Below are 112,801 nucleotides of genomic sequence, written 5' to 3' on the forward strand. Positions count from 1 at the left end.
ACCGCTGCAAGTCCTCGACCCTGCCGGCGAAGTAGATGACCGACGGCCCGTCTTTGACACAGATCTCGTCGACGGAGTCCCTCATCCTCAAGTCATCACGTTCCGGCAGGTCGTACTTGAGCAACCCGCCCTGTCCCGCAAGCTGGAAATCCTTCTTCTTCAGCATCGCCAACCCGTACTTGGCCTGTTCCCTGGTGTATTTGTCGTCGGTGTCGTCGGTGTTGCGGACGAGCACCACGGCCTTCTTCCCGGTGCCGTCCAGTTGGTCCGCGATCCGGCCCAGTTGCTCGGCCTGCCATTCGTCGGTGGCCGCGAGGCTGAACCAGTGCATGTACCGCTCCGGCAGATACGTCGCCGAGTTCGTTCCGGAGACCACGGGAAGTCCCGCGTCCCGTAGCTTCGCGACCACCGTGTCGCTGGATTCGAGGTCACGGCCGAGACCGACGACTCCCACCACGGTCGGGTCCGTGGCGGCGTAATCGGCGATGTGACCGGCCATGTCCACCTGGCCCTGCAGGTCCACACCGCCGTTGGCGGCCAGCACACGAAGCTTCACGGGCGTACCCACGCTGTTGATGACTCGTTGGGCGAGGTACACACCCTTCAGTTCTTCAACACCCTTGACCGGGGACGTGCCTTCGTCGTCCGGGCTCAGAGGTCCCGCGTACACGATGGTGACGTAGTGGCCACGGTGGTTCTTCAGCACCTCGGCGTTCGCGGCGCCGATGTCCTTCTCCAGTTGCTTCAGGCCCGGCGTGTCCTTGCTCTTCGGGCCCTGTCCGCTGAAGCGGAAGCCATCCGTCGCGATGCCGATGCACTCGATCTCACCGCCGGCCTTCTCCTTCCGTGCGGTGTACTGGTTGACGCTGAGCAGGCCGTTCGAGCAGTGGTCGCCGTACCTGTCGTCGTACCACGTCGTACCGGTGGCCCCCAGCAGCGCCATCGACGCGGTCAGCGAGTACACGGACCACAGCGCACGGGCGACCGGGAGCCGGGAGCGGGCCTTCATGCACCGCCATTCGTGTTCCCGCAGTTCCGACAGGTCACGTGCGGGCAGCGGGATCTTCAGCACCCAGGGCAGCGTCTGCTCCTGACTCGGTGACTGGCCGGATCGCAGGTTTCCCGCCCACTCGACGTACCAGCGGCTGAGCCGACGCCGCAGCCGCTCCGAGTCTTCACGGTCGGAGCCCGTATGACGGACGATGCTGCGTTCGAGCCGGGGTACGTCGGCGGCGGCGACACCGGCCACGATCAGCAGCGGGTCGATCTCGCTTCGCCTGCTGCGGACGTCGCTGACGGCCTTGATGAGTTCGATGCCGCCGTTCTCGTTGCCGATTCCCCGCAGGAAGAGCATCGGGGGCCGGTTCCTCTTGAAGCCGCGCAGGTCCCAGCTCCAGCGGCGGTGGTTGTCGCGCAGATCCTCCAGGAGGGCCAGTACATACAGCCGGAGCGGGAACTCCCCGCTGCCCCGCAGCTCTTCGGCCACGTCGAAGGCACGGGCCGCGATGGTTCGCCAGGAACGGACCGGATGCAGCAGGCGCACGTCGGTCGGCTGCTGGCGCATGCCCGCCCGGAGAAAGGTCGTCGTCAGGAACCAGCGGCTCTCCCTGCGCAGCCACAGAAGGAGTGGGGCGCGGCCGGGCACCTGGTTGAGCATGGCCAGCAGCACGACCACCAGCGCGAGGCTCGCGGGGACGAAGACGAACCACTCTGCACGGGTGAGGAGCGCGGTCAGCCCACCGAGCATGCTCGTGAGAACGATCTGCTGCATGGCCGGCGGCAGCAGTTGATAGCGCCCGCCGGAAGGCCTCCTCGGGCGCCAGTGCTGTTTGGCCAGCACCCGCAGCAGCTGTTGCTGCGCTCCTGCCCTGGCCACTGGACCGGGTCGCCGGTCCAAGGTGTCCGAGGGGTCGTCGGCGGGTTCCGGAGACCAGTGCGTCCGCATCTCCGGAGCCTCCACCGCGTCGTGGATGGCACGCACCAGGTTCAGGCGGGGAAAGGAGTACCGACGGTAGCTCGCCGACCGCTCACCCCATCCGCGGGGATCGCCGAGGTGACGGACCAGGTGGACGGCGCGCTCCGTCGGACTGCCGACACCGTCCGGGCGCGCGGGACCGCCGCCGACCGCCGACGCGTCGAGGGCCACGGCGTGACGGGTGCCGTGGTGCCGCTGCCCTTCGCGCAGTTCGTCGACGAGAGCTGTCACGCGGTCGTCGGCGTCGGTGTCCTCGGCATGCAGCACGACGACCGGCATCGGTGGATCCCCGGTCTGGAAACTCTGGATCAGCGTCTCCAGCTGCTGCTGGACATCGATTCCGGCGAGGGTGGACATCCCGTCGTGATGACCCTCGCAGCTCGACGGGCGTTTCTGATCGCCTCTGGGCATGGCATCCCCCTGTTCGCTCTCAGTACACGGCGATGACAGGAAGCTAGCGACGGCCGGTGCAGCGGTCCGCGGCTTCGGCGGACAACGCCTCTGATGAGTGAATGCTTCTGCCGTCGAATTGCGGCGGCCTCTCGGCTCCATATCGACATCAGGTCCGGAGACGGCCTGCTTCTGTTGATGCCCAGGAGCCGGGCGGGCAATCGCGGTGAGGGCGAGGTCGCGCTTCAGGCCGCCCGACGGTGGCGGCGCAGCGGACCGCCCTCTTCCATCCTCACGCGGAATGCAATGCACCCTGCCCGAAAGGACGGCTGGAGGTGACGCCCCTCAACTCCTTTCCGGCCGTTGCCGCAGTCCGTTGAAGACGGTGCACGACGGACAAAGAAGCCTGCACGTATGACAAAGGCCGTGTCCCGCGCCGCCGTTAGTGTCCATGGCCGAGCCCCGGGAAACAGCGCTGTGAGCCGTCCTGGGCAGTCGCGGAAACGACACGGAGAGGAACGACAGGCATGCGCAGGACAGGCAGGAGCAGGGCACTTCTGGCGACCGGGACCTTGCTGGGGGCCCTGATGGGAGTGGCGACCGCCGCCGTCCCGGCCCATGCCGCGGACGGAGTGTGCACGGGAGCGGCATCGGTGCAGGCCGGCTCGACGGGCCGGTACTTCCTGTACCCGATCAACGTCGCCGACAACACCATCTACTGCTACCTGCAGTCCGGGCACACCGGTCCGGGAGTCAGGGCCCTGCAGAAGAACATGAACAACTGTTACGGCAAGAAGCTCGAACTCGACAGCGTCTTCGGGGCGGACACCAGGAGCGCTCTGCGTGACGTCCAGAACAGGATCGGTGCGGTGGTCGACGGCGTCTACGGCCGGGAGACCCTGGCCAAGATGCAGTGGGCCCGCTACGGCAACGAAACCGGCGCCAAGTACGACTGCGTCTGAGTCCGGCGTTCGACCTCGCAGGTCACCCAACTTGCCGATCTCACAGTGTGATCGAGACTCTCACGCCTGCCCGATACCTTCTGTTAGGAGCACGATGTCCTACCGTACGTCCCGCAACAAGCCGCGCGCCCTTGCCGCTCTGGGTGCCCTGGCTGCCGTACTCACCTGCGGTGTCACTGTCTCCCCCGCCGCGAGCGCGGCCGCCATCTACCCGACCTGCAACAAGACCAAGTCCGTCTCCGTCGCCTCGGGTCACTCCGTCACTGTTCCCGCCTACGGCAGCGCGAATACGCTGACCTGCAAACTGACTCTCGACCAGGACAAGTCGAACCCGGCCGTGAAGGCGCTGCAGCGGAGCCTGAAGAGTTGCGAGGGCTACGTCTGGCTTGACGTGGATGGTTTCTACGGCCCGCAGACGTTCCTCGCCGTTGACGCCCTCCAGGGGAGCTATGGGCTCTCCAGGGACGGCATCTACGGCCCGAACACCCGGGACAGCATGAAGCACTACAGTCCTACGCTGGGCTGCGCCCGCCTCTGACACGGCGTTTCAGCGCCCGCCGCTCCGACCGGACCCCGGCCGGAGCGGCTTCGACCTCTCCCTTGGGGCGTGGTTCACTCCGCCACGGAGACGTAGCGCTCAACGGTGCCGCCGTCGCCGTCCGGCTTGGCGTCGCCCCGGTCGAGGTCCACCTCCACGCCCGCGGGTTCGAGCGTGTCGCGTATCCGTTGCCGCAGGGGCTCGCTCAGGAAGTTGTGGTGCAGGTCCAGCTTCTTGAGGTGGGTGAGTGGCTGGCCTCCGAGGAGCGCGGCGGCGCCGTCGTCGCTCAGCGTGCCCATGGACAGGTCGAGTACTTCGAGCCGGGCGGTGACCGGGGCGGAGGCGATGGCGGCGGCGATCTCGTCCTGGATCTCGCTGTTGCGCAGGGCCAGGTGACGCAGGCGGGGCAACCGGTCGCCGTACAGGATCGGCTCCAGGTCCTCGACCGTGCAGTCACCTCCGTACTCGGAGACACCCAGCCACAGGTCGAGGTGCTCCAGCGCGGGCAGTTCGCTGGCCCCGACCCCGCGGACGACATCCGCGGGCAGGCCTCCGCTCTGCACGGTCAGCCTGCGCAGCGCGTCGTGGCGCAGGGCGGGGAACTCCAATCGCTGTACGTCTCCCATGGATGTGCTCTCTCCCGCCCGCACGCCGAAATCCTCCAGCGCGGGAAAGCCGGTCAGCAGCGGTGTCACATCGGTCTGGCTGATCATGGAGATCTCGCACTCCTCGGCCACGATGTCCCCGAGGAACAGCGACCGCAGGGCAGGCAGCCGGTCACGCGCGGCCAACAGTGCTTCCATGGCCTCAGAGGGATCCATGTCGAGGGGGTCGTTCCAACAGCCGACGATGAGGGCACGGACCCGAGTGGTGTCGACCTCTGCGCAGAAGCGCTCGAAGACCTCCTCCCAGCCCTCCTCCTCGGCTAAGGGCTCCCCCACGGTGCTCCGCCAGACCACGGCGTCGGGCTGGCCGGTGATCAGCCAGGCCACGGTGTCGGGTTCGGGCAGGGGCGTCGGCGTCTCCTGCGCGGGAAACGTGAAGGCGGGGAGCCCGTACAGCTCCTGCATCCGGTCATAGAAACTCATCCGGTCTGCTCCTGTCCTGCGGTGCGAATCGAAGCGCCATGACTGTCGAAGCGACATGGCTGAGGGCACATCTGCCGGGGCCTACTCTGGCAGGGGTGTCGGTCCACGTACTGACGGGCCCTTCGTACAGGGGGAGTTCCCGCACCGGCCGTGCTCCGCCACTGTCGTTGCGGGACTTCGACCGTGGCCGATGGGTGGGGCGGTCAGGAGGCGCGGCGGAAGGTGGCGGCCGGGCCGATCGCGCCGGGTCCGAACTTCCTGCGGATGCGATCGCTGACCGCTTCCGCGACCAGCCGGTCCTCGCGCGCCCCGTCCAGGCTGACCTGCTCGGCGACCTGGTCGGCGTCGACCAGGTCCTCCCCCTTGAGGACGAGCCCGGTCAGCCGGCCGCGCTGCAGGCCCGCGGCGTCGATGAGCCGGTACGCCATCGTGCGCAGGTCGTCCTCGTGCGCGGAGGCCTCCGGCAGGCGGCGCGTCTTCTCCCACGCGGTACCGCCGGCGAACCGCAGCGCGAGGGTGAGGCCGCGTGCCACCTGACCGCGGTCGCGCAGTTGGAGTCCGAGCCGGACGACCAGTTCGAGCAGGGCGCCGCGGACGACGGCGCCGTCCAGGGTGTGCTGGGCGAAGGTGTGCCGCACGCTCGTGGAGGCGGGCAGCGCGCGCGGGGTGACGGGGCAGGGGTCGATACCGCGGGCCCGGTCCACAGCCAGCCGTCCGGCTCTGCCGCCCAGCAGGCGCTGCACGGTGGCCGGTGGGACGGCTGCGAGCAGGCCGACGCAGTGCACGCCGTACTCGCGCAGCGCCGCCGCCTGCTTCGGACCGATGCCGTGCAGGGCCTCCACCGGCAGCGGCCCGAGCCAGTCGAGGACCTGGTCCCGCTCCACGGCGAGGACTCCCCCGGGTGCGTCGAGCTGCGCGGAGGCGGTGGCCGCGACCGTGACGGTGGGTCCGATGCCCACCCGCACGTCCACGCCCAGCCGGGACAGTGTGCGCACCCGCAGCACCTCGCCCAGGCGCCGGGCGTCCGTGCCGTGATACCGCAGGGCGCCCTTCAGCTCCACCAGGGCGGCCGACGGCGGGAGGGCCTGAACGGTCGGAGAGAGTTCCGCGCACTGCTCCAGGACCTGCCGGAACACCTCCTCCGGCAGCCGTTCCGGACAGCGCACATGCATCACGCTCGATGTCCGTACCTGGTCTTTCGCTGCCGCCATGGCACGCCACCTCCTCCAGACGTAGAGTATCGAACTAATATTCGAACATGCGAATGGCGAGCCCACCGGGCCGCGCGTTCAGGAGCGAGAGACCATGCTCGACGATCTACCGCCCGACCTGGCACGACTGCTCACCACGGGCGTACGTGCCCGCGCTCACCGCCGGTCCGACCGCACCCATGGAGTCGATGGAGTCATCGACTTATCCGCCCGCCCGGCCCCCGGCCCACACCGCCGCGGCGCGCTGATCGGCCCCGCCCCTTCCGGCCCCACGCGCCGCGTCCGCGGTGATCCACCCGCCCCTCACCCGGAACAGGACACCCCCGATGACCGCCACTCCCCCGCCCCCGGTCAGCGAACCGGACCCCTCCACCTTCACCATCTCCAGCAGCTACGTCGGCCCCTGCTCCGGCTGCCAGCGCAGCACCCACAAGTACGGCAGCGGCGGACTGCCCCTGTGCCAGTGGTGCCTGTCACCCGTACGGGAGAACTGGGGTCCCGCCGTCCGTTTCACCAGCACCCGCACCCGGGCGAGCTGACGGGCGGGACCGGCGCGGCGACCGGTCCGAGGCTGAGTGCACGGTGCGCGTGCCGGTCCGGGAAGCTCCTCGTACGCTGAAGGCCTCGGGGCCGTACAGGAGGTTCGTCGTGCCCCGAACTGTCTGGTCAGGTGCCATCTCGTTCGGCCTGGTGACCGTGCCCATCCACGTGGTGTCCGCGACCGAGAACCACGCGATCCGCTTCCACCAGTACCACCTCGAAGACATGAGCCGCGTACGCGTCCGCAAGATCTGTGAGATCGAGGACCGCGAGGTCTCCCAGGACGAGATCGGCAAGGCGTACGAGATCAGCAAGGACACCCTCGTCCCGATATCCGACGAGGAGCTGCGGGAGATCCCGCTGCCCACCGCGAAGGCCATCGAGATCGCCGCGTTCGTCCCCGCCGCCTCGATCGACCCCCTGCAGGTGGGCGACGGCTACTACCTCCAGGCCGACGGCCCGGTCGCCGCCAAGCCGTACAAGCTGCTGCGGATGGCGCTGGAACGCAGCGCCAAGGTCGCCATCGCCAAATACGCGTGGAGCGGCCGCGAACGCCTCGGGCTGCTGCGGGTGCGCGATGACGCGATCGTGCTGCACGCCATGCGCTGGCCCGACGAGATCCGCTCCCCCAAGGAACTCTCACCCGGCGCCGTGGAGGTGTCGGACGACGAGATCGAGGGCGCACAGGTCCTCATCGACCACATGACCCGCGACGACCTCTCAGGCAGCGAGTTCGAGGACCACTACACCGACGCCCTCGCCGAAGTCATCAAAGCCAAGCGCGAAGGCCACGCCCCTCCCGAAGCACCGGCGCCCGAAGCACCGGACGGGAAGGTCGTCGACCTGATGGCCGCGCTGGAAGCCTCGGTGAAGAAGGCCCGGGACTCCCGCGGCGAGGGCGACGCCGACGTCCACGAACTGCGTCCGAAGAAGAAGACCGCTGCCAAGAAGACGGCGAAGAAGACGGCCGCCAAGAAGTCCACCACGACGAAGACCGCCGCGAAGAAGGCGGCCAAGAAGACGGCTGCGAAGCCGAAACGCAGTGCATGACGTGCCGGGTCAGGGTCAGGGCCCGCGCCCACCCGGGCCGGGCCGGGGAAGCGGAAGCGGTAACCCTCTGCTGCACCGGCCCGGCCACCATCGCGTCGTCACCGAAACGGAGTCCGCAAGGCCTTCCACACCACCTGTCAAGTGCCGCAGGGCGGCGCGTAGGGAAGGTCGGGGACGTACTGTGCCCATTCCGCCCGGGTGATCGCCATGCCCGCCCGCGCGCAGACGTAGTTCTCCGCTTTCGCGAGGTCCAAGGCGGACAGGATGACGTGGCCGTATCCGTCGGCGGTGGCGAGGGTGTCGCCCTTCGGGCTGAAGCGGACGTCGTACGCGTAAGCGGTCCCTGTGCTGATGACCGCCCGGAGTGTGGGTTCCGACGGTTCCGCGATGTTCCACAGCCGTACCGAGGAGTCCAGGGAGGCGGTCGCGAGCGTTGCCCCGTCGGGGCTGAAGTCGATGCCGTGGACCGTGTTGCTGTGACCGCGCAGCGTCGCGACAGGGTCCGGCCGGGTGGGCCGGGCGAGGTTCCACAGACGGGTCGTGCCGTCGTTGGAGGAGGTCGCGAGCAGCTTGCCCGTGGGATCGAATTTCGCGTCGGTCAGGGCGTTGTCGTGCGCGCGCAGCACTGCCAGACGTTCTGGCTTCGTCGTGTCGGCGATGTCCCAGATGCTGACGGCTCCGGTGCCCGAGCCGACGGCGATCGTCCGGCCGTCCGGGGTGAATGCCGTGGCGTTGATCCAGTTGTCGCGCGGCCCCAGGCGCGACGCCTCGCGCGGGTGGCGTGGCTGCGACAGGTCCCACAGGATCGTCCATCCGTCGCGTCCGGTGGTGGCCGCCAGCCGGCCGTCCGGGCCGAATGTCACGGACTGGACGGCGTTGGCATGGCCGCGCAGGCGCGAGAGAACGGTGGGGTGCCTCGGGTCGGCGATGTCCCACAGCACCGCGGTGGAGTCCGAGGAGGAGGTGATGAGGCGCCGCCCGTTCGGCGCGAACGCGATGCCGCTGACCTCCTCCCGATGTCCCTTCAACGTGGCCAGCGACAGGGCGCGGGCGGGATCGGAGGCGTCCCACAGCATGGCGGTGCCGTCGTCCCCGGTGGAAGCCAGCAACTGCCCGTCGGGCGAGTAGGCGACACGACTGACATAGCGTGAGGAGGTCGTGAGCAGTGCCCGGTCGGCGACGTGCGCCGGTGAGGAGACGTTCCACGCCCTGACGGTGCCGTCGGCCGACGACGTGGCGAGGACCTGTCCGTCGGGCCTGAAAGCCACGCCCGTGACGGTGTTGGTGAACCCGGTCAGGTCCGACAGGGGTCGCGGCGACCGGGGGGCGGCGATGTTCCACAGTCTTGCCGTCTGGTCGGCCGACGCCGTGGCCAGGGTCCGGTTGTCCGGGCTGAACGCCGCGTCGTAGACGAGGGCCGTGTGCCCCCGTACCGTCCCCAGGCGGCGTGCGTGCCCGTCGGCGGTCGCGTCCCACAGCCTGACGGTCGTGTCCACCGAAGCCGTGGCGAGGATCCGTCCGTCCGAGGAGAAGGCGACGCTTGTGACCGAGCCGGAGTGCCCGTCCAGGACAGCCTTCCTCCTGGGGTGCTCCGGTGTGCGGAGGTCCCACAGTTCGGCGCGGCCGGCACGCGAGGAGACGGCCATCGTCCGGCTGTCCGGACCGAACCTCACCGTGGGGAAGCCCGCGTCCGCGGTGACCTTGGCGAGGAAGCGCGGTCGGGTGCGATCGGAGAGGTCCCAGATGCCGGTCGTCCCGTCGTCCGACGCGGTGGCGAGGAGAGCGCCGTCGGGGGCGAACGCCACCGAGCGCACCCGCTCACGGTGTTTCCTCAGCACTGCCACGGTCCGTGGTGCGGTGGGTTCGGAGACGTCCCACAGGCGGGCTGTCGCGTCGTTCGACGCCGTCGCCACGGTGCGGCCGTCCGGGCTGAAGGCCACCCCGATCAAACTGCCCTTGTGTCCCCTCAGGACGCCGAGCGTCTTCGGGCGGGCCGGGTCGCTGACGTCCCACAGGCGGGCCGTCGAGTCACTGGCGGCGCTCGCGAGCACCCGCCCGTCACGTCGGAAGGCGACCAGCTCGACGGGTCCGGTGTGCCCGATCATGCGGGCGCCCACCGGTCGGGACAGCGCCGACAGCAGTGCGCCGCGCGCCTCGGGTGTCGGGGCGATCCGGTAGGCCGCGAGACTGAGCTGCGCCGCGAGTGAGGAGTCGGCGACCTTGTCCGAGGCGTCGGCGGCCTGCCGGGAGATGGCTGTGTCGCGCTGGCGGGTCACCTGCTGGTTCTGCAGGACGGCGACGACGCCTGCGGCCGCGGCGAGCAGGAAGAGCGCCGTCAGCGTGGCGATGACCGCGCGGACCACGCGGGTGCGGCGCCGGGCACGGTGGGTGGCCGCGGTGACGAAGCCGCGCTCGGTGGACGTCAGTTCCGCGCCCTTCGGGCCGCGCTCCAGCTCGGTGGCCGCGGCGAGCCGGCTGTCGATGTACAGGTAGGCGGTGTCCTCGCCGCTGGCGCGCCAGGTGGCGGCGTCCTCGGCGAGGCGCTGGCGGACGAGCAGTTCGGCGCGGTCCGTCTCGACCCACACCTGCAACGTCGGCCAGCCCCGGATGAGCGCCTCGTGGGTGATCTCGACGTCGTCCCTGTGCCCGTCCTGCTCACGGGCGAGCAGCCGCTCCCCGGTGAACGCGTCGATCACCGCGTCCGCCGCCCGCTGTGGGAGGCCGGTGCCGACAAGGTCGTCGAGGGCCAGTCGTCGACAGCTGTCCGGGGTGTTCTCGCCCACCCTGACCAACCGCAGGAACAGGGCCCGGGCGATGGTCCGGCCGCGCTCGTCGAGCCCTCGGTAGATCCGCTCGGCCGTGTCGGCGATGGCCGACTCGATGCCGCCGGTGCTCTCGTAGCCCTCGACGGTGAGGGTCGAGCCGTGCCGCACCTGCCAGCTGCGCCGCAGGGCGTAGGCGAGGTGCGGTAGCCGCCCCGCCAGATACCCTGCCCGGCCGCCGCCCTCCGCCCCGAGGTCGCGGAGGAGGATCTCGACCAGGCCGGGCTCGATCTCCAGGCCGACGTCCTGCGCCGGGTGGACGATCGCCTCGCGCAGCTGATCGGCCGTCATGGCCGTGACGACCAACGCGTGGTTGACGGACTCGGCGAGCTGCGGGTACTCCAGGCAGGCGGCGTAGAAGTCGGCACGCACCCCCACCACGACCAGGGCGGAGGGCGGCCCGTCGGTTGCGGCGGCCAGCCGGGAGAGCCGGTCGATGAAGACCTGCCGCTCCGCCTTGTCGGGACACAGTGTGAACAGCTCCTCGAACTGGTCCACCACGACGACGGCCCGTACGTCGCCGCCCGCGTCGACGGTCATTACGTCGCCGCCTGGGTCCGGGCCCAGCGCCGCGTCGAGCGTGTCCGCCGGAGTGGCCGTCGGGGTGAGCAGGATCTGCCGCCACGGTGCCGAACCCGGCAGGGCCCCTCGCGCGAGCCGGGCGAGGAGCCCGGCACGGAGCAGTGACGACTTGCCCGCCCCTGAGGGACCGATCACGATCTGCACGCCGCCGGTACGCAGCCTGCGGTCGACCGTGTCGACGAGAGCGCTCGTCAACGCCTCCCGACCGCGGAACCAACGCGCCTGGTCGCGCCCGAAGGACGCCAGTCCCGGATAGGGGCACTCGGCGTCCTCACTGCCCTCGCTGTACGTCCGGGTGCGCGTCCCCTGCCCGTAGTGGACGTGCTGGTCGCGCCCCGCCTGGTAGACGCGTCCTTGGCCTGCCGCCTGCGCGTGGAGGTGTACGGGGCGCGCCTCGGCTTCGCCGGCGGGCGGTTCCCCCTGATCCTGTTCCTCTGTCATCGGACGTCATCCCCCGTGGATGTGCTGGTCCCTGCCCGCCTGGTAGATACGGGCGTGGTCGTGGGCCTCGGCCCGGCCCAACAGGGTGGTCGCCCGGTCGCGCTCGCCCGCGCCGAGGGTCGGGACAAGGTCGTCCTCCAGGACGCCGCGCAGCTCGCGGGCCAGGTCCGGGCGTTCGCGCAGGAGGTGGTCGAGTCGCATCCGCCAGAAGCCGATAAGGGCTTGCTCCGCGTCGGGGTCGACGGTTCGTCGTGACTCCAGCGCCACGGTCCGCGCCCGCTGCAGCTCGTTGCCGACGGCCTCGGCCTCCTCGGGTTTCCCCTTCCGCCAGAGGTCGACCAGTGCGCCCCGCGCCGCCTCCCAGGCGTCGCTCGCCATCGCCGCCACCAAGGCCGTACCTGCGGCCAACACCACCGGTTCCATGCTCGCCCCCCTTACCCGAACAAGGTTCAGGCAAGGTACTGCTGCCACTTGGTCGCATACAGCGAACGACAGAGACTGACATAAAAAGGGCAATGTGCAATCAAATCAATGGAATTTGAATGCCACGCTTGGTGAGATAGGAGTACGCGCTCCGGCCGAGACGGCTGACGGTGGTGAGCGACGGCCGGGCCGCTCGAAGCGGTACTTGGAGGCGATCGCCTCCTTCGCGCGGGAATCGGGCATCGACCGGCTGGAGATCCGCGAACTGGTGCCGGCAGGAGCGGCAGGACACGTTCACCGTGCACGTCGGGTGGGATCACTACGTGTACGTCGCCAGCGACCGGCCCTGCGCAGCAGTTCTGGCGGAGAGTCTTGACCGCTGGACCCGGAGCCGTGTCCCCCGTCGGGCCGATGTGGTCGGCGTGCCGGAAGCCGTGTGATCGCGGCGGTCACTGCCAGCCCGAGCGTGACACCGACAGCGGAGCCGACGCTCTGCGCCCAGGCGCCGTCGAGGGAGCCGGGCAGGACGGCTCTTGTGAGCCGACTGGCAACCGACAGGACTGTCAGCGCGGCCAGTGCGGCCGTCCAGCGGTACCGCACCCCGTCGATGATGTCGCCATAAAAGAGGAGCAGCAGTGCCAGGCCGAACTCCTCGTCCCAGCCGATCGCGATGAGCCCGGCCCCGAAGGCAAGCGCGAACAACCAGAGCCCCACCAGTTGCCGGGCGAACGTGGCCGGTTGCCGTCCTGCACCACGCGGGGGCCAGAAGAGCCGTGTGAGGTGCTGGATGATCGCGCACTTCTGCATGACTCGCGTCCTGATCCCCCGGGGTGGCCGACTTCTGCCGGCGCTCAGCAGTAGGACTCACAGGAGCAGGACACGGTTGTGGTGAAGTGCGTAGCCGCGCCATGCGCGGCATCCCCCATATGCACAACCTCCGTGTCAGCGAGTCACTGAAAGCTGCCGCGAACTCTCGGTGAGTGTCACGACCTGCCGAGCGCCCGGTACTCCCATCCGGCCGCGCGCCAGCGGGACGCGTCCAGGGTGTTCCGGCCGTCGATGATGTGTCGCCCGGTCACCGTGGCAGCCAGGGCGCGGGGATCGATGTGCTCGAACTCCGGCCACTCGGTGAGGTGCAGCAGGACATCGCTCCCGAGGGCCGCCTTGGTGACGGAGTCGGCGAAGGACAGCGACGGGAACACCTTGCGCGCGTTGTCCATCGCCATGGGGTCGTAGACGACCACCTCGGCGCCCTCCCGTTCGATAAGGTCGGCCACCGCGAGCGCCGGTGAGTCCCGTACGTCGTCGGAGCCGGGCTTGAAGGCAGCCCCCAGGACCGTGACCCGGCGCCCACACAGGTCGCCGCCGCTCAGCTCCCGTGCCAGGTCGACCACCGCGGTGCGCCGTCGCAGGTTGACCTCGTCGGCCTGGTGCAGGAACTCCACGGCCCGGCCGACGCCCAGCTCTTCGGCCCTGGCGGTGAAGGCGCGGATGTCCTTGGGCAGACAGCCTCCGCCGAAGCCGATCCCCGGGCGCAGGAAGCGGCCGCCGATCCTGGGGTCGTGGGAGAGCGCCCGCGCCAGCGGCAGGACGTCGGCCCCCGCCGCCTCGCAGACCTCGGCCATGGCGTTGATGAAGGAGATCTTCATGGCGAGGAAGGAGTTCGCCGCGACCTTCACCAGCTCCGCGGTCGCCAGGTCGGCGACCACCGACGGTACCGGCTCCTCCTCGTGCGCCGGTGCGAGCAGTGGTGCGTAGACCTGGCGCAGCAGCCGTTCCGCCCGGTCCGACGCGACACCGAAGACCAGCCGGTCGGGTCGCAGAGTGTCCTGCACCGCGAATCCCTCGCGCAGGAACTCCGGGTTCCACGCCACTTCCGCGTCCCGCCCCGCCGGTGCCAGCTGTGCGAGCCGTGCCCCCAGGCGGGCGGCCGTGCCGACCGGGACGGTGGACTTGCCGACCAGCAGGCAGGGGCGGGTCAGGTGTGGGCCGAGCGCCTCCACCGCGCCGTCCACGTACCGCAGGTCGGCGCCGGGCCCGTCGGTCCGCTGCGGGGTGCCGACGCACAGGAAGTGGACGTCGGCGAAGGCCGCGGCCTCTTCGTAGGACGTGGTGAACCGCAGTCGTCCGGTGGCGAGTTGGTCGCGCAGGAGGTCTTCGAGTCCGGGTTCGTAGAACGGGAGCCGGCCGGCCGAGAGGGCCGCGATCTTCTCGGCGTCCGTGTCCAGGCCCAGCGTCTCGAATCCGAGCGCGGCCATGCAGACCGCGTGGGTGGCTCCCAGGTATCCGGTGCCGATCACGGAGAGACGGAGGTCAGGGGATGTCGCAAGGGGTAAGGGGCGCGCGGCAGTGGCAGGGTTGGTCTTGCTCTGCACGGAGGACTCCATGTGTCGTCGGTTCGCCGGCGTGTCGTTCACTCTTCAGGGGTGCGCAGTTCCACCGGGACGGGCTGCGCGGCGGGCGCGCTCCTCGCGCGCCGCGCGCTCTGCCGGTCCTGCTCGCGCAGCGCGTCGGTGCTCAGCAGGGCCAGCGCGATCCAGATCAGGACGAAGCCGCTCCACCGCGAGGCCGGCATCTCCTCGTGGAACAGCACGACGCCGATGAGCAGTTGCAGCACCGGTGTCAGGTACTGGAGAAGCCCGATCGTGGCCAGCGGCAGCCGCCGGGCGGCCGCCGCGAACAGCAGGAGCGGGGCGACGACCGTCACACCGCCCGCGGCGAGGAGCATGGCGTGCCAGGGGGCGTCCTGGGTGAAGGTCCCGTGGCCGGTGGCCGTGTAGAAGGCCAGTCCGACCGCGGCCAGGGGGGCGAGGGTGAGGGCCTCGGTGGTGAGCCCGGCGAGCGCGTCGACGTCCCCGCCGACCTGCTTCTTGATCAGTCCGTAGAGCCCGAACGAGACCGCGAGGATCAGCGCGATCCAGGGCGGCCGGCCGTAGTCGACGGTGACGACCAGCACGGACAGGGCGCCCGTGGACACCGCCGCCCACTGGAGAGGGCGCAATTGTTCTCGTCGTACGAGCACGGCCAGTGCCACGGTCACCAGGGGGTTGATGAAGTAACCCAGCGACGCCTCGATGACGCGGTCGGTGTTGACGGCGTACACGTAGCAGCCCGAGTTCACCGCGAGCACGGCGGCCGCCCCCGCGAGCGCGGACACGCGCCGCCCCCGGCGCAGCAGCGCGCGCAGCCGGCCCGCGGCGCCGGTGGCCGCGACCACCAGCAGGCAGACCGGCAGCGTCCACAGGAGCCGCTGCAGGAGGATCTCCAGGGTGCTGGAGCTTTCCAGGAGCCGGAAGTACAGCGGGAACAGGCCCCACAGCACGTAGGCGGCGACCCCGTACAGGCCTCCTCGGCGTGCGTCGTTCACCGTCCCCCCAGCTGGCTTCTGTCCGCCTCCACGAGATCGCCCTCCACTAGATCGCTCTCCACGAGGTCGCCGCGGGGCCGGAAGCGCCGTATCCGCCGGCAGGCCTCCTCCACGACCGCGTCGTCCTTGGCGAAGCAGAACCGCAGCAGGTTCTCGCCGGTCGCCCCTTGGTAGAAGGCGCTGCCGGGGACCGAGGCCACACCGCCGTGCTCCAGCAACGCCATCGCCGCGCCCCGGGAGGTGCCGAAGCCCCACTGGGAGACGTCGGCCAGGACGTAGTACGCCCCCTTCGGGACGATGGGCGACATGCCGGCCGCGGCCAGCGCGTCGCACAACCGGTCGCGTTTGCGCTGGTAGTCCCACCGCATCTCGTCGAAGTAGCCGGACGGCAGGGCGAAGCCGGCGAGGACGCCGTGCTGCAGCGGATTGGGCGCGCAGACGTAGTACAGGTCGTTGACGAGGGCGATCGCCCTGGCCAGCGGCTCGGGCGCGAGGGCGTAGCCGAGGCGCCAGCCGGTGATGCTGAACGTCTTCGACAGGCCAGTGATGGTGACCGAGCGGGGCCACAGGCCGCCCACCGTGGCCGGCGAGAGGTGCGGGCAGTCGTCGTAGCGGATGTACTCGTAGATCTCGTCGCTGATGACGAGCAGGTCCCGGTCGTGTGCGACGCGCGCGACCGCTTCCAGCTCGGTGCGGCTGAACATCTTGCCGCTGGGGTTGGACGGCGTGCACACCACGATGGCCCGGGTGGTGGGCCGCACCGCCGCCCGCAGCGCCTCCTCGGTGAGGGTGAACTCCGGTGCGGCGAGGGTGAGGAAGTGCGGTTCGAGGCCGGCGACGACCGCCGCGTTGACGTGGTAGCCGTAGTACGGCTCCATGATGAGGATGCCGTCGCCGGGGTCGAGCAACGCGTTGACCGCCGCGGTGTACGCGCCGGTGGCGCCGACGGTGACCACGACCTCCCCCTCGGGTGCGACCGTCAGGCCGTTGTACCGCTCCGCCTTCTCGGCGATGGCCCGGCGCAGCGCGAGGTGCCCCTCGGGGTAGGTGTAGATGCTCTCGTCGGCGTCTATCGCCGCTTTGGCCGCCTCGGCCACGACCGTGGGGGTCGGCAGGTCGCAGATCCCCTGTCCCAGGTTGATGGCCCCGAGCCGGTCGCTCTCCCGGCTCATGCGCCGTATGTCGGACTGGGCCAGGCCGCGCAGGCGTTTCGCTGCCGGGAAGGAGGCCGGCCCGGTGTCCGTCCTCCCTCTCATCGGCAGGCCTCCTGCCGCACCGGAACGGACTCGGGCCGCTGCCCGCTCGTGAGGGTCGTCATGGTCGTCCTGGCGGCGAAGTCGGCGATCGTCCGGCGCAGCCCGTCCTCCAGGTCGACCTTCGGCTCCCAGCCCAACAGGGTTTCGGCTCGGGAGATGTCGGGGCGGCGGCGGGTGGGGTCGTCCTCGGGCAGCGGCCGGAAGACCAGCTCGGACCGCGAGCCGGCGAGCCGTTTGATCTCCCGGGCGATCTGCTCGACGGTCGTCTCCCGCGGGTTGCCCAGGTTCACCGGCCGGAAGTCGGTCTCGGTCGCCATCAGGCGCACGACGGCCTCGACGAGGTCGTCGACGTAGCAGAAGGACCGGGTCTGGCTGCCGTCGCCGTAGATGGTCAGGGGCTCCTCGCGCAGCGCCTGCACCGCGAAGTTCGACACCACCCTGCCGTCGTTCTCGTGCATCCGTGGACCGTAGGTGTTGAAGATCCGGCCGAGCCTGACCTCCACTCCGTACTGCCGCGCGAAGCTCACCGCGAGCGCCTCCGCGCAGCGCTTGCCCTCGTCGTAACAGGCCCTGATCCCGATGGGGTTGACGTGCCCCCAGTAGTCCTCCTGCTGTGGGTGGACCTCGGGGTCGCCGTACACCTCGGAGGTGGAGGCGATGAACAGCCGGGCGCCGGTCTCACGGGCCAGTTCGAGGGCGTTCAGCGTGCCCTGTACACAGGTGCGGACGGTGCGCACGGGGTTGCGCTGGTAGTGGACCGGGGAGGCCGGGCAGGCTAAGTGGTAGATCTGGTCGACCTCGGCGTGGAAGGGCTCGGCCACGTCGTGCCGCTCGAACTCGAAGTGGGGATTTCCGAGCAGCTTCGCCATGTTGCTGCGCCGCCCGGTGAAGAGGTTGTCCAGGCAGATGACCTCGTGGCCATCGTCGATCAGCCGCTCGCACAGGTGTGATCCGATGAACCCGGCACCACCCGTGACAAGAACGCGTGTACGCATAGGGGTAAGACCTTCCATGGAACCGTGAGGAGGCGGGGGACGGCCACGACGTCGGCTACCGCATCGTGAGGCCGCCGTTGCAGTCGACCGTCTCCCCCGTGACGAAGGTGGCGCCGACCAGGTATTCGATGGTGCGGGCGACGTCCGCCACCCCTCCCGCGCGCTTCAGCGGGGTGCTCTCGACGAACTGCCGCATCTTGTCCGCGGACGTCACGCGCTCGTGGAAGCGGGTGTCGATGATGCCGGGTGCCACCGCGTTGACCCGGATGCCGGGCGCGAGTTCGGCCGCGGCGCCGCGGGTGAAGGAGTCCATGGCGGCCTTGGACGCGCCGTACGCCGTGGCGGTCGGCGCCCCGTGGCGCATCGCGATCGAGGTGACGTTCACGACGCAGGGGTCGTTGCCGCCCCGGCGCAGGAGCCCGGTGCACAGGCTGGTCAGCCGCATCGCGGAGAAGGTGTTCAGCGCGAACGTCGCGGCCAGGTGATCCCACGTCAGGTCCCCGACGGACTGGCGCTCGATCATGCCGCCCGCGTTGTTGACCAGGACGTCCAGCGCGTCCATGCGCCTGCCTATCTCCTCGGACAGCGCCTCGCAGCCCGTGTCCGTGGTCAGGTTGCCCTCGACCACCTCGACGCCGGCGCAGACCGGCGCCAGCTCCTCCCGCAGGGCCAGCGCGCCCTCCTTCGCCGAGTGGTAGTGCAGGACGAGCCGGTTTCCCGGGGCCAGCCGCCGTGCCGTCTCGGCCCCGATGCCGCTACCGGCACCCGTGATCACGATGTTCTTCCCGGACATGTGTGCCTCCCTTCCAGGCCGGATGTCACGGCCCACGCTCTTCGCCGGAACTCGCCGTGCCGGCCCGGCCGTGCTCACCGCGCGACCTGCCGCAGGCCGGGCTGGTCGACGGCGTCGCTGAACCGCAGGGCGAGGACCTCGGGCACGTTCATGTTCACCGCGTGCTTCTTCGCCCGGGCGGTCAGCAGCTCCGGCTTGCCGGCCCAGTCGGGCGGCGTCTCCCAGCAGGTGCGGGTCGCTCCGGCGAGGATCTCCTCGGCCTCGTCCGCGTCCACGTTGCCGGCGGCCTTGGAGTGCTCCAGGGCCAGGGCCAGCTCCTTGCGGCCGTTGACGGCACACATCGTCCACTTGGGCAGTACGGTCATCGTGGCGCCGGAGTCGACGCCGAAGACACCGATGTTCCGCCGCATCCGCGAGTCCGACACCGTGTTGATCGCGATCTTGAGGTACGTACCGAGGATCTGCGACCGGCGCAGCTCCGGATAGAAGTCACGCAGCCGGCTCACCGTCCGCTCGGCGCGTTCCCGCATCTCCGGGTGGCCTTCCGCGAGATAGCGCGCGTACGGGGCGGCGCCGGTGACCGGGTCCATCACCAGGTTCATCACGTGTCCGGCCGGCGGGTGATAGATCATCGCGACGTGCTCGTTGAGCGGACTGAGCATGCCCCCGTAGGAGTCCTCCAGCTTCAGGCAGGTGAAGTTCTTCTCCGTCCCGTCGGGGAGGTCGACGTAGAGGATCTCCCGCAGGGCCATGAACAGTTGCGGGAACTCGATGCGCGGATTGAGCGACTTGGCCAGGCCGAACGCCGCCGTCGCCGCGCACAGGCTCACCTGGTCCGCGACCAGAGTGCGCCTGACACCGGCGGCATCCGTGTGGACGACGTCGTACCGGCCGTCGGTGCGGCGCTCCACCGACTGCACCCTGCTGCCCTCGCGGAAGTCGACGCCGCACTGGCGCAGTTCCCAGTCGAGGACCGTGGACACGAGCGCGGGGTTCATCCCCCGCTGCGGGGTGAGGAACGCGGCGGCCACGTCTTCGACGCCGTCCACGGTGGGGACCTCGCGGCAGACCTCCGAGGGGTCGCCGAAGAGGGCGTTGGCCGGGTCCTCCTCGCAACGCAGTGCGTAATGGGCGCGGATGACGTCCATGTTCGTCCGGCACTGGCCGACGATGTCGTGGCCGTCGTCCATCATGCTCCGGGAGGCGATGATGCGGCTGTTCGTCTTGCCGCCGTAGATCGTCTCGGGGAAGAAGCGCTCGTTCTCGATCCGGCCGTCCAGGCAGTCACGCGCGCTCTGCGGGTCGAAAGGGTACTCGGCACCGCTGTGGTTCTCGCTGACGATGTTGCTGGTCTGCGTGCACACGGGGTACGTACCTTCGGAGCGCGCCTGCTGCCCCTCCAGGACGACGACGTCGTACCCCGCGCGGCTGCGGGTGATCGCGGCGACGCAGCCGGCGATTCCCGCGCCGATCACCACGTGCAGCTCCTTGTGCTTCATTCCCCGGCCTCCCCGTTCCCGTCGGTCCCGTACGTCGCGTAGGTCGCGTGGACCCGCTTCAGCGCGGCGGCGACACCCCGGATGTCGTCCTCGGTGTGGTTGGCCGCGATGCACAGCCGCAGCTGCGCGGACTTGCGGCGGACAATGGGGAAGAAGACCACCGACGCGTAGTAGCCCTCGGCCAGGAGCTCCTCGCCTGCTTTCAGGGCGTTCGCCTCGTCCCCGATCGGAACCATCCGGATGGGGCTGAACGGCAGTTGCTGCCCCATCAGTTCGTCGAAGAGCGCCACCCGCTCGCGCAGGGTCCTCTGCAGGGGGGCGATCGCTCCCTCCTCGTGCAGCTCGACGACCGCGCGGCAGGCGTAGACCGCCTGGAAGGTCTGCGCCGCGGAGAACGCGTACACCTGTCCGTAGGAGCGGATCAGCCGCTCGCGCCACTCGCCCTGGACGAGGAGGCCGCCGCCGTAGGCGCCGAAGCCCTTGGACAGCGAGTAGGTGAGGATGACGCGCTCGGGGATGTCGCCCTCGATCTGGCTGAGGAGCTGGCCCTCACCGCGCTCGCCGAAGATGCCCAGGCCGTGGGCATCGTCGATGTAGAGCCACAGATCCAGCTCCTCGGCCAGGTCGAGCAGTTCGCGGGCCGGACACAGACCGCCCATGGAGTAGATGCCGTCGGCCACGTAGACCGGCACCTCGCCGCGCGCCCGTGCGGCCGAGGCCTGCTTCCGCAGGTCCTCGAAGGAGTTGTGGGGAACAGTCTCCACCGTCGCCTCGGCGGCGAGCACCGGCTTGAGATAGGCCATGGACGAGTGGGCGAACTGGTCGAAGATCAGGCACGTCCTGTGCGCCGCGCCCTCCTCGAAGAGCACCCCGCTGGCGAGGAGCGGCATGAGCGAGATGTGCGCGGTGGTCGTCGAGGGGAAGGTGATGGCCCGTCCCCGGTACAGCGCCGAGAGCTCCTCTTCGAGGAGACGCTGTGGCTCGAAGGAGAATCGCGAACGGGCGCAGCAGAAGTTCATCCCCCACTCCTCCTCCACCGCCTTCGACGCCGCGATCACGCGGGGATGCAGGTCGAGTCCGAGGTAGGAGCAGTTGACGAACTCGACCACCCCGCGGCCGTCCGGCAGGAACACCTGCTTCCCTTTGCGACCGGTGATGCTCACCTGCATCAGACTGCTGTCGACAGCGCGCTCGTACTGGGCGGACGACTCCTTGATGACGAAGGGCGTATTCCTCAGCCGGACGGATGGAGAAGATGACGTCATGTCTACCTCGATAAAGTAGAAGCTGTTGACGGGATTTCGCGCACGCTCATCACACTTACCTGTTCGGGAACTGCCGACCCACGGCGGGCCGGGAACGGGAAGATTGTTTCTTGTTTTTCGGCGTCCTTTTCGGCATGCCGAAGAAACATATGCGGACGATCATCGAATCCGGCCGTTCGGACTCGTCATCAAACAGCGCTTGCCCCGGTCGATCGGCTGCACGAACAGACGGATTACACCGCCGGGGCAGCAGAAAGGCGATGGCCGGCCGACACCACTGGTGGACCGTCAGGCACCGCTCCCGCGCGGTGCCGCAATGAAGCGCAGTGAAGTCCTCGCGCGAAGCACGAGTGGCCGACAGCCCTTCTGTGGCCGACTCGGTCCCGAAGATAACAGAGCGCGTGTCTGACCTTGCTCACTATCGCCCCCAACTGCGGATGGCAGCAGGCCATTATGAAGCCCTTAACAAAGTCCGTCATTTTGACCGGTCACTGTTTGCCATCCATCCCCCGTGGATGGAATTAATACAACAGTCCACTACCGGCCCATGTCAACACCTGACGGCACCGTTTACCTTTCTCCGGCAGCCGGAAGGCGAAACGGAATGCCGGCGACACGGCGATGATGTGCGGACATCGCCCACGACGGAATCAAAACTGGCAGTGGCCCCATACCGGGTAAACAAAAGGGAAAACGGGGGGTGGGGTGCGGTGAGGACGACTCCGGCCCGCGATGGGAGACCCACGCCACACCTGCGGGCCGGTCCATGCTCAAGGGAGCGTTTCGTGGCTGGAGTGTCTTCTGGTTCCTGCGGGTCAGGTGTCGTCCGCGTCGCGGATCAGGAGCGCGATCTGTACCCGGTTCTCGACCGCCAGTTTCGCGAAGAGATTGCCGGTGTGGGCCTTCACCGTCGCGACGGTGATGTGCAGCCGCTCGGCGATCTGCGCGTTGCCCAGTCCGTCCGCGATGGCCCGGGCGGTCTCCCGTTCCCGTTCGGTCAGCGTCGACAGGCGGTCGCGCGCGGCGGCGCGGTGGCGGTCGCGGGTGTGCACGGAATCCGGGCCGGTGGCCGCGGCGATCACCCGTGCGGTGGCCGCCGGGGACAGCACCGGATTGCCGTCCGCGACGGTCCGCACCGCGTCGAGGATGCGGGCGGGCGGCGTGTCCTTGAGGACGAAGCCGAGCGCTCCGGCGCGCAGCGACCCGAGCACCAGGTCGTCGGAGTCGAAGGTCGTCAGCATCAGCACCCGGGGCGGCGCCGGCCGGCCGAGCAGTTCCCGGGCCGTGTCCAGACCGTCCCGGCCCGGCATCCGTACGTCCATCAGCACGACGTCGGGCCGCTGCTCGTGCACCACGGCGAGCGCCGCGTTCCCGTCGGCCGCCTCCCCCACGACGGTCAGGTCCGGTTCGCCGTCGATGACGAGCCGCAGGGCCATGCGGACCAGTTCTTCGTCATCGACGATGACGACCCGTACGGGATCGTGCCGGCTCTCCGTCGATGTGCTCTTGTCGTGGCTCATGCGCTCTTTTCGTGACTGTGAACGGGGCCGTCCGGCCAGGGCAGTCGTGCGGTGAGAACGTACCCGCCCTCGGACGTGGGACGGTGGTCGAGTTCGCCGCCCGCGAGGGTGATCCGTTCGCCGAGGCCCAGCAGGCCGAAGCCGGAGGCTGGTGGCCGTGCGACGCGCAGGGGGGCCGGTCCGTTGCGGACACTGATGTCGAGGGTGCCGCCCGTGCCGCCGTCGAGGGTGACGTGCACGACCGCGCCGGGTGCGTGTTTGGCGGCGTTGGTCAGCGCTTCCTGGACGATCCGGTAGCAGGTCCGTCCGACGCCACCGGGCGGGGTCGCGGTCACGGTGTCGGTCAGCCGGACGTCGAGTCCGGAGGTGCGGGCGTCGGCCACCAGTTCGGGAATGCGGTCGAGGGAGGGCTGCGGCGGTTCCGGGCGGCCGGGGTCGGCGCGGAGCACACCCAGGACCTCGCGCAGCTCTTCCAGGGCTTGGTGGGAGCCCTCGGCGATACCGCGGACCAGGACGCGGTTCTCGTCGGCCGGCAGGTCACGGCGGTGGTCGAGGACCCCGGCCTGCATGGCGACCAGGGAGATGCGGTGCGCGAGGACGTCGTGCATCTCGCGGGCGATGCGGTTGCGTTCCATGGCCCGTGCCTGCGCCGCCCGCGCGCTCTGCTCCCGCTCCGCGCTCTCCGCCCGCTCCCGCAGGGACCGTACCTCGACCCGCCGCGCCCCGACGGCCACGCCCGCGGCCACCGCGATCCCCGCGGTCAGTGACGGCACCACGACCTGGACCCACCACGACACGTCGGCCGAGCCCTGCACCGGGTACATCTTGACGGCGACCAGCGACGCGATCACATAGGCCAGGGCGACGGCACCCATCTCCACCGGGCGGCGGCGGGTGGAGATCGAGCACAGCGCCAGCAGGGCCGCGCCGGTGGCGAGCGCCGACGCGGTCGAGGCGACCGCGACCGCCAGGGCCACCGCGAGGGGCCACCGCCTCCGCCACAGCAGCAGCGTCAGACAGCCCAGGGCGATCAGCGGATCGGTGACGAGGACCCAGGCGTCCGAGCCGCCCGGCTCCTTCCGCGTCAGCACGAGGGTCGTCAGCCAGATCGGCAGGCTCACGACCACGGCCGCCGTCAGCCGCCAGGTCTGCTGCCACACTCCGAGCCGCGGCATAACATCCGTGTTCACCAGGCCATTGTCCCCACATCGTACGACCGGTGGATCACACCCACGGCGGATACGCCTTCGACCCAGGTCTAACCGGCTCCTCTCCCGCGGTCGGGGCCGGGGCGGTCCGTCGGGCCGATGTGCCCGCCGTTCCCGATCAACAGACTGGTTCGCGTGTCGGTAAAGCCCCCCACAGGAGGACACCTCATGCGCAGAAGTCTGCCCCTCGCCCTCGCCGCCGCGGCGTTGACACTGACCGCACTTCCGGGGTCCCCGTCGGTGTCCGCGGCGGCCACGACGGCACCGGCGCCCGGCGCCCTGCGATGGGGACCGTGCCCCGAGGGAGCCTCCGCGCCCCGCCTGGAGTGCTCGACGCTCGAAGTCCCGCTGGACTACCGCGATCCGGACGGCCGGCAGATCGAGGTCGCCGTCTCCCGGCTGGCGAGCGAGAAGCCGTCGAAGCGACGCGGCGTCCTGCTGACCAACCCGGGCGGCCCGGGCGGTTCCGGCCTGGTCTACCCGGCCGTCCTCGCCGCGTCGGGGCTGCCGCAGGAGGTGCTCGACTCCTACGACATCATCGGCTTCGACCCGCGCGGTGTCGGCCGCAGCACTCCGGTGACCTGCGACCTGACGAAGGAACAGCAGTGGCGCGGCAACTTCCCGAAGTACGCGCACACCGCGGCCGACGTGACCCGGGAGGCGGGGTACGCGCGGCAGATCGCCGGGCAGTGCGAGAACTCGAAGACTGCGTGGATGCTGCCGCACACCACCACCGCCAACACCGCACGCGACATGGACCGCCTGCGCAGCGCACTGGGCGAGCCGACGCTGTCGTACCTCGGTGCCTCCTACGGCAGTTACCTCGGCGCGGTCTACACGACACTGTTCCCGCGGCGCGACGACCGGATCGTGCTCGACAGCAATCTGGGTCCCGACGGCTACGACGTCACGGCCATGCGGTTGTTCGCCCGAGGACTGGAGGACCGCTTCCCCGACTTCGTCGCGTTCGCCGCCGCGCACCCCGAGTACGGTCTCGGCTCCACGTCGAAGCAGGTCACCGCGAAGTTCTACGAGCTCGTGGCGCGGCTGGACGCGAAGCCGGTCCAGGACGTCAACGGGACAGGGTTCCGCGCGTTCACCTTCGAGCAGTTGTACGCCGACGGCTCCATGAAGGGGCTCGCCGAGTTCTGGCAGGCGGTCGACACGGGCCGGGAACTGCCGCTCCCGGAGTCGCCCGCGGGCGTGGAGAATCTCATGGCCTCACGTTTCGCCGTGGTCTGCGCCGACACGCGCTGGCCGCGAACGGTCCGGGAGTACCAGCGCAATGCCGCCGTCGACCGGCTGAAGTACCCGATGCTGGGCGGCTCCACGGCAAGCATCAACCCGTGCGCGTACTGGTCGCGGGAGCGGACCGAACCGCCGGTGCGCATCACCGGCCGGGGCCCGTCGAACGTGCTGATGGTGCAGAACGAGCGCGACCCGGGCACTCCTCTGGTCGGCGCCCGTGAGCTGCGGCGGGCCTTCGGCGGACGGGCCACGATGGTGACGGCCGACCAGGGCGGTCACGGTGTCTACCCGTACGGCGGCAACACGTGCGCCAACGATGCCGCGACGACGTTCCTGACCACCGGGGAGCGCCCCGCACGGGACCTCGCCTGCGCGGCGGAGCCCGGAGAAGCGGCGCGTCCCGGAGAAACGGCAGGAGCCGGCGGAGCGGCGCGTCCCGGCGAACCGAGCAAGTGAGGCGGGCGCCCGAGATGTTCAAAGAGATGCGAAGCCGCCGGGCCGCCCGGCGGATCACCCCCGGGGACGGTCGGCCGCTCAAGCGGTTCCGCTGGTGGCAGCTGCCCTACCGCTCCCTGTTCTACCTGCCGCTGCCCGACGGCGCCGGCGGGAAGACGGTCTACGCCGTGGACGTCAAACGCGGTCAGGACCAGACGTCCTCGAAAGCGAAGGCCGACCTGTACCTCGACGGCAGGCACCACGCCCGGTCGAAACTCCCCGCCGCCTTCCCCGTCCCCGGCGGCACCGTCGAGGTGCGGCTGAGCAACTTCGGGCTGCGGCGCTGCCATTACGTCACCGGCGAGGGCACCGAACGCCTGCTCGTCCCGGACCGCGACTCCGCCGAGGGACGCCGCGCCCATCTCGACCGGGCGCATCCGGCACTGAGCCGCTGGATCGGCGCGATCTCGCTGGCCGTACTCGTCGTCGCCCTCGTTCTGCTGGTCACGCAGCTCGCCCAACAGATCACCGAGGTGCCCGCGGTGGCCGAGCGCGTCGGGGCCTTCACCGCGCCGGTCCGGCTACCCGCCTGGGGCAACGTCGTACTGACCGTGGTCACCCTGGCGGCCAGTACCGAGCGGGCACTGCGGTTGCGCTACAGCCGGCTGCTCGACGGCGCGGCGGGCTGACCCCGCGGGGTGGCCACCGCCCCGCTCACCGCGGCACAACTGAACACGGACGCAGCTGAACACGAACACGGCTGAATACGAACACAGCTGAATCACATGTCCATTCACCTGCGACTCGGCAAGCAGTGAGAGTCTGCGAGCACCTCGACGGCATGTCAACAGGCCGGACGAAAGCCGGTTACACGTGCCGGTCGCGGCCGAAGCCCCGGCCGCGACCGGCACGAAAACCATCGATGCAGAGGTCTTGACGTGCCTGACTCATGTTCGTAACTTGACCTGCATGTCGACTCAACCACGCATAGACATTCAGCAGCCAGGTCAGAACGAACCGATCTACGGCGCCGGTGTCTGGCACTTCGCGACCTACGTCGACCGATACGCCACGGACGGCTACGGCGAACCACGCACCATCCTCGACGCCATCAAGCTCGCCGGAGCGGTCGGCGATCTGTCCGTCCTCGACCTGAACTGGCCCTTCCCGCCCGGTGACATCAGCACCGCCGAGGTACGGGAGGCCCTGGCCGAGCAGAACCTGCGGGCCATCGCCGTGACGCCGGAGTTCTACACCGGCAGGTTCGCCAAGGGAGGCTTCACCAACCCCGACCCCGCCGTCCGCCGCCAGGCCATCGACCTGGTCGCCGCGTCGGCCGAGGTCGGACGCGAACTGGGCGTGGACTACATCAAGATCTGGCCCGGTCAGGACGGCTACGACTATCCCTTCCAGGCCGACTACACCGACCTGTGGACCAAGTCGGTCGACGCACTGCGCGAACTCGCCCAGTCCTTCCCCGACCTGAAGTTCGCCATCGAGTACAAGCCGCGCGAGCCCCGCAACCGGATGGTCTTCTCGTCCGTCGCACGAACCCTGCTCGCCATCCAGGACATGGGTGTGGACAACGTCGGCGTCCTGCTGGACTTCGGCCACTCCCTGTACGGCGGGGAGACTCCCGCCGAGGCCGCCCGGCTGGCCATCGCCCGGGACCGGCTCTTCGCGATCGACGTCAACGACAACTTCCGCGGCTGGGACGACGACATGGTCGTCGGCTCGGTACACCTGCTGGAGACCTTCGAGTTCTTCTTCGCGCTCCAGGACGCCGGCTGGCAGGGAGTGTGGCAGCTCGACCAGTTCCCGTTCCGGGAGGACCCCGTCGAGGCGGCCCGCACCGGCATCCGCACCATGCGCGCCTTCCACCAGGCGCTGGGCTACCTCGACCGCGAGGAACTGGCCGCCGCGCAGTCCGCACAGGACGCCCTCGGCGCGCAACGCATCGCCAAGCGTGCCCTGTTCCGCGCCCTCGCCGAGAGCGAGTCCGCATGAGCACCGTCCTGTCGGCCCCCGCCCCCCTGCGGACCGACGACGTGGCCGCGCGCGCGTACGAACCGCGCAGCGCACGCCTTCGTGCCGCCTCCCCCGCCGAGGCCGCCGCGGAACTCGCCGACATCTCGACCTCCATCCGCCGCGACATCATCACCACCATCCAGTCGGCCGGCATGGGCCATGTGGGAGGTGACCTGTCCGTCACCGACCTGATGGTCACCGCCCTGTGGGGCACCCTGCGCATGCGTCCCGCACAGGCCGACCACCCGCAGCGCGACCGGTTCGTCCTCAGCAAGGGACACTGCGCCGCGGCCCTGTACTCGACCCTGGCGTCCTGCGGGTTCTTCCCGCGCAGCCGGCTCAGCGAGTTCATGGCTCCGCTGTCGCCGCTCAACGGCCACCCCGCCCGGCTCAAGGTCCCCGGGGTGGAGACCAACAGCGGACCCCTCGGGCACGGCTTCCCCGTGGCCACCGGCTGCGCCCTCGGAGCGAAGCTGCGCGGCGAGACCTGGCGCACCATCGTGGTGCTCGGCGACGGCGAGATGCAGGAAGGCAGCAACTGGGAAGCGGCCATGACCGCCGCCCACTACGAACTGGCGAACCTGACGGCCGTCGTCGACCGCAACCGCCTGCAGCAGGGCGCGCGCACCGAGGACACCAAGTCGCTGGAGCCGCTGGACGCCAAATGGGCGAGCTTCGGCTGGGAGGTCCGTGTCATCGACGGGCACGACCACCGGGCGATCAAGGAGGCGTACGCGCCGTCGACGACCGGGCGACCCGTCGCGGTGATCGCCAACACCACCAAGGGCAAGGGCGTGTCGTTCATGGAGGACCGCGTCGAATGGCACCACAAGGTGCCCACCGACGAGCAGGTGCGTCTCGCGCTGGAGGAGCTGAACCGATGACCTCCGTGGCCGAACAGGCACCCACCTTCGACTGCCGCGCCGACTTCGCCGACGAACTCGCCCTGCTGGCCCGCACCGACGAGCGGATCGTGGCGGTCTGCAACGACTCGGTCGGCTCCAGCAACCTCGTCAAGTTCCGCGAGGAGTTCCCCACCCGTCTCATCAACGTCGGCATCGCCGAACAGGACCTGGTCGGAGTGTCGGCCGGCCTCTCCAACGCCGGGTTCATCCCCTTCGCGTCCGCGGCGGCGCCCTTCCTGACCGGGCGCGCCCTGGAACAGATCAAGGCCGACATCGCCTACACCCACCGCCACGTCGTGCTCTGCGGCCAGAGCCCGGGCATGGCCTACGGAGAGCTGGGGCCCACCCACCACTCCATCGAGGACCTGTCCTGGATGCGCGCGATCCCGGGTCTGGACATCATCGTGCCGGCCGATCCGGCGCAGACCCGCAGCGCGGTGCGCTGGGCCGCCCGGTCGGGCAGACCCACCTACATCCGCGTACCCCGCTTCAAGGTGCCCGCCGTCACCCCCGACGACGCGCCCTTCGAAGCCGGCCGGGCCGTACGGCTGCGCGAGGGCTCCGACGTCACCCTGATAGCCGTGGGCACGATGGTCTCCCGCGCCCTGGACGCCGCGCACCTGCTCGCCCAGCAGGACATCTCCGCCCGCGTCCTCAACATGACCTTCGTCGAGCCCCTCGACGTCGCCGCCGTCATCGCCGCGGCACAGGAGACCCGGGCCGTCGTCACCGCCGAGGAAGGACTGCTCTCCGGCGGTCTGGGAGCCGCCGTTGCCAAGGTCGTGGCAGAGAACGACCCGGTCCCGGTACGCATGCTGGGTGTGCCCAGTTTCGCTCCGACCGGCAGTGCGGCCTTCCTGCTCGAACACTTCGGGCTGACCGCCGACGGTGTCGCCGGCGCCGCGCGCGAGGCACTGGGACGGGTGTGATGAGACCGCACGTTCTCGCCGTCGACCAGGGGACCAGTTCCACCAAGGCGCTGCTCCTCGACGCCGCGGGCGACATCGTCCGCCGGGCCGAAGCGCCCCTGTCCCAGACCCATCCGGGCCCCGGCCTGGTGGAACAGGACGCGACCGCGCTCCTCGACAGTGTGCGCGGCGCCGTCGCCGACTGCCTGACGGGGATCGACCCGCGCACGGTGGCCGGTGTGGCCCTGAGCACCCAGCGCGAGTCGGTCGTCCTGTGGGACGCGGCGACCGGCGAGCCGGTCGCACCGCTGGTCAGCTGGCAGGACCAGCGCGGCGGAGAACGTGCGGCCCGCCTCACCGGCGCCGGAGCGGCCGACGAGATCCGCCGTCGTACGGGTCTCCCGCTGGACCCGATGTTCTCCGCTCTGAAGATGGCCGCCCTGCTCGATGCGCACGACCCCTCGCGGGCCCGCAGCAAGGACGGCGCCCTGCGCCTGGGCACCGTCGACGCCTACCTGATCCACCGGCTCACCGGGCAGGCGGTCACCGAGATAGGCAACGCGTCCCGGACCCAGCTGCTCAACCTCGCCACCGGCGACTGGGACGAGCAACTGCTCGGCCTCTTCGACATCCCGCGTGCGGCGCTGAGCCGTGTCGTGCCCTCCACCGGGCCGTTCGGAACGCTGCACGGCCTCGGCCCACTGACCGACGGCACCCCGCTCCTGGCCGTCATGGGCGACTCGCACGCCGCCCTGTTCGCCCACGCCGGCTGGCGCCCCGGCACCGTGAAGGTCACCTACGGCACCGGGTCCTCCGTCATGACGGTGGCGGACTCCCCCGCACCGGCGGAACACGTCTGCGGCACCATCGCCTGGTCCACCGGGCATCCCGTCCACGCGCACGAGGCCAACATCCGCTCCACCGGGCGCACCCTCACCTGGCTGGCCGACCTGCTCGACACCGAGGCGGAGGAACTCATCCGGCTCGCCGCCGACGCGGACGCGGGCGACGTGACCCTCATACCGGCCTTCGGCGGCATCGGGGCGCCCTGGTGGGACGCCCGCGCCGTGCCCGTCCTCGCCGGCTTCGGGCTGGGCACCGGCCGCGCCCAACTGGCGCGCGCCGCACTGGAGTCGGTCGCCTTCCAGGTGGCCGACGTCCTCGCCGCCCTGCCCGGTCTGCGCCAGGTCGTGGCCGACGGCGGCCTCAGCCGAAGCGACGCGCTCATGCAACTGCAGGCCGACGTCTCCGACGTCACGGTGGCCCGTACCCGGCACCACGAACTGTCCGCCGCGGGCGCCGCGCACCTGGCGGGCCTGGGACTCGGCCTGTGGACGACCGCCGACCTGGAACAGCGCGCGGACGCCGGCCTGCGGACCTTCGCGGCCGGCTGGGACGACGCACGGCGCGGCGACACCGTCGCGCGCTGGCGTCACCGGGTCGCGGCCGCTCGCGACCTCGGGACACGCGGACAGCAAAGGACGTCATGACCACAGCAGACCTGCCCAGGACGGACAGGAAGACGGCACACCTCCGCGACCGGATCACCCTGGGCAGCGGTTCCCTCATCGCTCTCGTACTCCTGCTCGCCGCCGTCGCGGCCACCACCACCTACCGCTCGGACAGCGAGGACAAGGCGAGTGGCAAGCCCGCGTTCGACGCGGCCAAGTACGCCGCCGGCACGTACGAACCCAAGGTCGTCCCCGCGTTGGAGAAGAACGCCGTGGACATCGCCACCCTGCACAAGGCGATCGCCGCCGACCCCGAGGCGGCCGGCAAGAAGTACGGGCACCGGCCGGGCACCGGCCCGTACAGCTACGCCGTGACGGTGACCGGGACCGCGGGCGCCGCCGAGAACGGCCTCCTGCGGCTGACCGTGCCCGGTCTGGCCAAGACCCGCGTCTCCGTGCAGGTCGGGCCCGCCATCAACGGCACGGCACTGCGCGACGCGGCCGGCTTCATCGCCTTCGGCCAGTTCACCAACCAGGTCGAATACGCCGACGCCGCCACGGCGCTGAACACCGCGATGAAGGACAAGGTGCTGAAGGCCTTCGATCCCGCGGCGGTCCGCGGCAAGCAGGTCACCGTCGTCGGCGCCATGACACCGCTGACCGCCGACGTACTGACCCTCACCCCCGTCTCGATCGAGGCCGCCTCATGACCCCCACGACCGTGGAAGCGCCGGCCGCGCCCGTGCTGCGCGCAGCCGAGGTCACCAAGGTGTACGGCGGAACGCAGGCACTCAAAGGCGTGTCGCTGGACATCCCGGCGGGCCGCACCACTGTGCTCTTCGGCGAGAACGGGGCCGGCAAGTCGACCCTGATGAAGATCCTCAGCGCCGTCGAGTCCCCCAGCACCGGACACATCGAACTGGACGGCCGGGCCGTGCGGTTCAGCAGTGCGAGGGAGGCGTCCGACCACGGCGTCTCGATCATCCACCAGGAACTGAGCCTCTGTCCCAACCTGAGCATCCAGGACAACCTGTTCCTCGGCCGCGAGCGCACCCGGCAGGCCGGAACGCTGCTCGATCGCACGACCCAGCGGGCCATGGCACGACAGGTGCTGGGCCGGCTCGACGAGGGACTCGACCCCGACACCTCGGTCGGCGAGCTGCGGCTCGGCCAGCAGCAACTCGTCGAGATCGCCCGTGCGTTGCTGCAGAACGCCCGCGTGCTGATCATGGACGAACCGACCTCCGCGCTCAGCGCACCGGAGGTGGAGATCCTCTTCCAGGTCATCCGGGAGCTCAAGGCCGAGGGCGTCGCGATCGTCTACATCTCGCACCACCTGGAGGAAGCCCTCTCCGTCGCCGACGAGGTGGCGGTCCTGCGGGACGGCGCCATGGTCGCGACCGCACGGGCCGACGACATCGACCTCGCCTGGATCGTCCGCAAGATGGTGGGCCGCAGCCAGGACGATCTCTTCCCCGACCGGAACCCGACCCTGGGTCCCGTCGCGCTGGAGATCACCGAACTGTCCGTCGCGGACCCGTCCGTCCCCGGGCGGCTCGCGGTGAACAGCCTGTCCACGTCCGTCCGGGCGGGCGAGATGGTCGGCATCTACGGCCTGATGGGCAGTGGCCGTACCGAACTGCTGGAGTGTCTGGCCGGCCGGATGCCCGCCGCCTCGGGCGAACTGCGCCTGCACGGCGAACCGCTCACCGGCAGCGTTCGCGACCGCATCCACAACGGGCTGGCCCTCGTCCCCGAGGACCGCCAGCGGGACGGACTCGTGCAGTCCATGACGGTGGGTCAGAACCTGTCTCTGGCCTCCGTGACCAGGTTCGTACGCCGTCTGCTGCTCAACCGGCGGGCCGAGGACGAGGCGGTGACCTCGATGATCTCCGACGTGACGGTGAAGACCCCCGGATCCCGGGCGCCCATCGGCTCGCTCAGCGGCGGCAACCAGCAGAAGGTCGTCATCGGCAAGGCACTGATGACCGGTCCGCGCGTCCTGCTGCTGGACGAGCCGTCCCGCGGCGTGGACGTGGGAGCCAAGGCCGACGTCTTCGAACTGATGGCGCAGCAGGCCGAGCGCGGCCTCGCCGTGCTCTTCACCACCTCCGAGGCCGAGGAGGCGCTGCACATGCCCGACCGGCTCCTGGTCCTGGCGCGCGGCCGTCTCGTCGCCGACCTGAAAGCCGGAGAGATCACCCGGGACCGGCTGATGAGCCTGGCCGACGGAGCCGACACCACCGAGAAGGCACACCATGAGTGACACCCTGACCAAGGACCACGAGGTAGTGCTCCAGCAGCGTCGCGCCGCGGCTGCCCAGGCACGTCGCCTCAAGACGGTCGACTCGATCTTCGAACTGCGTGCCTTCATCGCACTCGGAGTGCTGATCGTCGTCTTCAGCCTGCTGTCGGACTCCTTCCTCACCGTCGACAACGTGATCACGATGACCAAGCACGTCGCCATCAACGCGATCCTCGCGCTGGGCATGCTGCTGGTCATCCTGAAGGGCGGGATCGACCTCTCCGTCGGCTCGACCGTCGGCCTGTCCGGGGTGATCGCCGGCGAGCTGCTCCAGGGCCTGCACCTGAGCGTCCTCGACGTCGTCGCCTATCCGCAGGTCTGGGCCGTCATCGTCCTGTGCATCGGCGTCGGCGCGGTGGTCGGCACCGTCAACGGCATCCTCGTCACTCGCCTCAACGTGGCCCCGTTCATCGCCACCCTCGGCATGCTGTACGTGGCCCGCGCCACCGCCCTGCTCATCTCCGACGGCACCACCTACCCCGACCTGGCCGGCGACCCGGGGACCCACAACACCGGCTTCGACTGGCTCGGCGGGGGCCGTCCCCTGGGTCTGCCCGTGGCGGTCTGGATCATGATCGTGGTGGCGGGACTCGTCGCCGTCCTGCTCCGCTCGACCCCCTTCGGCCGCTGGCTCTACGCCACCGGCGGCAACGAGCGCGCCACGGAACTCAGCGGAGTCCCCGTCAAGCGCGTCAAGCTCCTCGTGTACGTGATCTCCGGCGCCTGCGCCGCGATGTCCGGCCTGATCATCGCCTCGGAACTCACCTCCGCCGCACCCCAGGCCGGTGAGACGTTCGAGCTCAACGCCATCGCGGCCGTCGTCATCGGCGGCGCCGCCCTCTCCGGCGGCCGGGGCAACGTACGCGGCACCCTCGTCGGGGCCTTCGTCATCGGCTTCCTCGCCGACGGCCTCGTCATCCTCGGCGTCTCGACGTTCTGGCAGATGCTCATCAAGGGCGCCGTCATCATCATCGCCGTCATCCTCGACCAGAGCCAGCAGCGCTTCCAGCGCCGCCGCGCGGCGGCGTCCGCGGTCGCCGTGAAGACCGATCCCGTCCCGGCCGGAGCGGGCCGCGCGGGCGGCGCCACGCGAGGCGACTCCGGCAGGCCGGCGGACGACTGAAGTCCGCACGCCTCCCCCTGATCCCCCCTCATGCCCCACTCGCAGTACCGAACCCCTACTGACGCAAGTCCGCACATCGTTGTGAGGAGACCAGAATGTTCCACCGCAAGGCCCGTCGCACCGTCACCACCACCGCGGCCCTCGCCGCGGGTGCCCTGCTCCTGAGCGCGTGCGGGAGCTCCGACGACTCGTCCTCCGGGTCGAGCTCGTCCAAGAGCGGATCGAAGAGCAACCTGGTCGCCATCATCACCCCCTCCGCGGACAACCCCTTCTTCAAGGCGGAGGCGGACGCGGCGAAGAAGAAGGCCGTGAGCCTCGGCTACAAGACCTCGGTCGCCTCGCACGACGACGACCCGAACAAGCAGAGCGAACTCATCGACGCCGCCATCTCCCGCAAGGCCGCGGCGATCATCCTGGACAACGCGGGCGCCGACGCGTCGATCGGCCCCGTCCGCAAGGCCACCAAGGCCGGCATCCCCGTCTTCCTCATCGACCGCGAGATCAACGAGACCGGTATCGCCAAGGCCCAGATCGTGTCCAACAACGCCCAGGGCGCGCAGCTCGCGGCGCAGGAGTTCGTCACCGCGACGAAGGGCAAGGGCGAGTACGTCGAGCTGACCGGCAAGGAGTCAGACACCAACGCCAGCGTCCGCTCCAAGGGCTTCGCCGACGTCATCTCGCAGTACCCGGACCTCAAGCAGGTCGCCAAGCAGACGGCCAACTGGGACCAGCAGGAGGCCTTCAGCAAGATGGAGACCATCCTCCAGCGCAACCCGAAGATCAGCGGTGTCATCGCGGGCAACGACACCATGGCCCTGGGCGCGGTGGCCGCGATCAAGTCGGCCAAGCGCAAGAACATCGTCGTGGTCGGCTTCGACGGCAGTCCGGACGCCATCGCCCAGATCAAGGCGGGCACCATGCGGGCGACGGCACTCCAGCCCGCCGCGCTGGGGGCCGAGCGGGCGGTCGAGCAGGCCGACAAGTACGTGAAGACGGGCAAGACCGGACAGCCCGAGAAGCAGTCCATCGACTGCGAACTGATCACCGTGAAGAACGCCGACGAGTACGGGGTCTTCGCCAAACTCTGATGCCGGCGACCCCGCACCGCGGCCAGCCGTGGCGGAACCCCGACGATAAGGTGTGGTGTTCCGCAGCGGTGACAGGCTCTGGCGCCAGGCCGCCAGGGACGACAAGGATGGAGACATGGTGGCGGCAGCGTCCACTCCCACCCCTGACCATATGCGGCTGCTGATCAAGGTGGCCCGCATGTATCACGAGCGCGGAGTGCGTCAGCCCGAGATCGCGGCACACCTCAACATGTCGCAGCCCCGCGTCTCCCGCCTGCTGAAGGAGGCGGTCGACCGAGGAGTGGTCCGTACCGTGGTCGTGTCACCGGAAGGTGTGCACGCCGAGCTCGAAGAGGCCCTCGTGGCACGGTACGGCCTGCGCGACGCCGTCGTGGTCGAGGTCGAGGGGTCGGGAGCCGATGTCATCCCCGCGCTCGCCGCCGCCACCGCCACCTACCTCGACGCCACCCTCAAGGGCGGAGACGTCATCGGCGTCTCCTCCTGGAGCGCCACGCTGCTGGAGTCCGTGAAGGTGATGCGGGCCAGGACCTCCTCCGGCGCGCAGGAGGTCGTACAGATCGTCGGCGGTTCGGGCAGCCCCGAAGTACAGCTGCACGCCACGCGGTTGACGAGTCGGCTGGCCGAACTCACCGGCGCGCGACCGGTGTTCGCCCCGTCCGCCGCCCTGGTCGGCAGCAGGGAGCTGAGGGTCCTGCTGTCGCGGGAGCCGGCGATGGTGGACGTGATGCAGGCATGGTCGCGTCTCACCCTGGCCCTGCTGGGCATCGGCAGCCTCGATCCCTCACCGTTGCTGCGACGCTCGGGCAACGCCATCACCGCCCAGGACCAGCGGGCGCTCAAGAAGCTCGGGGCCGTGGGCGACGTCTGCGCCCGGTACTTCGACGCCGACGGGAACTCCGTCGACGCGCCCTTCAACGACCGCCTCATCGGCATCGAACCGGACCAGCTCCGCGCCGTGGAGCGCCGCATCGCGGTGGCCGGCGGAATGGACAAGGTGGCGGCGATCCGCGGTGCGGTCCGCGGCAGGTGGATCAACATCCTGGTCACCGACGTCGACGTCGCCCGAGAGCTGCTGAACGACTGATCGCGACCGATTCAGCGATCCACACATGGAGGCATTCGATGACACTCCGCGTCCAGATCGGCACCACATACTCCCCCATATCCTCCCGCATCGCCCGCGTGCTCGTCGTGAGCACGGCCGCTCTCGGGCTCACCCTGCCCATGGCGCAGCCCGGCTCGGCGGCGGGCGGCGGCACGCCCGCGGCGGACAAGGACCGGCGCTCACGAACCGGCACTCACGCCACGACGCCGTCGGCCGCGCCCCGCACGATCGTGACGACCGACCCGGAGCTGGACGACCTGAACTCGATGCTGCGCATGCTGCTGTACAGCAACGAGATCGACATCGCCGGCCTGGTCTACTCCTCCAGCCAGCACCACTACCGGGGCGACGCGAGCCGCGGCCTGGAGCCGCACCGCTGGCCCGCGCCCGGTGCCCGGCTGCACATCGACGAGGCCGTCGACGCCTACGCCGAGGTGTACGGGAACCTGGTCCGCCACGACCCGCGCTACCCCTCGCCCGCCCGGCTGCGGTCGCTGATCGCGACGGGCAACGTCATCGACGAGGGCGACATGGCCGCGGACACGAAGGGCTCCGACCTCATCAGGAAGGTCCTGCTCGACGACAAGCCGGGACAGGTGTTCCTGCAGGCCTGGGGCGGACCCAACACCATCGCCCGGGCGCTCAAGTCCATCCAGGACCGGTACCAGGGCACTCCGCGGTGGCGCGCCGTCTACAAGAAGATCGTGGACAAGGCGGTCATCACCAGCTTCGGTCAGCAGGACTCCACGTTCGAGGACTACATCAAACCGAACTGGCCGGACATCCAGAACCGCGAGGTGGCCACATCCGTCTGGGGTTACGGTTCCCGCGGCGTCGTCCGCCCCGAGGACGCGGTCTACCACTCCGCCGACTGGACCAGGGCCAACGTCTCCGGCACGGGGCCGATCGGTGCCTCCTACCGCGTCTGGGGCGACGGCAAGCAGATGGCGGCCGGCTTCGACGACGAGGACTACTTCGGCCTGTCCGGCCACACGTCCGAGGAGCTGAGAGCGATGGGGTATCTGGTCTGGACGCCGCCGCAACCGAAGGGATCGTGGATCTCCGAGGGCGACTCCTCGAACTTCGCGCTCCTCGTCGACAACGGGCTGCGCAGTTACCAGCACCCCGGCTGGGGAGGCTGGGGCGGCCGACAGGTCGTCGATCCCGACGATCCCCACCGGTGGTCCAACCAGAACGCGCGGGACGCCGACGAGACGGGTGCGACACCCCGCGACTACGCGGCCGCGCGCTGGTTCTCCGCCATCCAGAACGACTTCGCCGCCCGGCTCGACCGGAGTGTCAGCACGTTCGCCGACGCGAACCACGCTCCCCGCGTCCGCGTGCCCCAGGGCTTGGACATCAGCCGCCGTGCCGGCCGGACGGTCGAGCTCACGGCCCGGACCGCGGACCCCGACGGCGACGCCGTCACCCGCACCTGGTGGCAGTACCGGGAGGCCGGAACCTACCCGGGCACCGTCGCCGTCCGGCACACGAAGGCCGGTGCGGTGCGAGTGGTTGTTCCAGCGGACGCCCGGCCCGGCCAGACCATTCATCTCGTCGTCGAGGCGAAGGACAACGGCACACCGGCCCTGACCAGCTACCAGAGAGTGGTCATCACCGTCACCTGACCCGACTGACGCATGAACTTCCAGGCAGGTCGGCCCACTTGACGCCAGGGGCGCCGGCGGATCAGCGGATCGTCGGCCGTGGCGCCGGCCGCACTCAGACGATGCGGGGGACGACCTCGTTGCGCTTGGTGGACCAGTTGGTGACGACGGGCTTGTCCACGGTGGCCGTGTCGGGGAGTTCGAGCTCGGCGGGCTCGGGGTCGTCATCGGTGACCGCGATGATGACGTTCTCGAACTGCTTGCCGGCGTCGCCGTCGGTGGTCTTGGCATCGATGCCGGTGTACGCGACGGCGGAGCCGCTGAGCTTGATCGGGTCCTCGCCGCCCTGTCCGACCGGGGAGGCGACGCCGTCGGCGCCGGAACCGAAGCCCACGCTGGGGGTGTTGACGTCCAGGTAGCAGGTGATGCCGGACTTGGCCTTGGCCGTGACCAGGTAGTAGCCGTCGACATCGGGATCGGACTTCCAGGCGACCGTGAAGTCCAGGTCGTTGGTGCCGCAGGACTGCCCGTAGCCGGACTTGTCGCCGCTGCCCGAGTCACCCTCGTCGTCGGAGCCGCCGCTGCTGGAGCCACCGGTGGTGCCGGCCCCGGTCGACGGACTGTCGTCGGCGGGGGTCTCGCTCCCACCGCCGCCGGAGGAGGCGGACGAGGGAGCCGCGGAACTGCCGGTGTCCGACGACTCCTCGGGCTCGCACGCGGTGGTGGCGGCCAGGGCTGTCACGGCTGCGGCGGCCAGGACGAGACGGGTGGAACGGGCGGCGAGACGCGAGCGCATCATGATCTCCAGCGGCTGTCGGTTGCAGTGCTTCCTGCTGACACCACCGACACTAGGACCGGGCCGATCTTCAGATGATCCCGAGAATGTCCAGGTCCGGTATCAACGAATCGGTTCCATGAATCGACGTCGAAATCGGCGTCGACATCACCGTCGTACTGCCCGGCCAGGGAACGGGTCCTTCTCGATGGGCCCGCCGTTGACGGCCAGGCGCAGTTGGAGCATGGCCACCAGCCGCTGATCGGGGTCGTCGATGCTGATCCCGCTCAGGGAGATCGCCTTGCGGACCCGGTAGCGCAGGGTGTTGGGGTGGACGTTGAGCGCCTCGGCGGTCCGCGCCACATCGCCGAACCCGTCAAGGTAGGCGAGCAGGGAGCGGGCCAGTTCGGATCCCTGCTCGGCGTCGTGGGCGGCGAGGGCTTCAAGTCCTTCGTGACGGGTGTCGGGATGCTCGTCCAGCAGTCGCAGCACATCCCCCAGGAGCAGCGCCGCCTGGAGCTCCGTATGGGTGGCCACCGCGCGTTCGGGAGTGCGTGCCAGTAGGTGCAGGGCGTGATAACCGCGCGTCTTCACCGCGGGGACGGCTTCGAGGTGCGGCGCGGTGCCGGCGAGGACCGCTTGGACGGGAGTACCGAACTGCCGTCGGAGTACGGTGACGAGCTCGGTGACCCAGCGCTGGATCACGGTGTCGTCGGCGGTGGCGTTCCTTCCTGGAAGCAGTACGTAGATCTGGCCGCAGGCCTGGGTGACGAGGGCGTCGCGGCGGAACGCCGAGGCATGCAGGGAGATGATCCCGGCGGACTCCTCGCGCCGCAGGTCCAGGGCCGCCGAGGCGCCGGGGTGCGCTGGTTCACGCAGGTCGACCCCGATCACGGTGGCGCCCTGCACAGGGTCGAGCCCCAGGTGACGGGCGAGAGCCCCGGCGTTGAAGCGTCCGGTCAGCAGACCGTGGGCGAGGTCGACCCGGGAGGCCAGCCGGGCGGACGCGTCCCCCTGGTAGTAGTGGTCCACGAGCTGGGGTGCGGCGAGCCGTGCCGCTCCCCGCATGGTCTCGGCGCTGCTCTCGCAGAGCGGACGCTTCCCTTCCTGGACCCAGATCGTGCCCAGGGGGCGATGGCCGGCGTTGATGCCGATGGCCAGTCGGCGCCGGTAGCCGAGGTCGGGCTGTTCCGCGGTCTCGACGACCTCCTCACCGGAGCGGAGCCGCTTGAACACGCCCGAGTCGCGCAGCACCTTGAGATACGGCTCGGGGCAGGCGCGCCCCAGGATCGTGAGTCGCCGCAGCTCGTCGGCCTCCTCGCCGGACCTGGAGTACGCGAGCACATGTCCGGCGGAGTCCTCGATACTGACCACTCCGTGGGTGACCGTGGCCAGGGTCTGGGCCAGCGAGGAGAGATCGCCCGGCGTGCCCGGGGCCGCGGCGGTCAAAGCCCCGAGACGGGTCAATCCGGCGCGCGCCTCCTGTGCCAGCTGGTCCCATCGTGCGTTCTCCGGCACAGCGAGCACGGTGATGTCCGCCTCGCGTGCGGCTTCGCGGACCCGCGCGGGAAGTCCGTCGGCGTCGACCTTGACCATCGCGGCGGCGGCGCCGGAACGACCGGCCGCCATGACGACGGGAACCGCCGCCTCGCCGCGTGCGCCCACCGCGAGGACGAGCGCCCCGGGCGAGGGCCCGAGCCGCTCGCCCGGTTCGGCGAGAATCACATCGGTGATCACAGCCTCGCCTCCCGCCACGTCGAAGGGCACGGTGAGTGCGGCGCCGCCGCACCGCCCAGGACACCGCCCAGGTTGTAGGAGAAGCCGGCACCGGAGTAGCGCACGCGGGTGGCGAAGAGCTCGGGGAGATACGCGCCGGCCGGACCGTAGATGATGCCCATGCAGAGCAGGGCGCCGCTCAACGCGACAGCGATCAGGAAGTAGTTGCGGGTATCGAGGAGCGGGAAGAGGACCGCGCCCCACACGACTCCGAACGCGGCGCCGGCGATGATGAGCTTGCGGCGGCCGACGCGGTCGGACCAGCGGGCGACGAAGAACGTCGCTGCTCCGAGCACCGCCACGGCGACCAAGACGAAGGAGAGCAGGAAGGGTATGCGCCATCCCCAGCTCTGGAACGCTCCGTCGTCGAGGACGGACGACATGACCAGGAAGGTGACGGTGGCGGCGAAGTAGCCCACGGGAGAGCCCATTTGGGGTGCCGCCGCGTACAGGCCGCGCTTCTTCTGGGGTGCGTGCTCGACGGCGAGAAGGGCCGCGCCGCCCCACTCTCCGCCGAGGCCGAGTCCCTGCACGACGCGGAGCAGCACCAGCAGGACCGGGGCCCAGACACCGAGCGTCGCGTATCCGGGCAACAGGCCGATGAGACCGGTGGAGAGTCCCATCATGAGCAGCGAGACGACGAGGACGCCCTTGCGGCCCACCCGGTCACCGAAGTGACCGAAGACCGCGGCGCCCAGCGGACGGGCGGCGAACCCGATGGCGAACGTGGAAAGGGTGGCGAGCGTGCCCGCCGTTCTGGACAGCTCGGGGAAGAACGCCTCGTCGAGTACGAGGGCTGCGGCGGTCCCGTAGATGTAGTAGTCGTAGAACTCGATCGCCGTACCGATGAAACTGGCCGTGGCGACCCGACGCATATGGCCCGGTCCCGGGGCTGTGGGACCGGGTGCGGAAACGGTGGACGCGGGTGGGGTGGAGGCGGGTGGGGTGGCGCTCATGGCATGCTCCGGGGACTGGTGGCTCTGGGCGGTGTGCGCAAGGCGGGTGGTCGTCGCAGAACGCGACCAGAAGGTGAACCTAGGGCCCGCCTGGCCCGCCGTGTCTGTCCGATCGGACAGCATTGCCCCGGGTGGCATGTCCGCTCGGACAACGTGTACTCGCGCGCCACGTCAATCAGTCATGGCTGCCGCTCCGGCCGGCCAGTGAGTGTTCTCCGGCCTCACTCCGCCGCGTGGGACCACGAGCGAGCGGTCCGGTTCGGTACGCGGTGGTCGGCGAGGGGCGTCTTCACTCGGTCTCCCCGGGGCGGCGTACCTGGTAGCGAAGGTGCGTGACGTCGCGGTCGTCCAGCCGTCGGACGAGGTCGAGCTCGATGTGCTCCCCACCGAGGTGGTCGAAGAGTCGTCGGCCTCCCCCGAGGAGCACCTGGACCAGGTGGATCTCCATCTCGTCGATGTGCCCGGCACGGAGGAGCGCCTGGGCCGCGCTCGCCCCGTGGACCATGACCGGCCGGTCCCCGGCGGCCTCGCGAGCCTGACGGGCGCATTCGTCGACATCGGTGACGAATCGCGCGTGGCCGGGTGGCACGTCCCCGTCGTCCACCTGGTGGGTGAGGACGAAGATCGGCACACCGTCGTGGTGGTCGCCCTGCCACCGCCCGGCGAGTTCGAAGGTCCGTCGGCCGGAGATCACCGCGCCGGTCGCCAGCGCCTCGCGATAGATCTGTCCGCTGGGACCGTCGGACTCGCGGTCGTCGAGCCAGTTGAAAAGACGCCCACCGGCACGTCCGAGCTCCTGGCCCGGCCGATCGTCCGGACCGGCGACGAAGCCGTCGAGCGACATGGACATGTACAGCCGAATCGGATTACGCATCCGGGTCTCCCTCTCTCCTCCATGACATCGCGATCAGTTCACGTCCCGATCCGTCGGCGGATCGGGATGTCACAGGGAAGACTTCGGGCAGTCGGCAAACTCATCGGGCCTGACGCGCCGGCCCCGATCAGTCAAGGATCGCGGTTGCCTCGACCTCGACGAGAACATCCGGCTCGAAGAGGTAATCGACTCCGATGAGGGAGGCCGGGGGCAGGGGAAGCCGGAGCCCGATCTCCTCGGCGACGGCCTCCACACCGGCCATGAAATCGCCGATCCTGTCAGGGCTCCACCGGGTCACGTAGAACGTCAGGCGCAGCACGTCCGTGAAGGACGCGCCCGCTCCCGCCAGCCCGACGGAGGTGTTGCGCAGCGCCTGGGCGACCTGCCCGGCCAGATCGCCGGGTGCGACCGGGGCCCCGTCGGCCCGGCGCGCGATCTGCCCGCTGACGTGAACGTGCCTCGTCCCGGTGCCCACGGCGACGTGGTGGTACGGGGTCGGCTGCAGCATGCCTTCCGGCGTGAAGTACTGAACAGTCATGGTCTTCTCTCCTCCGGAGTAAGTATCCGTAAGCTACTTAGTAGGAGAAGGACACTTCAACGAGACCAGGTTTCGCCATGGATACCGACGACGAACTCCTCATCGAGGCCCCGCACCGCGAACTGCTCGATCAGATCCTCGACAAGTGGTCGCTGAGCGTCCTCAACGAGCTCTGCGAACGCCCGTGCCGCTTCAACGAACTGCGCCGGGCCATCCCCCAGGTCACGCAGAAATCGCTGACCGTGACGCTCCGGCGGCTGGAACGCAACGGCGTGATCGAGCGCGAGGTCGTCTCCACCCGCCCCGTGGCGGTCCTGTACCGGATCACACCCCTCGGCAAGACCCTTCGGCACCCCATCGACGTGCTGCTGGAGTGGGCCTCACGGAACATGCCCGCCATCGAACGCGCACGCGAAGACTTCGACAGTCAGGAAGAAGCCGACCTGTGAGAGGTCCATGCGCAGAGTGCGTCACAGACGAACCGACGTCGACGTCTGCAGCACCTCCTCGTCGTCGGTGAAGGCGCCGGATGTCGTCGCCCCGCCGAGGAGCGCGGTGACGACGAGTGCCGCCGCACCGACAAGTGCCCACCGCAACCGCCAGGACCTGGTGCGCGCCGGCGCGTCGACCGGCGGTGCGACGTTCGCGGGCGCGAGGCCCACAGACCTGACCTCTGCGGGTACGGGTACGTCTACGGGACCGCACGCGATGCCGGTGCGGGCGTCCAGCCAAGCCTCCGCCTCGTCGCCCCGGATTCCGCAGGCCGCGACGAACGCCGCGACGAGTTCCTCACGCGGAAGCCGTTCCCTGCCGAGCATGGTCGCCGCGGTGGAGTACGGCAGACAGTGACCGGCGTCGGCCGCATGGCGTTCCAGTCGGCGGTAGCTCAGACCTGACCAGGCCTTGAGCCGTCGCAGCGCCGCCACGAAGGCGGCGGCGTCGGTGTCCGGCGGTGTGGGCGGTGCGGTGGTCATGACGCTGGTCCCCCTGATGAGCTGGACGTACACGGGCTCGCACAAGCTCGAACACCCTGACAGCTTGAAGAGCGGAAGCGGCGACCGTCAACCTCGGTGCGGATTCCCGATGTTGGAGGTCATAGGTCATATGGGTCTGCCCCGTAGTCGCCGCACCCGCACCGCCGTCACCGCCCTGGCCACCTTGCTGATGCTGGGCGCGTGCTCCCAGGAGGGTGACGCCCGGCGGCCGGCCACCCGGTCCGCCGCGGCCACCCCGACGGCGCGCGACGGGGAGTCGGTCGCCGACTTCCTGCACCGTGCCCTGCCCGCCGGGGCCGGCGGCACCGTGATCGCCGCACGCGGTGACGAACTCGCGTACTGCGGAGGGTTCGGCGCGGCGGACCGCGCCTCCGGCACTCCCGCGAGCTGCCGCACCGTGTACGACGTCATGTCGATCACGAAGCAGTTCACCGCCGCCGCGATCCTGAAGCTGGAGGTGAGGGGACGGCTGCGGGTGAGCGACCGGATCAGCCGCTTCCTGGGGCCGGTGCCCATGGACAAGCGCGACATCACGATCGACCAGTTGCTCACACACACCTCGGGTCTCGTGGAGGCACTCGGCGACGACTACCACCCCGTCACGCGCGACGAACTGGTGCGACAGGCACTGGCATCGAAACCGCAGTCGCCCCCGGGGAAGGAGTTCCACTACTCCAACACCGGATACAGCCTGCTCGCCGCGATCGTCGAGAAGGCGTCCGGGGAGGGGTACGAGCCGTTCCTGGCCCGGCACCTGTTCGCCCCGGCCGACATGGAACGCACGGGATACGTCCTGCCCCGGTGGCCACGGCACTTGATCGCGGTGGAGTACGACAGCAAGGGGCGCAGCCAGGGCAGGCCCGTCGACCATCCCTGGGCGCCCGACGGGCCGTACTGGCATCTGCGGGGCAACGGCGGCATGCTCTCCACCGCCGAGGACATGTTCCGGTGGCACCGGGCCCTCTCGGGCGACGAGATCCTGCCGCACCAGGCCAGGCGGAAGCTGTTCGCGCCGCGCGTACGGGTGCCCGGCCTGGACGGCTCGTACGGATACGGCTGGGCCGTCCGCGAGACCCCCGCCGGACGGACCGTCTGGCACAACGGCGGCAACGACTGGTCGCTGGCCTACCTCACGAGGTCGCTGCGCGACGGCGTCCTGGTCTTCTGGGTGAGCAACCACGCGTACCAGAAGGGCAAATGGAACCTGGAGGACCAGGCGGAGACCCTGACACAGGGCATCACCGACCGAGTCCGCACCGAGAACCGCTGAACCAGTAGCCCCTCGACGCGACACCCAGGTGTTCGGCCGGCTGTTCTTGGCGGGAACCAGGCGATCAAGTCCCTCCCCCGAACGGGAGAGACCCCGGTCATGCCGTCAGGCGGGTGCCGCGGCGCCAGACCGCGCGGGTGTTGAGGGTGTCGCCGATGTCGCTGGTCGGGTCGCCGTCAACCAGGAGGAGGTCGGCGCGGAGGCCCTCGGCGATGCGGCCCCGGTCGCTGAGGCGGAAGCGGCGGGCCGTGGTCGCCGTGGCCGCGCGCAGGGCCCGTGCGGGTGTGAGGCCGGCCGCCACCAGGTACTGCAGTTCGTGGTGCAGGCTCGCTCCGTGCGCCAGGCCCCCGAAGAACGTCTCGGGCATGGAGACGTCGGTACCGGCCAGCACGTCGACACCGGCGGCGTCCAGCGCGCGCACGGTGTCGTACACGTCGTCGAGCTTGCCCTGCGGGTAGCGGTTGTAGCTGGAGCGCAGGGTCCGGTCCCACGCGTCGTCGAGGCGTGCGGCGACCCGGGGGTCGTCGGCGAGTGCGCTGCCGGTGATCCCCATCATCGAGGCGTTGAGGGTGACGCAGGGGATGACGAACATGCCCGCGTCCCTGATGAGGGCGATGATCTCGGCGGTGTGCGGCTGGTCCATGAACACATGGGTGACGCCGTCGACACCGGCTTCGGCGGCCATCCTGGTGGCGTCCACGGTCAGCGCGTGGGCCACGGTGAGGGCGCCGTACTTCTTGGCTTCGGCGACACCGGCGTTCACGGTGGCCTGGTCGAGCGAGGGCAGCCCGGGGTGTCCCTCCACGCTGCCGTCGTCGATCATCAACTTGATGAAGTCGGATCCCCGGGCGAGGAGCTGCGGCACGTAGGCGGCGGCTTCCTCGGGGGTGGTGGAGAACGGCATCAGGGGCATCACCGGGGGAAGGTCCCACTTGGGCCGGAACCCCTCGGGCATCAGCTCGCTCGGGTGTCCGCCGGGCGGCGTGATGGCGAAACCGGAGGAGCGCACATCGGCCTGTGTGTCGTCATCGGTGATGGCCCCCCGGTTCTCCCGGGTGTTCATCCCCTGCATCTCCAGTTCGGTCGTCACCCCGAACCGCAGGGCGAGCGCCAGGGACCCCGGAGCGGAGTGGACATGGGCGTCGATGAGTCCCGGCAGCAGGGTGGCGCCGCTGCCGTCGACGATCTCGCTGCCCTGCGGGGCGTCGCCGCCGACGCGGGCGATCCTCCCGTCCTCGATGACCACGGTCTGCACGCCGACCGTCTTCTCCCCGTCGAAGATCTGCGCGCCTGTGATCGCGGTGAGCGCCATGGCGGTCCGCCTCATTTCCTGGTTCGTTCTGTATTTACATACCTAATGCTATGCACTTATTGAATGGTATGCAAATGAGTCTGCCGGGCCTAGACTCGGTACATGAGCAGCACGTCCTCCTCCGAGCAGCCCTCCGACGACCCGACGCTGGATCAGATCGGCCCGGCGCTGTCCCGTCTGCGGCGTCGCACACCGGCATCGAGCAAGGACCTCTCCCGCAACCTCGTGCTCAACGTCATCGCCGACGCGCCGGGCGAGACGACCGTCGGCGGGCTCGCCGCCGAGATGGGCGTCGCGCAACCCGTGGCCAGCCGGACCGTCGCCGCCTGCATAGAGGACGGACTGCTGCGCCGGGCGGCGTCCCAGTCCGACGGACGCCGCACCGTGCTGGAACTCACCGAGCACGGCGAGGCCGAACGCGAACGCTTCGCCGCCGAACAGCGAAAGGCGTTCCTGGAGATCACGGTCGCCTGGTCGCCGGAGGAGCGGACCCAGTTCACACGACTCCTGACACGGTACGGAGCCGACGCCACCGCCTGGTCGAGGAACCGGACCCCGAACCGCGACTGACGGTCCCGTCCGGATCTCGGCTCAGCGGCGGCGTCGACGGCGGGCCGCGACCGCCTCCGGGTCGAGCTGCGGGTCCGTCCACTCGGCGGCCAGGTCGAGACTCGCCTGACGGCCGGCCGCGATGTGGCCGTGCGCGAGGGCCGCGGCCCGGTCGCCGTCGCCCGCCTGGATCGCGTCGTACAACTCCTCGTGCTCGCTGCACTGTTGGGCCGGGTCCCGCTGGGCGGTGAGGCGGAACAACCAGTGCGTACGCGCCTCCAGTGGGCGCATGATGCCGGTCAGGAGCGGGTTGTCGGCGAGGTCGACGATGTCGATGTGGAAGCCCGCGTTGGCGGCGGCGATCGCGTCGCGGTCACCGGCGCGGGTCGCGGCGCGGGCGCTGTCGAGGCGGTCGGAAAGCCGCTTCAGGCCGGCCCGGTCGGTACGTTCGGCCGCCAGCCGGGCGGCGAGCGACTCCAGTGATTCCCGCACGTCGAACAGGTTCCGTACGTCCGCGGGGGTGAACGGGGCGACCAGGGCACCGCGGTGCGGCACGAGGAGGACCAGACCGTCGGCTTCCAGCAGCCGCAGAGCCTCCCGCAGCGGAATCCGGGAGACCTCCAGTTCGGCGGCGAGGTCGCGTTCCACCAGGCGCTGTCCGGGCCGCAGTTCAGCCTCGACGATCCGTTGACGCAGCGAGTCGTAGGCACGCTGGCGCAGGTATCCGCGCGGCTCGGCGGACGGTCCGGCGCTCTTGACCACGGGTTTCCTCCAGTTTCCGGGGCTGCTCACTCTAGGCCGCCACCCGGCAGGCGCAGCGAGTGCTAACCGCGCCCTAACACCGCTGAAACACAGGGCTTCCACACTGATTGCCACTTAACGGTATACCAGTAACCGGCTCTCGGCCCTGTCCCCCGGAGGCACTCGATGCCGCAGTTCCGTCCCCTCGTCCGCACGCGCACCCGTCCCCGTACTCGCTCCCGCAGCCTCAACCGTGCGCTGGCCTGTGCCGCCGCGTTCGGCGGGCTCGTCGCGCTCACCGGATGCGGCGGGTCCCCGTCGGCGAGCACCGCCGACAGCACGTTCAAGGTGGGTGTGCTCTTCCCCGGCTCGCTCTCCGACGACGGCTTCATGGAGTCGGCGTACCGCGGCTACCAGCGGGCCGCGAAGAAGCACGACGGCACGATCGCGTTCAGCAAGGTCGAACAGGTCACCACCGCCGACTACGAGCAGGCCCTCGTCCGCTTCGCCACCGGCTCGGACCTCGTCATCTCCCTCGGCGGGCAGACGGACGCCGCGGTACGGAAGGTCGCCGCACGGTTCCCCGACGTGAAGTTCGCGGAGATCGGCGGCCCCGCCGACGCCGAGCCGCTCGACAACCTCGCGCTCTACGACCCTCAACAGGCCGAGGCCGCCTACCTGTCGGGGGCCGCCTCCGCCCTGCTGTCCAAGAAGGGCACGGTGGCGTTCGTCGGCGGCGCGGAGCTGCCCGCCATCGTCAACGCGGCCAAGAACTTCGCGGACGGAGCCAAGGCCGCCGACCCCGGGGTGAAGGTCCTCGCGCCCCAGTACGTCGGTGACTTCAACGACGCCGCCAAGGCCAAGCAGTCCGCGCTCGCCGACTTCGGAGCCGGTGCCGACGTCCTCGGGCAGATCCTCAACCTCGGTCACAAGGGCCTCGCCCAGGCGGCCGCGCAGAGCGACGGCTCCCTCATCGGCGGTCCGATCGCCCACCCGTGCTCCTCCGACGCGGCCTACGCCGGGTACGTGGAGACGGACATCGGCGCGGAGATCGAGTACGCCGCGGACCACCTCGCCGCCGACACGTGGAAGGCGGAGTCGGTCCACTTCGGGCTGACCTTCGAAGAACCGCACAACGACATCGTGCTGTGCGGGAATCCGGCCTCGGCGACGACGAAGAAGCTCGACGGGCTGAAGGCGAAGATCGCAGCCGGGGAGATCAGGACCCGATGAGCGCGTCACCAGACCGCGAGACCCGGGCCCCCGCCCTGGAGATCCGGGATCTCGGCAAGTCCTTCGGCTCCGTGCGCGCGCTGCGGGACATCACGGTGGTCGTCGAGTCCGGCACCGTGCACTGCGTGCTGGGCGAGAACGGCGCCGGAAAGTCGACCCTGTGCCATCTCGTCGGCGGTTCGCTCGCCCCGGACACCGGCACGCTGCGCCTCTACGGGCAGCCGTACGCGCCGCGCCGCCCGGCCGACGCGCTCGGCGCCGGGATCGCCATGGTCCACCAGCACTTCAGCCTCGTACCGACGCTCACTGTGGGCGAGAACCTGCGGCTGCTGCGGCTGCCCGATCTCGCCAGGCGGGTGGACCGGGTCGCCGACGAGTACGGGCTGGTGCTCGATCTCGGCGCCCGGGTCGCCGAACTGCCCGTGGGACTGCGCCAGCGGGTCGAGATCGTCAAGGCCCTGCTGCGCGAGCCGCGACTGCTGCTGCTCGACGAGCCGACGGGTGTCCTCGACCCGGCCGGTACGGAGGCCCTGCTGGCGACCTGCCGGCTGATCGCGGACCGGGGCGGTGCGGTGGTCCTCATCACCCACAAGCTCGGCGAGGTCGCGCGGGCCGGTGACACGGCGACGGTGCTTCGCGGGGGCCGGGTCGTCGGGGGCGGTCCGCTCGCGGACCTGCCCGCCGAGCGGCTCGTCCCGCTGATGATCGGGCGTCCCGCCGACTCCCTGGACCCGGCGCTGTCCGGCACGATCGGACTGACCGGGACCGGGACCGACGCCGACGCTGGGGCCGAACCCGGACCCGATGTGGCGATCGGCTCCCCGGTCGCCGACCCCGCCCTCGACTGCGGCACGGCGACCCGGACCACCGCGCCACGCACCGCCGCCTCCCCCTCAGGCACAGCCACCCGCCAAGGACCGCCGGCACTGCGGATCCACGGCCTCACCGTGCGCGGCGCAGACGCTACGCCCGTCCTCGACGACGTCGCTCTGGAGGTCGAGCCCGGACACATCGTGGGGATCGCCGGTGTCGAGGGAAACGGGCAGAGCGAGCTCATGGCCGTGCTCGGCGGTTCCCGCGCCCCCGACTCGGGCTCCGTGACGCTCGGCCCCGCCGACATCACCCGGGCCACGCCCCGGCGCAGGACCGCGGCCGGGCTGGGCGTCGTTCCCGAGGACCGCCACCACGACGGCTGTGTCCCGGACCTGTCCGTGACGGACAACCTCCTCCTCGGCAGGCTCGGGCAATTCCGCCGCGGCGGACTGTTCCTGGACCGGCCCGCGATGCGCCGCGCGGCCCAGGACATGCTGTCCGCCCACGACATCAGGGCGGACAGCCCGGACACCCCGATGTCCGCGCTGTCCGGCGGCAACCAGCAGAAGGTGGTGCTGGCACGGGAACTCGCCCTGAACCCTCTGGTGTGTCTCGCCGCCGCGCAGCCCACCCGCGGTCTCGACGTCGGCGCCGTGGACGCCGTACACACCCGGATACGCGAGGCCGCCGAACAGGGCGCCGGGGTCCTGGTCGTCTCCTCGGAACTCGACGAACTCCTCGCCCTGTGCGACCGCGTGGTCGTCGCCTACCGGGGCCGGCTGTCCGCACCTGTCGCCACCGGCGCGCCGACGGCCCGAGAGCACATCGGACACCTGATGCTCGGCGCCGAGGCCGCGCCCGACCCCGTGACAACGGAACTCGTGAGAGCGGATTCCGCTCTCCCGGCGCACGAGGTGCCCTCCGCACATGACTCGCCCATCACTCCACCCCTGCCCTGAGACCGGCGTCCCGCCGCCGCCCCTCGCACCCCTTTTCGCGCAAGGACCGTCATGACCCTCTCTCTCGCCCCACCGCGCCTGCTCTCCCGGCTGCGCCATCCCCTGTCCCTGGCCACCGGTGCCGCGCTCCTGACCGTCGGGGTCGGTGCCGTGCTCGTCGTCGCCGCGGGCACCGACCCCTCGACCGCCTGGGCGGCCCTCGACGAGGGCATGTTCGGCTCCGCGTACTCCGTCGGCACCTCCCTGAACTCGGCGGCCGTGCTCGCCCTGATCGCCACCGGTTTCAGCGTGGCGCACCGGGCCGGACTGGTGAACGTGGGCGGCGAGGGGCAGTTGTGCGCGGGCGGCCTCGCCGCAGCGGCCACCGGACTGGCCCTGCCCGCCCAGGCCCCGGCCGCGGTCGGCGTACCGCTGACCCTGCTCGCCGGATTTCTCGGCGGCGCCGGATGGGCGTGGATCGCCGCGCTGCTGAAGACCCGGCGCGGCACCAGCGAGGTCATCACGACCCTCCTGCTGAACTTCGTGGGCGCGGGCGCCGTGTCCGTGGCCGTGCACGAGGAGGGACTGCTGCGGCAGCCGGTGACCTCCTCGGAGACACTGCCCCAGTCACAGCCGCTGGCGGAGGGCGCCCGGCTTCCCCTGATCGCCGGGGCACAGTCGCCCGCGACGGCCCTCGTGGTCGTCGCGGCCGTCACCGTCGTCGTGACCGCCGTCGTCCTGCGGTACACCGGGACCGGCCTGAAGCTGACGTCGGTGGGCCACTCCCCCGCCGCGTCGGCGCGGCTGGGACTGCCGGTGTCACGTCTTCAGGAGGGCGGGCTCGCGGTCGCGGGCGGCCTCGCGGGGCTCGCCGGTGCCTGCCTCGTGGCGAGCGCGCCGTACGTGCTGGCGGAACACTTCTCCTCCGGGTACGGCTTCACAGGGCTGGTGGTGGGCCTGCTGGCGCGCGGCTCGCTGATCGCGGTGGCCGCCGTCTCCCTGTTGCTGGGCTTCCTCACCAGCGGCGGCATCAACCTGCAGCTCGCGGCAGGGGTGCCCGCCTCGTCGGTGCAGATCGTGCAGAGCGTCCTGGTGCTGCTGATCGCGGCGGCGATGCTGTGGAGCAACCGCCGCGCCGGAGGTGCCGTATGAGTGCCGTGCTCGACGAACTCGCCGCGGGCGGGGTCCGCCTCGCCGTGCCGCTGCTGCTCGCCTCGGCCGGTGAACTGCCCAGCGAACGCGCGGGAGTTCTCAATCTGTCGGTCGAAGGAATGATGCTCACGGGCGCGTTCGCGGGCGCGGCCGGCGCCCTGGCCTCCGGGAGCGCGGTCGTGGGGGTGGGCACCGCGCTCGTCGCGGGTCTGGTCGTCGCGTTGCTCCAGGCGGTGCTGAGTGTCACCCTGCGCGCCGACCAGATCGTCACGGGCATCACGATCAACGCCCTGGCCCTGGGCGGCACGACCTACGCGGCACGGCTGTGGTTCGGCGACGGCGGCGCCGGCTCGGTGCCCGGCTTCGACCCGCTGCCGGTACCGGTGCTCAGGGACATCCCGGTCCTGGGGCCCGCCCTCTTCCAGCAGAGCGCCCTCGGCTACACGGCGTTCGCCGTGACGGCCGTCCTCGCCGTCGCCGGTGCACGTCGTACGGCGTGGGGGCTGGCGGTCGACGCGGTCGGGGAGGACGCGACCACCGCGGACCGGTGCGGGCTTCCCGTACGGGCCGTGCGGTACGCCGTCGTCCTGCTGACGGGCGCCACCTCGGCGCTGGCCGGCGCGCAGCTCGCGCTTTCGGAGGTGCACTCCTTCAGCGACAACCTCACGGCCGGTGTGGGCTATCTGGCGGTCGTCGCGGTGATCGCCGGGCGCTGGCGGGCCTGGCCCACCATGCTGGCCTGTCTGTTCTTCGGCACCGCGCAGGCCCTCCAGTTCGCCGCGCCCGCTCTCGGACTCCATGTGTCCGCGCCGCTGCTCACCACGTTGCCCTACGTGTTCGCGCTGCTGGCGGTCAGCGGTCTGGTCGGCCGCAGCAGGGCCCCGTCGGCGCTCACCGTGCCGTTCGTACGCGGCACATGACACCGCCACACCTTCAGCGATCCCCCACCCCCCACCAGACGTACCGGAGACAGCCGACGATGACCCTGATCCTGAACCGCTCCGACATCCGCGGTCTGCTCGAACACGCCACCGCCGAGGTGGAGGCGGCGGTGGAGCAGGCCCACCGCGACCTCACCCGCGGGCGGATTTCCCAGCCCGCACCGCCGGCTCTGGACCTGCCCGGTTCGGACGGCGCCTTTCTCCCCATGGCCGCCGTGTCAGCACCCGCCGGGTTGGCATCGGTCAAGTTCCTCGCGGACCTGCCCGCCAACCGGGAGCGCGGGCTGCCCGTGCAGCGCTCGACGGTCCTGGTCCTGTCGGCGCGGACCGGAGAGGCCGAGGCCGTTCTCGACGGGGCTCTGATCACCCGGTTCCGTACGGCCGCCGCGACCGCCGTCGCCACCCGGCTGCTGGCCCGGCAGAACGCCCAGGTCCTCGGCCTGGTCGGCACGGGACCACTGGCCCTGGCCCATGCGCGGGCACTGTCGACCGTACGGGACTGGAAGTCGGTGGTGGTGTGGGGCCGCACCCCCGCCAACGGCGCCGCCCTCGTGGACCGGATCTCGACCGAACTGGGCCTGCACGCCGAGCTGTTGGCCGGCCCGCGCGAGGTGACGGAAGCGGCGGACGTACTGTGCACGCTCACCCCGTCCCGGGAACCCGTCATCAAGGGCGCGTGGCTCCACTCGGGAACCCATGTCAACGCGGTGGGGGCGCCGCCCCGCCCCGACCACCGGGAGATCGACACCGAGGGGATCGTACGCTCCCGGCTGATCGTCGACTCCTTCGCCACCGTCCGCCGCAAGTCGGGCGAGGTGCTGATCCCCCTGGCCGAAGGCGCCCTCGCGGAAGCGGACTTCGACCGGGAACTGGGGGACGTACTCGAAGGTCTCGTACCGGCGCGCACCGCGGAGGACGAGATCACTCTCTTCGACTCGGTGGGCGTGGGACTCCAGGATCTGGCCGTGGCCCGACTGCTGATCGACCTCGCCGGGGAGTCCGGGACGGGCACCCGGACCGACCTGGCGGCGTGATACGCCGCCCGTGACGGACGCCGGTCCCGGGACGGTGCGCCTAACTCCGTTTTTCCCCGTCGATGAGGCGGCGCAGGAGGGACAGCAGCCGGGCGCTGAGCGTGGTGGGAGTGGGGGGTGCGGCCTGTCGGGCTCGGGAGAAGTATGTGTGGCTGGATTCTTTGCCGTCTATCCAGCGCTGTCCGCTGCCTACGATGACTTTCTCGCGGTTACTCACGGTGCCCCCTACGATCTTCGCCTGCCTCATGCCGGTGGTTTTCACTGTAGCTATCTTCTTTCCCCGTCAACGGCAGTTCTAATATTGTTTGTCCGCGCCACTAAGGGACTCACCCGGTGCCCCCATCACGCTTGTGCACAGAGGGTGAGATATTCTCCTTACCTTTGGCCTGAGCTGGCAGGCCTGTGGCATATTACACAAGATCGGACGCTGCCTCGCACGCCCCGATCAGGTGGGCGACCGTGATGAATTTTCCGCGTTCCGGGCCTTCCGGGATCACTCCCTTTTCGGCCGCTTGGAAGATGAGGAGTCCCTTTGACTTCGTGCCGGCCCGCGTGGGCACGAAGAGGGCGGACCGATAACCGTCGACAAGCTTGATGCGGCGGTTATCCGGGTCGTCAGAGATGTCTTTTACGCACCGGTCGTTCTTGCCCACTGCGAGATCGATCAGAAATGATCCCGCACCTTCGTCCTCACGATAGAAATCGGGAAGTTCCTCGGTTTCCATCGAAGCATGGGTCTTGGCAAGTCTGTCGCGCCCTTTGGAGTCCTGAGGGTCCGGCTCCAAGGCGTAGAAGGCCGCGAGGCATGGGGTGTCGCCGGCCAGGTGGGCCGCCGTCTGCACGGGGCCCCGGCGGATCTTTCCGTGCAGGTCAGTGGCCGTTGCCGACATGGACACCAGGGAAGCCAGGTTCTCGGCGACGGGGAGCAGACCCGCCTGGAAGACGACGTCCCGCACCGTTCCGCGGTCTTCCACCGACGGCAGCTCCGGCGGAGGTTGCGTCGCCGGAGCAGGCGGCGAAGCCTGCACCAGGAAGGTCAATCCTGCGGCGGCGGCAGCCGCCACCCCGCCGAGAACCAGGAAGACCGGATCAAGGTCTTGGCGATCATTGGAAATGACGCCGAACATTGCCGATGCCCCACTCAACAGCCCCACGAAGGCGGTGATCGTCGCCCTGAATCTAAAGGTATGCTGCATCCATATTCTTTCTGTGTGGCGTACGCGAGTTCCACACATAAACACACCGCAGGGCTCGGCAAGGTTCCCAGCAGGGTAAAATTCACGCACATGGGTGACGGTGGAGCACAAACACCCCACGATGTGCGCCCCCATGCAATACGCGCCCCATTCACCACCACGCACCCGGCAGCCGATAGATATATGCACCAGATATACGCAGCAGGGGTGATCCGCGGAATCGGCCTCTCCGCCAGGAGAAACCATTCATCTACAGTTGCGGATCGTCTTCATCGGGAAGGGCGAGTGGGCGTCGAAACCGATTCGAGTGAGTGCGGGTTCGAATCAGTGCGGGGTCGAGTCAGTACGGGTTCGCGTCAGTGCGGGTTCGCGTCCGTCGATGGAGGGGGTGCCGCCCTCGCTGGCGTCGAGCAGCTCGTCCCAGTGCTCGGTCACCCATCGGCACTCGGCGGCCAGCGGCTCCAGCACGCTACGGCCCAGCGGTGTCAGCGCGTACTCCACCCGGAGCTTCGGGTCGGCGTGCTCAGTGCGTGACACGAACCCGTTCCGCTCCAAGCCGCGGAGCGACTGGGTGAGCACCTTCGGGGTGACGCGACTCAGCGGTACGCGGAGTTCGGAGTATCTGCGCGGGCCGTCTTCCAGACACCGAAGGATCATCGCCGCCCACTTGTCACCGAAGCGGAAGGGCAGCAACGGGGACGGACACAGCTCGTCGAACAGGTCGGGCGGCAGCGGTGGCCGTTGCGTCATCGAGGGGCTCCCGTCTCAGGTCTTGGTATCCAGTTGGTGACCGACCTTCTGGATATCTTCCGGAGCATCGGCGCAACGGCAGGTATTCCGATGCTGGTCAGGATCGTGACCGTCGTGGCAGGTGGCTGCCCGACAACCGCACCGGCCCGCGCCCCTCCTCACCACCATTTCGACCCATAAAGGCAAGGCAGGACATTATGCGTGCAGCCCGCTTCCATGAATACGGCGGAGCGGAGAGCCTGGTGATCGAGCAGGCCCCCGACCCCCACCCCGGATTCGGCGAGATCCGTGTCCGCGTCGCGGCGGTCGGCGTCAATCCCATCGACTGGAAGCTGCGCGCCGGCGCCTTGCACCAGCTGCTTCCCCTGGAGCTACCCGCCATCCCGGGGCGCGACGCCGCTGGCGTGGTCGACGAAATCGGTGACGGAGTGCAGGGGGTCGGCATCGGCGACCGCGTCTTCGGACTGGGCGGTGTCACCGGCGCGACCGCGGAGCTGGTCATCCTCTCGGCCTGGGCCCACGCCCCCGACACATGGAGCGATGAGCAGGCCGCGGGCGCCGGCCTCGCGTCCGTGACCGCGATGGGTGGCCTGAACGCGCTCGGCTCCCTGACGGGGCGCACCCTTCTCGTCGAGGGCGCCGCCGGAGGCGTGGGCAGCGCGGCGGTCGAGATCGCCGTGGCACACGGCGCCACCGTGATCGGGACAGCCGGCGAACGCAACCACGCGTTCCTCACCTCGCTCGGCGCCGTTCCCACCACCTACGGCCCCGGCCTCGCGGAGCGCCTCTCCGCTCTCGCTCCGCACGGCGTCGACATCGCGCTCGACACCGCGGCCTCCGGATCCCTGGACGACCTCGTCGCGATCACGGGCGACCCGACGCGCGTCGCGACGGTCGCCGACCACGCGGGCGGGCAGCGCCTGGGCACGCATGTGGTCAACGCGGAGAACGACTCCACCCTCCTTGCCGCGGCCGCGGAACTGGGCCGACAGGGCCACTACACACCCCGTATCGAACAGGCCTACCCGCTGGAGCGGATCGCCGACGCCCACGCGCACGCCGAGCGCGGACGCACACGCGGAAAGATCGTGATCTGCCTCTGAAGCGGAGCACAGCGCAGATGCTCCGACCAGTCCGCCGCTCGCAGAACGGCCCGGTCTACACGGAGCCGTTGCCGTCACGGTCCGCTGAACTGCCTCGGGTGTCCCCTGTCAGCTTCTGAACCGCGTCGAGCACTCCGTCCACCACCTCGGCCGGCGGCCTGGACGCATCGATGACCGTTGCCCCGCGGCTCTCGTACATCGGCTGCGTCAAAGGGTTCCACTTAAGGGCCGCCGCGAGTTCCTCGGGATGTCGGCCGAAGGTGTTGGTGGTGCGGGTCGCGAGTCGGTGGCGGAGTGTGTCGTCGTCGATCACCAGGCACACGGTGAGGTCGAAAAGGTCGAGGACGTCCGCCTCGTTCTCCGCCGACCCGCACAAGAACGCGACCCGGGTGCGAGACTCCTCGACCAGGGCCTCAACGCGCTCGCGAACGATTGCCCAGCCGTATCGATCGAGCCAACCCCCGGGAACCGGATCCGGAGGATCCACCCCGACCTCACCCGTGGCCCGGTCGATCCAGCGACTGAAACCGTCCTCGTCGGCGTCGAGTGCGACGTGGCCACGCCCTCGCAGCACCGCGCCGACCGTGGACTTTCCGGCGCCTGAATTGCCCGTCACCCACACCAACGTCATGCCGCCAGCCTAGGCGTGACCACCCCGCGCCGACGGCGTCATCACCGTGATGTGGAGCTTGCGGTGAAGTTCTCGCCGTCCTGGGTCGCTCAAGGGGCTCCCGCGGAGGCGCCGAGCTGTTCGGCCAGCCGTTTGAGTTCGGCGGCCGTGGCAGGCGAGGCATCGTTGAGTCCGCTGTGCACGGCGGTCGGGCTCCTCAGGAAGCGCCGGAGCACGGCGACGAGGAGCCCTTGCGGCAGAGTCCGCAGCGCGTCGAACGCGCGAGGCACCGGCGGCGTCTCCATCGCGGCGAGGTTCCGCCGCATGAGGTGGAGCATGCCGCGGACCGCGTCCGGGTCGTCCGCAAGCGCTATCGGCCCACCCGCCTCGTACACCGCCTGCCCGAGCGGGACCTCGAACGCGGCGTGCGTCCTGAGCCAGGTCCCCATCCGCGGCTCGGCCTTGGCGTTGATCCCGGCGACACGGAACGTCTCCGTTATCCGTTCCAGTCGCGGGGTGGTACGGCCGTCGGGCTCACCGATCGGCATCACGACCCGGCGGGTGAGGAAGTTGCTCCTCCGGTAGCGGACCACGTCGCCGTCCATCGTGCCGCCGGTCGTGGGGAAGCCGAGGAGCACCCGCTCGTGGCCGATCACCGCGCCCAACGCCTCCGGTCCGGCAGCCCAGTTGAGCAGGAACAGCACATCGCCCTGGACACCGGCGAGCGATTCCAGCACCGCATCCACCTGGTGGGTGCGGACGAAGACGGTGACCAGGTCGTACCGGCTCTCCGGGTGATCGACCACCCGTACCGGCACCCGCTCGACAGCTGGGCCATCCTCCTCGGCGAGTTGCACTCCGTGCCGGCGCAGGGCGGCCAGGCGCTCGCCCCGAGCGAGGAGCGAGACGTCGTGGCCGGCCTCATGCATACGGGCGGCGAACAGGCTGCCGCACACCCCGGCGCCGTAGACGAGCAGCTTCATGACAGCCTTCTTTCACACGAACGTTTGAATCATACGTTCGTTTCATTCAAACATATGTAGAGTCCGTCGTGTGGCGACCCCAGACACCCGCACCCAGATCCTCGACGCGGCCGAGCACCTCTTCGCCGAGCACGGATACCGCGGCACATCGGTCCGCGCGATCACCACACTCGCCGGTGCGAACCTCGCCGCCGTCGGCTACCACTTCGGCTCGAAGGCGGAGCTGATGGCCGCGGTCGCCCGCCGCGTGATCGAGCCCATCAACGCCGCCCAGTGCACCGGGCTCGACAAACTGCTCGCCCGGACCCCCGACCCACCGGTCAGCGAACTGGTGGAGGCGTTCGTGGGGCCGCTGTTCGACGAGATGCCGGCCGGCGACGAGGGCGGCGCCCGGAGATCCCGGCTGATCGTGACGATCCTCAGCGACCCGGCCGAGGAGGTACGCGGCTGGACCGGCTCGGCCGAGGGCGCGGTCCGCGAGCGTTACCTCGCGGCCTTCGCGCACGCACTGCCCGGCCTCCCCCCGGAGGAACTCTGGTTCCGGATGCGGGGGCTCCTTGCCGTGACGGCCGTCGACCGCCTCGACGCCCACCAGCGGCCCTCCCCCGGCTGCGAGTCCCCGGTGGCGGGCGAGGCGGCGCGGCGATGGGCGATCACTTTCCTGACGGCGGCGATGAGCGCGCCACCGACCCGGTCCTGACAACCGGCTCAGACGGTCAGCGCGGCGGAGGCTGTTCGATCCCGACGCCCCGATGAGGTGTAGGGATGTGCCCCTTCGCCCCAGGTGGCAGAGAGCCGAGGCACGCCTGGGAACAGGCGTTGACCAGCATCGGCAGCACGTCGGTCGCCACCGCCCGGGAGAGCCACGCCTGATGCGGGCCCGTCACGGGGACGGGCCCGGCGCAGACGCTGCAGGTGCGGGCCTCGGTGGCACCCCAGCGGGTGGGAGGCAGGCACTCAAGGTCCAGGACAGTGTCGCCGGGCGCCAGAAGCCGCGGGAACGGCGGCCGGTACTTGTAGTTGCCGTAGATCGAGCGCGTACTCACCGTGCTGCTCGCCAGCCTGGCGCACCGCGTGATCTCGTACGGGAACCAGTGCAGCCGTCGCGAGGTGTAGGGGCTGAACTCCTCCAGGCTCGCCATGTCGCCGATCTCCGGAGGTATCCGGACCAGGTTGCTTCCGTAGAGCACAAGGGTCCGCACCGCCGTCAGCCGCGCGATCGACGCCGGCAGCGTCACGATCTGCCGCCGCTCCTCAGGGCTCAGCTCCGGCAGTGGGCGGAATTCCTCCCGCCCGTCGGCCACCGCTTCTTCGATCAGCTGCAGCAACCGGAGCCAGCCCGGTGCACTGGTGTCCTGGACCTCGGCGTGGAAGGACGTCTTCGCGCCGGAGGAATTCACCCGGATCTGGCTGAAGCAGTCGCAGAAGTCCTGTGACACCCCTGGCCGGGAGTCGACCGCCTCGGGAAAGCGGTTCGGGTAGACGCGCGCGGGGAGTTGTTCGTCCGTCATGGCGCAACGATAGGGACGCCGGTCCGGATCGGCCCCCTCCCGACGCCACCTTCTGACTCGTCCGCACGCGCCCAGGGCGGTCCCCGGCCTCCAGCCCGCGCCCGTGCCGCCCTCGGCTCGCCCTCTCAGAGCGTTTGCCAGAGGCGGGCCAGTGCCGAGTCGGTGAGTACCTCGTCGGGGTGCCCTTGTCCGGCGAGGCGGCCGTCCTGGAGCAGGAGGCAGGCGGTTGCCCTGCGTGCGACCTCCAGGTCGTGGGTGGCCTGGACGACGGTCACCCCGTCGGCGACGAGCGCCGTCAGCAGCGCCTCGATGCGTTCCCTCGCCTCAGGGTCCAGGCCCGAGGTCGGTTCGTCGAGGAGCAGCAGGTCCGACTCCTGCGCCAACCCCTGTGCGATGAGGGTGCGTTGGCGTTGTCCGCCTGACAGTTCGCCCAGTTGGCGTGCGGCGAGGTCGCCGACGCCGAGTCGGTCGAGCGCGGCGTCCACGACCGTGCGGTCCCGGCGGTCGAGTCGGCGCCACGGCCCGCGTCTGCCCCAGCGCCCCATTTCCACGGTCTGCCGGACGGTGAGCGGCAGGCTGTCACCGACGGCTCCTCGCTGGGGCACGAACGCGGGCTGTCGCTCCCCGGCGCGATGGAGTTCGCCGGATGTCGGATGGATCACACCGGCGAGGACGCCGAGCAGGGTCGACTTGCCACTGCCGTTCGGCCCGACCAGTGCCGTCATGGTCAACCTCGTTATTTCCGCGCTGAGTTGACGCAGAACGGGGCGCCCCGGATAGCCGGCGTGCAGATCAGTGAAGCGGACGTGCGGGGTCTGCGCCGGGTGCGGGGTGACTGACACGCAAGGTGTTTTGAACATGATTTTCATTGTAGTGTCCCCGGCATGGAATGGTTGACGGCCCCGTTCGAGGTGACCTTCGTGCAGCGAGCCCTGTGGGGCGGAATCCTGGTGTCCGCGATCTGCGCGCTGGCGGGCACCTGGGTGGTGCTGAGGGGGATGGCCTTCCTCGGGGACGCCATGTCCCACGGTCTGCTGCCGGGGGTCGCGCTGGCCGCGCTGTTCGGCGGGAACCTGCTGGTCGGCGCGGTGGCCAGCGCCGCCGTCATGACGGCAGGGGTCACCGCACTGGGGCGTACGCGGAGGCTGTCCCAGGACACCGGCATCGGCTTGCTGTTCGTCGGCATGCTCTCGCTCGGCGTGATCATCGTGTCGCGGTCGCAGTCCTTCGCGGTGGACCTGACCGGCTTCCTCTTCGGTGATGTCCTCGCCGTCAGACAGCAGGACCTCTTCCTGCTCGCGGCAGCGCTGTGCGCGGCGCTGGTGGTGTCGGTCCTCGGCCACCGCGCCTTCCTGGCCCTGGCGTTCGACTCACGCAAGGCCCAGACCCTCGGTCTGCGACCGCGCCTGGCCCACGCCGTACTGCTGGGCCTGCTCGGCCTCGCGATCGTCGCTTCGTTCCACATCGTGGGAACGCTGCTGGTCCTCGGCCTGCTCATCGCCCCGCCGGCCGCGGCCCTGCCGTGGGCGCGCAGCGTCCACGGGGTCATGGTCCGGGCGGCGCTCCTCGGCGCCGCCGCCACGTTCGGGGGCCTGCTCCTGTCCTGGCACCTGGGCACCGCGGCCGGCGCGACCGTCTCGGCCCTCGCGGTGAGCCTGTTCTTCCTCTCGCACATGGCGTCCGGCCTGCGTCACCGCACTGCCCGCCCCTCCCCCGTTCCCGTCCTCGAAGCCAACTGAAAGAAGCCTGAGCGATCGTCATGACCGTCCGCAGAAACGTCACTCCGTGGGCTTCGGCCGCACTGGTACTCACCGCGTTGCTCGCCACGAGCTGCGCGCGGGAGAAGGACAACGACGCACGACCCGCGGCGAGTTCCTCGTCCCCCACGGCACACGGGTACGTGGAGGGGGCGCAGGAGGCCGCCGAACAGCAGTCCCGCCTGATCCTCAACGACCCCGCCGACGGAGACAGCCGGGTCCTCGACCTCATCACCAGCAAGGTGCACAAGACGGCCCGCGTCGAAGGCGCCAACCGGATCGGCACGGACGGAAGGTTCGGCCACCTCCACACCTCCGACGGCACGCATGTGCTCGACAGCGGCGCATGGACGGTGGACCACGGCGACCACGTCCACTACTACAGCGCGGCGATACGGGACGTCGGCGCGTTCCCCGGGAGCCGCCGGGCACAGGTGCGCAGCGATGTCGTCGTGACAGCGGTGACCGACGGCGCCGGGAAGAGCATCCTGTACGACCGGAGCAAGCTGGAGAAGGGCAGGATCGCTGCTTCCCGGACGCTACCGGGCACGTACACCGGCGCCGTCGTGCCCTTCGGGGAACACCTTCTCGCCTTCACCGACGAAGGCGAGACCTCGCGGCTCGTCGTGCTCGATCGCAAGGGCAGGCGCGTGGCCTCCCCGGACGCGGACTGCGCGAGCCCCCTGGGTGACGCCGTCACCCGACGCGGCGTCGTCCTGGGCTGTGCCGACGGCGCTCTGCTCGTCCGCGCCGAGGACGGTGCCTTCACCGCTGAGAAGATCCCCTACAGCCTGGACGTGCCCGCGAAGGAACGGGCCGCATCCTTCCGACAGCGACCCGGCAGCGACACCCTCACCGCACCGGCCGGGGACGACGCGGTGTGGGTGCTCGACGTCACCGAAGAGACCTGGGCCCGTGTCGACACCGGGCCCGTCGTCGCCGCCACCACCGCCGGAGAGGGATCTCCACTGCTCGTCCTGGAGACCGACGGCTCGCTGCACGGCTACGACATCGCCACCGGAAAGCACATCGCACGGACCGAGCCGCTCCTGACCGAAAAGGAGCGAGCCACTCCCGACGACGGCGCACCCGTGATCGAGGTCGACCGCAGCCGCGCCTACGTCAACGACGCCCAGGGCAAGAAGGTGTACGAGATCGACTACAACGACAACCTGCGTGTGGCGCGCTCCTTCGACCTGGACATCGAGCCGGTCCTCATGGCGGAGACCGGCCGATGAGGTGGACCGCGACGAAGCGACGGGTGCGGGTGTACGGGGCACGACTGCGCAGTCTGAGCGTGGGCCTGATCGCCCTGATGACGGTCGCCGCCGCGTCCGGCTGTACGGCCGGCACGGATCAGCCCGGCATCGTGGTCACCACGAACATCCTCGGTGACATCACCCGGGAGATCGTGGGTGACGAGGCCGACGTGACCGTGCTGATGAAGCCCAACGCCGACCCGCACTCCTTCGGGCTGTCGGCGGTGCAGGCCGCCGAGTTGGAACGCGCCGACCTCGTCGTCTACAACGGGCTGGGCCTTGAGGCGAACGTCCTGCGCCATGTGGACGCCGCACGCGAGTCCGGCGTCGCCACCTTCGCCGCCGGGGAAGCGGTCGACCCGCTCACCTTCCACACCGCCGACGACGGTGGCCCCGCCGACGAGGACGGCCAACCCGACCCGCACTTCTGGACCGACCCGGACCGGGTGCGCAAGGCCGTCCGCCTGATGGCCGACCAGGTGATCGAGCACGTCGACGGCGTGGACAAGTCCGTGATACGCGCCCGGGCCGACCGCTACGGCAGGGAACTCACGGACCTGACCGCCTGGATGGAGAAGTCCTTCGACCGCATCCCCGAGGACGGGCGTGCCCTGGTGACCAACCACCACGTCTTCGGCTACCTCGCCGACCGCTTCGACTTCGAGGTGATCGGCGCGGTGATCCCCAGTGGCACCACGCTGGCCTCGCCCAGCTCCTCCGACCTGCGCTCGCTCACCGTGGCGATGCGAAAGGCGGGCGTGCGCACCGTGTTCGCCGACTCCTCACAGCCCACCCGGCTCGCCGAGGTCCTGCGCACGGAGTTGGGCGGCCAGGTCCAAGTCGTCGAGCTGTACTCGGAATCGCTGACCGCGAAGGGCGAGGGCGCCGACACCTATCTGCGGATGATGCGCGCCAACACCACCGCCATGGCCGACGGCCTGACCGAAGGCCTGTCCGAAGCCTGACCGAAGCCTGACCGAAGCCTGGAAGACGGCCTGACCGGCGCCTGACCGGCGCCTCAAAGAGGGCACGAACGAGGGCCTAAACGCGGGCTGACGGTCGGCTGACTCCCCCGCCTCACCGTCCCCACCACCGCATCACATCCGACCCCGGACACCGGCCCCCGCGGCCGAACCCGTCCCGCATCACTGTCGCCACTGCCGCCACCGCGCGGCGAGAAAGGGAAACCACGATGAACAAGTCGATACGCACCAGAGCCCTCACCGGGACGGCACTCGCCCTGGCGGTGTCCACGGTTCTGAGCGCCTGCGGAGGTGAAGAGAAAGCCTCCTCCGACGCCAAGGCCGAGGGCACCCCGAGCGCGAAGCCCGCGACCGCGGTGAACCAGCCGCTGGTGGCCAGCTTCGACGGCGGTCTGTACCTCCTCGACGGCGAAAGCCTCGAACTGCGCAAGACCATCGACCTCCCCGGCTTCAACCGGGTCAACCCCGCCGGTGACGAGGACCATGTCGTCGTTTCCACCGACACCGGATTCCGCGTGCTCGACGCCGCCGGGGGGACTCTCACCGATATCGAGTACAAGGGCTCCAAGCCCGGTCACGTCGTGCGCCACGCGGGCAAGACGGTGCTCTTCACCGACGGCACCGGCGAGGTCAACGTCTTCGACCCCGCCGATCTGAGCAGCGGGAAGAAGCCGCAGGGACGCACGTACGCCTCCGCCGAGGCCCATCACGGTGTCGCCATCGAACTGGCCAACGGCGAACTCCTCAGCACCCTGGGCACCGAGGAGAAGCGGACCGGCGCGCTGGTCCTGGACAAGGACGACAAGGAACTCGCACGCTACGAGAAGTGCCCTGGTGTGCACGGTGAGGCCGCTGCACAGAATGAGGCCGTCGGCGTCGGGTGCGAGGACGGGATACTCATCTACAAGGACGGCAAGTTCACCAAGGTCGAGGCCCCCGACGACTACGGCCGTATCGGGAACCAGGCCGGCAGCGACGTCTCTCCGGTCCTCCTGGGGGACTACAAGACGGATGCGGAGGCCGAGTTGGAGAGGCCCACGCGTATCTCCCTCATCGACACCGAGAAGAAGAAGCTGCGTCTGGTCGACCTGGGCACCAGCTACTCCTTCCGCTCCCTGGCCCGTGGCCCGGAGGGTGAGGCACTCGTCCTCGGCACGGACGGCGCGGTCCACGTGATCGACCCGGCGAGCGGGAAGACCGAGAAGAAGATCCCGGTCGTCGGCACGTGGCAGGAACCGCTGGACTGGCAGCAGCCCCGGCCCACCCTGTTCGTCCGTGGCGGCACGGCCTACGTCTCCGACCCGAACAAGAAGGCGCTGCACGCCATCGACCTGGAGGCGGGCAAGGAGATCACCTCCGTCACTCTGCCCCAGAGCACCAACGAACTGTCAGGCGTCGTCGCCGGACACTGACCGTGCGTGCTGTCCCCACGATCGGCGGGTCGTGGGGACAGCGCACGCTTCATGTCACACCACCCGGGCCGAGGCACTCCCACCGCGCGTTCGGTCCTGGGCTTCGACTTTCAGCTCTGTCGCCTGGACAATTGCCGGGACATTTTGGCACGGTGAGGCCGCCGACCCGTTAATCGAACGTGTGGTCGTTGCCTTCTGGGGCCCGGTCATGCCATCTGCCCACCTCGCACCGGACGCTGCCGCCTTCTATGCCGCGCAGAACGACGGGCTGCGGACACCAAGGACCGCGCCGTCCTTGACGCCCGTCAACGGCCCGAGCGAAGTCACCCTCCGGTGACCGCTCGGACGGCGAGCTAAGCGACCGCGGGTCCTGCCAGGCCGCCATCGCCCCCACCCTCGCCCCGGTACCGCTATTCGTACGACTCGACACTGATCGAGTAAGCGGCACCGGTGCTGAGGTCGGGGCGGCTTCCGTAGTCCTCTTCGGCGAGATGTTCGGCGGTGAGGAAGACGATCTGAAGGCTCATGGTCTTCTTGACGAAGCTCAGGTCGTCGGGACCGGCGTCGGGGTCCGGCCGCCATCCGTCGTCCCGCGCTGCCGCCCGGTAGTGCGCTGCCACTTCTGCCCGTGCGCCGGGAAAGGTGTACGTCCGCTCGGCGGACACCACGACGTCGCCGCTGTCCGACCAGCAGCCGGCGTCGACCTTCCCGAAGCCCCTGGCGACCCCGGCGTCGTCGGGCCGGGAATCGAGGATGCCGAGCGCCGCCACCTCGTCGACCCGGGCACCGGCCCCCTCGCAGTCCCGGGCAAGATCCATCAGCGCGCAGCCGGTGAGCGCCGAGGCCACGGACACCGTCGCCAGGAGAAGGGGTATGAGCCGGGCGCGAGTTGCTCCTACGATCAAGGCGGGCTCCAGGGTGTAGTCCGAGGCAGGTGTCGGGCCGTTGCCGGCCGCAGAGGTCATGGGGTCGGCTCCGAAGACGCTCGGCCCGGTTCTATCAGAAGCCGCCACCGTCGCGTCGTCCTGGACGTGCCCCCTACTGAGCGTTCGCTAAGAACCTCGGCATACGGGTGTCGTCGATCAACTCCCGCTGTAATACTGGCTCTAGAGCATCCGAGGCGGGCAAGCGGCGTCAGAGAATGCACCCGATACCGGGTTCTACTGATCGGACGCTAAGCAGGCCTCAGGAGGGCCCTCCACATTCACGGCCGTACGCGGCCGACGATCGCCACCCGTCCAGAGCCCAGCACCGACGAAAGGCAAGCCACGTGAACATTCTTGAGGCACGCGCCCGGTTTCAGGAGCTGCAGGAGAAGGACGGCCCTGTCGATCCTCGTGAACTCGACGCGGTCTGGGCGACGTTGGCCACCGTCCGCCCCGAGGACATACTCGGCGAATGGAAGGGCGGCGAGTTCCAGACGGGCCACCCTCTCAACGGCGAACTGGAGAAGGCCGGTTGGTACGGCAAGACGTTCACCTCCGTGCACGACGTCAAGCCGCTGATGTGCCGTGACGCGACGGGCCGGCTGTACTCCAACCGCGAACTCGGCAAAGGCGAGGCCAGCCTGTGGACCGTCGAGTTCCGTGGCGAGTCGACGGCCACCATGATCTACGACGGGCAGCCGGTCCTCGACCACTTCAAGCAGGTGGACGACACCACGCTGATGGGGATCATGCATGCCAAGGGGGTCCCCGAGGAGGGTCCCTTCTACTACTTCTTCCTGGAGCGGGCCCCGGGGACCGCGGGCGAAGGCGCGCATGCCGGAGAGGACGCGTGAGACGGGTCCGCGCCGCAGTCACCGGGGCACCGGGCGCCCCGTTCACCGTCCGCGCCGCGGACCTTGAGGACCCTCGGGCACACGAGGTGCTGGTCAGGATGACCGCGGTCGGCGTCTGTCACACCGACCTGGGGATGCGGGACAGTTGGCCCCTTCACCTCACCCCGATGGTCTTCGGCCATGAGGGCACCGGCCGGGTCGAGACGGTGGGCGCGGAGGTGACCGGCCTCGCGCCCGGGGACCATGTCTGTCTCACCTTCGCCAGCTGCGGCATCTGCGACCAGTGCACGGCGGGTCACCCTGCCTACTGCCGGGCCGCGCAGGCTCGTAACCTCTCCGGAGGACGCGCGGACGGCAGCACGCCGCTCTCCCTCGACGGCACACCCCTGCGCGCCGGCTTCTTCGGGCAGTCCAGCTTCGCCACGTACGCCGTCGTCCACGAACGCGGTGTGATCAGGGTGCCGACCGACCTGCCGGACGCGGTCGCCGCTCCGCTCGGGTGCAGCGGTCAGACCGGCGCGGGCACCGTGCTCAACCGGTTGTGCCCCGAACCGGGCGCGTCGCTGGTCGTCCTGGGTGCGGGCGCGGTCGGTCTGAGCGCGCTGATGGCCGCGGTGGCGGTGGGCTGCGACCCGGTGGTGGCGGTCGATCCGGTCGCCTCCCGCCGTGAGCTGGCCATCGCGCTCGGGGCCAAGGCGGCCCTGGCGCCCGGGGACGGACTCGTGGCGGCGCTCCGTGACCTCACCGGCGGTGGCGCGCACCACGTCGTCGAGACCACCGGCCGTCCGCAGTTGGCCCGCCGGGCCGTCGGCGCGCTGCGCCCGCGCGGCGACGTCGTCCTGCTCGGCCTCGGCGGGGAAGTGACGTTCGACGTGATGGGCCTGCTCGCCAAGGGGGTCCGTGTGCACGGAGTGATCGAAGGGGACTCCGACCCCGCACGTTTCATACCCGAACTGGTGGGCCTCTACGAGCGTGGCCTCTTCCCACTCGACAAGCTGGTCACCACGTTCCCCTTCGAGGACATCGACGCGGCCGTGGCCGCCATGGGCGACGGCGGTGTGGTCAAGCCGGTGCTCACCTTCACCTGACACCAACACCCGCGGCGCCGAGGGAGCCCGCCGTCTGACGTCGTGTGATTGACTGATTCGCATGGCCTCCGCCTCCCCGTCCGCCCGTTCGGCCGGGACCGCCGACCGCACCGCGGCCGCTCGGCCCCGCAACCGCAGACAGCTCATCGTCGAGGCGGCCGGGCGGGTCTTCAGCGAGCGCGGCTACCACTCGGCGTCCATGGAACAGGTCGCCGCCGGTGTGGGAATCTCCGCAGCCGCCCTGTACCGGCACTTCCCGAACAAGTACGCGCTGTTCGCCGAGTGCGCCGACGTCATGGTGGACGGACTGGTCGCCGCGCTCGACGAAGTGCCGCCCGGGGCGGCCCTGACGGACGTGCTCACGGCCATCACCCGGATCACGGTCGCTCATCGCGCGTCGGGCGGTGTGTACCGCTGGGAGGCCCGATACCTCAGTCGCGAGGACCGTCACCGCCTCGCGGCGAAGTTCGGTCACCTCGTCGAGCGGGTCGACGACGCCGTACAACGCGAGCACCCGCTGGCCGACGAGCGACTGCGGGCCACGGCGGCCCTCGGTGCGATCGGATCCATCACGATGCACCACACCTCGATCGCCCAACGCCGGGCCGAGGAACTGCTGTTGGCGTCCGCGTCGGGCGTGGCGGCGAGCGATCCGGCCTCGGCCCGGCCCGCCGCGCACCACATCGATCTGCCCGCCCGGCCGGTACCGCGCACGCGACGCGCCGAGATCCTCGCGGCCGCCATCCCACTGTTCGCCCGGCACGGATTCACCAGTGTCACCAACGGACAGATCGCCGAGGCGGTGGGACTGACCCCGTCCGCGCTCTACCGCCACTACCCCGGCAAGATCGACATCCTGGCAGCCGCATGCCTTCAGGCAGCCGCGCTGCTCGCCCAAGGTGTGGAGCACAACCTGCACGAGGTGACAGGGCCGTACGAGTCCGTCGTCGCACTGGCGGCGACCTATGTGGCCTACAGCTTCGAGTACACCGAACTGAACAGCGTCGCCGAGGCCGAACTCGCCGGCCTGCCGGCGGCACTGCGCCGGCCCGTGGCCCTCGCCCAGCGGGACCACATCGCCGTCTGGGAACAGCAATTGCGGCTGGTCCGTACCGAGTTGGACCCGCGCCAGGCCCGCGTGCTGGTACACGCCGGATTCGGAGTGGTCGTCGAGGTCGGACGCAGACTGCGGTGGCGGGACAGCCCCGACCACCGTGCGACCGTGACCGCCCTGATGCTGGGCGCACTGGGGCTCTGAACAGCCGCCGGAGATCGACTGCTCAGCCCGCCCTGTTGCCCGTGGGGATCGTGATGGGTGTGGTGGTCCCGGAGGAGCCCTTGTTGAGGAACAGCATGGCCAGGGCGCGCACGAACTGGTCGAACACGTAGAAGGTGCCGGGCATGACGGGCGACAGACCCTCGCGGAACAGGATGAACGCGGGCCAGGCGGTGCGGACCAGGGCGGCCGACGCGTAGTCGCGTTTCAGCCCCAGCCAGTCGCCCACCTCGTCGTTGAGGACATAGCGCACGAACTCGTTCAGGAACCCGCGGGTGACACCGAGGTCGATCTGCGCGGTCAGTCCCAGCAGGTCCTCGGCCAGCGCGATGCCCTCGGTGGAGGGGGTGAGGATCGGGGTGAGCACCTGCGCCGCCTGCTTCTCGGCGGCCGCCCACGTCTGGGGTATGTGCTCGTCCGGCACACCGAGCAGATGGATGGCGACCTGCCACGAGTGCAGGAACGCCTCCTGGTCCGCGGCCGGGAACGGGATCTTCCAGTCGAGCAGCTTCCTGTACACGAAGGTGCCCAGGCTGTGGAAGGTGACCAGGATGTCGGCGGCACTGATCGGAACGGTCTCGTCGGCGACCGCCTTCCAGTGCGGGGACTGCGGGAGCAGGTGACGTACCGCGGCGTGCACCACGCGCGTCTTGTTGGCGGTGACGACGAACTGCCCCGTGGGCTCGAAGGCGCCCAGCTGGGAGAGGTCGTAGCCGAAGGTGAACGTCTTGGCCGCGCGGTCCTGCATGTCGGCGCCGCCCGCGGACCAGTAGACGCTCTTGGCCTCGCGCGGGATCACGGTGCTCATGATGCCGCTGCCGAGGCCGTACAGCATGAAGAGGTACGTGTCCCTGCGCCGGTTGAAGTCGGCGGCACGGGCCAGCTTGGTGCGGTCGGCCCAGGAGGGCAGCCGATTGAACTGCCGCAGGTGCGCGGCGAACACGTCCGGGAGGCCGCTGGGCAGCGGGTCGTTGTTGTTCACCCATGACGCCCACGCGGTGTTGATGGCCGGCACATGGCCGTTCTCCAGCATCGACACCATCAGGGGATCCGTCGCGTCGTCCCAGATCCATGCCGGATCGGTCCCCGCGGCGGCGCCCGCCACCGACCCCGCCGAGCCCGCCGAGCCCGCCGAGCCCGCCGAGCCCGCCGACGTCAACGCCCCGGCTGGGTTCGCGACACCCACCAGGCCGAGTGCGACACCGAGGGACAGTGCCCTTCTTCTGCTGAGATTCTCCATTGACTTACCTGCTTCCCGTCGTGGGGGACGACACCGGGTCAGGCTCCGGTATCCGCCAGTTGCATGCTCTACGCGTGCTTCGTCTTGTAGCAGGAATGTGATTCTCGATTAACATAGCGAGGTGTATTGCTGGCGGCAATGGTGATGACCGAGGGGCTGCCGTCGATACGGGGACAGGAGGCGACGCGGCTTGGACCGGACCCGGCGCTGCGGACGATCGGCGACCGGAGACCGGCAGGGCGCGATCCGGTGGACGTGTGCTGGCACCGCCCTCCCACACGCGGGCCCGCCGTGCATCACCCCCGTAACAAAATGATCTGTTTCCTTGTGTGGGCCGTGTCCACGCCCGTGAAGTGGGCTGATGCGCTTTTCGACAGCAGGCGGTCCGTTCTTCCGCCACCTGCGCCTGTGGCACGCCGTACCCGTCTCCCTCGTACTGGTGGCGGTGGTGGCTTTCCTTGTCCTTCGCCCGTCCGACGGCGCGCGTTCCGTGCCCGACAGCCCTTGCCGACCGGTCGATTCGGCGCGTGAGGACGCGCCCGCGGGCCCCGACCTCGACGGGGACGGCTTCGTCGATCTGGTGCACGAGATCTCCGCCCGGGAGATGAAGGTCGACGTGGTCGTCGTGCCCGGCTCCGAGCACGGTCCGGACCACGACCGGACGACCGTCCTCACCCAGGAAGACCTCGGTGTGCCGGACGAGATCTACACGGGCGACGAGGCATGGCAGCCCACGGTCGCCGACCTGGACGAGGACGGCCACGCCGACCTCGTCGTCAGCGGCGCCGCCCAGATCCTGTGGGGAGGCCCCAAGGGCCCGCAGGCCGACGGACCGCACGGGCGCGTCCCCCTGCCGGGCAGCGGATACAGCACCGCGCCGATCGCCGGCGACTTCGACGGGGACGGCCACATGGACCTGGCGGTCTTCAGGTCCTCGAACGAGGAACCGGAACTGGTCGTCCTCAAGGGACCGTTCAAGCGGTCCGGCGCCCCCGCCCGGACCGTGGAGATCCCCAGCCCGGTCCACGAGGGCGCGTCACCCGTGCTGTTCGCCGGGGACGCGAACGACGACCGCGCCACCGATCTGGCGCTCTACGACTCCCCGTGGGATCCGCCCCTGCTGTTCACCGGCGGCGCCCGTACCGCCTCCGGCCTGAGCAAGGAGCCCGAGCGGCTGCCGGAGGGCGAGAACGTCGTCTTCGGCGACTTCGACGGCGATGGGCGGCAGGACGTCGCCGTCGGGCGGAGCTTCGTCGACGGCGACGACGAGATCGACACTCCCCACCGCCGCGGACAGGTCGGCGTCCGCTACGGGAAGGAGCCGGGGAAGTGGGTGACCATGGACGGCGGCGACTTCAAGGAGGGCTTCGGCGCCGGGCTCGCCGCCGCGGACTTCAACGGCGACGGCTGCGACGATCTGGCCGTACAGCTCACCAGGAAGAAGGAGACGGGGGACGCGCGGATCGAGGTGCTGCGGGGCGGCTCCGAGCACGGGCTCGGGTCGAAGCCCTGGCGCACCACCAAGCGCTCCGCGCCGGGTGTCGACGGCCCGCGCGACGGCGCGCTCTTCTCCGTCCACGACTGGGACGGCGACGGCCGCGCGGAACTGGCTCTTCTCGGCGAGGACCGATGGTGGATCACCGACGGGACGAACCGCGACGAGGCGACCTTCCCGCTCACCCCCAGCAAGGACTGAGCCAGGACCAAGGTCACCTGTTCGTGGTCGCCGCTTCGTGGTCGTCCGCTCGTCGTCCGGTGCCGGCTGTCCCGGCGAGCCGACAGCCCCGAGAACGGTCGCGCGAGGCACCCTCAGAAAGAAAGTTGGGCACCGCTGTCGATCCGGCCGCGTCGCGTTCGACGTTCTGACGTAGGACGCATCACCGTACGAGGAGACGACACGACCTGATGAGGGAACCCATGGATCAGCTGCTGCGCGTACAGAACTTCACCATCTCCAGCGACGGCATCGCCGCGGGCGAGGACCAGAGCCTGGAACGGCCCTTCGGCCACCACATCGATCCGGGCAAGCTCTTCGCCTGGGCCGGTGCCACGGCACACTGGCCCAACCGGACCGACCCCGGCGGGAGCCGCGGCCTCGACGACTACTTCACGCGGGACTTCACCCACAACATCGGCGCCGAGATCATGGGCCGCAACAAGTTCGGACCCCAGCGCGGCCCCTGGCAGAACCACGAGTGGCGCGGCTGGTGGGGTGACGAGCCGCCCTTCCACACACCGGTGTTCGTCCTGACCCACCACACGCGTCCGTCCTTCACGCTCTCCGACACCACGTTCCATTTCGTGGACAGCGACCCCGCCACCGTTCTCGCGCAGGCACGGGAGGCCGCGCAGGGCAAGGACGTACGGCTCGGCGGCGGAGTGAGCACCGTCCGGGAGTTCCTCGACGCCGACCTCGTCGACACCCTGCACGTGGCCGTCGCACCGGTGAAACTCGGATCCGGGCTTCGTCTGTGGGACTCCCCCGACGAGCTCCTGGACCGCTTCCACATGGACGTCGTGCCCAGCCCGAGCGGCATCACCCACCACCTCTTCTGGCGCAAATGACGAGAGGGACGGCAGGGGTACGGGACCAGCCGACGTCGTAGCGATATTTCGGTCGGCCGGTCCGGGTCGCCGGTGCCACGCCCAGTGCGGGCGTCGGCATCGGCGGCTCGTGGGTTCGGACGAGGCGCCTGCATCGGGGCGGGTGGCCGGGACGGGCTGAACGGGCTCAGGAGTGCCGGCTGGCGTGAACTGCTCGAACGCTCTGGGACCGCTGCTGTACTGCGGAGGTGACGAACCAAAAGCAGTGCACTGTGGTCCGAAACGGTAGCTACCAGGGTGTTCAGGGCGGCACCTTCGCCACCGGTATCAGCGCCGAGTCCGCCGGCGCCCTGGCTCTGTGCCTGCACCAGTTGGTGATGGCCGCCGGCAGCAGGGGCCGCCCTCACCTTCACGAGGGACACGAGTCGGCCATCTTCGTCCAGTCCGGGCAGGTCGAGGTCTGGCACGGCCCGGACCTCACCGAACACGTCACCCTGCATGTCGGCGACTACCTCCACATCCCGGCCAACACCCCGCACCTGCCGGTGAACACCGGCGACCAGGACATGGTCTGCATGGTCGCCCGGACCGACCCGCGGGAGCAGGAAGGCGTCCGCCTCCTGGACCTCCCCGCCTGGCTCGCCACCCGCGTCGGCCTCCTGACGGTCGGCAGAGGCTAGAAACTATCCGTCGACGATGGCCATCAAGGCCGCGGTGAAGGGCGCGGGGTCCAGGTCGCCGCGGATGGCGAGTTGCTGGCTGTAGCTGAGGCAGACGGCCGCGAACCCTTCCGCGATCCGCTCGGCATGCTGTTTCCGCCGGTCGGGCACCAACTCGGCCACCGCTTCCCTCATGGCGGCCAGCTGCTGGCGCACGACGGCCGCCAGCTGCGGCGACACCGCCGCTTCGGCATAGATCTGGGCCACCAGCCGGGCATGACCTGTCTCCCGCGCACGGACGCGTACGTGTTCGAGGAAGCCCGCGACAGCCTCTTCGGTGAGTGCCTTCGGCAGGGCTTCGGCGCCCTGTTCGCACACCGCGACGACGATCTCGTCCTTGCTGGTGAAGTAGCGGTAGATGGCCCCGTTGGAGAGCCCGGACCCGGCGACGATGTCGGCCATGGACGTGCGGGCGAAGCCGTGACTGGCGAACCGGTCCCGGGCGGCGTCCACGATCTGTCGACGGCGGGCGTCCATGTGTTCCTGGCTGACCTTCGGCATAAAAAAGAGTGACCCCTCGTTTTTCTTTGTTACGGTGGGCGAGCCTATCGCACCACCACACCCCCAGGAGCTGCCATGCGTTACCGGACCTTCGGCCGGCTGACCGGACTGCGCGTGTCGGAGTACGCGCTCGGGACGGCGAACTTCGGGATGTCGGACACCGGCGCCGGTCCTGAGGGCTCGCGGCAGATCTTCGAGGCCTTCGTCGCCGCCGGCGGCACCACGTTCGACACGTCCAACCTCTACCAGGACGGGCAGGCCGAAACCGTGCTCGGCGGGCTGCTCGGCGGTCGGCGGGACGACTTCGTCGTCATCACCAAGTACAGCGGAACGCGGCAGCAGCGCCCCAGCCCCGGCACCACCGGCAACAGCCGCAAGACGATGGTCCGCGCCCTGGAGGCGAGCCTGCGACGACTCGACACCGACTACGTGGACGTCTTCATGCCGCACTTCCCCGACGGAACCACCCCGATCGAGGAGATCCTGGCCGGGTTCGACGACCTGATCCGCTCCGGCAAGATCCTCCACGGCGCCCTGTCGAACTTCCCCGCCTGGCGGGTCGCCGGCGCCGCGGTACGGGCGGATCTGCACGGCCTGGCCCCGCTGGTCGGCATCCAGACCGAGTACAGCCTGGCCGAACGCTCCGCCGAGCGGGAACTGCTGCCGATGGCGGAGGCACACGGCCTGGGCGCGTTCCTCTACTCGCCGCTGGCCGGCGGGCTGCTCACCGGCAAGTACCGACAGGGCGGACAGGGCCGGTTGAGCGCTCGCGGCGACACGGTCGAGGGCACCGCGCAGCGCACCGCCGTCGTGGACGCCGTCCTCGCGCTCGCCGACGAGTACGGCGCAAGTCCCGTCCAGGTCGCCCTGGCCTGGCTCCGCCGCCGCGCCGGACAGGCCCGCACCGCCCTGATCCCGATCGTCGGCCCCCGCACCCTGACGCAGTGGGAGGAGTACCTGCGCTCGCTCGAACTCGAACTCGGCGACCAGCACTACCGGCATCTGGACCAGATCAGCGCCGTCCGCATGGGAACCCCGCACGAGGACACCGCGGCCGCCCTGAAGCACGGCTTCGACGGCGATCGCACACTGCTCGAACCTCTGGCCGTTCCCGTCGCGTGACCACCGACGGAGTCGGCTCTAGCGAGTTGCGAACCCGCCGGTCAGCTTGCCGTGGAGGTCGGCGCTGGGGGCGTTCAGGCCGATGATCTCCACCGTCTTGCCGCGCTGCTCGTACTTGGTCCCGATGGCGTCCAGGGCGGCGACGGAGGAGGCGTCCCAGATGTGGGCGGCCGTCAGGTCGATGACCACCTTGTCGGGGTCGCCGGTGTAGTCGAACTGCCCGACGAGGTCGTTGGAGGAGGCGAAGAACAACTCGCCGGTCACCGAGTACACCACGCTGCTGCCGTCGGGACCGGTGACCGCGGTGACACGGGCGAGATGCGCGACCCGCTTGGCGAAGATGACCATGGCGGTGATCGAACCGACGACGACGCCGATGGCGAGGTTGTCGGTGGCGACCACGCAGACCACGGTGACAGCCATGACGGCGCTCTCACCGGCCGGCATGCGCTTGAGGGTCCTGGGCGCGACGGAGTGCCAGTCGAAGGTCGCGAACGACACCATGACCATGACGGCGACCAGAGCGGCCATGGGGATGTCGGAGACGACCGGCCCGAAGACGATGCACAGCACCATCAGGAACACGCCCGCGAGGAACGTCGACAGGCGCGTACGGGCGCCGGACACCTTCACGTTGATCATCGTCTGACCGATCATCGCGCAGCCGCCCATGCCGCCGAAGAAGCCGGTCACGATGTTGGCGATGCCCTGCCCGATCGACTCACGGGTCTTGGAGGAGTGCGTGTCGGTGATCTCGTCGACCAGCTTGGCCGTCATCAGCGACTCCATCAGACCCACCAGTGCCATCGCGAGGGCGTAGGGGGCGATCGTCATCAGGGTGTCGAGGGTGAAAGGCACATCCGGCAGCCCCGGTACCGGCAGGGAGGACGGCAGGTCGCCCTTGTCGCCCACGGTCGGCACCGCGATCCCGGCCGCGACGGAGATGGCCGTCAGGACGACGATGGACACCAGCGGGGCCGGGACCACGGTGGTGATCTTCGGGAAGAACACCATCAGCGCCAGCCCGCCGGCGAGCAGCGGATAGACGGGCCAGGGCACGCCGTGCATCTCGGGGACCTGGGCCATGAAGATCAGGATGGCGAGGGCGTTGACGAAGCCGACCATCACGGACCGGGGCACGAAGCGCATCAGCTTCGCCACCCCGAGCGCGCCGAGAGCGACCTGGACGACTCCGGCCAGGATGACGGCGGCGACCAGGAAGCCCAGCCCGTGCTCGCGGTTGAGCGGGGCGATGACCAGGGCGACGGCACCGGTGGCGGCGGAGATCATCGCGCGGCGGCCGCCGACGATCGAGATCGTCACGGCCATGGTGAAGGAGGCGAACAGACCGATCGCCGGGTCGACCCCGGCGATGATCGAGAACGAGATCGCCTCGGGGATCAGCGCGAGCGCGACGACCAGACCGCCCAGTACTTCGGTGCGCCAGACCTTCGGGTCGTTCAGCCACTCGGGCTTGAGGCCGCGCAGGCGTGCGGCAGGGGTTGGTGCGGTGGTGGACAAGGAGATGCGTACCTGTCGTGCTCAGGCACACCCCATGGCGGGCCGGGGCATGCGGGAAGGGCCGCGGGCTGCCGGGCAGGCGTCCCGCGGACGACCCGCGGGACGGGTCGGATGTCGAAGGGGAGGACGGAGCCAGGGCCCGGCACGGGTGTTCGGTGCGGGCGGCTCACCGTCAGGGGCGCAGGGTCACGGCGGGCAGGCGGCAGCGGCGATGGGCGTCGTGGGCTCGCGCACGCTCTCTCCTGCAAGAATCGGAACTTCGCCGGGGGCGCCATCGGCCCCGGAACGGCAGCAGCGGGGTGGCCGGGCCACCCTCTTCAGCAACTCTACCCTAACGTTAGGGTAGAGACTGTGGGGCGGCACAGGACGCACACCGCCACGACGAGAAGGGCCGGGACCACGGGCGTGGACGACCAGCACATGCAGATCGGCGAAGTCGCCGCGCGGACCGAACTGTCCCTGCGCACCATCCGCCACTACGAGGAAACCGGCCTGGTCATCCCCTCCGCCCGCTCCCAGGGCGGATTCCGCCTCTACACCGAAACCGACGTCACGCGGCTCATGGTCATCCGCCGTATGAAACCTCTCGGCTTCACCCTCGACCAGATGCGCGACCTCCTGGACGCCACCGACCGTCTCGACGACGACGCCGGTCTCACCGACGATGAGCGCGACGCGCTCATCGACCGCGTCCGCGGCTACGAACGGGACGCCTCCGAGCAGGTCGACAGACTCCGCGTCCAGCTCGCCCGCGCCGAGGAGTTCGCCGCCACCCTGGCCACCCGCCTGCGGCAGAGGCCCGGCACACAGCCCTGACGTCGGTCCGGTGAGCCTCACGCCGTCGGCAGGTGGCGCTGGAGCCACACGAGGAGCCGTCCCAGATAGTCCGTGGTCTCGGGGAAGCCCTTCACTCCGTGCCCCTGGGCGGGGTAGAGGACCAGCTCGGTGTCGACGCCGTTGCGCAGCAGGGCCTGATGGGCCTCGACGGCCTGCTGCGGGGGTGTGCACTTGTCGCGCAGACCCGCGGTCACCAGGGTGGGTGTGCGGGCCTGCCCCATCATGAACAGCGGGCTCTGGTGGAAGTACTTGCTGTCACGCGCAGACGGGCTGTCCTGGAGGAAGAGTTCGTCGAACCGCGGGATGTCCGACGTGTAGTGCTGGCTGACCCAGTCGCTCACCGGGGACACCGCGATCGCCGCTGCGACACGCCGGTCGATCGCGGGCAGCACCAGACTCATCACGGCGCCGTAGCTGGTGCCGGTCACGGCGATGCGCTCCGGGTCCACCACGCCTTCGGCGACGAGGTGGTCGACGCCGCTCAGCAGGTCCCCCACCGGCGCGCCGAACATGTCACCGAGCACGGCACGCGCGAACTCCTCGCCGCGGCCGTGGCTGCCGCGCGGATTGGGATGCAGGACGGCATACCCCTCCGACGCCAGGATCGGTGCCAGTGGGTAGCGCTCCCCCGAGGCGATGCCCCAGCGGTTGCGCCACGCGGATACGGGGCCGCCGTGGACGTTGACCACCAGGGGGTGGGGCGGCGGCCCGTCGGGAACCACCAGCAGGCCCTCGATCTCCTGACCGTCCGGGGACGTCCAGGAGATCTCCTTCATCGTTCCGGCCCGCTTCCGTACGAACGCCGTCCCGCCGTGCGCGGGGTCGAAGACGGTACGCACCCGCGTGCCGTCGACGGTGACGAGGCGCGGAAGGGTTTCGTAGGACTCCAGGAAGCCGTGGAACCGCCCTGTGGCGTCGATACGGATCTGTGCCGTCTGGCCGGCGAAGGTCTCCGCGGACGACCAGACCTCGGAGGCGGAGGCCTTCCCGGCGTCCACGCGTCCGATCACGGTCATCAGCCCGCGGAGTCCCGCGTAGGCGAACTGCCCCTGTGCCGTGTCGCGCAGGGACGACACGGCCACCCCCTGGGTGTCGAGGTGCACCGGAGTTCCTTCCGGGCTCCCCAGGACGACCTCGCCGGCCACGACTCCGCGGTCGCTGCAGGTCGCCTCGACGACCGCCCAACGGTCCGCCGTCCAGGCCGGTTCGGCGAGCTGACGGCCGATCCGCGGCCTGTACAGGACGTCGGCCGTCGACGATTCCAGGTCCAGGTGCGCCAAGTAGGGGCTGTACCAGCCGGATTCGCCGGGCCGGTCCGCGCAGACGGCCAGAGCGGCGTCCGGACCGGCCCAGCACACTTCCCAGACGTTCGCGTCGGCAGGAGTGACGTTCCGTACGGAGCCGCTGCGCCGGTCCACCACGTAGCACTGGCGAAATCGTTCCGGCTCGGCGGTGAAGACGAGCGGCTCGCGTTGCGACGGCTCCGCGATCACCCGCTCCGCCAGGTCGTAGCGGGATGGCTGATCGGCGGCCAGGACCACGAGTGCGCGCAGGCCGTCGGCCGAGACGCGCAGTTGCTCGATGCGTCCGGGCAGGACAGGGCCCGCATCCGGCGTACGAGTGCTGAGATCGAACCAGTGGACGCTGTCGCGCGAAGCGACCGCCACGGTGCCGGCGCCGGCGGAGACCAGGTCGGCCGCCAGGTCGTACTGCCGGAGGTCGCCGTCGGCTGTCGCGATCACGCACAGGACGTCGCGTCCCGGCCGGTCGAGACCGTCGAGAACGGTGCCCACCGCGGCCACGCAGCCTCCGTCGGGCGTCACGTCCCACTGCCCGAAGCGCGTGACCCGGCCGAAGCCCGGTCCCTCGGCGCTCTCAAGCCAGGCCGTGACCCGGTCACGAACCAGCCCGTCCGACCTGCCACCTGCTGCTTCACTGATCATCATTTCAGCATGGCACAGGCGGGAGCACGGTCGTCCACGACGCTGACCCCGGTGATGCGCGCCGGTTGACCCGCCGGCTTGAGCCCTCCGGCTACCGTCTCGGCCCCGCGACGGCGTAGGCCGCGGTGCCGGCGACCGTGAGGACCAGGGCCGTCCAGGTACCCGCGGCGGTGCCGGGTGGCAGCAGCATCCAGGTCGCCACCTGCGTCGGCGTACTCGTCGCAGGCGGGGCGAAAAGGGCGTACGAGAGCCAGGCGAACGGAAGTGTCCAGGCGTACTGTCCGCCCGCGAGCGCCGCCCCCAGGGCGACCAGCCCCATCAGACCCGCGCTGTCGCGGACGACGAACGCAAGGTTGGCCCTGTCCTCGCCCATGCTCTGCACGGTCAGCAGCACCGCGGCGACGACCGCTCCCGCGAACAGCACGTGCGCCGCTCTGCGGGGCGCCCAGCGGATCGCGGCCGTCCGGTCCAGCGCGAGGTCCTGCCCGCTGAGCCCGACCGAGAACGCCATCGCCCCGGCGGCGAGGACGAGCACGGGCAGCCCCGGACCGGTGGGCCCTGCGCCCTCGCCCCCGTCCCGGGCGAGCACCGCCACCGTGACCGCGCTGACGACCACCGCGGCGAGCGACGCGGGAACCTGGCGCGAGCGGGCGTAGAGCATCAGCCATCTCAACGAGATCGGCGGGATCGGCGGGATCATTTGGAAGCTTCGCCCTTCAGCGCGGCGAGGGGCTCGCCCTCGCAGGACAGCGCGGTGGTACGCATCGCGCCGATCCGGGACAGCTGTTCGTCCTGTGGCAGTGCCTTGAGTTCCTTCCACACCGGGCGGGCCGCGGCGGTCTGCGCGGCCGCGGAGTACCCGTTGCCCGCGAGGGGTTGGAGGTCGCCGGTCACCCAGGCGACCGCGACGCTCTGCGTGGCCGGGTCGGCCGCCGTACCGCCCCAGCCGACGGGGACGCACATCGGCACCACGGCCTGCGCGATCAGGGCCCGGGTCAGCTCCTCGCCCCGCACGCCGGTGATCATGTCGTCGTCGAAGTCGAACAGCACGCTCTCGCGGGACCACCGTGGTGTGGAGCCCTGCGGCGGTACGGCGGCGTTCTCCCGGACCGAGACCGGCGCCCGGTCGCCCAGGGCGGCGTGCAGCAGGCGCAGCGCCTTCTTGCCGGGGCCCGCGACGTCGTCGAGCCGTGCGCGTTGTGTCGTCGTCACGCATACCGGGCCGTCGCAGACCAGTTCCGCGGCCGCCTTGTCGACGACGTACATCCGGCCCGGGTCGGAGGGCAGCACCAGCAGAGCGACGACCGCGCCCGCCAGGAGGGGTGCCAGTGCGGTGAGCCGGGCTCGCGGGGTCGCGGCGATCAGCAGCGCGAAGCCGGTCGCGGCCATGCCGAGCAGCCAGACCGTCTGCCCGAGGTGCACGGACACGGAGAGCGTGACGAGTGCGTCGCGCACCTCCTCCACCGTCGGTGACAGCAGCGAGACCCGGTTCGGCTCCGTGCCCGGGAACCCGCCCTCCATGACCGTCTCCGTCCGGCCCAGGGACGCGTGCATCAGGACCGTGAACACGAAGGCGGCCATGGCCGTCGCGGGCGGGGTGAGCGCGGACGGCAGGGCGCGCCCGGCCCCCATGCCCAGCACGGCCCCCGCGACGAGGAAGAACGCCCCCACCAGCGAGATCGGCAGCCAACCGGCGTGCGTGTAGGCGGTGTTGCCCCATACCTGGACCGCGCCCACCAGGACGAGGAGCGCGAAGGCCGTGGCCAGCGTGCACGCCGTCGTGCCCGCCAGCGCGGCGGCGCGGTGCCGGGCGGGCCGCGGTGTGCTGGTCAGCAGCTCGTACATCTTCGAGCGGTGGTCGCGCAGCCCTTGCAGCGCCCCGAGTCCCACGGCCAGCGGCCACAGGTAGAACAGCAGGGAGCGGGTCCACATGGCCATGGGCGTCCACTGGGCCGTCCACGCCGTGGTGCCCCGCCACCACGCGGCGTCCACCAGATACAGGAACGCCAGCGCCGGGAGCAGGACCACTGCGCCGGCCCACGGGGCGACGGAACGCCTCAACTCGATGCGCAGGATACGGCCGTTCACCAACTGCCCCTCTCCTGGGCGGGGTTGCGCAGCAGCGCCGAGTAGCCGCGCTCCAGCGGGCTGTCGCCCACGTGCTCGGGGCCGCCCGCCGCCGCGAGTTCGTCCGGGGTGCCCTGGAAGACCAGTCGGCCCTCGGCGAAGAGCACCACGTCGGTGCAGGCGGCGGCGACGTCCTCCACCAGGTGGGTCGAGACGAGCACACAGGTGTCGGTGCCCAGTTCCTGGAGCAGTTCGCGGAAGCGCAGCCGCTGCGCGGGGTCGAGGCCGACCGTCGGCTCGTCGAGGAGCAGGACCGCCGGGTCGTTGACGATGGCCTGGGCGATGCCGACGCGCCGCACCATGCCGCCCGACAGTGCCTTCATCCTGTCGTCGGCGCGGTCCGCCAGGCCCACCCGCTCCACGGCGCGCTGCACCGCGGCGGGGATGTCCGCCTTCGGCACCTCCTTCAGCCACGCCATGTACTCGACGAACTCGCGCACCGTGAAGCGCTTGTAGTAGCCGAACTCCTGGGGCAGGTAGCCGATCCGGCGGCGCAGCGCACGGTGTTCGCCCCGGCCGCCGACGGACTCGCCGAACATCTCAAGGGTGCCCTCGGTGGGGCGCAGCACGGTGGCCAGCGTCCGGATGAGGGTGGTCTTGCCCGCCCCGTTGGGACCGAGCAGGCCGTGGACACCGGTGCCGAGCCGCAGGTCGAGGCCGTCGACGGCCATCCGTTTCCTGCCGACCCTGACCTTCAGCCCGGTGGCCCGGATCTCCCATGCGTAGGCCGTCGGCGCGAGGTCGGCCGCGTTGACCGCGGACGTCATGTGGTGTTCCTTTCGGTTGGCTCTTGCGTTGCTCATCGCTTGTCCGGCTCGTTGCTCATCGCTCGGCTCTCGCGTTGTTGATCGCTCGGCTCTCGTGTTGCTCATCGATGGGTCTCCAGGACGGAGTACGCGCTTCTGCGGGCGATCACGACCGCGATGCCGAGCGCGAGGAGCAGCCCCCACGCGGGCAGACCTTCGGGCCGCAGGACGACGGCCGTCCGGCTGGTGGCCACGGTCGGCGCCATGACCAGGGCGGCCCATACGGCGGCGAGCGCGACGGCGGCGCGGGTCACCCCGACGGCACCACCGAGCGCCAGCGTCGCCGCGGTGAAGGCCAGGCAGGGCAGCAGCCACTGGGCCACCATCACCCCGGTCAGCCACCCGCACACCAGCAGCACGGGGACGACCACGCCGAGCACGGACGCGGTACGCCGCAGGACCAGTTGGAGCCCGGCCCTGGGCGCCGAGGCGGTCAGCTCGTACGCCGGGTCCAGGCCGCGGGCCCAGGACGCCGCGACGCCGAGCACGGGCAGGACCGGCGAGAACAGCAGCACCATCGACACGTCGCCCGTGCCGGCGCCGACCACGTCGAGCAGCAGGGCCAGCAGTGTCACGCCCACGACCATGGCCAGCCACGGCACCATCGCGGGCGTCATCCACCGCGAGAGCCGCGACAGGCACACCTGTCGGAACCGTCCGCGCCGCATCGTGGCAGTGACCGCCACCCGGGGCTCCAGGCCGGCCCACACGGTGTCGACCAGTGACAGCACCGCGGGCACCTCGGCGGCGACCACGGCGGACAGCCGGTCGCGGCACACCCGGCACGCCTCCAGGTGGGCCTCCACGGCCCACACCTCGTCGGCGGCGAGGTCCGCGCCGCCACGCGCGTACCCCTCGATGATCCGCACCGACGCGTGTTCCCCACTCATACCAGCGCCCTCCGCATCGCCGTCCGGGCCCGGCGGGCACGGGTCTTGACCGTGCCCTCGGGCAGCCCGAGCAGGACCGCGGTCTCCCGGACGGACAGCCCGTCGAGCACCATGGCCTGCAGTACCTGTCTCAACTCCGGCGCGAGGTGGCGCAGCGCGTCCCCGACCTCACCGCCGACGGTCTCCGCGAGCGCCTCCTCCTCGGCGGCGGGCGCGGCGTCCGGCACGGCGGCGGCCGGCGGGGGCTCCGCGTGGTGGGCCCTGCGCCGGAACGCGTCGACCAGGCGCCGCGCCGCGATCGTCCACAGCCAGCCGGTGGCCGTCCCGCCGACGGCGGCCCCTGCGAACGCGCCCGCGGCGCGCCACACCGCCAGGTAGGTCTCCTGCATGACCTCCGCGACGATCTGCTCGTCCCCGCAGCGGCGACGCAGGCGCACCGCCAGCCACGGCGACGTACGCCGGTACAACTCCTCGAATGCGGCACGGTCGCCCTTCGCCACGAGCCGGACGAGACGTTCCTCGTCGACCTCGTGCAGCGGTGCCCTGGCTGATCTCACACCTGCTAGACGCGGGGCCTTCGCGTCAGGTTTTCACTTGGCCGTGATCCGCGTCACACACGAGCGAGGTATCGCAGCGCGACCGCCAAGCGGCGCACCGCTGCCCCGCAGAGGGTCCAAGGGCTCCCGACTGCACCCATTTCCGCGATAAGCACGCCGCGTGAGCACCGGGGCCCGCATCATGGCGACCGCACCCGCTACAGAAACGGCCACCATGACCGAAATGCACTACGCCCCTGCGGCGGTCAGTCTGACCAAGGTGCAGGCCGAGGCCCCGGGCCTCGTCAGCCTCTACAAGGCCGCGGGCGCCAGCCTGCGCACACATGGCCTTGAGGGAGTACGCGCCGCCGTGTACCTGGTCCTGGACCGGTCCGGATCGATGCGGCCCTACTACAAGGACGGCACCATGCAGCACTTCGGTGAACAGGTGCTGTCCTTGTCCGCCCACCTCGACGACGACGGCACCGTGCCCGTCGTGTTCTTCTCCACGGACGTCGACGGATCCACCGACCTGCGCCTCGGCAACTACCCGGGCCGCATCGACAAGCTGCACGAGAACCTCGGCCACATGGGGCGGACGAACTACCACTGGGCCATGGACGAGGTCATCGACCACTACCTCGCGTCCGACAGCACCGATCCCGCCCTGGTCATCTTCCAGACGGACGGCGGGCCCACCAGCAAGGCCGCTGCCGAACGCTATCTGTGCAAGGCCGCCCGCCTGCCCCTGTTCTGGCAGTTCGTCGGCTTCGGCGACCCCGACGACAACGAGTTCGCCTTCCTGCACCGCCTCGACACCCTGGCCGCACCCGCCTGCCGCATCGTCGACAACGCGGGCTTCTTCCACGCCGGTCTCGACCCCCGCACCCTGGACGACGGTCTGCTGTACGACCGGCTTCTGCAGGAGTTCCCGCACTGGCTGACAGCCGCGCGCACCGCCCGGGTCATCGCATAGGCGAAGCGGCTCCTCGTCGGAGGAGTCCGCGGGGAGCGGGCCGGTGGGTCGTCACCGCGTGCCGCCCGGCGGCGTTGCGGTGCCGCGTTCGGTGGGTGGTGTGAGGGGCGGAGGCGTCGGGTCGTGGCGCAGGGCGTCAAGGACGACGCGGACGGATGCGCGGGTTGGGGTGCCGCGGCGGACGGCGGCGGTGATGGTGCGGGTGACGGGGGTGGCGAGTTCGCGCGTGGTCACGTCGTAGCGGCTGTGGGCGACGGCGAGGGCCGGGAGGAGGGTGATCGACAGTCCGGCCTCGACGTGTTGCAGCGCCATCATGTAGTTGCTGAAACGGCACACCACCCGCGGTTCGAAGCGGGCCTGGCGGCACAGGCGCCGGGCCAGGTTGGCCATGTAGGACTGGGGCATGTCGAAGGCCCAGGCCTCGTGCGCGAAGGCGGCCAGGTCCACGGGGCCGCGTCCGGCGGGATGGCCGGGAGGCAGGACCAGCAGCACCGGGTCCTCGGCCAGCGGCACCAGGTCGAGGTCCGGGCCGAGCGGAAGTTCGTCGAAGTCGGTCGTGGTGATGATGATGTCCGCGTCCGCCATGCGCAGGGCGGGCATGCTCGCGTGCGGTTCTAGTTCGAGGATCTCGACGTCCAGGTGCGGGTGGGCGGCCGCGAGCCGGGTCACCGCAGGGACGGCCAGCGTGTGGATGGCGCTCTGGAACGCGCCCAGCCGGACCAGCCCCGACGGCTCCTCACCGAAGCCGCGCAACTCGCTCTCGACGCCGTCCATGTGGTCGAGGATCGCGCGGGCCCGCTGGGCGAGGATCAGCCCGGCGGACGTCAGCCGTACCCGCCGCCCCGTGCGTTCCAGCAGTTTGGTGCCGGTCTCGGCCTCCAGGACGGCGAGCTGCTGGGAGACGCTCGACGGGCTGAGATGGCCGGCCTGCGCCACCGCGCGGACCGTACCGAGCGTGTCCAGCTGGCTGAGCAGCCTCAGCCTCCACGGGTTCATCACCCTGGCGATTCTTGTACGGTTCTGCCGCACAGGAAAGCCGACATCGTGTGATGGACGCGAACCTCGACCCGTCCCTACCGTCGACGTCATGGCAGACGACAGGGCAGGCGACATGACCGGCACGGACCGCGACGCACAGTTCTGGCACGACGCACGGCGCCATCTGCTGCGCTACGGCGTCGCCTTCACCCCCGAGATCATCGAGCGCGCGAGCGGCAGCTTCGTGTACACCGCCGACGGCCGCCGGATCCTCGACTTCACCTCCGGCCAGATGAGCGCGATCCTGGGACACGGCCATCCACGCATCGTGGAGACCGTCCAGCGGCAGATCGCCGGCCTCGACCACCTCTTCAGTGGCATGCTCAGCCGCCCCGTCGTGGACCTCGCGCGGCGGCTGGCCGGTACGCTGCCCGACCCGCTCGACAAGGTGCTGCTGCTCACCACGGGCGCCGAGTCGAACGAGGCTGCGGTACGGATGGCGAAGCTCGTCACCGGCGGCCACGAGATCGTGTCGTTCGCCCGGTCCTGGCACGGCATGACCCAGGCCGCCGCGTCGGCGACGTACAGCGCGGGACGCAAGGGCTACGGACCCGGCGCACCGGGCAACTTCGCCATCCCCGTACCGCACTCCTATCACCCCGACATCGCGCACCCCGACGGAACGCTCGACTGGCAGCGGCAGTTGGACCTCGCCTTCGACCTCATCGACGCCCAGTCCACCGGCAGCCTGGCCGCGTGTCTGGTCGAGCCGATCCTCAGCTCGGGCGGGGTGATCGAGCCGCCCGCCGGCTACTTCGCCGCGCTGCTCCGCAAGTGCCGGGAGCGCGGAATGCTCCTCATCCTCGACGAGGCGCAGACCGGCCTGTGCCGCACGGGCACCTGGTACGCCTTCGAGCGCGACGGGGTCGTCCCCGACATCCTCACCCTGTCCAAGACACTCGGCGCGGGGCTGCCGCTCGCCGCGGTGGTCACCAGCGCGGAGATCGAGGAGCGGGCCCACGAGCGCGGCTTCCTGTTCTTCACCACCCATGTCTCCGACCCGCTCGTCGCGGCGGTGGGCAACACGGTCCTCGACGTCCTCGAAGCCGACCGCCTCGACGAACAGGCCCGTGGCCGAGGGGAGTTCCTGCGCAAGGGACTCGACGAACTCGCCGCCCGCCACCCGGTGATCGGCGACGTACGCGGCAGGGGTCTGCTCCTCGGCGTCGAGTTCGCGACGGGCGACACCGACACCTCGGCCGGGGACGCTCTGGGTGCCCGTGTCACGGGCCGCTGCCTCGAACTGGGCCTGCACATGAACATCGTCCAACTGCCGGGCATGGGCGGCACCCTGCGCATCGCCCCGCCCCTGACCGCCACCGAGGAGGAGCTGACCCTCGGCCTGGAGATCCTGGACCAGGCCCTCACGGAGGCGGGCCGGAGTGCCGGTGAGAGGTGAGCGTCGTGGCTCGATGCCGGTCGAACCGGTCAACTTACCGGGAGAATGAGCCGACTTGAGCCCTTCGGGCGGGGCTTCGTCCGCTTCGTACCTGTGCGCGGGGGCCGGGTCGTTACGATGACGGTGGTGGGGTCGGCTCCGGGATTCGTGTCTGGCGACGGTTGAGGCCCTGTCGGGCGGTCGGCCCGAACCCGGTACAGCTTCCTGCGCGGTACGGCCGCACACGATAGGCGGACGCAAGGCAACGTATCCCCCCGTGCACTTGGAGCTGTCCATGCGCATCGACCGTTCGACGCTGTCGCTCGACCAGCCCGTGTCCTCGCTCGATCCGAACCGCGGAACCCACGAGGAGGCAGCCGAGTGGCTGCGGCACGGCCCCGTGGTGCCGGTGGCGCTGCCGGACGACGTCCGTGCCTGGGCGGCCATGTCGGCCGAGGCGGCCCAGACGGTACTGGACGCGCACCCCGACCTCTCCAGCGATCCGCGGCACTGGGGTGCGTACACACGCGGGGAGATACCCGCCGGATGGCCACTGCTCAACCTCATCGTCGGGGAGTCGATGCTCAATGCCGACGGGATGGACCACCGCAGGCTTCGCCGTCTGGTGAGTCACGCGTTCACTCCGCGCCGTATCGACGCGTTCGCACCCCGGATCCGTGAGATCACCCGGGAGTTGCTGGACGACCTGGAGTCCGCGAAGCCGGGGGACGTGACCGATCTCAAGGAGGGTTTCGCCTATCCGCTCCCGCTGTTGATCATCTGCGAGCTGTTCGGTCTCACCGACCCCGATCAGCAGCGCCGATTACGCGGCCACTTCAGGACGATGCTGAGCGTCGAGGTGAGCGGCGCCGAGCGGCAGGCGGCCGCCGTCGGGCAGCGCAAGGTGCTGGCACGCCTGGTCGCCGACCGGCGCGAGGCTCCGCTCGGCGACCTGACCAGCGCGCTGATCGAGGCGTTGGACGACGAGGCCGGCAGGCTGACGGAGAAGGAACTGATCGACACCCTTGAGATCATCCTGCTGGCCGGCCACGAGACGACGGTCAACTCGCTGACCAGCACCGTCCATGCCCTGCTCACCCATCCCGACCAGCTCCGCGCGCTGCTCGGCGGCGAGCTGGACTGGCCGGCCGCCGTGGAGGCGGGCCTGCACTGGAACGCCCCGCTGCGCAACCTGTTCATGCGGTACGCGCTGCGGGACACCGTCCTGCACGGAGTGACCGTGCGCCGCGGCGAGCCGATCGTCGTCGGCCTGGCCGCCGCCAACCGCGAACAGCGCGGAACGGTCCCGGCGCGCTTCGACATCCGCGACTCCCGCCTCTACGACCGCCAGCTGGCCTTCGGCGCGGGACCGCACTTCTGCCTGGGCGCGCCCCTGGCCCGCCTGGAGAGCGCGATCGGGCTCTCCCAGCTCTTCGCCCGGTTCCCCGCCATGCGGCTGGCCGTGCCCGAGTCGGAACTGGTGCCCGTCATCTCCACGGCGATCAACGGCCTCGACGCCCTTCCGGTCGTCCTGCGGCCGGCGTCCGTCTGAGGTTTCGGCGATCCCGCCGGGCGGCTGGGCCCCTTCGCTGAGGCGAGGGGCCAGATCGCGGTGAAATGACGGTGAGAACGCGGTGAGTCGAGTTCACCGCACGGCCACCTTCGCACAACCCTTCGTACGCCTCATGGGTCACAGCTCCGAAAGCCCTTACCCCTTGTTTCCCTTTCGGACTACGGGAGTTGCCCTGTGCGCGTACGTACCCTGGCCGCCACCGCCGCCGTTGTGGCACTCACCGCCACCGGTCTGGCCCTGCCGCTCGCCGGAAGCGCCGCGGCGGCGACGACTCCGCGGTTCGACTTCAACGGCGACGGATACGCGGACATCGCGGTCGGCATGCCCGACGCGACGGTGGACGGCAAGGCCAAGGCCGGCTACATCAGCGTGATCTATGGCGGCGCGGAGAGCCCGTACCAGTCCACCGGTGTCATCAGCCAGGCCGAGGCCGGCATCCCCGGCACGCCCGAGGCAGGTGACCGTTTCGGCTCCTCCCTGGCGCCCGTCGACGTGAACGGCGACGGCTTCTTCGAGCTCGTCGTCGGCGCGAGCGGGGAGTCACTCACCTCCGACCAGCTCAAGGACGAGGGCACCATCACTGTCCTGGAGAGCCTGCAGTGGCACCCCAAGGGGACCACCGTGGCCAGGGGCACGTCCGAGTACAGCAGCATCGGCCGCACCATCGCCACGGGCGACTACGACGGCGACGGCGACACCGACCTCGCGTTCGGCGAGAACGGCGAGGAGCACGGTGCGCTCCGGTTCCGCGCGGGCCCCCTCACCGCCGACCCGGTGACACCCACCACCCTGCGCCGCTACAGCATGGGCGGCGCCACCCGTGCCCTGGCCACCGGCGACTTCGACGGCGACGGCCGCGACGACCTCGCCGCCACCTGGCGGGGCACGGAGGACTCCAGCACCTTCATCACGCGCTGGGACGACCGGGCCGGGCCGGCCCAGTGGTACGCCGACGCCGACCGCGGCAGTGCGCTCGCCGCCGCCGACTTCGACCGGGACGGCACGGACGACCTCGCGATCGGCCTCGTACAGCCCAACCCCGAGTCGGAGAGCACCCATTGCGAGAACCGGCTCGGCGGTGCGGTGCTCCTGCTCAAGGGCTCGAAGAGCGCGGACTTCGGCTCCGCGTACGAGTGCGTCACCCAGTCGAGCCCGGAGGTCGGTGGCGCCGCCGAGGAGGGCGACGACTTCGGCGCCGCGCTGTCCGCGGGCGACCTGAACGGCGACAGCCGTCCGGAACTGGTCGTCGGCGTGCCCGGTGAGGACGTGGGTACCGTGAAGGACGCGGGCGGATACGTCACGATGAACGGCACGGAGCACGGCCTCCACGGAGGGCTGGCCCGCAGCCAGAGCACCCCGAACATGCCCGGCACGGCCGAGGCCGGCGACCGCTTCGGCGCCCAGCTGGCCGTCGGCGACTACAACCGCGACGGACTGTGGGACACCGCGGTGAGCGCCCCCGGGGAGAACGCGGGTGAGCCCAGGTCCGGTGGTGTCTGGTTCGCGCCGAGCAGCACGCAGGAGACCTACCCGCTGGGCAAGTCACTGACCCCCTACGGCTTCGCGCTGCCCTACGGGGCCATCAAGTACGGCGAGGTACTGGGGCTCTAGACAGGCTCCGGGCAGTCGGACTGAGGCGGCCCCGCCCGGCGGGGAGGTGAAACGGGGCCGCCTGCGAGAGCGCCGTGAGCTCTCCGGCCGTGCGGCGCTCGATGCGACCGCCCGGGGTCCGGCGACGCCCTCTCACGGCGACTATCTCATCGGCCCGCATGCCTATGGCATATTCCAGCCATATGTTGGAGCGTGCCTCACCTGCCCGGCGACCTGCTGCGACCTGCACGGTCGCGATCTCAATAGATACTCAGGCCGTACACGGACAGCCACTCGACCACCGGCTGGTAGTAAGTGACCCCACCTACGCTGCAGTTCCCGCTGCTGCCGACGATGACGCCGATCGCCGTGCCGCCCGAGAAGGCCGGACCTCCGGTGTCTCCCGGCTCGGAGCAGATGGACGACCTGAACAGTCCGGACACCACTCCCCCGCCGTAGTTGACGGTGACATTGACCGCTTGGATGCTGCCGCAGCGGTAGCCGCCGACCCGCCCGACATGGCAGATCGACTGCCCGACCACGGGACTCGCCGCGCCCGTGATGTCGCGTGTACCGGCGCCGGCGCCCAGCGACACCTCACCCGGGTAGGAAGCGGTCGTGTTCGTGTACCGGACACTCGCGTAGTCGTTGCCCGGGAAGCTCACCCCCGCGGTGACACCGACGCTGACGGTCAGAGCGGCATCGGCGTACCAGGTGGTGGCGCCCTGAGCAAACCGACCCGAAACGAACGCGTACATGGTGGACCCGGAACGGGCGTTGAAGCCCACCGTGCAGCGGCTGACCGTGCTGTAGAGCGTGTCACCCCCACGCACCACGACAGCCGCCTGCCGCTCCGCCCGCGCATCGGCGTGACCGACCGATCCGACGGCAACGGACCAACCGAAGAACAACGCCATCACGACAAGGGCCCGGACGACGGCACGGGCAACGGCAACGGCACGAACAGCGCCTCGCGGACGCCTCACAGAACGCATGGCAATCACGACGACCCCCTACGGCATGTACGTGCCAGCATGTGACCCCGCGCACCACGATGACCAGGCTGAAAAACGCCAACAACGGGACGCCGGAGACACTTTCGGCGTCCCGTCGGGCCAGGCGGCTGCTTTGGCGCTCAAGCGTTGCGCCTCGGCCGCGCCCGGCCCGGCTCGCCGACCTGACCACCCCTTCAAGGGTTCAGGCGGCGAAGCCGATGTTGGTGACGTATTCGTACTGGCCCCACTGGGAGCCGAGGTCGATGACCTGGTCGACCCAGGCCTCGTCCAGCTGCCGGTCGTCGCCGGCCGTCCACGCGCTGACGATCCGGTCCCAGTTGCGCACGTTGAGATGCCGCAGCTCCACCGCGCGCTGGCGCGGCCGGTCGACCTGGGACTGGTTGATCGGGTGGATCTCCACGCGGGTGCCGCGGCCGTCACGGTTGAGGCGGGCTGTGAGGTAGCGGGCGACGTTCTCGCGCCGCACCGTGCGGTAGGCCTGCTCGATGCGCTCCAGATTCTTCCGTGTCGGACTGCGGGTACCGGCCTGCCAGGCACGCAGGGTGCGGTCGGTGACCGTCAGGCCCGCTGCGCGGGCCGCCTGACGGGCGTGGGTGGTGCGGGTGAGGTAGTGGAGGCGGGCCTGCAGGCCGCGGCGGGCGGAGACGGGGGTGGCGATGTAGCCGGCCAGGTCGTCCAACTGGCGGGCGACGGCCTCGTGGCCCTTGAGGCCGCGAGCACCGTACTTACCGAATTCGATGTTCCGCTCAGGCATCGTCTCTTCCGGGTTCTCGGGTGTGGATCACTGTACGGGGGCTGTGAGCTCCCCTCTCCCGACCCGGCGGGGTAAGTGGACGCCAGGTCGGGGGGAACAGCGTCAGGAAGCGTCCGGCGAGGGCTCGGCGGCGGCACTGGGGTCGGTGCCGACGGTGTAGGTGTCCTTGACCTTCACCTCGGCCACGCCGCGGCCTTCGGGGAAGACGGCCCGCCAGTCGCCGGTGACGTGGAGTTCGTCGGTACCCATCGCACGGACGACCATCAGGCCTTCGTCGTAGGCGCGGTGGGCTTTCCACCACAGGTTCGCGAAGGCCTGGGCGCGGATGAGGTGCATCCAGTCGGTGCGGTAGAGCTCGCGGTTGTAGTTCGACTCCCCCAGGGTGGAGACGAACTTGGAGTACATGGCCTTCACGTACTCCAGCGTCACCTGGTCGTCGTCGGAGATCGCCCGGTCCCGGGCGTCCTTCAGCGCGATGCGGAACTTCTCCAATAGCCCCTCGGTCGCCCCGGACGTCCACGACTCGTGGATCTCGGGCGGGTCGCACATCCCGTACTTCGGCCCGGACAGGCGCAGCAGGAGGCGCAGGGTGGGTTCGGTGACCCACAGGGGGCCGGGTTCGTCACGGTTGCCGATCGGGTTGGGCAGGTAGGGGTCGTGCTCCCAGGCGGGTGGGGTGATCAGGTGCAGGCCGGCGCGGCGGCGGTCGTGGTGATTGCCGGTGGAGTGTTCCAGCTGACCGAGCGGCAGGTGGGTCTTGAGGGCGGACAGGTAGGCGCCGTTGACGTCCAGCGCGGTGATCTCGTGCACGCCCGCGGGCAGTTCGGGACGGCTCCACTTGGGGCGGGCCTCCCACACCTGGTCGGCGCCGCGTGCCGTCTGCTTGCGCAGGATGTCCGGCAGCCACGGATGCGCGACGACGTCGTAACGCCCGCCCTTGCGGGTGTCGTCCAGCAGCGCCATCGCATCCGGGATCGCCCGCTTGATCAGAGCGGCGGTCGCCGCCTCGACATCCCCGGCGTGTTCGGCGAGCGCGGCCGCCACCGCAGCGCCGATCCGGTCCGGGGCGTCGGCGGCCTGCAGACGGCGGCCGACCGGGACGACCTTCACGCCGGACGCCGCGGGGCGCGACTTCCTGGCGGGCGCCGGCTGCCGCGGTGCAGTGCGAGGCGCGGGCTTCTCTGCCTGCGCGGGCACGGACGCAGGTGCGGCCGGGGCACACTCGGCGGGGTCCAGGTGCTGGGGGAACCCTTCGACCTGATGGCGGGCCGGCTGCCCGCACAGTACGCACGGCTGCGCGACAGCCAGCACGTCGCCGCCGCCGTCATCGTCGTGCGACTCCGGGGTCTGACCAGCTTGCGCCGAGTCAGGTTCCGTCGGCTCGTCGTCGCCGGGCTCCGCGTCGGTCGCGGCCGCGGTGTTCTCGGTGACGGCCTCCAGCTTGGTGCGGGCGCCCTCAAGGAAGTACGCGTATTTCTCCCGCACCTCCCCGCTCGGGTCCCGCCCGGACTCCCAGCCGCCCACCGTGGAGGGGCCGACCCCCAGAGCCTGTGCGAGCTGTGCGCGCGAGAGGTGCAGGCCCTCGCGCAGCCGGCGCCGTTCCTCGGCCGACGGCAGCGGAGTCCGCTCCGACGACGCGGTTGCGAGCAGGGCGTCGATCGCCTCGAAGTCCGCCATCAGATCGTCCCGTCCACGGCCGCAGGGCGAACACCGGAAGCCGGGCGGCCAGGCATACGGCGGCGCCCCGGAGGCAGGGCCTCGACGGCCCGGGTCGGACCGGCCAGAAGGTCGTACGCGGTGATGCCGTAGTGCGCCGCCACCGCCTCGCAGTCGGCCAGGCTCCACGCAGCAGCCCCCGACTGACGACGGCTCACCTGCGCCTGACTCACCCCCAGCGCGGCGGCGAGCTCGGTCTGCGACTCACCGGCCGCATGAAGGAGCGCGGCAACGGCCGATCGCATCCGCTCCTCAAGGCTCATACTCACGCCGACACCTTACCACGTAAAGCCCACCAATCATTCGTAATCTGCATGATGAATGCGTGAAAGTACGCCGATCGGGTACGTGGATCGGGTCCGAGGTAAGTTCAGCTTTTCTGTCTCGTACCGTCAGACCTGCCGACGAGAAGAACAACAGGGAACGCGCCGTCCTGGGGACGGGCATGGGGCTGTACCGTTCCCACCGGTGACGTCCCGTCTGATTCCGACCGTCCGAGGCCCCGTGCGACGATTCCTTGCCCGCCTCTGGCGGCTCCTGCGCCCCCTTCAGAACCGCATTGTGTGGACCCTGAACGCCAAATTCGTGGTGGGCGTGATCGGTGTCGTGCGTGACGACGAGGGACGGGTCCTGCTGCTCCGGCACCGTATGTGGTCGCCGAACCGCCAATGGGGTCTGCCCAGCGGTTTCGCACACAAGGGTGAGGACTTCCGGAACACCGTGGTTCGCGAGGTCAAGGAGGAGACCGGTCTCGATGTGGAAGTGGGCCGTCTGGTCATGCTGAACAGCGGCTTCCGTACCCGCATGGAGGTGGCCTACGAGGCACGGCTCCTCGGCGGTGAGCTGCGCCTCGACCCCTTCGAGATCCTGGAAGCCCGCTGGTGCCGCCCCGATGACCTCCCCCAGGGCATCCAGCCCGTGTGCCTGCCCCTGGTACGCGGCGAAACCACCCCCTGAGAACGTCGTGGGACGCCTGTAGGGGCGCAAGGGGAATCTGCGGATGCGCGCACGTGCGACCTGCGTGAGCCTGAAGTCATGACAGATCCGCGCGTGCCACCACAGGAAACGCCCCCGGTTGAAGGCTCAATCGCCGAGGCACATGAGGAACGCGCGGATGGAGGGATGTGGGAACACCCCGGCGTCTGGGTCTGGCTGATCGTCATCGGCGCCGTGATCGTCGCGGGCTTCTTCATCGCCCGCATCTTCGCTCTCTGAGCTTGTTCTGCGACCTCTGATCTCTGGATCTCTGGAGGCGGTCCCAGCGCTGCCAGTCACCAGGTTCGGACAGCGTCTGGGTGTAGACGGGATCGCCGTCGGCCACTAGGCGAGTTTAGGAAGACTGCCCCAGCGGGGTGGCGGAGCGGACTACAGAGTCGTACGTACGGGCGTCGACCCACTGGCCCGTCAGGGCGTCGTCCGGTTCGCCGGGCGCCGCGGAGAACAGCGGAGTGCCGGGGCGGGCGGCGTCGTGGCCACGGGCGAGGGTGATGTGCGGTTGCCAGCGCTCGGGGGCGTGGATCGGATTGAGTCGTCCGCAGCTCGGGGTGTCGCACAGGATGCGCCATACCGCTTCGTGCAGGTGGAGCAAGGCTTCGTCGGGCCGGACGGCCCAGGCCAGGACAGGCGTCCGGCTGGCGAACCGCACCGTCCCGTCGAGGCGCAGGGGGACGGGCAGTACGGCGAGGGCGTCCTGGAGCCGGACGCGTACCTCGGGCACGAGTGTGTCGGCCGTGGCGAGCGTGAGGTGGGGGCGGTTCGTCGGGTGCCGGTGAGTGGCCTGGCTGGGCAGACCGGCATCCGACAGGCGGCGCCACACACCGCGTACGGTCCGCTCGGTCGTCGCGTCGGGCAGCAGCTCGACAGTCTCCACACCGCCAGCGTACGACTCCGTAGGGCGCGGTCGCGCGGCCCGGCACGTCACTGGACGACGGCATGTGATGCACGCCACGGGGAAGACGCCTGAGCACACCTAAGACATGTGCTGCTCACGGTCAACGGAAAGCGAGGCCCGCGGATGGCTCACTATGGTCAGCCTGCCTACCCCTATCCCGGACATCACCAGGACCCTGCGTCCAGGACCAGCAACGGTCTGGCGGTCGCGGCCCTGGTGCTCGGCATCGCGGCCTGCGTGTTCTTCTGGACGGTCTTCGGGGGCGTCCTCCTGGGCCTGGTGGGGCTGGTACTCGGAATCATCGCCGCCCGGCGTGCCCGCGGCGGACGTGCCCCGCACCGGGGCATGGCCATCGTGGGCGCGGTCCTGAGCGCCCTCGCCGTCATCGCGTCGTCCGTCATCGTCGCGATCGGCGTCTCCTTCCTCACCTCGGACTCGTTCAAGGACTACAACGACTGCGTCCAGCACGCGGACAACAAGTCCGAACGCGACCAGTGTTCCAAGGACTTCGAACGCGACATCAACGGCAACTGACTGTCCTGGCACAGCTCATCGAGCCGTCGTGTCAGAAGAGGTGGGCGTGCGGGTGCTGTGTCATGTTGTCCAGGATCTCGCGCCGCCACGGGCTGCGGACCGCCGGTAGTCGGACCAGGGAGTGGTCGGGCGCGTGGATGCCGGGGCCGCGCATCGCCGAAGAGGGCGTTCGGTTCAGGAGCGTTGGCCTGTGGCTCCCTCATCGAACGCCCTCTCATCTGCCGCGGAGCAGCCCGGTCAGGCGGAGACGCTTCGGACCGCCTCGCGGATGAGGTCCGCGACCTTCTTGGGGTGGGCGAGCATGACCAGGTGGGACGAGTCGACCTCGGTCGTGGTCATGCCGGCGCGCTCGTAGCCGAAGCGCTCGACGTCGGGGTTGATGGTGTGGTCCGAGGTGGACACCAGGCCCCAGGACGGCTTGGTCTTCCAGGCCGCGACCGGGGCCGCCTCGGCGAAGGCCGCACCTGCCAGCGGACGCTGGGAGACGGCGAGCACCCGGGCCAGGTCCGGGTCCACGTCGGCGGCGAAGATGGCGGGGAACTTGTCGATCTCGACGGTGACATCCGTGCCGGGCTCGTCCGAACCCTCGACCGGGAACGGCGTGTACACCAGGGCCGAGGCGAGGTCGGAGTCGGGGAACCGGCCCTGCAGCTCGCCCAGGCTCTCGCCCTCCTCCAGGGCGTAACCGGCCACGAAGACAAGGGCCTTCACGTTGTCCTCGACGCCCGCGACGGTGATGACGGCACCGCCGTAGGAATGCCCCACCAGGACGACGGGGCCGGATACGGCGCGTACGACCGAGGCGATGTAGGCGGCGTCCCCGGTCAGGCTGCGGTTGGGCACGGCCGGGACGAGCACCTTCAGGCCGTCGGCCAGCAGCTCGGGGACGACCCGGGCGAAGCTGGACGCGTCGGCGAAGGCGCCGTGCACCAGGACGACGGTGGGCGTGGAGTCGGTCATGGGACTTCCTTGTCGGGAGTGGATTTCCTTGCCGTCGTGTGCGGCATGAGATGCCCCGGGCGCGGGTGGCCGTCACGCGCGGACCGTTCCGTCCGTGGTGACGGCCTCGCCCGGATCAGCCCGCGTGCAGGGCCTCGTGCAGCGTGCTTACGGCCAAGGAGATCGCGGTGTCCGCGGCGTGGGTCTCGCGCAGGGCGTTGAGCATCACGAAGTCGTGGATGACGCCCTGGAACCGGACGGCGGTGACGGCCACGCCGGCCTCGCGCAGCTTGTTGGCGTAGGCCTCGCCCTCGTCGCGCAGGACGTCGGCCTCACCCGTGATGACCAGGGCCTTGGGCAGACCCGTGAGCTGCTCGGTGGTGGCGCGCAGCGGGGACGCGGTGATCTGGGCGCGCTCGGCCTCGTCGGTCGTGTACTGGTCCCAGAACCACTGCATGCCGTCGCGACGCAGGAAGTAGCCCGTGGCGAACTGGTGGTAGGAGTTGGTGTCGAAGTTCGCGTCGGTCACCGGGTAGAACAGGACCTGCTGGAGCAGCGGGACTCCGCCGCGCTCCTTCGCCATCAGGGTGAGGGCGGCGGTCATGTTGCCGCCGACCGAGTCACCGGCCACCGCGATCCGGGTGGCGTCCAGGTCCTTGGTCGCGCCCTGCTCGACGACCCAGCGCGCCACGGTCCAGTTCTGCTCGATGGCGACGGGGTAGCGCGCCTCGGGCGAGAGGTCGTACTCGGGGAAGACGACCGCGGCGTTGGCCCCGACGGCCAGTTCGCGCACCAGGCGGTCGTGGGTGTGGGCGTTGCCGAAGACCCAGCCGGCGCCGTGGATGTAGATGATGACCGGCAGGGTGCCCGTGGCGCCGGCGGGCTTCACGATGCGGGCCCGGACGGTGCCCGTGGGGCCGCCCGACACCGTGATCCACTCTTCGTCGATCGCCGGCTTGGCGATCTCGCCGGACTGCACCTCGTCGACGGCCTTGCGGCCGTCCGCGGGGGCGAGGTCGAAGAGGTAGGGCGGGTTGGCGGTCGCCTCGGCGAAGGCCGCGGCGGCGGGTTCGAGCACGGGCTCGACGGGCGTGAAGGCTTCGGACATGTGCGTCTCCTGGGACTGCGTGGGCACCCCGGTCGGTCCGGCGCCCTTGAGGCCACCGTAGAAGCGCTGTGCACCGGGCAGTTGTCCACGAGTGCACTCCTGTCGTCCCAGGAGTGCGGGGCCGGGTGTGGGCGCGGTGCACTGAGGGCGCGGTGCGCTGTGCGGTGCGTGCACTGCAGGACCAGTGCGCTGCAGGACCGCTGTCAGTGCGCGCACGGGACACCCCGCCTCCCGGACCGGTCCTAACGTGGCGGCTCGGCGGGTGACATCCCCGCCCGGACCGGACCCACTCGGGAGCACCATGAACGCCACCACCACCGACTCCCCCTGGGCGCCGCTCGCGGCACGTGTCTTCCGCGCGCTGTGGATCGCCCAGTTGGTCTCCAACATCGGCACCTGGATGCAGACGGTGGGCGCCCAGTGGCTCCTCGTCGGGGACAGTGCCGCGCTGATGACGCTGGTGCAGACGGCGGCCAGCCTGCCCGTCGTGCTGCTGGCGCTGCCCTCCGGGGTGATCGCCGACCGCTTCGACCGGCGTACGGTGCTGGTGACCGCGCAGTTCGCGATGCTGGCGGTGTCCGCGGCGCTGGCCGTACTCGCGTTCCTGGACGCCCTGTCGCCGACGGTCCTGCTCCTCCTGACGTTCCTGCTGGGCTGCGGCACCGCGCTGATGGGCCCGGCCTGGCAGGCGATCCAGCCCGAACTGGTCGCGCGGGAGCGGCTCGGCCAGGCGGCGGCGCTCGGCGCGGTGAACATGAATCTCGCCCGTGCCGTCGGCCCGGCCCTCGGCGGGGCGGTGGTCGCGGCGGCGGGCGCGGGCTGGGTCTTCGCCTTCAACGCCGCGTCCTATCTGGGCATCGCGACCGTCCTCCTGCTGTGGCGGCGCCCCGCCGCGGCGACCGTGCCGCCCGCCACGGGTGAAGGGCTGCTGGCAGCCCTGTACGCGGGCCGCCGTTACGTCTGGAACGCGCCCGGCGTCCGCCGGGTCCTGCTGCGCACACTGCTGTTCATCCCCGGCGGCGCCGCCCTGTGGGCCTTGCTGCCGCTGACCGCGAGCCGCTCGCTCGGCCTCGGCTCCGGCGGCTACGGACTGCTCCTCGCGGCGGTGGGCGCCGGTGCGGTGGGCGGAGCCTTTCTGCTGCCCCGCGCCCATCGTCTGCTGGGCGCCAACGGCACTCTCGCGGCAGGCGCCGTGATGTTCGCCGGGGTGCTCGCGGTACTGGCCACCGTCCGCACCCCGTGGGTGGTCGCGCTCGCCCTGCTCCCGGCGGGCCTCGCCTGGATCGCCGTGCTGTCCACGCTCAACGCGGCCGTACAAACCCGGCTCCCCGGCTGGGTCAGGGCCCGCGGCCTCTCCGTCTATCTCCTGGTCTTCCAGGGCGGGCAGGCGCTGGCCGCACCCCTGTGGGGCACGGTCGCCGACTGGCTCGGGCTGACCGCCTGTCTGCTGATCGCCGGCGCCGCGATGCTGCTGAGCGCGGCCAGCGTACGGCGGTGGCCGCTGCATGACGCCGAAGGCATCGACCCCGCGCCGTCCGACCACTGGCCGACCCCTCCCCTGGTGTTCGCGCCCGGGGAGGCCGACGGCCCGACAGGCCCGGTCCTGGTCTCCGTCGTCTACCGGGTCCAGGCGGAGAACCGGGCCGAGTTCACGGACCGGATGCACCACGTGGCCCGCTCCCGGCGCCGTACCGGAGCCCTGTCCTGGGGCCTCTACCAGGACGGCCACGCCCCGGAGCGGTTCATCGAGAACTACCTGGTCTCCTCCTGGGCCGAGCACCTGGACCAGCACCACGTCCGGCTGACGGCCACCGACCGCCGCTTCGAGGAGGAGGCCCGGGCGCTGCTCATCCCGGGCAGCCCGCCCGAGGTGACACACGCCTTCGACACCTCGGCGGGACCGCCGGTACGGCCCTCGTCCCCGAGCGCGGGAGTCGAGGACGGGAAGGTCAGAAGTCCTCGGATTCCGCGATGACGTGCATCGCGGCCTCCTCCGCCGACGCCCCGGCGCCGTCCAGGCCGCGGTCGGAGGCGAACAGGTCGGACTCGGTGACCTCGTGCGTGCCCTCGTCGGGTGCGAGGAGCCGGCCGGCACGGAGGTCGCCGACCTCGTCGTCGAGGAGTTCGCCGTCCGTGTCCGGGCTGTCGCCGAGGTCGTCGCCCTCCGGGACGCGGATGTCCGGCACCTCCTCGGCCAGACGCTCGTCGAGGGTCTCCCCGCGCTGCGCCTCCGCCGCCGTGACACCCGTGTGCTCGACGGCCCAGGGCCGCTCCGGGGGCGAATACCCCTCGTCCAGGGCTTCCGTGCCGGCCCGGTAGTCCAGCGTGTCCGAGGCGTCCAGCACGCCCGCGTCGTCCTGCACCTCCGAACCGTCCGGCTGGTAGACCTCGTCACCCATCGTCTCGTCGGTCATGTGCGCTCCATCGTTGTCGGGGTCGTTCAGTTGGGTCGTTGCCGGGGTCGTTCGGTTCGGTCGTCGTCGGGGCGTTCGGTTCGGTCCGGCCGTCGACCCGACAGCGTAGAGGCCGTACTCCGGAAGCCGGGGATGTCAGTCCTCCGCGCGGACCGCGCCCGCCGCCCTGCGCCACTGCGCCGGTGACATCCCGTACATGTCGCGGAACGCCCGGCTGAAGTGGGAGGGGCTGGTGAACCCCCACCGGACAGCCACCGCGGCAACCGGACGGTGGGCCGTCGCGGGGTGGACGAGTTCCTCGTGGGCGGCTTCCAGTCGCCGGGTGCGCACCCAGGCGCCCACGGTGGTGTCGTGCCGCTGGAAGAGCTGGTGCAGATAGCGCAGCGAGATGCCGTGCTGGTCGGCGATGGTCTGCGGGCCGAGACCGGGTTCGCCCAGGCGGGTGCGGACGGACTCGGTGATCCGTACCCACAGGTCCGCCGGTTCGGGCGGCCGTCCGGCCTGTTCGAGGGCCACGGTCGCCAGGATGTCCACGACGGCACGGGCGAGTTGCTCACGCCGGAGCGAACCGGCCCGTGCGACCTCGTCGACGAGTCCGTCGAGCAACGGCAGCAGGAGGCCGGCCGCGCCCTCCGCGCTCTCGTCCACCACCGTGGCCGTGAGGGCGTGCAGTTGCCGTTCCTCCAGGCGCAGCAGCGCCCGGGGCACCATGAGGATCCGCGCCCGCTGCCGCTCGGGGAGCACGATCCGAAAGGGCCGCCGGGCGTCGAGGAAGGCCAGGTCGCCGGGGCGGAGTTCGGCGGTGCGGCCGTCCTGCAGCAGTCGGGCGGTGCCCTCCAGCTGTCGGCGTACCAGGAGGTGGGTCCGTGGGTCGGCGGCCACCGCGCGAGCCCCGCGCAGCACGGTTCCGGGGCCGAACTCCTGGGTGGCGATCTGGAGCACGCCGAGTCGGTCGGCGGTCAGGTCGCCGTCCCACGGACGGTCCTGCTCCACGGTGACCTCGACGTCCACGAAGGTCCGTGAGAGGGCGCGCTGCCAGGAGGGGAGACGATCGTCGGGCACCAGGTCCCGGGTGGAGCAGGACACCCAGGGGGCGTGGCCGGTCAGCATGACGCCGTTCCCGCCCACACCCGGTCCCGCCAGTCCGTCGGTGACAGTCCGAAGGCGGTACGGAAGGCCTTGCCGAGCGCGGCCGGGCCGGTGAACCCCCAGCGCCGGGCGACCTGCCCCAGGGTGACGGAGCCCGGCGGCCGGGCGGCGAGTTCCTTGCGGCACTCCTGCAGCCGCTGTTCGCGGATCCACTGGCACACCGTGCTGTCCTCGGCCTCGAACAGCCGGTGCAGACCGCGGACCGAGATGCCGTGCGCACCTGCGATGGCGGACGGGGTCAGTCCGGGGTCCGACAGGTGCCAGCGGATGTACGTCCTGACGCGCAGCAGCAGCACGCCGTCGGCGCCCGGCAGTTCGGCGGGGTCCGCCCCCAGCTGGTCCGCCGCGGTCGCCGCCATCAGGTCGATGACGCTCTCGGCCAGCCGGTCGGCCGTAGGCGTCGCGTACGACGCGGAGGTGTCCGCCAGCCGGTCCAGCATCGGCGCGAGCAGGGCGGGCAGCCCGCCGCGCGGAGGTACCGAGCGGCCGGTGAGCTGCCGCAGGCCGCCGTCGGGGAGCTGGAGCAGCGCGCGCGGGACCGCGAAGATCTTCATCCGGAAGCGTTCCGGGAAAGCGGTGCGGAAGGGGCGGACGGTCTCGAAGAACCCGATGTCCCCGGTCCGCAGCTCGGTGGTGCGGCCGTCCTGTTCGACCTGGGCCCGGCCGGCGCTCTGAACGGCCACGAAGACCTGGCGTCCGTCGCCGCGGGCGATGGAACGCGGCGTCCGGTGGACATGGCCGGGGTCGCACTCCACCGTGGTGATCTGCATGTTTCCCAGGTGGTCCGTCCGCATGCTGGCGTCGTAGGAACCGCCTTCGGTGGTGATGTCCATCCCGACCAGGGTGTCGAACACGGCGTGGTGCCAGTAGTCCAGGCTCTCGCTCGGCGCGACCGAGCGGGTGGTCAGCACGGTGCTCCGCCCGCCCGCCGGTACGGCCGGGTGCGGACGTCTCTCCTCGTGGGAGTCGATCGCGGTTGGCATACCGTCAGCATGGCGCGGCGGTGCCGGCCCACGCATCAGTCGGCCGACTGCTCTCGGGCCGCCACAATGGTGATCGTCACGATGATGACGATTTCGAACGCGTACGCAGGAAGGCGCATCCCGTCAGGATCGCCGCCCGGGTGGGCTCGCTGTCGGCCAGGGCGTGCAGCGCCACGAAGTCGTGGATCGTCCCGAGGAACCGCACGGACGCCGCCTCGACCCCGGCCTCGGACATCCGGCGCGCGTACTGCTCGCCCTCGTCGCGGGCCACGTCGGCCTCGGCGGTGACGACCAGCGCGGGCGGCAGCCCCGCCAGCTCGTCCGTGCTCGCCCGCAGCGGGGCCGCGGTGGGTTCGCTCCGCCGCGCGGGGTCGGCGACGTAACGCGTCCAGTAGGCGCGCAGCGCCTGGCGTGTGAGGAGGTAGCCGGTGGCGAACTGCCGTTGTGAGGCGCTGTCGCAGCCGGCGTCGGTGAGCGGGTAGTAGAGCAGTTGCGCGCCGATCCGCGGTCCGCCTCGGTGCTTCGCCAGCATGGTCACGGCGGCCGCCAGCGTGGCCCCGCCGCAGTCCCCCGCCACCGCCAGCCGGTCGGGGTCCAGCGCGAGTTCGCCGGCCTGGGAGACCGCCCAGGTCAACAGCGAGTAGCACTCCTCCAGGGCCACCGGGTAGCGGGCCTCGGGGGCGCGGCTGTACTCCGGGACCAGGGCGCACATCCCCGCACCGGTGACGAGTTCGCTGATGAGCCGGGCGTGGGTCTGTGCGTCGCCGAGCGCCCAGCGGCCGCCGTGCAGATACAGGAGGGCCGGCAGTGGGCCGGACACCCCGGCGGGGCGGACGGTCCAGAAGCCGAGCAGTCCGGACGGGCCGGCCGGTGCCACGCGGAAGACCGCGTCCACGTCGAAGTCCTCGAACCGCTCGGGCTGGGTCTCGCGCAGGGCGCGCCGCGCGGTGTCCGGGCCGAGGTCGTCGAGGGAGGGCGGGGTGGCGGAGGCGGTGAGCAGGCGCTGCACCACGTGGTCGAGGGCCACGGCCGCACCCGGTTCTCCGGGTCTCATGGGCTCTCCTCCGACCGTTCTGTCGCCGCTCTCACCGGTCCTGTACCAGGTCACGGAGCTGATGACGGCTGCTGACGCCGAGCTTGGGATACACGTTGTACAGATGCGAGCCTACGGTGCGCGGCGAGAGGAAGAGCCGCTCCCCTATCTCACGGTTCGACAGACCGCTCGCGGCGAACTGGACGATCTGCCGCTGCTGTGCCGTCAGCTCGTCCAGCGGCCCCACGCTCTTGGGGGCCGGTGCGGCGCCGCTGGCGCGCAGCTCTATCCGGGCGGCGGTCGCGAGGGCGCCGGCGCCGAGGCGTTCGGCGGTCTCCAGGACCGTGGTCAGCTGTCGGCGCGCCTCCAGCGTACGACGGCGGCGTCGCAGCCTGATCGCGTAGTCGAGGCGGACGTGACCGCGCTCCCACGGCCACCGGCCTGCCCCGTGATTGACGAGCGCGAGCTGGAAGTGCTCCTCGGCCTCGCCGTCCGGGCCGACCATGGCGGCGGCGTGGTGCATGAGCAGCGTCATCCTGGTGCTCGGGCGGTCCCCCTGTTCGGCGCGGACCCGCTCCAGGATCGGCAGTGCCTCGGCGGACCGTCCGGTGCGCTGGGCGGCGACCGCGAGTTCGGCGATGCTCCGCGCGGACAGGTGGGGGTGCAGCGGCGCTCCGTCGGCGGTGAACAGTTCGCGCAGGTGCCGCCAGGCTCCTTCCCCGTCGCCTTGTGAGAGGGCGGCGAGTCCACGGGCGCGCAGCAGCCGGGCGTGCGTGGCCCGGTTCTCGTCCAGGCAGACGGCACGCCAGACGGCGGGGGTGAGCCGGGGCGCCTCCGTGAGGGTTCCACGCAGCGCCCGGACGGTGAGCGCCTGTGCCTCCAGGTCGGCCTGGAGGCGGGGCAGGCGCAGTACCTCGGCCTCGGTCAGGGCGTCCTGGATGACGGTTTCGGCCTCCGGGAACCGCCCGATGGCCAGGAGGGTGTCGACGAGAGGGAGGACCGACCAGCCGCGCAGTCCGAAGGCGCGGGCGGCCCGCAGCCGGTCGTCGGCCGTACGCGACTGCCCCAGGTCCACGTCCGCCTCGTCCGCGTGGCGGGCCACGGTGGCAAGCACCGTCCGAGCGGCCGGCGCGTCCGGTCCGAGGGGCCGGGAGTCCGGTCCGACGGACGGGACGTCCGGTCCGGCAGGCGAGACGCCGTACGGTCGGCCCGGGCCGGACTGCGGGGTGGCGTGCGGCCTGCCGAGGCCGGAGTGCGAGCCGGTGGCGGACTCCGGCCGGGCCACCACCGTGACCAGTGCTTCCAGTGCGCGCCGCGCGTGCGGTGTGTCCAGGCGGAGCAGTGGGCCAGCCGCGGCGGGATGCCAGCGCGCGGACGCGTGGGCCTGGCGGGCGCGGTCGAGCAGGGTGGACAGGGCGGCCGTGTGCTCCGGCAGGCCGGACTGGTCGGCGATGGCCGCCGCGAGGCCCGTGAGCGCGAGCGCGTGGGTCCGGTCGATCGCCGGGAGGTGTTCGGCGACCTCGGCCAGTACCTCGAAGGCCTCGCGCTGGGCGGACTCCTGGGACAGGACGGAGGCCAGGGCGCCTGCCGCGGCACAGACGAGTTCCGGATCGACTTTCCGATCAGCCTTCGGGTCCGCTTCCGTATCGGCCTTCGGGGCAGCTTCCGTATCGGCCGTCGGCTCGGCTTCCGGAGGGGCTTCCGGAAGGGCTTCCGGGTGGCCGGACTCCTGGACGAGCCGTCCGTACAGCTCCCGTACCCAGCCGGGATCGCCCACCATGTGCGCCGCTGTCAGTGCTTCGGCCAGCCGACGCGCCCGTTTTGACCGCTGTGGGCTGAGCCGTGCCGCCCGCTCCAGGGCGTGCGCGGCCGACACCGCGTCCCCGCGCCGCCAGGCGGACTCGGCCAGCAGGGCGGCGACGAACGCGTTGGGTCCCACGGTGGTGGCGGCCAGATGGCGGGCCCTGGCCTCGGGCAGGACGGCGATCTTGGCGAGGTCGCGGTGTGCCTGCCGGCGTTCACCGGCCGGGCGCCTGAGATACGCGGCCGAGCGCGCCAGCGGATGCCGGAAGTCGAGCCGGTCCTCGACCAGTACGACCAGGGCGGCGGCCTCCGCCGGTGCCCACACCGCGAGGTCGTCGGTGCCCAGGGCGGCCATGACGGCGCCGACGGTCTCGCCGGGCCCGGCGGCCGCCGCGTACAGCAGGGCCCGGCGTGTCCGCGCGGGAAGCGCGTCCAGTCGTACGCCGAAGACGTGCTCCGCGGGCAGATGTCGTGTCACTCCGGTGGGCCCCGGTACGCCGCGGCTCAGCTCCACGAGGGCCAGCGGATTGCCCTCGGCCTCCGCCAGGATCTCCAGGCGGTGCCGGCCCGTGGGCGCCGACGGCTGCCCGTCGAGGAACGCTGCGGCCGGGGCGTCGCTCAGCGGCCCCAGTCGCAGGATCTCGGAACCGGGCGGCGGGCCGGGGAGGTCCGCCTCGTGGTGTGCGGCGACCAGCACGGTGAGCGCGCGGCCGGGGAGCAGCCGGACCGCGGTGAACAGCGCTTCGAGGAAGGCGCGGTCGCACAGGTCGGCGTCGTCCACGCACACCAGCACCGGCCGGACCGCGGCGAGCCGGTCCAGCAAGGCCGTGACCGCCGTGTGCAGCTCAGACCTGTCGCCGTCGTCCGCGCCCGGTACGGCCGTCAGCAGCCGTTGCTGCGCGGCGGGCAGAGCGGCCAGCTCGCCTCGTACCGTCGGTGTCAGCAGCTGCCGCAGACAGGCTTGCGCATGCCTAGGGTCCTCGGCCCAGCCCTGTGCGGACAGCACCAGTACGCCGTCGGTGGCGGCCCGTTCCCTGACGTGCCGGAGCACGGTCGTCCGCCCGATCCCCTCCTCGCCGAGGAGCAGCAGGGTCTGCGGAGTGCCGGGCTCGCGTGTCACGCAGCGCAGGATCCGCTCGATCTCGCCGTCCCGGCCCAGGACGGTGGCCTCGTGGCCGGTCATGGGCTGCTGGGGCGGGTGGACCGTCATGCACGTACTCCCGGGGCGGTGCGTTTTCCCTTACCTGGGGATTCTCGCCGAGGCCGGGGCGAAACCGCTTCTGTCACATGACTGGTCACCGGGCCTCACTACGTGGTCCAGAGATGGAGGGCGGACTCGGTGGCGGAGGCGGTGTACCAGGTACCGTCGCCCAGAGCCCTGGGCAGGCCGGGCACCTCGAAGGGGTAGGCGAGACGGTCGGTCAGTCGCATACGGGTCGCATCGATGAGCCAGTGCCTGCCCGTGCCGAACTCTTCGTCGCTCTCGACCGTCGCGACGACGACGGTGTCCTCGTCGGCGAAGCCGCCCTCGTAGTCGAAGAACGCCTGTGTCTCGTCGCCCTCGAAGGCTTCGGACTGCTCGGTCGTCGGCGCGGGGCGCGGTGGGAGTTCGGCCGCGGACAGGGAGGCTTCCACCGTGCCGTCGGTGACCCGGTGGAGGGCGAGGGTGTCCTGGTCGTGGGTGACGGTGAGCAGGCGGTTTCCGGTGGGACTCACAGCCAGCAGGACGCGGTCCTCGTCACTGAAGCTGTCGATGGCGAGGGTGCGGCCGTCCCAGCGTCCCCAGCGCAGCGGAGCGCCGTCCTGTCCTTCGCCGATGGTCAGGCCCATCTGGCCAGCATCCGGATGCCCGACGTGGTCGGAACCTTCGGCTGCCGTATGTGTCGCGGCGCGGGCCAGTACCGTGCCGTCCTGGGCGGCCATGATCAGCCATTCGTCGGCTCCACGGCCGCGGTCGAGGGCCAGGGGGCCGCGGATGTGGGCCCACACCAGGGTCCCGTCCGCGGAGAACCCGGCCGAGCCGCTGCCGACGTACCGATGGTCCCGCTGGTCGGCGTACTCGGCGAAGGACTCGTGCCCCGCGCACCCTGCCCAGCAGCGGTGTCGCACCTCCCACCTCAGGTTTCCCGCCCGGTCCACCACCCTTAGCGCGTGCGGCCCGGCGAAGACGGCCAGGTCACCGGTCGGCGACACCGCGAAGTGGCCGTACCGGCGCGGCCAGGGAGCCGGAAAGCGGCCGGTCCCGGCCGTGGCCCACGACTCGTCGAGGTGCTGCACGATCAGCTCCGTGTCACCTCGCTGTACGAGCAGCCGCCTTCCCGCCCGCCGCTCCAGGTGGGGGGCGTCGTCGGCTCTGGTGAAAGGCAGAGGGGCGGCGATTGTGGTCACGAGTCGGGCAGGGTGCGTCACGAGGACTCCGAAGGACGGGGGAACTTGCTGGCTCTTGGTGGCGCAGAGGACCGTCCGCTTACGGACCAGTCGGCGTCGTCCGGGAGCGAGGGCAGGCCGCCCGTGCGAGCGGCCGGACGGGCGGTTTCCGTCTGGGCCGGGGACAGTTCGTCGAACTGCAGCAGGTAGACGCACGGGCGGGAGCGGGCAAGCAGCTCGGCCGCGACCGCGTCCGGGACGCCGTACTGCTGCGCCGTGTCGTGAACGAGCTGCTCGTGGATCGACGTCATGCACGTGATCGTGCCAGGAGGCACTGACATCCGTTCGCCGGTCCGGCGATTTCCGATCGCGGAAGGTCCTCGTCAGCGGCATCGTGCTGCCCCGCGCGGTTCCGACGACGTGGTCGCACAAGCCGGACCACGATCATCTCCCCGTAACCGACGTGATCACCTGCGCATCGAGCCAGACTTGATGGATGGAGTCGAATGCCCCGTGGTCGCCGGCTGCCGCCTGGGACTGGATGGAGGAATGCGCACGGTCCGCCGACTCCGCGGTGCGAGGGACCGACTCATGGGTTCCCCCTGTCGCGGAGGAGTTGGTGCTGGCTGCGAGGGCGAGCGCGTTGAGCCAGTGGTATCCGTTCACCAGCCACAACCACCTTCGGTTCGAGGACAGCCCCGCGTTCTGGATGCCTGGCGCACTGGATGTCAACAAGCTGGCTGGGTCCATCTCGTTCGACACCGGTGGACCGCAGGGTCGTCCCTTCTTCAGGGTCTGGAGCGGCCTCCTTCTCCAGAAGCCCGACCCCGTGCTCGTACTCTCCACCGCGAACGCCGTCGAGGCCGTGGCCGCACTCGTAGGGCTGGCGGCAGCTCACGGCGTGGAGAACCGGCCGTAGCGGCGCCTTTTCGCAGAGCAGTCTGGCGACAACCTCTTTCACTGGGCTCAGCCATCCAAGTCCCCCACACGAGTGGCCACCCGCGGGCGTCCGCCGCATCCTCCCTATCGGCGCCCCTCCCCCGGCGAGGAGTGGCCGATTCTCATGCGTGGAGCCTCTCGGTCCTCAACTACGCTGCACATTCCGAGAACGGACAGAACGTAAGGAAGATCACAAGACGGACATGCGGTGGGGCGAGTCGGGGAGGGGCCATGAAGGTCTACGAGGCCATCGTCAAGGGGCTGGAAGGAATCGGGGTGAAGACCGCCTTCGGCGGTGCCGGGGAGAGCGTCGCCGACCTGATGCTGGCCCTGGAGGAGTCGCGACGGATCCGGACGGTCATCACCCGTAACGAGCAGGCCGCGTCCTTCATGGCCTGTGGTGAGGCCATGTACACGGACCGGCTGGGCTTCTGCTTCGCGACGGCGGGCCCGGGCGCGTTCAACCTGATATCCGGGCTGGGCGTGGCGATGACCGACTCCTATCCGGTGCTGGCCGTCTCGGGTTACGCACGGATGGAGTGGGAGGGGTGGGGGGCGCTCAACGAGACCTCGGGGGTGCACCGCACTGCCGACTCGCGGGCCATGTTCGCGGCCACGACCAAGAAGTCCTTCCTGATCTCCGACCCGTCCGACACCTGTGACGTCCTGGAAGAGGCAGTCAACATCGCTCTGGGCGGACGGCCCGGACCGGTACACATCCATGTGGCCAGCGACCTCAACGAGCGCGGCACCGAGGTGAAGAACTTCCGGCCCCTGCAGCTCGACGTGGCTCCGGTCCTGCCCGACCCCGCAAGGGTCGAGGAGATCTCGTCGTTCCTGGCGGACGCGCTCGGGCGGCGGAAGAAGATCGTGCTGCTCGCCGGCTTCGGCGCGGTGCGCAGCGGAGCCGGGCCGGAGATCAGGCGACTGATCGAGCGGTTCCAGATCCCGTTGATCACCACGCTGGACGGCAAGGGCATCGTGCCGGAGGGGCATCCGCTCGCCGTGGGGGTCTTCGCCGACAGCGGTCACTCCAGCGCCTGGAAGGCCTTCCGGGAGGCCGACATCGTCCTGGCCGTCGGAAACTCCTTCAACCAGCACGCCACCTTCGACTTCCGCGGCGACCTGTTCCAGGACAAGCAGCTCGTCCATGTGAACATCGACGGGGACGAGTTCAAGAAAAGGTACCGGGCCGACCACACCCTGGTGTCCGACGCCCGCCCGGCGGTGGCCGCACTCGTCGACGCGCTGGAGCGGCGGGTCGGTGAGGTGCCGCAGGTCGAGGTCGACGGCCAGGACTACGAGGCCCGGCGCATCGTCCGGCTGCCCGGCAAGCTCCACCCGGGCCAACTCGCGCAGGCGATCGGCCGGATACTGCCGCCGCAGGGCATCCTGCTGGGCGACGCGGGCGCCCACACGGCCTGGCTCGGCTACTACGTGGAGCTGGAGGACGGGCAGCACTTCCGCAAGGCCGGTTCCTACGGGCCGATGGCAGGAGCCGTCAACAGCGCCATCGGCGTACAGCTCGCACACCCGGGACGGACCGTCGTCGTCGGCTGCGGTGACGGGTGCTACGCGATGAGCGGGTTCGAGCTGATGACCGCCGTCGAACACGAGATCCCCGTCATCTGGGTCATCTTCAACGACGAGGAGTTCAAGCTCATCAAGCTCTACCAGCTGTCCCAGCACGGGGAGTCCGGCCTGACCGGGTTCCGGAACCCGGACTACACGGCGTACGCGCGCGCGTGCGGTGCGGACGGCTACCGGGTGGACACGCTCGACGAGTTCGAGGACGCGTTCCGCAGGGCGCTGCGCTCCGGGCGGCCCACGCTCATCGACGCCCACATCACCCGGTGGGCCGTTCCGCACTACAGCCCCTCACCCGACGGTGTGATCGCCGGTCTCGTGGAGGCCGTCGAGGAACGCCTGAGGGAGGACTGAAGGACGACTGAGGGCGGGCTGAGGGCGGGCTGAGAAGAACCGGACCAGAAGGGGGGAAACCATGTCCAAGGCGGATCTGGTTCTGGAAGGCGGAGGGGTACGCGGTCTGGGCACCGCGGGTGCGGTGATCCGGCTGCTGGAGGAGGGATACACCTTCCAGCGCGTGGCGGGCACCTCGGTGGGTGCCGTCGCCGCGGCCTTCGTGGCGGCCGGCATGGACGCCGAAGAGCTGCGCGAGGTCATGGAAGACCTGGAACTGAACCTGATACCCGACCGGGACCGGCTCGGCAGGTGGCCGATGCCGGGCGTTCCGATGCTGAGCGAAGGCGTTTCACTGCTCCGCCGGCACGGGGCGTACCAGGGTGCCTGGATCCACCAGTGGATAAAAACCGTACTCGCCAGGAAGAAGGTCACCACCTTCGCCGATCTGCGACGCGAGGACAGCGGTGACTCCGCGGGGCTCACCGAGGACCAGAAGTACAAGCTGGTGGTAACGGCCACCGATGTCACACGCGGCCGGCTGCTGCGACTTCCGTGGGACTACCACCTCTACGGCCTCAAGGCGGAAGAGCAGTCGGTGGCCGACGCCGTACGGATGTCGCTGTCGATTCCCTTCTACTTCCAGCCGCGCACACTCGCCCATGGCGAGACCGGACAGGAATCGGTGATCGTCGACGGCGGGGTGCTGTCCAACTTCCCCGTCGAGGTGTTCGACCGCACCGACGGAGAGAAGAGCCGCTGGCGGACGATCGGGGTACGTATCCTCCCCGACCTGCCCGCGGGCATCGCCCAACTGTTCTCGCTCCCGGCTCTGCGGCTGTTCCCGTTGCTGCACCTGCTCCAGCAGGTCGTGACGACCGCCGTCGTGGGCAACGACCAGAGCCATCTGGACCGCCCCGGGGTACGGGACCGGACCATCGCCGTGGACCTGCCGGCTCTCGGTGTCACCGATTTCGGCCTGGACCTGGCCCAGCGGCAGGAGGCCGTCCAACGCGGCTGGCACGCGGCCGACGCGTACGTGAAGCGTTGCCCCACCGATCCTTCGGAGTGACGGCCGACGGGGCGGGGCGAGTGCGCACGGTTTCTCCCGGTCACCGATGAGTTTCGGTGCGCCGACCGGTCCAAGTCGGCGTATCCGAA

General features: G+C 70.4%; 104 protein-coding genes (1 of these 104 only partly in view). 49 read left to right on the forward strand and 55 right to left on the reverse strand.

Annotated features, from left to right (window positions below; genetic code table 11):
• Positions 1–2,332, reverse strand: the 5' portion of a protein-coding gene (locus tag J8N05_RS21805) for a type 1 periplasmic-binding domain-containing protein (protein ID WP_210885099.1). It extends 551 nt beyond the left edge of the window; 2,332 of the gene's 2,883 nt are visible here — the first part of the coding sequence; the start codon lies at positions 2,330–2,332; the stop codon falls past the left edge of the window.
• A gap of 560 nt (positions 2,333–2,892) precedes the next feature.
• Between J8N05_RS21805 and J8N05_RS21810 the strand changes: the two genes are divergently transcribed.
• Positions 2,893–3,327 (forward strand): peptidoglycan-binding domain-containing protein, encoded by a 435-nt coding sequence (locus J8N05_RS21810; RefSeq protein ID WP_210885101.1) that lies wholly within the window; start codon positions 2,893–2,895, stop codon positions 3,325–3,327.
• A gap of 94 nt (positions 3,328–3,421) precedes the next feature.
• Positions 3,422–3,865, forward strand: a complete 444-nt coding sequence (locus tag J8N05_RS21815; protein ID WP_210885104.1) for a peptidoglycan-binding domain-containing protein — start codon at positions 3,422–3,424, stop codon at positions 3,863–3,865.
• A gap of 74 nt (positions 3,866–3,939) precedes the next feature.
• Here the strand turns inward: J8N05_RS21815 and J8N05_RS21820 are convergent, their stop codons facing one another.
• Both J8N05_RS21820 and J8N05_RS21825 read right to left on the reverse strand, forming a co-directional pair.
• Entirely contained in the window at positions 3,940–4,953 is a 1,014-nt protein-coding gene (locus J8N05_RS21820; protein ID WP_210885106.1) for an STM4015 family protein, read from the reverse strand.
• Positions 4,954–5,156: 203 nt separating this feature from the next.
• Positions 5,157–6,164: a DNA polymerase Y family protein gene (locus tag J8N05_RS21825; protein ID WP_210885108.1), complete on the reverse strand. Its 1,008-nt coding sequence runs from the start codon at positions 6,162–6,164 to the stop codon at positions 5,157–5,159.
• Positions 6,165–6,490: 326 nt separating this feature from the next.
• Here J8N05_RS21825 and J8N05_RS21830 point away from each other — a divergent pair, with 326 nt between their 5' ends.
• Positions 6,491–6,703 (forward strand): hypothetical protein, encoded by a 213-nt coding sequence (locus J8N05_RS21830; RefSeq protein WP_210885110.1) that lies wholly within the window; start codon positions 6,491–6,493, stop codon positions 6,701–6,703.
• Positions 6,704–6,812: 109 nt separating this feature from the next.
• On the forward strand, positions 6,813–7,754 hold the full coding sequence (gene ku / locus J8N05_RS21835; protein ID WP_210885112.1) for a non-homologous end joining protein Ku: 942 nt from the start codon (positions 6,813–6,815) through the stop codon (positions 7,752–7,754).
• A gap of 137 nt (positions 7,755–7,891) precedes the next feature.
• Here the strand turns inward: ku and J8N05_RS21840 are convergent, their stop codons facing one another.
• From J8N05_RS21840 to J8N05_RS21895, 12 genes are all read right to left on the reverse strand, one after another.
• Positions 7,892–11,599, reverse strand: coding sequence for a WD40 repeat domain-containing protein (locus tag J8N05_RS21840; protein WP_210885114.1), 3,708 nt, complete (start codon positions 11,597–11,599; stop codon positions 7,892–7,894).
• A 6-nt stretch (positions 11,600–11,605) separates the two neighbouring features.
• Positions 11,606–12,022 carry a hypothetical protein gene (locus tag J8N05_RS21845; protein ID WP_210885115.1) on the reverse strand — a complete coding sequence of 139 codons (417 nt, stop codon included), beginning with the start codon at positions 12,020–12,022 and terminating at the stop codon, positions 11,606–11,608.
• Positions 12,023–12,316: 294 nt separating this feature from the next.
• Positions 12,317–12,829, reverse strand: coding sequence for a hypothetical protein (locus J8N05_RS21850; RefSeq protein ID WP_247706391.1), 513 nt, complete (start codon positions 12,827–12,829; stop codon positions 12,317–12,319).
• Between the two features lie 176 nt (positions 12,830–13,005).
• A complete protein-coding gene (locus J8N05_RS21855) occupies positions 13,006–14,322 on the reverse strand; it encodes a UDP-glucose dehydrogenase family protein (RefSeq protein WP_247706392.1) in 1,317 nt (438 codons plus the stop codon).
• 113 nt (positions 14,323–14,435) lie between these two features.
• Entirely contained in the window at positions 14,436–15,389 is a 954-nt protein-coding gene (gene rarD / locus J8N05_RS21860; protein WP_247706393.1) for an EamA family transporter RarD, read from the reverse strand.
• A complete protein-coding gene (locus J8N05_RS21865; protein WP_210885117.1) occupies positions 15,386–16,645 on the reverse strand; it encodes a pyridoxal phosphate-dependent aminotransferase in 1,260 nt (419 codons plus the stop codon). Before J8N05_RS21865 ends, rarD begins: the two co-directional genes overlap by 4 nt.
• Entirely contained in the window at positions 16,642–17,640 is a 999-nt protein-coding gene (locus J8N05_RS21870) for a UDP-glucuronic acid decarboxylase family protein (RefSeq protein WP_247706394.1), read from the reverse strand. Before J8N05_RS21870 ends, J8N05_RS21865 begins: the two co-directional genes overlap by 4 nt.
• A 55-nt stretch (positions 17,641–17,695) precedes the next feature.
• Positions 17,696–18,433 (reverse strand): SDR family NAD(P)-dependent oxidoreductase, encoded by a 738-nt coding sequence (locus J8N05_RS21875; protein WP_210885119.1) that lies wholly within the window; start codon positions 18,431–18,433, stop codon positions 17,696–17,698.
• 74 nt (positions 18,434–18,507) lie between these two features.
• Entirely contained in the window at positions 18,508–19,932 is a 1,425-nt protein-coding gene (locus tag J8N05_RS21880) for an FAD-dependent oxidoreductase (protein ID WP_210885120.1), read from the reverse strand.
• Positions 19,929–21,197 (reverse strand): aminotransferase class I/II-fold pyridoxal phosphate-dependent enzyme, encoded by a 1,269-nt coding sequence (locus J8N05_RS21885; RefSeq protein WP_210885121.1) that lies wholly within the window; start codon positions 21,195–21,197, stop codon positions 19,929–19,931. Before J8N05_RS21885 ends, J8N05_RS21880 begins: the two co-directional genes overlap by 4 nt.
• Before the next feature lie 815 nt (positions 21,198–22,012).
• The gene (locus tag J8N05_RS21890) at positions 22,013–22,717 is read right to left on the reverse strand and encodes a response regulator (protein WP_210885123.1); all 705 of its coding nucleotides are present in this window, start codon (positions 22,715–22,717) and stop codon (positions 22,013–22,015) included.
• On the reverse strand, positions 22,714–23,892 hold the full coding sequence (locus tag J8N05_RS21895; RefSeq protein ID WP_210890291.1) for a sensor histidine kinase: 1,179 nt from the start codon (positions 23,890–23,892) through the stop codon (positions 22,714–22,716). The genes J8N05_RS21890 and J8N05_RS21895 overlap by 4 nt, the downstream gene beginning before the upstream one ends.
• Positions 23,893–24,093: 201 nt before the next feature.
• Between J8N05_RS21895 and J8N05_RS21900 the strand changes: the two genes are divergently transcribed.
• The 12 genes from J8N05_RS21900 to J8N05_RS21955 all read left to right on the forward strand — a co-directional run bounded on the left by J8N05_RS21900 (position 24,094) and on the right by J8N05_RS21955 (position 38,149).
• Positions 24,094–25,629, forward strand: a complete 1,536-nt coding sequence (locus tag J8N05_RS21900; protein WP_210885125.1) for an alpha/beta hydrolase — start codon at positions 24,094–24,096, stop codon at positions 25,627–25,629.
• Between the two features lie 14 nt (positions 25,630–25,643).
• Positions 25,644–26,297, forward strand: a complete 654-nt coding sequence (locus J8N05_RS21905; protein ID WP_210885126.1) for a hypothetical protein — start codon at positions 25,644–25,646, stop codon at positions 26,295–26,297.
• A 280-nt stretch (positions 26,298–26,577) separates the two neighbouring features.
• Positions 26,578–27,615 (forward strand): TIM barrel protein, encoded by a 1,038-nt coding sequence (locus tag J8N05_RS21910; RefSeq protein WP_210885128.1) that lies wholly within the window; start codon positions 26,578–26,580, stop codon positions 27,613–27,615.
• A complete protein-coding gene (locus J8N05_RS21915) occupies positions 27,612–28,520 on the forward strand; it encodes a transketolase (protein WP_210885129.1) in 909 nt (302 codons plus the stop codon). Before J8N05_RS21910 ends, J8N05_RS21915 begins: the two co-directional genes overlap by 4 nt.
• A complete protein-coding gene (locus J8N05_RS21920) occupies positions 28,517–29,470 on the forward strand; it encodes a transketolase family protein (RefSeq protein ID WP_210885131.1) in 954 nt (317 codons plus the stop codon). The genes J8N05_RS21915 and J8N05_RS21920 overlap by 4 nt, the downstream gene beginning before the upstream one ends.
• On the forward strand, positions 29,470–30,939 hold the full coding sequence (locus J8N05_RS21925; protein ID WP_210885133.1) for an FGGY family carbohydrate kinase: 1,470 nt from the start codon (positions 29,470–29,472) through the stop codon (positions 30,937–30,939). Before J8N05_RS21920 ends, J8N05_RS21925 begins: the two co-directional genes overlap by 1 nt.
• Positions 30,936–31,610: a DUF2291 family protein gene (locus tag J8N05_RS21930; RefSeq protein WP_210885134.1), complete on the forward strand. Its 675-nt coding sequence runs from the start codon at positions 30,936–30,938 to the stop codon at positions 31,608–31,610. Before J8N05_RS21925 ends, J8N05_RS21930 begins: the two co-directional genes overlap by 4 nt.
• The gene (locus tag J8N05_RS21935; protein ID WP_210885135.1) at positions 31,607–33,166 is read left to right on the forward strand and encodes a sugar ABC transporter ATP-binding protein; all 1,560 of its coding nucleotides are present in this window, start codon (positions 31,607–31,609) and stop codon (positions 33,164–33,166) included. Before J8N05_RS21930 ends, J8N05_RS21935 begins: the two co-directional genes overlap by 4 nt.
• Positions 33,159–34,328, forward strand: coding sequence for an ABC transporter permease (locus J8N05_RS21940; RefSeq protein WP_210885136.1), 1,170 nt, complete (start codon positions 33,159–33,161; stop codon positions 34,326–34,328). The genes J8N05_RS21935 and J8N05_RS21940 overlap by 8 nt, the downstream gene beginning before the upstream one ends.
• 95 nt (positions 34,329–34,423) lie before the next feature.
• Positions 34,424–35,416: a D-ribose ABC transporter substrate-binding protein gene (locus J8N05_RS21945; protein WP_210885137.1), complete on the forward strand. Its 993-nt coding sequence runs from the start codon at positions 34,424–34,426 to the stop codon at positions 35,414–35,416.
• A gap of 115 nt (positions 35,417–35,531) precedes the next feature.
• A complete protein-coding gene (locus J8N05_RS21950; protein WP_210885138.1) occupies positions 35,532–36,500 on the forward strand; it encodes a sugar-binding transcriptional regulator in 969 nt (322 codons plus the stop codon).
• Positions 36,501–36,538: 38 nt separating this feature from the next.
• Positions 36,539–38,149, forward strand: a complete 1,611-nt coding sequence (locus J8N05_RS21955; RefSeq protein ID WP_210885139.1) for a nucleoside hydrolase-like domain-containing protein — start codon at positions 36,539–36,541, stop codon at positions 38,147–38,149.
• A 94-nt stretch (positions 38,150–38,243) separates the two neighbouring features.
• On the opposite strand, the gene J8N05_RS21960 is transcribed toward J8N05_RS21955, so the two are convergent.
• The 5 genes from J8N05_RS21960 to J8N05_RS21980 all read right to left on the reverse strand — a co-directional run bounded on the left by J8N05_RS21960 (position 38,244) and on the right by J8N05_RS21980 (position 43,047).
• Positions 38,244–38,924 carry a DUF4232 domain-containing protein gene (locus tag J8N05_RS21960; RefSeq protein ID WP_210890292.1) on the reverse strand — a complete coding sequence of 227 codons (681 nt, stop codon included), beginning with the start codon at positions 38,922–38,924 and terminating at the stop codon, positions 38,244–38,246.
• A gap of 147 nt (positions 38,925–39,071) precedes the next feature.
• Positions 39,072–40,640 (reverse strand): PucR family transcriptional regulator, encoded by a 1,569-nt coding sequence (locus tag J8N05_RS21965; RefSeq protein WP_210885141.1) that lies wholly within the window; start codon positions 40,638–40,640, stop codon positions 39,072–39,074.
• The gene (locus J8N05_RS21970; protein ID WP_210885143.1) at positions 40,637–41,635 is read right to left on the reverse strand and encodes an MFS transporter; all 999 of its coding nucleotides are present in this window, start codon (positions 41,633–41,635) and stop codon (positions 40,637–40,639) included. Before J8N05_RS21970 ends, J8N05_RS21965 begins: the two co-directional genes overlap by 4 nt.
• A 289-nt stretch (positions 41,636–41,924) precedes the next feature.
• Positions 41,925–42,509, reverse strand: coding sequence for a dihydrofolate reductase family protein (locus J8N05_RS21975; RefSeq protein ID WP_210885145.1), 585 nt, complete (start codon positions 42,507–42,509; stop codon positions 41,925–41,927).
• A gap of 127 nt (positions 42,510–42,636) precedes the next feature.
• Positions 42,637–43,047 carry a RidA family protein gene (locus J8N05_RS21980; RefSeq protein ID WP_210885147.1) on the reverse strand — a complete coding sequence of 137 codons (411 nt, stop codon included), beginning with the start codon at positions 43,045–43,047 and terminating at the stop codon, positions 42,637–42,639.
• A gap of 77 nt (positions 43,048–43,124) precedes the next feature.
• Between J8N05_RS21980 and J8N05_RS21985 the strand changes: the two genes are divergently transcribed.
• On the forward strand, positions 43,125–43,496 hold the full coding sequence (locus tag J8N05_RS21985; protein ID WP_210885148.1) for a winged helix-turn-helix transcriptional regulator: 372 nt from the start codon (positions 43,125–43,127) through the stop codon (positions 43,494–43,496).
• A gap of 21 nt (positions 43,497–43,517) precedes the next feature.
• Here the strand turns inward: J8N05_RS21985 and J8N05_RS21990 are convergent, their stop codons facing one another.
• Positions 43,518–44,021, reverse strand: a complete 504-nt coding sequence (locus tag J8N05_RS21990) for a hypothetical protein (protein ID WP_210885149.1) — start codon at positions 44,019–44,021, stop codon at positions 43,518–43,520.
• Positions 44,022–44,151: 130 nt separating this feature from the next.
• Between J8N05_RS21990 and J8N05_RS21995 the strand changes: the two genes are divergently transcribed.
• The gene (locus tag J8N05_RS21995; protein ID WP_247706395.1) at positions 44,152–45,312 is read left to right on the forward strand and encodes a serine hydrolase domain-containing protein; all 1,161 of its coding nucleotides are present in this window, start codon (positions 44,152–44,154) and stop codon (positions 45,310–45,312) included.
• A 97-nt stretch (positions 45,313–45,409) separates the two neighbouring features.
• Here J8N05_RS21995 and J8N05_RS22000 read toward each other — a convergent pair whose 3' ends face one another.
• Positions 45,410–46,624: an amidohydrolase family protein gene (locus J8N05_RS22000; RefSeq protein WP_210890294.1), complete on the reverse strand. Its 1,215-nt coding sequence runs from the start codon at positions 46,622–46,624 to the stop codon at positions 45,410–45,412.
• 102 nt (positions 46,625–46,726) lie between these two features.
• Here J8N05_RS22000 and J8N05_RS22005 point away from each other — a divergent pair, with 102 nt between their 5' ends.
• Positions 46,727–47,194: a MarR family winged helix-turn-helix transcriptional regulator gene (locus J8N05_RS22005; protein WP_210885150.1), complete on the forward strand. Its 468-nt coding sequence runs from the start codon at positions 46,727–46,729 to the stop codon at positions 47,192–47,194.
• A 21-nt stretch (positions 47,195–47,215) separates the two neighbouring features.
• On the opposite strand, the gene J8N05_RS22010 is transcribed toward J8N05_RS22005, so the two are convergent.
• The gene (locus J8N05_RS22010) at positions 47,216–47,935 is read right to left on the reverse strand and encodes a GntR family transcriptional regulator (RefSeq protein ID WP_247706396.1); all 720 of its coding nucleotides are present in this window, start codon (positions 47,933–47,935) and stop codon (positions 47,216–47,218) included.
• Positions 47,936–48,100: 165 nt separating this feature from the next.
• On the opposite strand from J8N05_RS22010, the gene J8N05_RS22015 reads away from it, so the two are divergent.
• Genes J8N05_RS22015 through J8N05_RS22035 form a run of 5 tightly spaced genes read left to right on the forward strand, consistent with a single transcriptional unit; the run spans position 48,101 to position 54,025 of the window.
• Positions 48,101–49,147 (forward strand): BMP family protein, encoded by a 1,047-nt coding sequence (locus J8N05_RS22015; protein WP_210885151.1) that lies wholly within the window; start codon positions 48,101–48,103, stop codon positions 49,145–49,147.
• A complete protein-coding gene (locus J8N05_RS22020) occupies positions 49,144–50,919 on the forward strand; it encodes an ABC transporter ATP-binding protein (RefSeq protein WP_210885152.1) in 1,776 nt (591 codons plus the stop codon). The genes J8N05_RS22015 and J8N05_RS22020 overlap by 4 nt, the downstream gene beginning before the upstream one ends.
• Before the next feature lie 51 nt (positions 50,920–50,970).
• Complete coding sequence (locus J8N05_RS22025; RefSeq protein ID WP_210885153.1) at positions 50,971–52,050, forward strand: ABC transporter permease; 1,080 nt, start codon at positions 50,971–50,973, stop codon at positions 52,048–52,050.
• Positions 52,047–52,970, forward strand: a complete 924-nt coding sequence (locus J8N05_RS22030) for an ABC transporter permease (protein ID WP_210885155.1) — start codon at positions 52,047–52,049, stop codon at positions 52,968–52,970. Before J8N05_RS22025 ends, J8N05_RS22030 begins: the two co-directional genes overlap by 4 nt.
• Positions 52,971–53,029: 59 nt before the next feature.
• A complete protein-coding gene (locus J8N05_RS22035; protein ID WP_210885157.1) occupies positions 53,030–54,025 on the forward strand; it encodes an ornithine cyclodeaminase family protein in 996 nt (331 codons plus the stop codon).
• 410 nt (positions 54,026–54,435) lie between these two features.
• Here J8N05_RS22035 and J8N05_RS22040 read toward each other — a convergent pair whose 3' ends face one another.
• Positions 54,436–55,221 carry a hypothetical protein gene (locus tag J8N05_RS22040; RefSeq protein ID WP_210885159.1) on the reverse strand — a complete coding sequence of 262 codons (786 nt, stop codon included), beginning with the start codon at positions 55,219–55,221 and terminating at the stop codon, positions 54,436–54,438.
• A gap of 324 nt (positions 55,222–55,545) precedes the next feature.
• Positions 55,546–55,971: a winged helix-turn-helix transcriptional regulator gene (locus J8N05_RS22045; RefSeq protein WP_210885161.1), complete on the reverse strand. Its 426-nt coding sequence runs from the start codon at positions 55,969–55,971 to the stop codon at positions 55,546–55,548.
• 197 nt (positions 55,972–56,168) lie between these two features.
• Here J8N05_RS22045 and J8N05_RS22050 point away from each other — a divergent pair, with 197 nt between their 5' ends.
• Entirely contained in the window at positions 56,169–57,074 is a 906-nt protein-coding gene (locus tag J8N05_RS22050; RefSeq protein WP_210885163.1) for an NADP-dependent oxidoreductase, read from the forward strand.
• 55 nt (positions 57,075–57,129) lie between these two features.
• On the opposite strand, the gene J8N05_RS22055 is transcribed toward J8N05_RS22050, so the two are convergent.
• Both J8N05_RS22055 and J8N05_RS22060 read right to left on the reverse strand, forming a co-directional pair.
• Positions 57,130–57,705 (reverse strand): hypothetical protein, encoded by a 576-nt coding sequence (locus J8N05_RS22055; RefSeq protein ID WP_210885165.1) that lies wholly within the window; start codon positions 57,703–57,705, stop codon positions 57,130–57,132.
• A gap of 89 nt (positions 57,706–57,794) precedes the next feature.
• Positions 57,795–58,667: a ketopantoate reductase family protein gene (locus tag J8N05_RS22060; protein ID WP_210885167.1), complete on the reverse strand. Its 873-nt coding sequence runs from the start codon at positions 58,665–58,667 to the stop codon at positions 57,795–57,797.
• A 70-nt stretch (positions 58,668–58,737) separates the two neighbouring features.
• On the opposite strand from J8N05_RS22060, the gene J8N05_RS22065 reads away from it, so the two are divergent.
• Positions 58,738–59,367 carry a TetR/AcrR family transcriptional regulator gene (locus J8N05_RS22065; RefSeq protein WP_210885169.1) on the forward strand — a complete coding sequence of 210 codons (630 nt, stop codon included), beginning with the start codon at positions 58,738–58,740 and terminating at the stop codon, positions 59,365–59,367.
• A gap of 16 nt (positions 59,368–59,383) precedes the next feature.
• Here the strand turns inward: J8N05_RS22065 and J8N05_RS22070 are convergent, their stop codons facing one another.
• Both J8N05_RS22070 and aztA read right to left on the reverse strand, forming a co-directional pair.
• Entirely contained in the window at positions 59,384–60,178 is a 795-nt protein-coding gene (locus J8N05_RS22070; RefSeq protein ID WP_247706397.1) for a leucine-rich repeat domain-containing protein, read from the reverse strand.
• Positions 60,179–60,303: 125 nt separating this feature from the next.
• Positions 60,304–61,047 (reverse strand): zinc ABC transporter ATP-binding protein AztA, encoded by a 744-nt coding sequence (gene aztA, locus J8N05_RS22075; protein ID WP_210885171.1) that lies wholly within the window; start codon positions 61,045–61,047, stop codon positions 60,304–60,306.
• A 15-nt stretch (positions 61,048–61,062) separates the two neighbouring features.
• Here aztA and aztB point away from each other — a divergent pair, with 15 nt between their 5' ends.
• The 4 genes from aztB to aztD all read left to right on the forward strand — a co-directional run bounded on the left by aztB (position 61,063) and on the right by aztD (position 65,589).
• The gene (gene aztB, locus J8N05_RS22080) at positions 61,063–61,917 is read left to right on the forward strand and encodes a zinc ABC transporter permease AztB (RefSeq protein ID WP_210885172.1); all 855 of its coding nucleotides are present in this window, start codon (positions 61,063–61,065) and stop codon (positions 61,915–61,917) included.
• A 20-nt stretch (positions 61,918–61,937) separates the two neighbouring features.
• On the forward strand, positions 61,938–63,173 hold the full coding sequence (locus J8N05_RS22085; protein ID WP_210885173.1) for a hypothetical protein: 1,236 nt from the start codon (positions 61,938–61,940) through the stop codon (positions 63,171–63,173).
• The gene (gene aztC / locus J8N05_RS22090) at positions 63,170–64,159 is read left to right on the forward strand and encodes a zinc ABC transporter substrate-binding protein AztC (RefSeq protein WP_210885174.1); all 990 of its coding nucleotides are present in this window, start codon (positions 63,170–63,172) and stop codon (positions 64,157–64,159) included. The genes J8N05_RS22085 and aztC overlap by 4 nt, the downstream gene beginning before the upstream one ends.
• Before the next feature lie 227 nt (positions 64,160–64,386).
• Positions 64,387–65,589 carry a zinc metallochaperone AztD gene (gene aztD, locus J8N05_RS22095; protein WP_210885175.1) on the forward strand — a complete coding sequence of 401 codons (1,203 nt, stop codon included), beginning with the start codon at positions 64,387–64,389 and terminating at the stop codon, positions 65,587–65,589.
• A 410-nt stretch (positions 65,590–65,999) separates the two neighbouring features.
• Here the strand turns inward: aztD and J8N05_RS22100 are convergent, their stop codons facing one another.
• A complete protein-coding gene (locus tag J8N05_RS22100; RefSeq protein WP_247706399.1) occupies positions 66,000–66,554 on the reverse strand; it encodes a hypothetical protein in 555 nt (184 codons plus the stop codon).
• Between the two features lie 305 nt (positions 66,555–66,859).
• Between J8N05_RS22100 and J8N05_RS22105 the strand changes: the two genes are divergently transcribed.
• The 3 genes from J8N05_RS22105 to J8N05_RS22115 all read left to right on the forward strand — a co-directional run bounded on the left by J8N05_RS22105 (position 66,860) and on the right by J8N05_RS22115 (position 69,715).
• Positions 66,860–67,369 carry a DUF4334 domain-containing protein gene (locus J8N05_RS22105; RefSeq protein WP_210885176.1) on the forward strand — a complete coding sequence of 170 codons (510 nt, stop codon included), beginning with the start codon at positions 66,860–66,862 and terminating at the stop codon, positions 67,367–67,369.
• Positions 67,366–68,457, forward strand: a complete 1,092-nt coding sequence (locus J8N05_RS22110) for an NAD(P)-dependent alcohol dehydrogenase (RefSeq protein WP_210885178.1) — start codon at positions 67,366–67,368, stop codon at positions 68,455–68,457. Before J8N05_RS22105 ends, J8N05_RS22110 begins: the two co-directional genes overlap by 4 nt.
• A gap of 61 nt (positions 68,458–68,518) precedes the next feature.
• Entirely contained in the window at positions 68,519–69,715 is a 1,197-nt protein-coding gene (locus tag J8N05_RS22115; protein ID WP_210885181.1) for a TetR/AcrR family transcriptional regulator, read from the forward strand.
• A gap of 22 nt (positions 69,716–69,737) precedes the next feature.
• On the opposite strand, the gene J8N05_RS22120 is transcribed toward J8N05_RS22115, so the two are convergent.
• Complete coding sequence (locus J8N05_RS22120) at positions 69,738–70,973, reverse strand: oxygenase MpaB family protein (protein WP_210885183.1); 1,236 nt, start codon at positions 70,971–70,973, stop codon at positions 69,738–69,740.
• A gap of 361 nt (positions 70,974–71,334) precedes the next feature.
• Here J8N05_RS22120 and J8N05_RS22125 point away from each other — a divergent pair, with 361 nt between their 5' ends.
• The 3 genes from J8N05_RS22125 to J8N05_RS22135 all read left to right on the forward strand — a co-directional run bounded on the left by J8N05_RS22125 (position 71,335) and on the right by J8N05_RS22135 (position 74,197).
• Positions 71,335–72,669, forward strand: coding sequence for an FG-GAP repeat domain-containing protein (locus tag J8N05_RS22125; RefSeq protein WP_210885184.1), 1,335 nt, complete (start codon positions 71,335–71,337; stop codon positions 72,667–72,669).
• Positions 72,670–72,890: 221 nt separating this feature from the next.
• The gene (locus J8N05_RS22130; RefSeq protein ID WP_210885185.1) at positions 72,891–73,538 is read left to right on the forward strand and encodes a dihydrofolate reductase family protein; all 648 of its coding nucleotides are present in this window, start codon (positions 72,891–72,893) and stop codon (positions 73,536–73,538) included.
• Positions 73,539–73,789: 251 nt separating this feature from the next.
• Complete coding sequence (locus J8N05_RS22135) at positions 73,790–74,197, forward strand: cupin domain-containing protein (RefSeq protein ID WP_247706400.1); 408 nt, start codon at positions 73,790–73,792, stop codon at positions 74,195–74,197.
• Between the two features lie 3 nt (positions 74,198–74,200).
• Here the strand turns inward: J8N05_RS22135 and J8N05_RS22140 are convergent, their stop codons facing one another.
• Complete coding sequence (locus tag J8N05_RS22140) at positions 74,201–74,737, reverse strand: TetR/AcrR family transcriptional regulator (protein ID WP_210885187.1); 537 nt, start codon at positions 74,735–74,737, stop codon at positions 74,201–74,203.
• A gap of 75 nt (positions 74,738–74,812) precedes the next feature.
• Between J8N05_RS22140 and J8N05_RS22145 the strand changes: the two genes are divergently transcribed.
• On the forward strand, positions 74,813–75,859 hold the full coding sequence (locus J8N05_RS22145) for an aldo/keto reductase (RefSeq protein ID WP_210885188.1): 1,047 nt from the start codon (positions 74,813–74,815) through the stop codon (positions 75,857–75,859).
• Between the two features lie 18 nt (positions 75,860–75,877).
• Here the strand turns inward: J8N05_RS22145 and J8N05_RS22150 are convergent, their stop codons facing one another.
• A complete protein-coding gene (locus tag J8N05_RS22150) occupies positions 75,878–77,380 on the reverse strand; it encodes a SulP family inorganic anion transporter (RefSeq protein WP_210885189.1) in 1,503 nt (500 codons plus the stop codon).
• Between the two features lie 405 nt (positions 77,381–77,785).
• On the opposite strand from J8N05_RS22150, the gene J8N05_RS22155 reads away from it, so the two are divergent.
• On the forward strand, positions 77,786–78,196 hold the full coding sequence (locus tag J8N05_RS22155; protein ID WP_247706401.1) for a MerR family transcriptional regulator: 411 nt from the start codon (positions 77,786–77,788) through the stop codon (positions 78,194–78,196).
• A gap of 17 nt (positions 78,197–78,213) precedes the next feature.
• Here the strand turns inward: J8N05_RS22155 and J8N05_RS22160 are convergent, their stop codons facing one another.
• The 6 genes from J8N05_RS22160 to J8N05_RS22185 form a co-directional block, all read right to left on the reverse strand.
• Positions 78,214–80,163: an alpha/beta hydrolase family protein gene (locus J8N05_RS22160; RefSeq protein ID WP_210885191.1), complete on the reverse strand. Its 1,950-nt coding sequence runs from the start codon at positions 80,161–80,163 to the stop codon at positions 78,214–78,216.
• Between the two features lie 88 nt (positions 80,164–80,251).
• Positions 80,252–80,833, reverse strand: coding sequence for a hypothetical protein (locus J8N05_RS22165; protein ID WP_210890299.1), 582 nt, complete (start codon positions 80,831–80,833; stop codon positions 80,252–80,254).
• Positions 80,834–80,856: 23 nt separating this feature from the next.
• The gene (locus tag J8N05_RS22170; protein ID WP_210885193.1) at positions 80,857–82,248 is read right to left on the reverse strand and encodes a hypothetical protein; all 1,392 of its coding nucleotides are present in this window, start codon (positions 82,246–82,248) and stop codon (positions 80,857–80,859) included.
• Entirely contained in the window at positions 82,245–83,054 is an 810-nt protein-coding gene (locus J8N05_RS22175) for an ABC transporter ATP-binding protein (protein WP_210885195.1), read from the reverse strand. Before J8N05_RS22175 ends, J8N05_RS22170 begins: the two co-directional genes overlap by 4 nt.
• A 101-nt stretch (positions 83,055–83,155) precedes the next feature.
• A complete protein-coding gene (locus J8N05_RS22180) occupies positions 83,156–83,983 on the reverse strand; it encodes a zf-HC2 domain-containing protein (protein ID WP_210885197.1) in 828 nt (275 codons plus the stop codon).
• On the reverse strand, positions 83,980–84,540 hold the full coding sequence (locus J8N05_RS22185; RefSeq protein WP_383935255.1) for an RNA polymerase sigma factor: 561 nt from the start codon (positions 84,538–84,540) through the stop codon (positions 83,980–83,982). The genes J8N05_RS22180 and J8N05_RS22185 overlap by 4 nt, the downstream gene beginning before the upstream one ends.
• Positions 84,541–84,754: 214 nt before the next feature.
• Here J8N05_RS22185 and J8N05_RS22190 point away from each other — a divergent pair, with 214 nt between their 5' ends.
• Positions 84,755–85,495 carry a vWA domain-containing protein gene (locus tag J8N05_RS22190; protein WP_210885199.1) on the forward strand — a complete coding sequence of 247 codons (741 nt, stop codon included), beginning with the start codon at positions 84,755–84,757 and terminating at the stop codon, positions 85,493–85,495.
• Positions 85,496–85,546: 51 nt separating this feature from the next.
• Here the strand turns inward: J8N05_RS22190 and J8N05_RS22195 are convergent, their stop codons facing one another.
• Entirely contained in the window at positions 85,547–86,491 is a 945-nt protein-coding gene (locus J8N05_RS22195; RefSeq protein ID WP_210885200.1) for a LysR family transcriptional regulator, read from the reverse strand.
• A gap of 91 nt (positions 86,492–86,582) precedes the next feature.
• On the opposite strand from J8N05_RS22195, the gene J8N05_RS22200 reads away from it, so the two are divergent.
• From J8N05_RS22200 to J8N05_RS22210, 3 genes are all read left to right on the forward strand, one after another.
• The gene (locus J8N05_RS22200; RefSeq protein ID WP_384271266.1) at positions 86,583–87,932 is read left to right on the forward strand and encodes an aspartate aminotransferase family protein; all 1,350 of its coding nucleotides are present in this window, start codon (positions 86,583–86,585) and stop codon (positions 87,930–87,932) included.
• A gap of 274 nt (positions 87,933–88,206) precedes the next feature.
• Complete coding sequence (locus tag J8N05_RS22205; RefSeq protein ID WP_210885201.1) at positions 88,207–89,463, forward strand: cytochrome P450 family protein; 1,257 nt, start codon at positions 88,207–88,209, stop codon at positions 89,461–89,463.
• A gap of 195 nt (positions 89,464–89,658) precedes the next feature.
• Positions 89,659–91,095 carry an FG-GAP and VCBS repeat-containing protein gene (locus J8N05_RS22210; protein ID WP_210885202.1) on the forward strand — a complete coding sequence of 479 codons (1,437 nt, stop codon included), beginning with the start codon at positions 89,659–89,661 and terminating at the stop codon, positions 91,093–91,095.
• Between the two features lie 239 nt (positions 91,096–91,334).
• Here J8N05_RS22210 and J8N05_RS22215 read toward each other — a convergent pair whose 3' ends face one another.
• From J8N05_RS22215 to J8N05_RS22230, 4 genes are all read right to left on the reverse strand, one after another.
• Positions 91,335–91,991 (reverse strand): S1 family peptidase, encoded by a 657-nt coding sequence (locus tag J8N05_RS22215; protein WP_247706402.1) that lies wholly within the window; start codon positions 91,989–91,991, stop codon positions 91,335–91,337.
• Between the two features lie 280 nt (positions 91,992–92,271).
• Entirely contained in the window at positions 92,272–92,844 is a 573-nt protein-coding gene (locus tag J8N05_RS22220; protein WP_210885204.1) for a transcriptional regulator, read from the reverse strand.
• A gap of 102 nt (positions 92,845–92,946) precedes the next feature.
• Entirely contained in the window at positions 92,947–94,521 is a 1,575-nt protein-coding gene (locus J8N05_RS22225) for a helix-turn-helix domain-containing protein (protein WP_210885205.1), read from the reverse strand.
• Positions 94,521–94,823, reverse strand: a complete 303-nt coding sequence (locus J8N05_RS22230; protein ID WP_210890302.1) for a helix-turn-helix domain-containing protein — start codon at positions 94,821–94,823, stop codon at positions 94,521–94,523. Before J8N05_RS22230 ends, J8N05_RS22225 begins: the two co-directional genes overlap by 1 nt.
• A gap of 241 nt (positions 94,824–95,064) precedes the next feature.
• Here J8N05_RS22230 and J8N05_RS22235 point away from each other — a divergent pair, with 241 nt between their 5' ends.
• Positions 95,065–95,517: an NUDIX hydrolase gene (locus J8N05_RS22235; RefSeq protein ID WP_210885207.1), complete on the forward strand. Its 453-nt coding sequence runs from the start codon at positions 95,065–95,067 to the stop codon at positions 95,515–95,517.
• 78 nt (positions 95,518–95,595) lie between these two features.
• On the forward strand, positions 95,596–95,775 hold the full coding sequence (locus J8N05_RS22240; RefSeq protein WP_210885209.1) for a DUF6480 family protein: 180 nt from the start codon (positions 95,596–95,598) through the stop codon (positions 95,773–95,775).
• 115 nt (positions 95,776–95,890) lie between these two features.
• Here J8N05_RS22240 and J8N05_RS22245 read toward each other — a convergent pair whose 3' ends face one another.
• Positions 95,891–96,430, reverse strand: a complete 540-nt coding sequence (locus J8N05_RS22245) for a 2'-5' RNA ligase family protein (protein ID WP_210885211.1) — start codon at positions 96,428–96,430, stop codon at positions 95,891–95,893.
• A gap of 144 nt (positions 96,431–96,574) precedes the next feature.
• Between J8N05_RS22245 and J8N05_RS22250 the strand changes: the two genes are divergently transcribed.
• Entirely contained in the window at positions 96,575–96,985 is a 411-nt protein-coding gene (locus J8N05_RS22250; RefSeq protein ID WP_210885213.1) for a DUF4190 domain-containing protein, read from the forward strand.
• Positions 96,986–97,016: 31 nt separating this feature from the next.
• Here J8N05_RS22250 and J8N05_RS47970 read toward each other — a convergent pair whose 3' ends face one another.
• The 3 genes from J8N05_RS47970 to J8N05_RS22260 all read right to left on the reverse strand — a co-directional run bounded on the left by J8N05_RS47970 (position 97,017) and on the right by J8N05_RS22260 (position 99,032).
• On the reverse strand, positions 97,017–97,139 hold the full coding sequence (locus J8N05_RS47970) for a hypothetical protein (protein WP_282108164.1): 123 nt from the start codon (positions 97,137–97,139) through the stop codon (positions 97,017–97,019).
• An 83-nt stretch (positions 97,140–97,222) separates the two neighbouring features.
• Positions 97,223–97,945, reverse strand: a complete 723-nt coding sequence (locus J8N05_RS22255) for an alpha/beta fold hydrolase (RefSeq protein ID WP_210885215.1) — start codon at positions 97,943–97,945, stop codon at positions 97,223–97,225.
• 115 nt (positions 97,946–98,060) lie between these two features.
• Positions 98,061–99,032, reverse strand: coding sequence for an alpha/beta hydrolase (locus J8N05_RS22260; protein WP_210885216.1), 972 nt, complete (start codon positions 99,030–99,032; stop codon positions 98,061–98,063).
• 301 nt (positions 99,033–99,333) lie between these two features.
• Between J8N05_RS22260 and J8N05_RS22265 the strand changes: the two genes are divergently transcribed.
• Positions 99,334–101,007, forward strand: coding sequence for an MFS transporter (locus J8N05_RS22265; RefSeq protein WP_210885217.1), 1,674 nt, complete (start codon positions 99,334–99,336; stop codon positions 101,005–101,007).
• Here the strand turns inward: J8N05_RS22265 and J8N05_RS22270 are convergent.
• From J8N05_RS22270 to J8N05_RS22300, 7 genes are all read right to left on the reverse strand, one after another.
• Positions 100,982–101,446, reverse strand: coding sequence for a DUF5709 domain-containing protein (locus J8N05_RS22270; protein ID WP_210885218.1), 465 nt, complete (start codon positions 101,444–101,446; stop codon positions 100,982–100,984). The two genes, J8N05_RS22265 and J8N05_RS22270, sit on opposite strands and share 26 nt — an antisense overlap.
• A 135-nt stretch (positions 101,447–101,581) precedes the next feature.
• Positions 101,582–102,556, reverse strand: coding sequence for a helix-turn-helix domain-containing protein (locus J8N05_RS22275; protein WP_210885219.1), 975 nt, complete (start codon positions 102,554–102,556; stop codon positions 101,582–101,584).
• The gene (locus tag J8N05_RS22280; RefSeq protein ID WP_210885220.1) at positions 102,550–103,578 is read right to left on the reverse strand and encodes an AraC-like ligand-binding domain-containing protein; all 1,029 of its coding nucleotides are present in this window, start codon (positions 103,576–103,578) and stop codon (positions 102,550–102,552) included. Before J8N05_RS22280 ends, J8N05_RS22275 begins: the two co-directional genes overlap by 7 nt.
• Positions 103,579–103,654: 76 nt before the next feature.
• Complete coding sequence (locus J8N05_RS22285; RefSeq protein WP_210885221.1) at positions 103,655–104,632, reverse strand: alpha/beta hydrolase; 978 nt, start codon at positions 104,630–104,632, stop codon at positions 103,655–103,657.
• Between the two features lie 31 nt (positions 104,633–104,663).
• Positions 104,664–107,624 (reverse strand): helix-turn-helix transcriptional regulator, encoded by a 2,961-nt coding sequence (locus tag J8N05_RS22290; protein WP_210885223.1) that lies wholly within the window; start codon positions 107,622–107,624, stop codon positions 104,664–104,666.
• A gap of 98 nt (positions 107,625–107,722) precedes the next feature.
• Positions 107,723–108,802 carry a hypothetical protein gene (locus tag J8N05_RS22295; protein ID WP_247706403.1) on the reverse strand — a complete coding sequence of 360 codons (1,080 nt, stop codon included), beginning with the start codon at positions 108,800–108,802 and terminating at the stop codon, positions 107,723–107,725.
• A 17-nt stretch (positions 108,803–108,819) separates the two neighbouring features.
• On the reverse strand, positions 108,820–109,092 hold the full coding sequence (locus J8N05_RS22300; RefSeq protein WP_210885225.1) for a hypothetical protein: 273 nt from the start codon (positions 109,090–109,092) through the stop codon (positions 108,820–108,822).
• Between the two features lie 185 nt (positions 109,093–109,277).
• Between J8N05_RS22300 and J8N05_RS22305 the strand changes: the two genes are divergently transcribed.
• The 3 genes from J8N05_RS22305 (at position 109,278) to J8N05_RS22315 (ending at position 112,712) form a co-directional block, all read left to right on the forward strand.
• Positions 109,278–109,700 carry a hypothetical protein gene (locus J8N05_RS22305; protein ID WP_210885226.1) on the forward strand — a complete coding sequence of 141 codons (423 nt, stop codon included), beginning with the start codon at positions 109,278–109,280 and terminating at the stop codon, positions 109,698–109,700.
• Between the two features lie 251 nt (positions 109,701–109,951).
• A complete protein-coding gene (locus tag J8N05_RS22310; RefSeq protein ID WP_210885227.1) occupies positions 109,952–111,661 on the forward strand; it encodes a thiamine pyrophosphate-binding protein in 1,710 nt (569 codons plus the stop codon).
• Positions 111,662–111,722: 61 nt separating this feature from the next.
• A complete protein-coding gene (locus J8N05_RS22315; RefSeq protein ID WP_210885228.1) occupies positions 111,723–112,712 on the forward strand; it encodes a patatin-like phospholipase family protein in 990 nt (329 codons plus the stop codon).
• Positions 112,713–112,801: the final 89 nt, after the last annotated feature.

It is taken from the genome of Streptomyces liliiviolaceus (assembly GCF_018070025.1).
Taxonomy (GTDB): domain Bacteria; phylum Actinomycetota; class Actinomycetes; order Streptomycetales; family Streptomycetaceae; genus Streptomyces; species Streptomyces liliiviolaceus.

Coding starts and splice junctions, on each gene's coding strand:
- J8N05_RS21810 (WP_210885101.1), top strand. CDS start 2,893: ATGCGCAGGACAGGCAGGAGCAGGGCACTTCTGGCGACCGGGACCTTG.
- J8N05_RS21815 (WP_210885104.1), top strand. CDS start 3,422: ATGTCCTACCGTACGTCCCGCAACAAGCCGCGCGCCCTTGCCGCTCTG.
- J8N05_RS21820 (WP_210885106.1), bottom strand. CDS start 4,953: ATGAGTTTCTATGACCGGATGCAGGAGCTGTACGGGCTCCCCGCCTTC.
- J8N05_RS21825 (WP_210885108.1), bottom strand. CDS start 6,164: ATGGCGGCAGCGAAAGACCAGGTACGGACATCGAGCGTGATGCATGTG.
- J8N05_RS21830 (WP_210885110.1), top strand. CDS start 6,491: ATGACCGCCACTCCCCCGCCCCCGGTCAGCGAACCGGACCCCTCCACC.
- J8N05_RS21840 (WP_210885114.1), bottom strand. CDS start 11,599: ATGACAGAGGAACAGGATCAGGGGGAACCGCCCGCCGGCGAAGCCGAG.
- J8N05_RS21845 (WP_210885115.1), bottom strand. CDS start 12,022: ATGGAACCGGTGGTGTTGGCCGCAGGTACGGCCTTGGTGGCGGCGATG.
- J8N05_RS21850 (WP_247706391.1), bottom strand. CDS start 12,829: ATGCAGAAGTGCGCGATCATCCAGCACCTCACACGGCTCTTCTGGCCC.
- J8N05_RS21865 (WP_210885117.1), bottom strand. CDS start 16,645: ATGAGAGGGAGGACGGACACCGGGCCGGCCTCCTTCCCGGCAGCGAAA.
- J8N05_RS21870 (WP_247706394.1), bottom strand. CDS start 17,640: ATGCGTACACGCGTTCTTGTCACGGGTGGTGCCGGGTTCATCGGATCA.
- J8N05_RS21875 (WP_210885119.1), bottom strand. CDS start 18,433: ATGTCCGGGAAGAACATCGTGATCACGGGTGCCGGTAGCGGCATCGGG.
- J8N05_RS21880 (WP_210885120.1), bottom strand. CDS start 19,932: ATGAAGCACAAGGAGCTGCACGTGGTGATCGGCGCGGGAATCGCCGGC.
- J8N05_RS21885 (WP_210885121.1), bottom strand. CDS start 21,197: ATGACGTCATCTTCTCCATCCGTCCGGCTGAGGAATACGCCCTTCGTC.
- J8N05_RS21890 (WP_210885123.1), bottom strand. CDS start 22,717: ATGAGCCACGACAAGAGCACATCGACGGAGAGCCGGCACGATCCCGTA.
- J8N05_RS21895 (WP_210890291.1), bottom strand. CDS start 23,892: ATGCCGCGGCTCGGAGTGTGGCAGCAGACCTGGCGGCTGACGGCGGCC.
- J8N05_RS21900 (WP_210885125.1), top strand. CDS start 24,094: ATGCGCAGAAGTCTGCCCCTCGCCCTCGCCGCCGCGGCGTTGACACTG.
- J8N05_RS21905 (WP_210885126.1), top strand. CDS start 25,644: ATGTTCAAAGAGATGCGAAGCCGCCGGGCCGCCCGGCGGATCACCCCC.
- J8N05_RS21910 (WP_210885128.1), top strand. CDS start 26,578: ATGTCGACTCAACCACGCATAGACATTCAGCAGCCAGGTCAGAACGAA.
- J8N05_RS21915 (WP_210885129.1), top strand. CDS start 27,612: ATGAGCACCGTCCTGTCGGCCCCCGCCCCCCTGCGGACCGACGACGTG.
- J8N05_RS21920 (WP_210885131.1), top strand. CDS start 28,517: ATGACCTCCGTGGCCGAACAGGCACCCACCTTCGACTGCCGCGCCGAC.
- J8N05_RS21925 (WP_210885133.1), top strand. CDS start 29,470: ATGAGACCGCACGTTCTCGCCGTCGACCAGGGGACCAGTTCCACCAAG.
- J8N05_RS21930 (WP_210885134.1), top strand. CDS start 30,936: ATGACCACAGCAGACCTGCCCAGGACGGACAGGAAGACGGCACACCTC.
- J8N05_RS21935 (WP_210885135.1), top strand. CDS start 31,607: ATGACCCCCACGACCGTGGAAGCGCCGGCCGCGCCCGTGCTGCGCGCA.
- J8N05_RS21940 (WP_210885136.1), top strand. CDS start 33,159: ATGAGTGACACCCTGACCAAGGACCACGAGGTAGTGCTCCAGCAGCGT.
- J8N05_RS21945 (WP_210885137.1), top strand. CDS start 34,424: ATGTTCCACCGCAAGGCCCGTCGCACCGTCACCACCACCGCGGCCCTC.
- J8N05_RS21950 (WP_210885138.1), top strand. CDS start 35,532: ATGGTGGCGGCAGCGTCCACTCCCACCCCTGACCATATGCGGCTGCTG.
- J8N05_RS21955 (WP_210885139.1), top strand. CDS start 36,539: ATGACACTCCGCGTCCAGATCGGCACCACATACTCCCCCATATCCTCC.
- J8N05_RS21960 (WP_210890292.1), bottom strand. CDS start 38,924: ATGCGCTCGCGTCTCGCCGCCCGTTCCACCCGTCTCGTCCTGGCCGCC.
- J8N05_RS21970 (WP_210885143.1), bottom strand. CDS start 41,635: ATGAGCGCCACCCCACCCGCCTCCACCCCACCCGCGTCCACCGTTTCC.
- J8N05_RS21975 (WP_210885145.1), bottom strand. CDS start 42,509: ATGCGTAATCCGATTCGGCTGTACATGTCCATGTCGCTCGACGGCTTC.
- J8N05_RS21980 (WP_210885147.1), bottom strand. CDS start 43,047: ATGACTGTTCAGTACTTCACGCCGGAAGGCATGCTGCAGCCGACCCCG.
- J8N05_RS21985 (WP_210885148.1), top strand. CDS start 43,125: ATGGATACCGACGACGAACTCCTCATCGAGGCCCCGCACCGCGAACTG.
- J8N05_RS21990 (WP_210885149.1), bottom strand. CDS start 44,021: ATGACCACCGCACCGCCCACACCGCCGGACACCGACGCCGCCGCCTTC.
- J8N05_RS21995 (WP_247706395.1), top strand. CDS start 44,152: ATGGGTCTGCCCCGTAGTCGCCGCACCCGCACCGCCGTCACCGCCCTG.
- J8N05_RS22000 (WP_210890294.1), bottom strand. CDS start 46,624: ATGGCGCTCACCGCGATCACAGGCGCGCAGATCTTCGACGGGGAGAAG.
- J8N05_RS22005 (WP_210885150.1), top strand. CDS start 46,727: ATGAGCAGCACGTCCTCCTCCGAGCAGCCCTCCGACGACCCGACGCTG.
- J8N05_RS22015 (WP_210885151.1), top strand. CDS start 48,101: ATGCCGCAGTTCCGTCCCCTCGTCCGCACGCGCACCCGTCCCCGTACT.
- J8N05_RS22020 (WP_210885152.1), top strand. CDS start 49,144: ATGAGCGCGTCACCAGACCGCGAGACCCGGGCCCCCGCCCTGGAGATC.
- J8N05_RS22025 (WP_210885153.1), top strand. CDS start 50,971: ATGACCCTCTCTCTCGCCCCACCGCGCCTGCTCTCCCGGCTGCGCCAT.
- J8N05_RS22030 (WP_210885155.1), top strand. CDS start 52,047: ATGAGTGCCGTGCTCGACGAACTCGCCGCGGGCGGGGTCCGCCTCGCC.
- J8N05_RS22035 (WP_210885157.1), top strand. CDS start 53,030: ATGACCCTGATCCTGAACCGCTCCGACATCCGCGGTCTGCTCGAACAC.
- J8N05_RS22040 (WP_210885159.1), bottom strand. CDS start 55,221: ATGCAGCATACCTTTAGATTCAGGGCGACGATCACCGCCTTCGTGGGG.
- J8N05_RS22045 (WP_210885161.1), bottom strand. CDS start 55,971: ATGACGCAACGGCCACCGCTGCCGCCCGACCTGTTCGACGAGCTGTGT.
- J8N05_RS22050 (WP_210885163.1), top strand. CDS start 56,169: ATGCGTGCAGCCCGCTTCCATGAATACGGCGGAGCGGAGAGCCTGGTG.
- J8N05_RS22055 (WP_210885165.1), bottom strand. CDS start 57,705: ATGACGTTGGTGTGGGTGACGGGCAATTCAGGCGCCGGAAAGTCCACG.
- J8N05_RS22060 (WP_210885167.1), bottom strand. CDS start 58,667: ATGAAGCTGCTCGTCTACGGCGCCGGGGTGTGCGGCAGCCTGTTCGCC.
- J8N05_RS22070 (WP_247706397.1), bottom strand. CDS start 60,178: ATGACGGACGAACAACTCCCCGCGCGCGTCTACCCGAACCGCTTTCCC.
- aztA (WP_210885171.1), bottom strand. CDS start 61,047: ATGAAAATCATGTTCAAAACACCTTGCGTGTCAGTCACCCCGCACCCG.
- aztB (WP_210885172.1), top strand. CDS start 61,063: ATGGAATGGTTGACGGCCCCGTTCGAGGTGACCTTCGTGCAGCGAGCC.
- J8N05_RS22085 (WP_210885173.1), top strand. CDS start 61,938: ATGACCGTCCGCAGAAACGTCACTCCGTGGGCTTCGGCCGCACTGGTA.
- aztC (WP_210885174.1), top strand. CDS start 63,170: ATGAGGTGGACCGCGACGAAGCGACGGGTGCGGGTGTACGGGGCACGA.
- aztD (WP_210885175.1), top strand. CDS start 64,387: ATGAACAAGTCGATACGCACCAGAGCCCTCACCGGGACGGCACTCGCC.
- J8N05_RS22100 (WP_247706399.1), bottom strand. CDS start 66,554: ATGACCTCTGCGGCCGGCAACGGCCCGACACCTGCCTCGGACTACACC.
- J8N05_RS22115 (WP_210885181.1), top strand. CDS start 68,519: ATGGCCTCCGCCTCCCCGTCCGCCCGTTCGGCCGGGACCGCCGACCGC.
- J8N05_RS22120 (WP_210885183.1), bottom strand. CDS start 70,973: ATGGAGAATCTCAGCAGAAGAAGGGCACTGTCCCTCGGTGTCGCACTC.
- J8N05_RS22125 (WP_210885184.1), top strand. CDS start 71,335: ATGCGCTTTTCGACAGCAGGCGGTCCGTTCTTCCGCCACCTGCGCCTG.
- J8N05_RS22130 (WP_210885185.1), top strand. CDS start 72,891: ATGGATCAGCTGCTGCGCGTACAGAACTTCACCATCTCCAGCGACGGC.
- J8N05_RS22140 (WP_210885187.1), bottom strand. CDS start 74,737: ATGCCGAAGGTCAGCCAGGAACACATGGACGCCCGCCGTCGACAGATC.
- J8N05_RS22145 (WP_210885188.1), top strand. CDS start 74,813: ATGCGTTACCGGACCTTCGGCCGGCTGACCGGACTGCGCGTGTCGGAG.
- J8N05_RS22160 (WP_210885191.1), bottom strand. CDS start 80,163: ATGATGATCAGTGAAGCAGCAGGTGGCAGGTCGGACGGGCTGGTTCGT.
- J8N05_RS22175 (WP_210885195.1), bottom strand. CDS start 83,054: ATGACGTCCGCGGTCAACGCGGCCGACCTCGCGCCGACGGCCTACGCA.
- J8N05_RS22180 (WP_210885197.1), bottom strand. CDS start 83,983: ATGAGTGGGGAACACGCGTCGGTGCGGATCATCGAGGGGTACGCGCGT.
- J8N05_RS22190 (WP_210885199.1), top strand. CDS start 84,755: ATGACCGAAATGCACTACGCCCCTGCGGCGGTCAGTCTGACCAAGGTG.
- J8N05_RS22195 (WP_210885200.1), bottom strand. CDS start 86,491: ATGAACCCGTGGAGGCTGAGGCTGCTCAGCCAGCTGGACACGCTCGGT.
- J8N05_RS22200 (WP_384271266.1), top strand. CDS start 86,583: ATGGCAGACGACAGGGCAGGCGACATGACCGGCACGGACCGCGACGCA.
- J8N05_RS22205 (WP_210885201.1), top strand. CDS start 88,207: ATGCGCATCGACCGTTCGACGCTGTCGCTCGACCAGCCCGTGTCCTCG.
- J8N05_RS22215 (WP_247706402.1), bottom strand. CDS start 91,991: ATGGCGTTGTTCTTCGGTTGGTCCGTTGCCGTCGGATCGGTCGGTCAC.
- J8N05_RS22220 (WP_210885204.1), bottom strand. CDS start 92,844: ATGCCTGAGCGGAACATCGAATTCGGTAAGTACGGTGCTCGCGGCCTC.
- J8N05_RS22225 (WP_210885205.1), bottom strand. CDS start 94,521: ATGGCGGACTTCGAGGCGATCGACGCCCTGCTCGCAACCGCGTCGTCG.
- J8N05_RS22230 (WP_210890302.1), bottom strand. CDS start 94,823: ATGAGCCTTGAGGAGCGGATGCGATCGGCCGTTGCCGCGCTCCTTCAT.
- J8N05_RS22240 (WP_210885209.1), top strand. CDS start 95,596: ATGACAGATCCGCGCGTGCCACCACAGGAAACGCCCCCGGTTGAAGGC.
- J8N05_RS22250 (WP_210885213.1), top strand. CDS start 96,575: ATGGCTCACTATGGTCAGCCTGCCTACCCCTATCCCGGACATCACCAG.
- J8N05_RS47970 (WP_282108164.1), bottom strand. CDS start 97,139: ATGCGCGGCCCCGGCATCCACGCGCCCGACCACTCCCTGGTCCGACTA.
- J8N05_RS22255 (WP_210885215.1), bottom strand. CDS start 97,945: ATGACCGACTCCACGCCCACCGTCGTCCTGGTGCACGGCGCCTTCGCC.
- J8N05_RS22260 (WP_210885216.1), bottom strand. CDS start 99,032: ATGTCCGAAGCCTTCACGCCCGTCGAGCCCGTGCTCGAACCCGCCGCC.
- J8N05_RS22265 (WP_210885217.1), top strand. CDS start 99,334: ATGAACGCCACCACCACCGACTCCCCCTGGGCGCCGCTCGCGGCACGT.
- J8N05_RS22270 (WP_210885218.1), bottom strand. CDS start 101,446: ATGACCGACGAGACGATGGGTGACGAGGTCTACCAGCCGGACGGTTCG.
- J8N05_RS22275 (WP_210885219.1), bottom strand. CDS start 102,556: ATGCTGACCGGCCACGCCCCCTGGGTGTCCTGCTCCACCCGGGACCTG.
- J8N05_RS22280 (WP_210885220.1), bottom strand. CDS start 103,578: ATGCCAACCGCGATCGACTCCCACGAGGAGAGACGTCCGCACCCGGCC.
- J8N05_RS22285 (WP_210885221.1), bottom strand. CDS start 104,632: ATGAGACCCGGAGAACCGGGTGCGGCCGTGGCCCTCGACCACGTGGTG.
- J8N05_RS22290 (WP_210885223.1), bottom strand. CDS start 107,624: ATGACGGTCCACCCGCCCCAGCAGCCCATGACCGGCCACGAGGCCACC.
- J8N05_RS22300 (WP_210885225.1), bottom strand. CDS start 109,092: ATGACGTCGATCCACGAGCAGCTCGTTCACGACACGGCGCAGCAGTAC.
- J8N05_RS22305 (WP_210885226.1), top strand. CDS start 109,278: ATGGAGTCGAATGCCCCGTGGTCGCCGGCTGCCGCCTGGGACTGGATG.
- J8N05_RS22310 (WP_210885227.1), top strand. CDS start 109,952: ATGAAGGTCTACGAGGCCATCGTCAAGGGGCTGGAAGGAATCGGGGTG.
- J8N05_RS22315 (WP_210885228.1), top strand. CDS start 111,723: ATGTCCAAGGCGGATCTGGTTCTGGAAGGCGGAGGGGTACGCGGTCTG.